General features: G+C 63.0%; 102 protein-coding genes, 1 tRNA gene and 3 pseudogenes. 48 read left to right on the top strand and 58 right to left on the bottom strand.

Translation table 11 applies throughout. The annotated features are described in order from the left end of the window. Positions 1-87 precede the first annotated feature (87 nt). The 11 genes from D7Y61_RS09825 to D7Y61_RS09775 all read right to left on the bottom strand — a co-directional run bounded on the left by D7Y61_RS09825 (position 88) and on the right by D7Y61_RS09775 (position 13,826). The gene (locus D7Y61_RS09825) at positions 88-927 is read right to left on the bottom strand and encodes a hypothetical protein (protein ID WP_180866073.1); all 840 of its coding nucleotides are present in this window, start codon (positions 925-927) and stop codon (positions 88-90) included. A gap of 50 nt (positions 928-977) precedes the next feature. Continuing rightward, positions 978-1,811, bottom strand: coding sequence for a hypothetical protein (locus D7Y61_RS09820; RefSeq protein ID WP_180866072.1), 834 nt, complete (start codon positions 1,809-1,811; stop codon positions 978-980). Beyond that, positions 1,808-3,151, bottom strand: a complete 1,344-nt coding sequence (locus D7Y61_RS09815) for a hypothetical protein (protein ID WP_180866071.1) — start codon at positions 3,149-3,151, stop codon at positions 1,808-1,810. The genes D7Y61_RS09820 and D7Y61_RS09815 overlap by 4 nt, the downstream gene beginning before the upstream one ends. Positions 3,152-3,176: 25 nt before the next feature. Further along, a complete protein-coding gene (locus tag D7Y61_RS09810) occupies positions 3,177-3,536 on the bottom strand; it encodes a hypothetical protein (RefSeq protein WP_180866070.1) in 360 nt (119 codons plus the stop codon). 36 nt (positions 3,537-3,572) lie between these two features. Further along, positions 3,573-6,314: a type VI secretion system Vgr family protein gene (locus D7Y61_RS09805; RefSeq protein ID WP_258010326.1), complete on the bottom strand. Its 2,742-nt coding sequence runs from the start codon at positions 6,312-6,314 to the stop codon at positions 3,573-3,575. 159 nt (positions 6,315-6,473) lie between these two features. Further along, entirely contained in the window at positions 6,474-8,285 is a 1,812-nt protein-coding gene (locus D7Y61_RS09800; protein ID WP_180866069.1) for an MFS transporter, read from the bottom strand. A gap of 169 nt (positions 8,286-8,454) precedes the next feature. Further along, a complete protein-coding gene (locus D7Y61_RS09795) occupies positions 8,455-9,582 on the bottom strand; it encodes an N-acetylglucosamine-6-phosphate deacetylase (RefSeq protein WP_180866068.1) in 1,128 nt (375 codons plus the stop codon). Continuing rightward, entirely contained in the window at positions 9,579-10,355 is a 777-nt protein-coding gene (locus tag D7Y61_RS09790) for a DeoR family transcriptional regulator (protein ID WP_180866067.1), read from the bottom strand. The genes D7Y61_RS09795 and D7Y61_RS09790 overlap by 4 nt, the downstream gene beginning before the upstream one ends. Positions 10,356-10,388: 33 nt before the next feature. Beyond that, a complete protein-coding gene (locus tag D7Y61_RS09785; protein ID WP_180866066.1) occupies positions 10,389-11,723 on the bottom strand; it encodes a D-tagatose-bisphosphate aldolase, class II, non-catalytic subunit in 1,335 nt (444 codons plus the stop codon). A 17-nt stretch (positions 11,724-11,740) separates the two neighbouring features. Further along, complete coding sequence (locus D7Y61_RS09780; RefSeq protein ID WP_180866065.1) at positions 11,741-12,679, bottom strand: ROK family protein; 939 nt, start codon at positions 12,677-12,679, stop codon at positions 11,741-11,743. Further along, positions 12,672-13,826: an SIS domain-containing protein gene (locus D7Y61_RS09775; RefSeq protein WP_180866064.1), complete on the bottom strand. Its 1,155-nt coding sequence runs from the start codon at positions 13,824-13,826 to the stop codon at positions 12,672-12,674. Before D7Y61_RS09775 ends, D7Y61_RS09780 begins: the two co-directional genes overlap by 8 nt. Before the next feature lie 322 nt (positions 13,827-14,148). Between D7Y61_RS09775 and D7Y61_RS09770 the strand changes: the two genes are divergently transcribed. The 3 genes from D7Y61_RS09770 to D7Y61_RS09760 all read left to right on the top strand — a co-directional run bounded on the left by D7Y61_RS09770 (position 14,149) and on the right by D7Y61_RS09760 (position 22,027). After that, on the top strand, positions 14,149-17,508 hold the full coding sequence (locus D7Y61_RS09770; RefSeq protein ID WP_180866063.1) for a TIM-barrel domain-containing protein: 3,360 nt from the start codon (positions 14,149-14,151) through the stop codon (positions 17,506-17,508). Between the two features lie 122 nt (positions 17,509-17,630). After that, positions 17,631-20,606, top strand: a complete 2,976-nt coding sequence (locus D7Y61_RS09765; RefSeq protein WP_180866062.1) for a TonB-dependent receptor — start codon at positions 17,631-17,633, stop codon at positions 20,604-20,606. A gap of 65 nt (positions 20,607-20,671) precedes the next feature. After that, complete coding sequence (locus D7Y61_RS09760) at positions 20,672-22,027, top strand: Gfo/Idh/MocA family protein (protein ID WP_180866061.1); 1,356 nt, start codon at positions 20,672-20,674, stop codon at positions 22,025-22,027. 80 nt (positions 22,028-22,107) lie between these two features. On the opposite strand, the gene D7Y61_RS09755 is transcribed toward D7Y61_RS09760, so the two are convergent. The 3 genes from D7Y61_RS09755 to D7Y61_RS09745 form a co-directional block, all read right to left on the bottom strand. Then, on the bottom strand, positions 22,108-23,985 hold the full coding sequence (locus D7Y61_RS09755) for an aspartyl protease family protein (RefSeq protein WP_180866060.1): 1,878 nt from the start codon (positions 23,983-23,985) through the stop codon (positions 22,108-22,110). An 82-nt stretch (positions 23,986-24,067) separates the two neighbouring features. Next, positions 24,068-25,195 (bottom strand): helix-turn-helix domain-containing protein, encoded by a 1,128-nt coding sequence (locus tag D7Y61_RS09750; RefSeq protein ID WP_180866059.1) that lies wholly within the window; start codon positions 25,193-25,195, stop codon positions 24,068-24,070. Between the two features lie 72 nt (positions 25,196-25,267). Then, positions 25,268-25,344 (bottom strand) — tRNA-Arg (locus D7Y61_RS09745). Between the two features lie 150 nt (positions 25,345-25,494). On the opposite strand from D7Y61_RS09745, the gene ubiA reads away from it, so the two are divergent. The 3 genes from ubiA to D7Y61_RS22625 all read left to right on the top strand — a co-directional run bounded on the left by ubiA (position 25,495) and on the right by D7Y61_RS22625 (position 28,417). Beyond that, positions 25,495-26,388: a 4-hydroxybenzoate octaprenyltransferase gene (ubiA, locus tag D7Y61_RS09740; protein ID WP_180866058.1), complete on the top strand. Its 894-nt coding sequence runs from the start codon at positions 25,495-25,497 to the stop codon at positions 26,386-26,388. Positions 26,389-26,564: 176 nt separating this feature from the next. Beyond that, entirely contained in the window at positions 26,565-27,989 is a 1,425-nt protein-coding gene (locus tag D7Y61_RS09735) for a short-chain fatty acid transporter (RefSeq protein WP_180866057.1), read from the top strand. A 272-nt stretch (positions 27,990-28,261) separates the two neighbouring features. Continuing rightward, a complete protein-coding gene (locus D7Y61_RS22625) occupies positions 28,262-28,417 on the top strand; it encodes a hypothetical protein (protein WP_258010325.1) in 156 nt (51 codons plus the stop codon). A 54-nt stretch (positions 28,418-28,471) separates the two neighbouring features. Here D7Y61_RS22625 and D7Y61_RS09725 read toward each other — a convergent pair whose 3' ends face one another. After that, entirely contained in the window at positions 28,472-29,098 is a 627-nt protein-coding gene (locus D7Y61_RS09725) for a YiiX/YebB-like N1pC/P60 family cysteine hydrolase (protein ID WP_180866055.1), read from the bottom strand. Between the two features lie 168 nt (positions 29,099-29,266). Here D7Y61_RS09725 and D7Y61_RS09720 point away from each other — a divergent pair, with 168 nt between their 5' ends. Both D7Y61_RS09720 and D7Y61_RS09715 read left to right on the top strand, forming a co-directional pair. Beyond that, complete coding sequence (locus tag D7Y61_RS09720; protein WP_180866054.1) at positions 29,267-31,108, top strand: M3 family metallopeptidase; 1,842 nt, start codon at positions 29,267-29,269, stop codon at positions 31,106-31,108. Positions 31,109-31,110: 2 nt separating this feature from the next. Then, positions 31,111-32,511 carry a TPM domain-containing protein gene (locus D7Y61_RS09715; RefSeq protein WP_180866092.1) on the top strand — a complete coding sequence of 467 codons (1,401 nt, stop codon included), beginning with the start codon at positions 31,111-31,113 and terminating at the stop codon, positions 32,509-32,511. A 1-nt stretch (position 32,512) separates the two neighbouring features. Here the strand turns inward: D7Y61_RS09715 and D7Y61_RS09710 are convergent, their stop codons facing one another. Next, positions 32,513-33,184 carry a VOC family protein gene (locus D7Y61_RS09710; protein WP_180866053.1) on the bottom strand — a complete coding sequence of 224 codons (672 nt, stop codon included), beginning with the start codon at positions 33,182-33,184 and terminating at the stop codon, positions 32,513-32,515. Positions 33,185-33,289: 105 nt separating this feature from the next. After that, positions 33,290-34,105 (bottom strand): AraC family transcriptional regulator, encoded by an 816-nt coding sequence (locus D7Y61_RS09705; RefSeq protein ID WP_180866052.1) that lies wholly within the window; start codon positions 34,103-34,105, stop codon positions 33,290-33,292. Positions 34,106-34,292: 187 nt separating this feature from the next. Here D7Y61_RS09705 and D7Y61_RS09700 point away from each other — a divergent pair, with 187 nt between their 5' ends. Continuing rightward, on the top strand, positions 34,293-34,676 hold the full coding sequence (locus D7Y61_RS09700) for a hypothetical protein (RefSeq protein ID WP_258010324.1): 384 nt from the start codon (positions 34,293-34,295) through the stop codon (positions 34,674-34,676). Positions 34,677-34,736: 60 nt separating this feature from the next. On the opposite strand, the gene D7Y61_RS09695 is transcribed toward D7Y61_RS09700, so the two are convergent. Genes D7Y61_RS09695 through D7Y61_RS09680 form a run of 4 tightly spaced genes read right to left on the bottom strand, consistent with a single transcriptional unit; the run spans position 34,737 to position 38,609 of the window. Continuing rightward, positions 34,737-36,251, bottom strand: coding sequence for a PLP-dependent aminotransferase family protein (locus tag D7Y61_RS09695; protein ID WP_180866050.1), 1,515 nt, complete (start codon positions 36,249-36,251; stop codon positions 34,737-34,739). Positions 36,252-36,260: 9 nt separating this feature from the next. Next, positions 36,261-36,860: a DUF6436 domain-containing protein gene (locus tag D7Y61_RS09690; RefSeq protein WP_180866049.1), complete on the bottom strand. Its 600-nt coding sequence runs from the start codon at positions 36,858-36,860 to the stop codon at positions 36,261-36,263. Continuing rightward, on the bottom strand, positions 36,860-37,138 hold the full coding sequence (locus tag D7Y61_RS09685; protein ID WP_005414763.1) for a hypothetical protein: 279 nt from the start codon (positions 37,136-37,138) through the stop codon (positions 36,860-36,862). The genes D7Y61_RS09690 and D7Y61_RS09685 overlap by 1 nt, the downstream gene beginning before the upstream one ends. Before the next feature lie 55 nt (positions 37,139-37,193). After that, positions 37,194-38,609 carry a PLP-dependent aminotransferase family protein gene (locus D7Y61_RS09680; protein WP_180866048.1) on the bottom strand — a complete coding sequence of 472 codons (1,416 nt, stop codon included), beginning with the start codon at positions 38,607-38,609 and terminating at the stop codon, positions 37,194-37,196. Positions 38,610-38,792: 183 nt separating this feature from the next. Between D7Y61_RS09680 and cyoA the strand changes: the two genes are divergently transcribed. The 5 genes from cyoA to D7Y61_RS09655 all read left to right on the top strand — a co-directional run bounded on the left by cyoA (position 38,793) and on the right by D7Y61_RS09655 (position 43,462). Further along, positions 38,793-39,698 (top strand): ubiquinol oxidase subunit II, encoded by a 906-nt coding sequence (cyoA, locus tag D7Y61_RS09675; protein WP_180866047.1) that lies wholly within the window; start codon positions 38,793-38,795, stop codon positions 39,696-39,698. 5 nt (positions 39,699-39,703) lie between these two features. Then, a complete protein-coding gene (gene cyoB / locus D7Y61_RS09670) occupies positions 39,704-41,680 on the top strand; it encodes a cytochrome o ubiquinol oxidase subunit I (RefSeq protein WP_180866046.1) in 1,977 nt (658 codons plus the stop codon). After that, positions 41,677-42,312 (top strand): cytochrome o ubiquinol oxidase subunit III, encoded by a 636-nt coding sequence (cyoC, locus tag D7Y61_RS09665; RefSeq protein WP_180866045.1) that lies wholly within the window; start codon positions 41,677-41,679, stop codon positions 42,310-42,312. Before cyoB ends, cyoC begins: the two co-directional genes overlap by 4 nt. 1 nt (position 42,313) lies before the next feature. Beyond that, a complete protein-coding gene (gene cyoD / locus D7Y61_RS09660; RefSeq protein ID WP_005411473.1) occupies positions 42,314-42,646 on the top strand; it encodes a cytochrome o ubiquinol oxidase subunit IV in 333 nt (110 codons plus the stop codon). A 144-nt stretch (positions 42,647-42,790) separates the two neighbouring features. After that, positions 42,791-43,462 (top strand): SCO family protein, encoded by a 672-nt coding sequence (locus tag D7Y61_RS09655; protein ID WP_180866091.1) that lies wholly within the window; start codon positions 42,791-42,793, stop codon positions 43,460-43,462. A gap of 253 nt (positions 43,463-43,715) precedes the next feature. Here the strand turns inward: D7Y61_RS09655 and D7Y61_RS09650 are convergent, their stop codons facing one another. Both D7Y61_RS09650 and D7Y61_RS09645 read right to left on the bottom strand, forming a co-directional pair. Continuing rightward, positions 43,716-44,309, bottom strand: coding sequence for a S8 family serine peptidase (locus D7Y61_RS09650; protein WP_180866044.1), 594 nt, complete (start codon positions 44,307-44,309; stop codon positions 43,716-43,718). Beyond that, complete coding sequence (locus tag D7Y61_RS09645; protein WP_180866043.1) at positions 44,309-46,075, bottom strand: S8 family serine peptidase; 1,767 nt, start codon at positions 46,073-46,075, stop codon at positions 44,309-44,311. The genes D7Y61_RS09650 and D7Y61_RS09645 overlap by 1 nt, the downstream gene beginning before the upstream one ends. A 241-nt stretch (positions 46,076-46,316) precedes the next feature. On the opposite strand from D7Y61_RS09645, the gene D7Y61_RS09640 reads away from it, so the two are divergent. The 4 genes from D7Y61_RS09640 (at position 46,317) to D7Y61_RS09625 (ending at position 48,918) form a co-directional block, all read left to right on the top strand. Beyond that, the gene (locus D7Y61_RS09640) at positions 46,317-46,676 is read left to right on the top strand and encodes a DUF7668 domain-containing protein (RefSeq protein ID WP_110714013.1); all 360 of its coding nucleotides are present in this window, start codon (positions 46,317-46,319) and stop codon (positions 46,674-46,676) included. Between the two features lie 9 nt (positions 46,677-46,685). After that, positions 46,686-47,012, top strand: a complete 327-nt coding sequence (locus D7Y61_RS09635) for a DUF2185 domain-containing protein (protein WP_180866042.1) — start codon at positions 46,686-46,688, stop codon at positions 47,010-47,012. 162 nt (positions 47,013-47,174) lie between these two features. Beyond that, positions 47,175-47,615 (top strand): DUF2231 domain-containing protein, encoded by a 441-nt coding sequence (locus D7Y61_RS09630; RefSeq protein WP_180866041.1) that lies wholly within the window; start codon positions 47,175-47,177, stop codon positions 47,613-47,615. Continuing rightward, positions 47,608-48,918 carry a PQQ-dependent sugar dehydrogenase gene (locus tag D7Y61_RS09625; RefSeq protein ID WP_180866040.1) on the top strand — a complete coding sequence of 437 codons (1,311 nt, stop codon included), beginning with the start codon at positions 47,608-47,610 and terminating at the stop codon, positions 48,916-48,918. Before D7Y61_RS09630 ends, D7Y61_RS09625 begins: the two co-directional genes overlap by 8 nt. A 129-nt stretch (positions 48,919-49,047) precedes the next feature. Here D7Y61_RS09625 and D7Y61_RS09620 read toward each other — a convergent pair whose 3' ends face one another. Continuing rightward, the gene (locus D7Y61_RS09620) at positions 49,048-49,710 is read right to left on the bottom strand and encodes an exopolysaccharide biosynthesis protein (RefSeq protein ID WP_180866039.1); all 663 of its coding nucleotides are present in this window, start codon (positions 49,708-49,710) and stop codon (positions 49,048-49,050) included. Between the two features lie 151 nt (positions 49,711-49,861). Between D7Y61_RS09620 and yidA the strand changes: the two genes are divergently transcribed. From yidA to D7Y61_RS09605, 3 genes are all read left to right on the top strand, one after another. Continuing rightward, on the top strand, positions 49,862-50,695 hold the full coding sequence (gene yidA / locus D7Y61_RS09615) for a sugar-phosphatase (RefSeq protein ID WP_180866090.1): 834 nt from the start codon (positions 49,862-49,864) through the stop codon (positions 50,693-50,695). A gap of 387 nt (positions 50,696-51,082) precedes the next feature. Then, positions 51,083-53,401 carry a TonB-dependent receptor gene (locus D7Y61_RS09610; RefSeq protein ID WP_180866038.1) on the top strand — a complete coding sequence of 773 codons (2,319 nt, stop codon included), beginning with the start codon at positions 51,083-51,085 and terminating at the stop codon, positions 53,399-53,401. Between the two features lie 108 nt (positions 53,402-53,509). Beyond that, positions 53,510-53,896 carry a hypothetical protein gene (locus tag D7Y61_RS09605; RefSeq protein WP_180866037.1) on the top strand — a complete coding sequence of 129 codons (387 nt, stop codon included), beginning with the start codon at positions 53,510-53,512 and terminating at the stop codon, positions 53,894-53,896. Positions 53,897-54,323: 427 nt separating this feature from the next. On the opposite strand, the pseudogene D7Y61_RS09600 reads toward D7Y61_RS09605, so the two are convergent. Next, positions 54,324-54,983, bottom strand: a pseudogene (locus tag D7Y61_RS09600) (ATP-binding protein); the annotation flags it as partial. 235 nt (positions 54,984-55,218) lie between these two features. On the opposite strand from D7Y61_RS09600, the gene D7Y61_RS09595 reads away from it, so the two are divergent. The 5 genes from D7Y61_RS09595 (at position 55,219) to D7Y61_RS09575 (ending at position 61,079) form a co-directional block, all read left to right on the top strand. Beyond that, positions 55,219-55,788: a heteromeric transposase endonuclease subunit TnsA gene (locus D7Y61_RS09595; RefSeq protein ID WP_049460498.1), complete on the top strand. Its 570-nt coding sequence runs from the start codon at positions 55,219-55,221 to the stop codon at positions 55,786-55,788. Positions 55,789-55,791: 3 nt separating this feature from the next. Beyond that, positions 55,792-57,690: a Mu transposase C-terminal domain-containing protein gene (locus tag D7Y61_RS09590; RefSeq protein ID WP_088611095.1), complete on the top strand. Its 1,899-nt coding sequence runs from the start codon at positions 55,792-55,794 to the stop codon at positions 57,688-57,690. Then, complete coding sequence (locus D7Y61_RS09585) at positions 57,690-58,571, top strand: TniB family NTP-binding protein (RefSeq protein WP_049459162.1); 882 nt, start codon at positions 57,690-57,692, stop codon at positions 58,569-58,571. The genes D7Y61_RS09590 and D7Y61_RS09585 overlap by 1 nt, the downstream gene beginning before the upstream one ends. Positions 58,572-58,573: 2 nt before the next feature. Beyond that, the gene (locus D7Y61_RS22770) at positions 58,574-59,611 is read left to right on the top strand and encodes a TniQ family protein (RefSeq protein WP_088611096.1); all 1,038 of its coding nucleotides are present in this window, start codon (positions 58,574-58,576) and stop codon (positions 59,609-59,611) included. Positions 59,612-60,083: 472 nt separating this feature from the next. Continuing rightward, entirely contained in the window at positions 60,084-61,079 is a 996-nt protein-coding gene (locus tag D7Y61_RS09575) for a hypothetical protein (protein ID WP_151458217.1), read from the top strand. A gap of 45 nt (positions 61,080-61,124) precedes the next feature. On the opposite strand, the gene D7Y61_RS22620 is transcribed toward D7Y61_RS09575, so the two are convergent. Beyond that, positions 61,125-61,526, bottom strand: a complete 402-nt coding sequence (locus tag D7Y61_RS22620) for a hypothetical protein (protein ID WP_225792026.1) — start codon at positions 61,524-61,526, stop codon at positions 61,125-61,127. A 536-nt stretch (positions 61,527-62,062) separates the two neighbouring features. On the opposite strand from D7Y61_RS22620, the gene D7Y61_RS22765 reads away from it, so the two are divergent. The 3 genes from D7Y61_RS22765 (at position 62,063) to D7Y61_RS09555 (ending at position 63,069) form a co-directional block, all read left to right on the top strand. Beyond that, the gene (locus D7Y61_RS22765) at positions 62,063-62,308 is read left to right on the top strand and encodes a hypothetical protein (protein WP_414489734.1); all 246 of its coding nucleotides are present in this window, start codon (positions 62,063-62,065) and stop codon (positions 62,306-62,308) included. 296 nt (positions 62,309-62,604) lie between these two features. After that, entirely contained in the window at positions 62,605-62,874 is a 270-nt protein-coding gene (locus D7Y61_RS09560) for a DDE-type integrase/transposase/recombinase (RefSeq protein WP_105609275.1), read from the top strand. A gap of 9 nt (positions 62,875-62,883) precedes the next feature. Then, positions 62,884-63,069 carry an IS3 family transposase gene (locus tag D7Y61_RS09555; protein WP_180866036.1) on the top strand — a complete coding sequence of 62 codons (186 nt, stop codon included), beginning with the start codon at positions 62,884-62,886 and terminating at the stop codon, positions 63,067-63,069. A gap of 38 nt (positions 63,070-63,107) precedes the next feature. Here D7Y61_RS09555 and D7Y61_RS09550 read toward each other — a convergent pair. Further along, positions 63,108-63,266, bottom strand: a pseudogene (locus D7Y61_RS09550) (transposase); the annotation flags it as partial. A gap of 706 nt (positions 63,267-63,972) precedes the next feature. Beyond that, positions 63,973-65,931 (bottom strand): hypothetical protein, encoded by a 1,959-nt coding sequence (locus D7Y61_RS09545; protein ID WP_049459166.1) that lies wholly within the window; start codon positions 65,929-65,931, stop codon positions 63,973-63,975. Between the two features lie 192 nt (positions 65,932-66,123). Between D7Y61_RS09545 and D7Y61_RS09540 the strand changes: the two genes are divergently transcribed. Both D7Y61_RS09540 and D7Y61_RS09535 read left to right on the top strand, forming a co-directional pair. Further along, positions 66,124-66,516 (top strand): antitoxin Xre/MbcA/ParS toxin-binding domain-containing protein, encoded by a 393-nt coding sequence (locus D7Y61_RS09540; RefSeq protein ID WP_080356724.1) that lies wholly within the window; start codon positions 66,124-66,126, stop codon positions 66,514-66,516. Between the two features lie 284 nt (positions 66,517-66,800). Continuing rightward, positions 66,801-67,277 (top strand): NIF family HAD-type phosphatase, encoded by a 477-nt coding sequence (locus D7Y61_RS09535; protein ID WP_049459167.1) that lies wholly within the window; start codon positions 66,801-66,803, stop codon positions 67,275-67,277. 281 nt (positions 67,278-67,558) lie between these two features. On the opposite strand, the gene D7Y61_RS09530 is transcribed toward D7Y61_RS09535, so the two are convergent. Then, the gene (locus D7Y61_RS09530; protein ID WP_049459168.1) at positions 67,559-67,966 is read right to left on the bottom strand and encodes a hypothetical protein; all 408 of its coding nucleotides are present in this window, start codon (positions 67,964-67,966) and stop codon (positions 67,559-67,561) included. A 265-nt stretch (positions 67,967-68,231) separates the two neighbouring features. Between D7Y61_RS09530 and D7Y61_RS09525 the strand changes: the two genes are divergently transcribed. Together D7Y61_RS09525 and D7Y61_RS09520 are read left to right on the top strand one after the other, a co-directional pair. Next, complete coding sequence (locus D7Y61_RS09525) at positions 68,232-68,411, top strand: hypothetical protein (RefSeq protein WP_049459169.1); 180 nt, start codon at positions 68,232-68,234, stop codon at positions 68,409-68,411. 274 nt (positions 68,412-68,685) lie between these two features. Continuing rightward, entirely contained in the window at positions 68,686-69,897 is a 1,212-nt protein-coding gene (locus D7Y61_RS09520; RefSeq protein WP_180866035.1) for a hypothetical protein, read from the top strand. A gap of 23 nt (positions 69,898-69,920) precedes the next feature. Here D7Y61_RS09520 and D7Y61_RS22470 read toward each other — a convergent pair whose 3' ends face one another. From D7Y61_RS22470 to D7Y61_RS09495, 5 genes are all read right to left on the bottom strand, one after another. After that, entirely contained in the window at positions 69,921-71,183 is a 1,263-nt protein-coding gene (locus tag D7Y61_RS22470) for a hypothetical protein (protein ID WP_219627862.1), read from the bottom strand. Positions 71,184-71,248: 65 nt separating this feature from the next. Next, positions 71,249-71,785, bottom strand: a complete 537-nt coding sequence (locus D7Y61_RS09510) for an ImmA/IrrE family metallo-endopeptidase (RefSeq protein ID WP_049459172.1) — start codon at positions 71,783-71,785, stop codon at positions 71,249-71,251. A 758-nt stretch (positions 71,786-72,543) separates the two neighbouring features. Continuing rightward, positions 72,544-73,302, bottom strand: coding sequence for a DUF3944 domain-containing protein (locus tag D7Y61_RS09505; protein WP_049460427.1), 759 nt, complete (start codon positions 73,300-73,302; stop codon positions 72,544-72,546). Positions 73,303-73,536: 234 nt separating this feature from the next. After that, on the bottom strand, positions 73,537-73,719 hold the full coding sequence (locus D7Y61_RS09500) for a hypothetical protein (protein ID WP_049460428.1): 183 nt from the start codon (positions 73,717-73,719) through the stop codon (positions 73,537-73,539). A 719-nt stretch (positions 73,720-74,438) separates the two neighbouring features. Next, the gene (locus D7Y61_RS09495; protein ID WP_204314546.1) at positions 74,439-74,744 is read right to left on the bottom strand and encodes a hypothetical protein; all 306 of its coding nucleotides are present in this window, start codon (positions 74,742-74,744) and stop codon (positions 74,439-74,441) included. A gap of 118 nt (positions 74,745-74,862) precedes the next feature. Here D7Y61_RS09495 and D7Y61_RS09490 point away from each other — a divergent pair, with 118 nt between their 5' ends. From D7Y61_RS09490 to D7Y61_RS09480, 3 genes are all read left to right on the top strand, one after another. Next, positions 74,863-75,477: a hypothetical protein gene (locus tag D7Y61_RS09490; RefSeq protein ID WP_049460429.1), complete on the top strand. Its 615-nt coding sequence runs from the start codon at positions 74,863-74,865 to the stop codon at positions 75,475-75,477. Between the two features lie 509 nt (positions 75,478-75,986). Then, the gene (locus D7Y61_RS09485) at positions 75,987-76,763 is read left to right on the top strand and encodes an HNH endonuclease (protein WP_164208703.1); all 777 of its coding nucleotides are present in this window, start codon (positions 75,987-75,989) and stop codon (positions 76,761-76,763) included. After that, entirely contained in the window at positions 76,760-78,103 is a 1,344-nt protein-coding gene (locus D7Y61_RS09480; RefSeq protein ID WP_164208700.1) for a DGQHR domain-containing protein, read from the top strand. Before D7Y61_RS09485 ends, D7Y61_RS09480 begins: the two co-directional genes overlap by 4 nt. Before the next feature lie 460 nt (positions 78,104-78,563). Here D7Y61_RS09480 and queC read toward each other — a convergent pair whose 3' ends face one another. The 11 genes and pseudogenes from queC to D7Y61_RS09425 all read right to left on the bottom strand — a co-directional run. Beyond that, on the bottom strand, positions 78,564-79,301 hold the full coding sequence (queC, locus tag D7Y61_RS09475) for a 7-cyano-7-deazaguanine synthase QueC (RefSeq protein ID WP_049460432.1): 738 nt from the start codon (positions 79,299-79,301) through the stop codon (positions 78,564-78,566). Then, complete coding sequence (locus D7Y61_RS09470; RefSeq protein ID WP_080356716.1) at positions 79,291-79,674, bottom strand: 6-pyruvoyl trahydropterin synthase family protein; 384 nt, start codon at positions 79,672-79,674, stop codon at positions 79,291-79,293. Before D7Y61_RS09470 ends, queC begins: the two co-directional genes overlap by 11 nt. Next, positions 79,671-80,303, bottom strand: coding sequence for a 7-carboxy-7-deazaguanine synthase (gene queE, locus D7Y61_RS09465; protein WP_080356717.1), 633 nt, complete (start codon positions 80,301-80,303; stop codon positions 79,671-79,673). The genes D7Y61_RS09470 and queE overlap by 4 nt, the downstream gene beginning before the upstream one ends. After that, entirely contained in the window at positions 80,290-81,390 is a 1,101-nt protein-coding gene (dbpB, locus tag D7Y61_RS09460) for a DGQHR domain-containing protein DpdB (RefSeq protein WP_088611101.1), read from the bottom strand. The genes queE and dbpB (D7Y61_RS09460) overlap by 14 nt, the downstream gene beginning before the upstream one ends. Further along, complete coding sequence (gene dpdA, locus D7Y61_RS09455; RefSeq protein WP_049460436.1) at positions 81,387-82,667, bottom strand: tRNA-guanine transglycosylase DpdA; 1,281 nt, start codon at positions 82,665-82,667, stop codon at positions 81,387-81,389. Before dpdA ends, dbpB (D7Y61_RS09460) begins: the two co-directional genes overlap by 4 nt. Then, a complete protein-coding gene (dbpB, locus tag D7Y61_RS09450) occupies positions 82,664-83,791 on the bottom strand; it encodes a DGQHR domain-containing protein DpdB (RefSeq protein WP_049460437.1) in 1,128 nt (375 codons plus the stop codon). Before dbpB (D7Y61_RS09450) ends, dpdA begins: the two co-directional genes overlap by 4 nt. Further along, positions 83,788-84,816 (bottom strand): hypothetical protein, encoded by a 1,029-nt coding sequence (locus D7Y61_RS09445; RefSeq protein ID WP_180866034.1) that lies wholly within the window; start codon positions 84,814-84,816, stop codon positions 83,788-83,790. The genes dbpB (D7Y61_RS09450) and D7Y61_RS09445 overlap by 4 nt, the downstream gene beginning before the upstream one ends. A gap of 655 nt (positions 84,817-85,471) precedes the next feature. Then, positions 85,472-86,377, bottom strand: a complete 906-nt coding sequence (locus tag D7Y61_RS09440) for a PD-(D/E)XK nuclease family protein (protein ID WP_049460439.1) — start codon at positions 86,375-86,377, stop codon at positions 85,472-85,474. 10 nt (positions 86,378-86,387) lie between these two features. Further along, a complete protein-coding gene (locus D7Y61_RS09435; RefSeq protein WP_164208693.1) occupies positions 86,388-88,634 on the bottom strand; it encodes a UvrD-helicase domain-containing protein in 2,247 nt (748 codons plus the stop codon). 766 nt (positions 88,635-89,400) lie between these two features. Further along, positions 89,401-89,694: a helix-turn-helix domain-containing protein gene (locus D7Y61_RS09430; protein ID WP_049460441.1), complete on the bottom strand. Its 294-nt coding sequence runs from the start codon at positions 89,692-89,694 to the stop codon at positions 89,401-89,403. 429 nt (positions 89,695-90,123) lie between these two features. Beyond that, positions 90,124-90,966, bottom strand: a pseudogene (locus tag D7Y61_RS09425) (magnesium chelatase domain-containing protein); the annotation flags it as partial. Positions 90,967-91,342: 376 nt separating this feature from the next. Here D7Y61_RS09425 and D7Y61_RS09420 point away from each other — a divergent pair. After that, complete coding sequence (locus tag D7Y61_RS09420) at positions 91,343-91,972, top strand: hypothetical protein (RefSeq protein ID WP_180866033.1); 630 nt, start codon at positions 91,343-91,345, stop codon at positions 91,970-91,972. 199 nt (positions 91,973-92,171) lie between these two features. Here the strand turns inward: D7Y61_RS09420 and D7Y61_RS09415 are convergent, their stop codons facing one another. Beyond that, entirely contained in the window at positions 92,172-92,675 is a 504-nt protein-coding gene (locus tag D7Y61_RS09415; protein ID WP_180866032.1) for a cold-shock protein, read from the bottom strand. Positions 92,676-92,722: 47 nt separating this feature from the next. Continuing rightward, a complete protein-coding gene (locus D7Y61_RS09410; protein WP_180866031.1) occupies positions 92,723-93,079 on the bottom strand; it encodes a hypothetical protein in 357 nt (118 codons plus the stop codon). A gap of 662 nt (positions 93,080-93,741) precedes the next feature. Between D7Y61_RS09410 and D7Y61_RS09405 the strand changes: the two genes are divergently transcribed. From D7Y61_RS09405 to D7Y61_RS09390, 4 genes are all read left to right on the top strand, one after another. After that, positions 93,742-94,344, top strand: a complete 603-nt coding sequence (locus D7Y61_RS09405) for a DUF998 domain-containing protein (protein WP_180866030.1) — start codon at positions 93,742-93,744, stop codon at positions 94,342-94,344. A gap of 61 nt (positions 94,345-94,405) precedes the next feature. After that, entirely contained in the window at positions 94,406-94,765 is a 360-nt protein-coding gene (locus D7Y61_RS09400) for a hypothetical protein (protein WP_180866029.1), read from the top strand. A 450-nt stretch (positions 94,766-95,215) separates the two neighbouring features. Beyond that, positions 95,216-95,551, top strand: coding sequence for a hypothetical protein (locus D7Y61_RS09395; RefSeq protein WP_180866028.1), 336 nt, complete (start codon positions 95,216-95,218; stop codon positions 95,549-95,551). 233 nt (positions 95,552-95,784) lie between these two features. After that, a complete protein-coding gene (locus D7Y61_RS09390) occupies positions 95,785-96,219 on the top strand; it encodes a hypothetical protein (protein WP_180866027.1) in 435 nt (144 codons plus the stop codon). Positions 96,220-96,586: 367 nt separating this feature from the next. Here the strand turns inward: D7Y61_RS09390 and D7Y61_RS09385 are convergent, their stop codons facing one another. The 3 genes from D7Y61_RS09385 to ubiK form a co-directional block, all read right to left on the bottom strand. Next, on the bottom strand, positions 96,587-97,030 hold the full coding sequence (locus D7Y61_RS09385; protein WP_180866026.1) for a RidA family protein: 444 nt from the start codon (positions 97,028-97,030) through the stop codon (positions 96,587-96,589). Between the two features lie 185 nt (positions 97,031-97,215). Then, positions 97,216-97,650, bottom strand: coding sequence for an NAD(+)--rifampin ADP-ribosyltransferase (gene arr / locus D7Y61_RS09380; RefSeq protein ID WP_180866025.1), 435 nt, complete (start codon positions 97,648-97,650; stop codon positions 97,216-97,218). Positions 97,651-97,774: 124 nt separating this feature from the next. Next, complete coding sequence (ubiK, locus tag D7Y61_RS09375) at positions 97,775-98,026, bottom strand: ubiquinone biosynthesis accessory factor UbiK (RefSeq protein ID WP_019661550.1); 252 nt, start codon at positions 98,024-98,026, stop codon at positions 97,775-97,777. A 136-nt stretch (positions 98,027-98,162) separates the two neighbouring features. Between ubiK and D7Y61_RS09370 the strand changes: the two genes are divergently transcribed. Then, positions 98,163-98,501, top strand: coding sequence for a P-II family nitrogen regulator (locus tag D7Y61_RS09370; RefSeq protein WP_005411374.1), 339 nt, complete (start codon positions 98,163-98,165; stop codon positions 98,499-98,501). A gap of 142 nt (positions 98,502-98,643) precedes the next feature. Here the strand turns inward: D7Y61_RS09370 and D7Y61_RS09365 are convergent, their stop codons facing one another. Next, positions 98,644-99,303, bottom strand: coding sequence for an RIO1 family regulatory kinase/ATPase (locus D7Y61_RS09365; RefSeq protein WP_180866024.1), 660 nt, complete (start codon positions 99,301-99,303; stop codon positions 98,644-98,646). Positions 99,304-99,738: 435 nt separating this feature from the next. On the opposite strand from D7Y61_RS09365, the gene D7Y61_RS09360 reads away from it, so the two are divergent. Beyond that, on the top strand, positions 99,739-100,644 hold the full coding sequence (locus tag D7Y61_RS09360) for an aspartyl/asparaginyl beta-hydroxylase domain-containing protein (protein WP_180866089.1): 906 nt from the start codon (positions 99,739-99,741) through the stop codon (positions 100,642-100,644). Between the two features lie 173 nt (positions 100,645-100,817). Here D7Y61_RS09360 and speE read toward each other — a convergent pair whose 3' ends face one another. Beyond that, the gene (gene speE / locus D7Y61_RS09355; protein WP_180866023.1) at positions 100,818-101,669 is read right to left on the bottom strand and encodes a polyamine aminopropyltransferase; all 852 of its coding nucleotides are present in this window, start codon (positions 101,667-101,669) and stop codon (positions 100,818-100,820) included. A 199-nt stretch (positions 101,670-101,868) separates the two neighbouring features. Between speE and speA the strand changes: the two genes are divergently transcribed. After that, the gene (gene speA / locus D7Y61_RS09350) at positions 101,869-103,758 is read left to right on the top strand and encodes an arginine decarboxylase (protein WP_180866022.1); all 1,890 of its coding nucleotides are present in this window, start codon (positions 101,869-101,871) and stop codon (positions 103,756-103,758) included. Between the two features lie 37 nt (positions 103,759-103,795). Beyond that, positions 103,796-104,113: a DUF6122 family protein gene (locus tag D7Y61_RS09345; protein WP_180866021.1), complete on the top strand. Its 318-nt coding sequence runs from the start codon at positions 103,796-103,798 to the stop codon at positions 104,111-104,113. A gap of 246 nt (positions 104,114-104,359) precedes the next feature. Here the strand turns inward: D7Y61_RS09345 and D7Y61_RS09340 are convergent, their stop codons facing one another. From D7Y61_RS09340 to D7Y61_RS09330, 3 genes are read right to left on the bottom strand one after another with little or no spacing between them, the layout of a single operon-like run. Next, the gene (locus D7Y61_RS09340; protein ID WP_180866020.1) at positions 104,360-105,679 is read right to left on the bottom strand and encodes an ATP-binding protein; all 1,320 of its coding nucleotides are present in this window, start codon (positions 105,677-105,679) and stop codon (positions 104,360-104,362) included. Next, complete coding sequence (locus D7Y61_RS09335) at positions 105,676-106,335, bottom strand: response regulator transcription factor (protein ID WP_180866019.1); 660 nt, start codon at positions 106,333-106,335, stop codon at positions 105,676-105,678. Before D7Y61_RS09335 ends, D7Y61_RS09340 begins: the two co-directional genes overlap by 4 nt. A 1-nt stretch (position 106,336) precedes the next feature. Continuing rightward, positions 106,337-106,627 (bottom strand): PepSY domain-containing protein, encoded by a 291-nt coding sequence (locus D7Y61_RS09330; RefSeq protein ID WP_180866018.1) that lies wholly within the window; start codon positions 106,625-106,627, stop codon positions 106,337-106,339. 143 nt (positions 106,628-106,770) lie between these two features. Here D7Y61_RS09330 and D7Y61_RS09325 point away from each other — a divergent pair, with 143 nt between their 5' ends. Further along, positions 106,771-107,205 (top strand): PepSY domain-containing protein, encoded by a 435-nt coding sequence (locus D7Y61_RS09325; protein ID WP_180866017.1) that lies wholly within the window; start codon positions 106,771-106,773, stop codon positions 107,203-107,205. Positions 107,206-107,288: 83 nt separating this feature from the next. Here the strand turns inward: D7Y61_RS09325 and D7Y61_RS09320 are convergent, their stop codons facing one another. From D7Y61_RS09320 to D7Y61_RS09310, 3 genes are all read right to left on the bottom strand, one after another. Then, entirely contained in the window at positions 107,289-107,771 is a 483-nt protein-coding gene (locus tag D7Y61_RS09320) for a hypothetical protein (protein WP_180866016.1), read from the bottom strand. Positions 107,772-107,935: 164 nt separating this feature from the next. Continuing rightward, positions 107,936-109,147 (bottom strand): NAD(P)/FAD-dependent oxidoreductase, encoded by a 1,212-nt coding sequence (locus D7Y61_RS09315; RefSeq protein ID WP_180866015.1) that lies wholly within the window; start codon positions 109,145-109,147, stop codon positions 107,936-107,938. 13 nt (positions 109,148-109,160) lie between these two features. Then, positions 109,161-109,655 carry a lipocalin family protein gene (locus D7Y61_RS09310; RefSeq protein WP_180866014.1) on the bottom strand — a complete coding sequence of 165 codons (495 nt, stop codon included), beginning with the start codon at positions 109,653-109,655 and terminating at the stop codon, positions 109,161-109,163. A 182-nt stretch (positions 109,656-109,837) separates the two neighbouring features. Here D7Y61_RS09310 and D7Y61_RS09305 point away from each other — a divergent pair, with 182 nt between their 5' ends. Beyond that, complete coding sequence (locus D7Y61_RS09305; protein ID WP_006399378.1) at positions 109,838-110,086, top strand: hypothetical protein; 249 nt, start codon at positions 109,838-109,840, stop codon at positions 110,084-110,086. 360 nt (positions 110,087-110,446) lie between these two features. Then, on the top strand, positions 110,447-112,876 hold the full coding sequence (locus tag D7Y61_RS09300; protein ID WP_180866013.1) for a DUF3772 domain-containing protein: 2,430 nt from the start codon (positions 110,447-110,449) through the stop codon (positions 112,874-112,876). The last annotated feature ends 130 nt before the right edge of the window (positions 112,877-113,006 follow it).

Genomic DNA, 113,006 nt, shown 5'->3' with positions numbered 1-113,006 from the left:
CGGGAAGTCGATCAAAGTCCATCTGGAGGCCTGCAAGTGCTGCAACTAGAGGGATCACGATCATGTTCATGGACGGTCAGTCGGTGGCTATTCGCCCTTTTCGGTATCGCACTGCGCCAGACAGTTTCCACTGCGGCCCAATATCGGTCGCACGGGAGAGTCATGGCGCTGAACGCTCCAGATCATGTCCAGCCGATCGGCGGACGAGCCAGGGTAGGCGAGCCACTTTCCCTGGGGGTCTGGAATCAGTGCACGATTTGTAAAGAACGCCTGCGCGCAGTGTCCGTGGATATAGGCGGCTGAAACATCCTGCGGAGCACTGGGATGTTGCCAGTCGTCGTATAGGCGGCTGTAGAGCACCGGGCAAAGGGTGTCTCCCTCAATGACCATTGCGTACTGCGATGTAGCAGCAACACGCACGTCGACGTTGAAGTCCTTCTCCGCGCGCAACGCAGAAGTCGCTGGAACGCGATAGTAGACGCGCGATCGGGGCCACAGAAGTACGCCTGACAATCGAATCTCCATCATCTGTTCGCCGATGGCGCTGACATCATCGGAATCAATCACAGTGCCATGTTGGTCAAACACGAAATAGCGATCCTCATCCCGCGCGCCAGGTTGCTTGGAAACAACGATAGCCCTGAACGGCCAAGCTTGGAGGGAGGCGTAGCTGAGCAGGTCCGGCTCAGAAAAGCCGTTCAAGCCGAGCAGATGTTGCCAATGTGACGCGTCATCAGGGAAAGGAAGGTGGCGGTATGCGTCGTGACCAGGTCCCGCGCAGCGCAGCATCCTGCCGTCGGCGACGACGTGGATCGTCGCCGGAGCTGGCGGGCACTCGAACGAGGGTGCCGCCATCTTCTCGGAAACTGCCGTGGCGTGAATGGATGAGGCGAACAGCAACAGGGGGAGCGGTGAAAGACGCTTCATTGTCTGGACCAGAGTGGGATGATCTGCATCGTGCGTTCATGGACATCTGCCTAAAGCACCTTGCCTGCCGGCATGCAGAGCGCGATGCATTCGCCCTGCTTGTTGCGAACAGGGCGTTCTGGCTCATCGTGGCGCTGGAAGTTCCACTCAAACGGCTGTCGGTCGGCAGGAAGCCCCGGATAGGTGTACAGGACCTGGGTTTCCTGATCAGGCTCAAGTGGGGAGGTTTGGTGTTTTATCGCATCTTTGCAATGGCCATTGATGTGGAACCCGCCGGTCGAGCGATGGCGATCATCATTCTTCCACTCGGAATATCCAATGTCATCCAGCGCAGGGCACAGCATCCTGCCATCGACCACTACGGCATACTTCATCGTGCCGATTGATGTGTCTCCAGTCTCCATGATCAGGTGGTCGCCTCTCTCATCTGAATCCGGAAGGCGGTAGTACACATTCGCAGTTGGCCAGATTCGAAGGCCGGAAATCCGGATCTCCATCATGCGCTGACCAACGGCGTCGGCTTCGCTGGATTCAATGATTCGCCCATTGCGATCGAAGATGTAGAAGTACTCATTGCTGTTCAGAAGAAGCGTCTGCGTTGCATATAGCGAGCGGAATGGCCAATCCTGTACGGGATGGTAGGACCCGGAGCCGTTGGGACGTTTGGCTGAAAGTCCGAAGCCGAGTCGCCAGTGTGCTTCATCATCGGGCGGCGTGACGTCGACCGGAACAATCGTTCCATCGCGCGGTTGACAGATGTAGACGCGTCCCTCTGTGGACTTCAAGGTGACTGTCGGGACGGGACAGGTCGCGCCGTCAATGGGTACTGATATCGCAGCAATTACCTGCGATATCACCAGTAGGGGTACGAGGATTTCCGTCATGGCCGTGTGTCGCCCAGACTGATGTGTATGTGATGAATATGGGTAGTGTCCGTTCTTATCGAAACTTTGTTTGGGTTCTCAGCGTCTTGGATCCCCAGCTGCGCGTAGCTCAGTTCCCATGGACCTCCCAGCCAGCCCAGCTCTCCATTTGCTTGACCTTGCGCCAGGTAGGAATGCAGGCTGCATGAGAGCTCTCGCATGCGTACCCGAGCTGGCGTTTCCCTCGTCGCTATCTGCAATGGATGCGAGTTGGGCGAGTTGGTTCGATGAAACTGGATCGTAACCTCATGCCGTTGCTCGTCGTTCGAGACAATTGTGGCCGTTGCTTCGGTAATGTCCAGCGCAGAGGCATAGCGATGCAGAACGGAGCCGAAGTGCGGGCGCCACGCACCGGTAGATCGAATGTGCGAGATGTCCAGGTCATGCATCATCCTCAAGAGGAACTCCATGGCTGCTGGATGTGTCCTGCGCAGGCTCTCATCTGCAGTCATGCGGTTTCCGGCATGGCCGTTGTCTTCGCGGAAGGAGAGCCGCCCGCGTCCGCCAGTAGTTGACTGGTGATTGAACTCAATCCGTTTGTCGCCATGCTCAAGCACCCGGTCGAGCAAGTGAGCGTCGCGTGCGCTGTTCATCATCAATCGCTCGCCGTAGATGATGCGTAGTTGTTCGCGATAGTCGCTGGCTTCGATGAGAGGGTGCTCACTACCATAGGTGCGTGATGCATCAGCCCAGGCCTGGAAGGAGATAAGGTGGCGCCCAAGATCCAAGGGTTTGACCTCCTTACCATTGGCCTCTTGATGGTTCGTCAACTGTAGGACAGCCCCATCCGCTGCGATGGAGTCAGCTGCCACGCCACGAGTGCGCAGCAGGCCATTGGGGTGGGTAGTGCGGACAGACAGGCTCAGGTCGGCTGCTTCGACGACATCCAGCTCGACCAGTGGTTGCACGTCACGACCGCTGCTTCGACCGTCGGCAAGTGCATGCTGCTGTATCAAAAAGGTGGTGCGCGGAAGAAATTGTTCTGTGGGCTCATTGATGTAGATCCTGTACTTCCCCGCACCCTGGAGAAGCACATGTGCTTTTCCCTGCGAGGACGTCTTCCCGGAAGTGTTCCTTGGGCGCTCCAGCACACGCCAGTGGCTCGGATCATCCGGGCGCGCATGTACTACGACGTAGGGCAGTCCCTTGGTCAGCTGAGTAGTCTTCCCGTCATTCCCGCCTCTCATCGTGAAGGTGATCACGACATGGTGCGTGACTGGAACGTGGTAGACGTTCATGGCCACGTTGTCGCGATCACGGATCACGATGGCCGCGGCGGGTGGCTGGTTCCGATGCCGCATCAGTTCTTCTTCCGCTCGGCTGAGGTCATGCGATTTCCACCTCGAAGGGGAACGCGGTTGCGTTGGCCGTGATCACTATGTTGCTGTGCTGGTGAGCGTGATGGCAGAAGCTTCCAATGTGTTTCCAAGAGCCATCGTCGCGGCGTATATCGATCTGCACATGGCCCGGGGCGGGCAGTCGCCATGTTCTTTCCTGCTTAGCCGAGCCGATTTCGAGGTTGGAAGACAGCATCACTCCCCGGCCATCTGTTGTGGTGCTGCCAACGTAGGTATCCCCTCTTCCGTCTCTCAGTCGATACGTCACTCCCTCCAGCGGTTCGCCGAAACTGGTCGAGAAGTGAAGCTGTGTCGATCCTGCTGAGCAGGCATTAGAAAGTGCGCGCACAGGTGGCTTCTCCTTGACCTTCGCCTATGTCGAGACTCAGCAGTCGCATGCGTCATCCTGTCCATCGATCAATGTCTCGATGGTCCAGCCTCCATTGCCGATGTAGGCCGTAAGTGCGTCGCCGGATTCAGTTCCCACCGTAATGCTGCGCCCACTGTCATCGGTAACGCCCTGAGCCAATACTTCACCTTCAGCGGTGACAATCTTGTAGTACGTACTGGGGCGCGGCCGCTGCTGTGCATCCACCACACGGAGCTTCCCGCGATACTTCAACCGTGGCGCCAGTTGCTTCGGCAAAGGGACGATGCCAGCTGGCTTGAATTCCCCAGCCATGAACGGATGCTCGCCCGCCTTGACCTTGAACTCGCCCGGGCAGCTGAAGGTGATGTTGCCGCCCTCCAGCGTGATCGCGCTGTTGCCGGCCTGCAGCACCACCTTGCTCTGCGCCAGCACGTCGATGCGATCGTCGGTGGCGGTGATGGTCAGCGCCTGCTCGCTCAGCAGTTCCAGTTCGCCGTCGTGGGCCTGCAGGCTGACCGGCCCCTGCGCGGCGATCACCCGCAGCGGGCCGCTCTGCGCGAATAGAGACACATGCTCGCCCGATACCGTGGCGATGGTCTCGCCGGCGCTGACGTGCAGGTCCTGCTGCACGGTCATCTGCAGGTTCTGCCCGGCATAGGCCACCGCACTGGCCGGGGTGGTCCAGGCGATGTGGTGCGGCGCTTCGGCCAGCAGCAGCGGCGTGCCCAGCCGTTCCACCGGCTGCTCGCCGGGGCTGCGGCCATCACTGCCGGGCTTCATCGCACTCTGCCCGTTTACCTCACCCTGGAAGCGCCCCTGCGCCTTCGGGTCGATCTGCTCGCGCAGCTGCTTGGTGCGCTCGAACTCGGCCAGCCCCGGCACCTGCTGCTGGGCCAGGGTCTGCTGCATCTGTTCCAGGCTGCGCTCGGCCCCCTTCAGCTGGGCCACCACGCTGGCGTTGTCCATCACCGTGGAGGCTGCGCGTTCCTGCAGGCTGGCCGACAGCAGCAGGCCTTCGCCGGCATGCACGTTGCCCCAGCCCTGGGTGGCCAGTTCGAAGCCCTCGCCACGCAGTGCGCCGCGGGCGGTGTCCTGGTGGGCAATCAGGTAGCCCAGCTCCAGCCGGCTGTCGGCCAGCGAGCTGTGCAGGCGGGTACGCAGCTGGCCCGGCGTATCGTCCATCACCCATTGCTGGGTGCCGCTGCCGTCATGGGCCTGGGTGTGCAGGCCACTGAGCACGCCGGGGTGGCGCGCGTTCTCGTCGATGCCGCCACCGAAGGGCGGGGCCACCTCGCCGTTGTACAGCTGGCCGGTGATGCGCGGCTGGTCGATGTCGCCGTGCAGGAACTCCACCAGCACCTCGCTGCCCACGCGCGGCAGGAACGCGGTGCCCCAGTTCGGGCCGGCCACCCATTCGGCCACCGCCACCCAGCTGCCACTGGTGTGGTCGCCGGGCGCATGGCCGGGCTGGGCGCTGCCGGTGTCGCTCAGGCCGCCCGGGTTGGGTTGGCTGCCGCGCTGCCAGCCGAACTGGATGCGCACCTGATGCTCGCGGTTGGGCGTGACTGCGGTGTTGGCGATGCCGACCACGCGCGCGGTCTGCGGGCCATGCAGGGTCGGCCGGTCCTGCGGCAGGGCGCGCAACGGCACCCCGGCGCCGGTGGCCAGGAAACTGTTGCGGTAGGCGCCGCGCTCCAGTGCGGGGCTGCCCAGCAGTTCGGCGATGCCCTGGTCCAGGTTGTTCAGCGCCACGTGCTGCACCGCCAGCAGCTGGAAGGCCTGGCCTTCGTGCTGCGGGTGCTGGGCCAGGGTGAAGGTGCTGCCGGTGGCCAGCTGGCGCTCGCTGCCGTTGCCGCTGTACAGCACCTGGCCAACGCGCAGTGCGTCCAGCCGCGCCTGCGCTTCGGCGTCGGCCCAGCCGGTCTGGGCGAAGCGCCCGGCGCGCGGCTGCACATAGACTTCCAGCGCCGGCAGGCTGCCGGCGTCGGCGCTGGACTGCGCGGCCACCGCCGTGACCTGCTCGCTGTGCCAGCTGGCCACGGTGCTGGCGTTGGGCACCAGCTGCTGGCGTTCGGCAAAAGCGGTGATGCCGTCATTGGCCTCGGCCATGTCGGCGCGATGGAAGCGCACGCGGCCGGCGTCGGGCAGCTCGGCGCCCGGCTCGAACACCACCAGCGTGTGCGCGGCCTCATCGCCCTGCGCCTGCTCGATGCGCCAGGCCAGGCCAGCCTCGGCCAGCAGGCGGGTGATGAAGGCCCAGTCGGTCTCGCGGTACTGGGTGGTGATCGCACGCGCCGGCAGTGCGGCCTGCACGTCGAAGCGGAACAGCGCCTGCGGGTAGTCGGCGAAGATCTGCTCGCAGATCGCGCGGGGGTCCAGGTCCTGGAAGATCACCGCGTTGCGGCGCAGGCGCAGCAGCGCGGTCCACGGCTCCAGGATCAGCCGGTAGCGGGCCAGGCCGCCATCGCTGCCCAGCTGCGCCGCTTCGGTGCACAGCCCATGCCACTGCCGCAGCGCGCCATCGGCCTGGCGCAGCTGCAGGGTCAACGGCTGTTCCAGCCACGGCTCCAGGTCCAGGAACGCATCGGTGGCCAGGCAGTCGATCTGCAGCCGGTTGTCGCCGCAGACTGATTCAATGCCTTCGAAGCGCTCGACCACCCACGCCTCGTGCAATCCCTGCAGACGCAGCAGGCGTGGCTGTAGGGCGTCGAGCGTGATCACGCGCAACAGTGCGGCAACAGCGGCATCCGTGCCCATGCAGAATCTCCCTCGGGTAATGGGAGCACTGTTGGGCAGGAATCTGCCGGTCGCGGCGAGCTAAGTAGATCCTGTGGAGCGCATCACGTTCCGCTAAGCGAAATCAGGCCGTTCGTGACATGGTTCCGATAAACGGGTTGTGCAATCACGACGTCACGATCAATTCCGCTTCCCTGCAAACCTTGCTTCGATCTCCTCCAGCGACCTGCCCTTGGTCTCCGGCAGCCAGAACGCGGCCACCAGGAAGAACACGAACGTACATGCTGCCCAGAACACGAACATGCTGGCGTAGCCGTAATGGCCGACCGTGGGCAGGAAGATCGCGGCGATGGTGGTGGACACGAACTGGTTGATCAGCAGCGCGATGCTCATGCCGTTGGAACGGATGCGGTTGGGCATCAGTTCCGACAGTGCCAGCCACACGCACACGCCGGGGCCGACCGCGAAGAACGCGACGAACACCAGGATGCAGGCGGCCACCGCCCAGCCGTGCGCCGGCGGAGGCACCGGGCCGATGCGGGCCTGCTCGATGCGCAGCGGTGCTCGTGCGGCACTGGCCGGGTCGGCGAACGGATTCAGATGGAGTTTGCGAAAGAACGCACCAATCACGCTGTCGGGCTGCACGGTGCCGGCGCGCTCGATGCGCAGCTCGCGATCAATCAGGTTGTCGCTGCGCAGGGCGCGCACATTGGTGAAGTCACCATAGGCATACGACACGGTCAGCTGCATCGGCCGGCCTTGGCTGTCGACGCCGCCACCCAGGCGTTGCCACTGGGCGTTGTCCAGTATCAGTTGCAGGCCATCGCCGCTGACCGCCGCCTGCATTTGTGGCCGTACATCGGCGCGGCCACGCTCGGCCTGGAAGAACAGCGTGGCCGCAGCCAGCAGGGCCACGCAGATGCCGCCGCTGCCGAGCATCAGCAGGAACTTGCGGCCCTTGCGGTCGACCAGCAGCAGCGCGACCACGGTCATCACCGCGTTGAGCAGCTTGATCGCCACGTCGGCGCCGTTGGCCACTGAACCTGACAGGCCGGCCTGATTGAGGATGTTGACCGCGTAGGCCAGCACCGAGTTGATGCCGGTGGCCTGGGTACAGGCCAGCACCACGCAGGCCAGCACGAACGGCACTACATAACGGCGGCTGAGCAGCGGATCGCGCTTGCCATCGCTGCTGCTCGATTCCGGCGCCTGGATCTGCGCCAGCGTCGGCTCCACCTGCGCCGCCGGCAACACACGCTGCAGGCTGCGGCGGGCTTCATCGATGCGACCGCGGCGCACCAGCCAGCGCGGCGATTCGGACAGCCAGAAGATGCCAGCGCAGAACAGCAGGCCCGGCGCCAGACAGGTCCAGAAGATGGTGCGCCAGGCGTGGTCCTTTACCGTGAACAGTTCCTGCGCCTGCTGGTCTACCGGCAGCGATCGCACCGCTTCGGCGGCGGCATCCACCGCATGTGCGTGGTACAGGCCGATCAGTGCGGCCAGCACCAGCCCAACGGTCAGCAGCAGCTGGAACATGGCCGCGCCACGCCCGCGCCGCTCGGGGCTGAGTACTTCGGCCAGGTACAGCGGGATCACCACGCCGATCAGGCCGCCGCTGACGCCCTGCAGCAGGCGGCCCAGCAGCAGAGGCGTGTAGCCGGAGGCCAGTGCCATGATCGGAATCGAGGCGGTGAACAACAGGCCGGCCAGCAGCATCGCACCGCGGCGGCCGATCAGGTCGGCAACCATGCCGGCGAACAGCGAGGACAGCACACTGCCCAGCAGCACCGCTGCCACCACGAAGCCGAGCTGCTGGCTGCTGAGCTGCCAGGCGTGGCTGGCGGTAGCCTCCAGGTAGGGCAGGGCACCGGCGATGATGCCGATGTCGATGCCGTACAACAGGCCACCGAGGCCGCCGATGAAGAGCAGGTAGCGTACGGGCCAGCGCGGGGCGGTGGAAGCGGGTACGGCAGGTGCGGCGGCTGCGGTCATCGGCGTATTCCTGGAATAACGGGGATGGTGCGTGGCTGAGGCATTGCGCTTGCGCGCTTCATGTAGAGCCGAGCCATGCTCGGCTTGCCGCGCGAAGCGCGGCACGGACGTCAGCGATGTCGGTACGAAAAGCAGCCGAGCATGGCTCGGCTCTACAAAAACGCAGATATCAAGCGTTTGCAGCGTTCAAATCGACTACGCGCCCGCCGATCACCACCCGCTGCAGGCGCAATCCGGCATCCAGCACCACCAGGTCGGCGCGGGCGTCGGGCGCGATGCGGCCGCGATCGCCCAGGCCCAGGTAATCGGCCGGGAAGGTGGAAACACGCTGCGAGGCATCGGCCAGCTCCAGGCCCACCTGCACAAGGTTGCGCAGCGCCTGGTCCATGGTCAGCGCACTTCCTGCCAGTGAACCCGTCGCCAGGCGCACGCAGCCGCCGCACTTGTGCACGCGCTGTTCGCCCAGCGCGTACTCGCCATCGGGCATGCCGGTGGCGGCGGTGGCGTCGGTCACCGCGTACAGGCGCGGAATCGCACGTGCGGCCAGGCGGATCACGCCGGGATGGATGTGCTGCAAGTCGGGAATGATCTCGGCGTACTGTGCGTGCGCCAGTGCCGCCGCGGCGATGCCCGGTCGGTAATGGTCGACACCGGTCATGCCGTTGAACAGGTGGGTGAAACCGGAAGCGCCGGCCTGCAGTGCGGCCACGCCTTCTTCGTAAGTGCCAGCGCTGTGGCCTAGCTGCACGCGGATACCCATCGCGGAAAGCGCGGGGATCAGCGCGGTGTGCTCGCCGATCTCCGGCGCCAGCGTCATCACCCGGATCGGCGCCAGCGCATGCAGCTGCTGCACCAGCGCCAGCGTCGCCTCGATGGTGCGGTTGGGCTGTGCGCCCAGGCGCTGGGGGCTGATGAACGGCCCTTCCAGATGCACGCCGGCAATGCAGGCGGCCTCGGCGTCGGGCGCCGCCATGGTCGCGGCTACGCCCTGCAGCGCATGCTCGATTTCGTCCAGGCCGGCGGTCATGGTGGTCGCCAGCAGCGTGGTGGTGCCGAAGCGTAGATGGGTACGGGCGATGGTGCGTGCCACGTCGCCGCCCTGCATCAGGTCCACGCCGGCGGCGCCATGCACATGCAGGTCGATGAAGCCGGGCAGGATCACCGGCAGCTGCAGGTCGTCGGCACCACTGTGGTCATCCACCTGCAGCTGGCGCACGTGCGAATCGAAGTGGACGTGGCCACGCCGCCAACCCAGCGGGGTGAGGATGCGGCCATGCAGGGAACGGGTGTCGCTCATGCGGTGGACTCGGCGATGATCACCTCGATGCCCAACCGCTGCAGTCCCTCGCGGGTTGCGTCGTCGATGCCGGCATCGGTGATGATGGTGTGGATCTGGTCCAGCAGGGCGATGCGGTGCAGGCTGACGCGGCCGAACTTGGAGGCATCGGTCAGCACCACGATGCGGCGCGCACGCTCGACCATGCGGTGGTTGAGGCGGGCTTCGGCTTCGTCATGGGTGGTCAGGCCGAACTGCAGGTCCAGGCCATCCACGCCCAGGAACAGGGTGTCGAAGCTGTACGAATTGAGGCTGGCTTCGGCCTGGCTGCCCTGCAGCGACAGCGACTGCTGGCGCAGCAGGCCACCGGTCAGCAGTACGTTGATGCCCGGTGCATTGGCCAGTTCCCAGGCGATGTTCAGGCCGTTGGTCATCACCGTGACGTCGCGATGCGCGCGAAGGTGGCGGGCCAGGGTCATCGTGGTCGAGCCGGAGTCGATGATGATGTTGTCGCCGGGCCGCACCAGGCGCGAGGCACAGGCGCCGATCGATTCCTTCAGCGGCAGGTTCAGGGCGTCCTTCTCGTGAATGTCCTGTTCCTGCGGCGGCGTGCGCACCAGCGTGGCGCCGCCGTGGGTACGGGTGGCCAGGCCCTGCGACTCGAAGTGAGTCAGGTCGGCGCGGATGGTCACCGCCGACACGCCGAAGCGCTCGACCAGATCGGCCACCTGCACCGAGCCGTGCTCGATCAGCAGCTGCAGGATCTGTTGCCGGCGGGAGCGGGTGTTGCGCATGGCCATTCTCGGTTTCGCGGGAAAAGGTAGAGATTAGCCGTTCGCAGGAACGCCGGCAGCCGAACCTGCGTTCTGCTTGCGGGTTCCAGCCCGGTTGGCGCTGCAGGCGCGGGCGTACTCGCCCAGGCACAGGCCGATACGGTGCTGCACCAGTGCGGTGGGGGTGTTGGCCAAGGTGCCTTCGCGCACGGCGCGGTACTGCTCCGGCAGGTACTGGCTGAGCAGTACCAGCGGCGGCGCGTGCTGTTCCAGGTTGGCGAACAGGGTCTGCACCGCCTCTACCAGCGCCGGCTCGCCCCAGTAGTAGCGGCAGCGGTCGCTGAAGGAGTAACTGCGCAGCAGGCGCAGCGCGGCGTCATCGCCCTGGTAATAGGACTGCCAGTACTTCGGCTGCGCCACCATCACCTCGTCCAGCACCTGCGGCAGTCGCGAGCACTGTCCAGCCGGCAGCAGTTCGGCTTCGATCGCAGCCAGCGCGAACAGCGCCTCGCGGTAGGCGAAGGTGGCCGCCGGGCCGACCTTGAGGATCGCGAAGTGGTCGCGCACCAGCGCGTGCAGGCCGCTTTCGCGCTGGTAGTCGGTGGAGTGCGCTTCGAACACGATGCGCGGCTGCTGTTCGAGGAAACCGGCCAGCGTGCTGGCGGCGGCTGCGTCGTATTCGTGCACGCTGCTGTGGTCGAAGTCCACGCCCGGCTGCACCACCATCGCGATCACGCGCTGCCACGCATCGCGCAGCTGCGGCGTGTCGAACGCCTGCTGGTGGATGGCCAGGGTCTGCGCGGCGGCGGCCGGCGTGGTCACCTGCAGGCCCTCGGCCAGCGAGGCTTCGCCACCGGGAATCGGCACTTCGGTACCGATCACGTAGACCGGCGGTGGCAAGCCATGTTCGCCGGCAGTGCGCTCGGCGATTTCAGCCAGCTCGGCCGAACGCGCGGCGACGATGGCATCGGGCAGCGGCACCGGGTCATCGGCGCAGGACATGCTGCAGTCCAGATGGATCTTGTGGAAACCGGCGGCGACGTAGGCTTCGATCAGCACGCGCGCGTGGGTCGTCGCTTCGGCGGCCGGGCGCTTCTGCCAGGCATTCGGGCCGAGGTGGTCACCGCCCAGGATCAGCCGCTCGCGCGGGAAGCCTTCCTCATCGGCCAGCGTGCCGACGTAATCGCGGTACTGCGGCGGGGTCATGCCAGTGTAGCCGCCGAACTGGTCGACCTGGTTGGAGGTCGCCTCGATCAGCAGCACGGTGCCATGCGCCAGCGCCACGTGCATGGCCGCGCGCAGCACCTGCTCGTTGCTGCAGCAGACGCTGTACAGGCCGACGTTGGCACCGGCGCGGTGGGAGGCAAGCAGGGTCTGCAACGGGGACATGGTCAGGCTCCGGTCAATCAGGAAAACGAGGGTTGGCAGGCGAGCAGGGCGGCACCACGTGCGCCGCCGGCATCGCCGAAACGCGGAGGCACGATCGGCGGTACCTGTACGCCGTTGAACAGATGAGCGGCGATGGCCGCCGGCAGCTGCTGGTACAGCGGCGCGTACTGCGAGAGGCCGCCGCCGAGCACGATCACGTGCGGGTCCAGCGCCAGCACCAGCGCGGCCAGGCTGTGGCCAAGCAGATCGCGGTGGATGTCCAGCGCCTTGCGCGCACGCGCATCGCCGGCCTCGGCCAGTGCGATCACCGCGCTGGCGTCGGTGGCGCTGCCACCGAGGTGGCGTTCGATCATGGCTACGCCACTGCCGGACACATAGCGCTCCACGCAGCCCTGCAGGCCACAGGCGCAGTCGATCAGCGGCAGGCCGTGGCGCTGCAGCAGATGACCGGGCACGCTCCAGTGGCCCCATTCGCCGGCCAGCCCGTTGAAACCGGACAGCAGGCGGCCGTGCAGGCAGAAGCCGCCGCCGGCGCCGGTGCCGAGGATGGCGCCGAACATGCTGGGATAGCCGTCAGCCGCGCCGCCGTGCGCTTCCGACAGAGCAAAGCACTGCAGATCGTTGCCGAAGTGCAGCGGGCGCTGCAGGCGTGCCTGCAGATCCTGCGCCACGCATTGGCCGGTCAGTGCAGGCACGTTCGCGCTGAGCTGGCGGCCGCTGCGGCGGTCACGCACGCCGGGCAGGGCGATGCCGATGGCCGCATCGCTGCGGCCGAGGGCAGCGTCCGCCTCGGCCACCAGCGTCACCACCGCCTGCAGGAAGCCGTCGTAGTCACCCTGTGGGGTGGCCACGCGGCGGCGCCAGGTGACCTGCATCGCCGCATCGCACGCCACCAGCTCGATCTTGGTGCCGCCGATGTCGATGCCGTAGCAGGCGTGGGCGATCAGCTCAGCCATGGTGGATGGTGACGCCCTTGACCACGCGGTTGACGGTGCCATCCGGGAACGGATTGTCCGGGGTCAGGCCGAGTGCGGCCGAGCGCTGCAGCGCGAACAGCTGCGAAAAGCCCAGCCACACCGGCGCCAGCCACGGATCATCCAGTGCCGGTACGGTGAGGGTGTAGTCGTCGTCCGCGCCGATGTCCGAATGCGGGCCGATCGCCAGCACCTGGCCGGCCACGCCGTCGCGGCGCAGTTCTTCCAGCAGGTCCTGTTCGTAGCGGCGCGCCAGCGGCTGCACGCTGCGCAGCACCACCACCAGGGTGTTGCCATCCAGCGTCGACTTCGGCCCATGACGGAAGCCCAGCGGTGTGTTGGCCAGCGCCAGCACGCGGCCGGCGGTCAGTTCCAGCACCTTCAGCGCGCACTCGCGTGCCAGCGCTTCCAGCGGGCCGCTGCCGAGGTAGATGATGCGGTTGAACGGGCGCTGCGCCAGCGCCGCCACCGGTGCGTCCCACTGCGCCTGGCCTTCGCGGGCCAGCGCGGCGATCTGCTTCAGGCGCGCCACGCGCGCATCCCACGGCGAACGATCGAACACGGTCAGCGCGGCCAGCAGCATGCAGGTCAGGCTGCTGGTCATGGCGAAGGCGCGGTCGCAGCTGGCCGACGGCATCAGCAGGGTGCAGGTATCGGCACGGCCGGCCCCACGGCGGGCCAGTTCGCCATCGGCGTTGCAGGTGATGTCGAGGAAGCGCGCGTCATTCACGTCGCTGCGCACGCGGTCAACCGCCGCCACGCTTTCCGGGCTGGAACCGCTGCGGCCGAACGAGACCAGCAGGGTCGGGCGGTCGCGCTGCAGGTACAGCGCCGGGTGGGTCAGCAGGCTGGTGGTGTGCACCACGCGCACATCGGCTGGCCACTGCGCGTTGATCGCGTCGGCCACCATTTCGGCGATGAAGCCGGAGCTGCCGGCGCCGGTGAACAGCACGCGCTGGCTGGGATCGTTGAGGCTGTCGCCGAGGAAGGCCTGCAGGCGGTCGCGGGCACGCGACAGGTCCTGTGCAAGGGCTTCCCACAGCGCAGGCTGCTGGGCGATTTCGGTAGCGGTATCGGCTCCGCCAAGGCGCTGCCAGGCGGACACATCGGAAAGCAGGGTGACGTCCATTCGGAGGTTCCAGTTGGGCCAGCGCACCATCTGTGTTTTCTTTCGAAATGTCAAATAGCGAAAGTAAAAGGAAAGAAAATGGCGTGGTGACTTTTCCCGCCCGGGAATGCGTGGGAAAACGAAAGAACCGGCCGAATGCCGTATCGCACAATGCTTAACAGGCGCCTGCAAGCGCTTACACAAAGTATTGCGGCGCAACAACTTTCGCTTCAATGGAATATATCTTCCTTTTTCCTTTCAATTTGTTGACATCTTTCGAATCGCTGCCCTAGAGTCGGCCCAATCGCTTTCGAAACGCCCGGTGAACGGGTTGGGAGTCCGCGTGGAAATCTGCGTTCGTCGCTCGCCGCTGATGCTGGGCCTGTTGCCGGCATTGATGCTGGCGTCCATGCCGGCCCGGGCCGAGCCGGTCGGCAACCTGCGTTCGGTCAGCGCCAGCGCCAGCCGCGACGGCGTGCAGGGCTGGGATCTGCAGACCGACAAGGGCGCGCGCATCCGCATCGAACTGCCGGCCACCGACATCATCCGCGTGCAGGCCGGCCGCAACGGCACGCTGACCGGCGCCGGCGACAAGGCCGCGCCGATCGTGCTGCCGCAGCCCAAGGCGAACGTGCAGGCGCAGCTTGAAGAAGACGCGCAGGAAATCCGCGTGCGCACCGAGTCACTGGTGCTGCATGTACAGCGGCAGCCGCTGCGCATGCGCCTGGAACGGCTGGACAACGGCCAGCCCACCGCGCTGTGGCAGGAACTGCAACCGCTGGACCTGGATGCCACACAGAGCGTGCAGGTGCTGTCCTCGCAGGCCGATGAGGGCTACTTCGGTGGCGGCCAGCAGAACGGCCGTTACCAGTTCAAGGGCCGCGAGCTGGAAGTGTCCTACTCCGGCGGCTGGGAAGAGGGCGACCGCCCCAGCCCTGCACCGATGCTGCTGAGCAGTCGCGGCTGGGGCATGCTGCGCAATACGTGGAGCGATGGCAGCTACGATCTGCGCGAGGCCGACCAGGCCACGCTGCTGCACCGCGAAGACCGCTTCGATGCGTACTACTTCGTCGGCGCCGACCTGCCGAAACTGATCGAGCGCTACACCCAGCTGACCGGCCGCCCGAACATGGTCGCGCGCTGGGCGCTGTCTTACGGCGATGCTGATTGCTACAACGATGGCGACAACAGCAAGAAGCCCGGCACCGTGCCCGAAGGTTGGAGTGACGGCCCGACCGGCACCACGCCGGATGTGATCGACTCGGTGGCCAAGCAGTACCGCGCCAACGACATGCCCGGTGGCTGGATCCTGCCCAACGATGGCTACGGCTGCGGTTACAAGAAGCTGCCGGAAACCGTGCAGGGCCTGGCCAAGTATGGTTTCCGCACCGGCCTGTGGACCGAGAACGGCGTCGACAAGATCGCCTGGGAAGTCGGCAAGGCCGGCAGCCGCGTGCAGAAGCTGGACGTGGCCTGGACCGGCAAGGGCTACCAGTTCGCGATGGACGCCAACCGCCAGGCGTTCAACGGCATCCTCGACAATTCCGACTCGCGCCCGTTCCTGTGGACGGTGATGGGCTGGGCCGGCATCCAGCGCTATGCGGTGGCCTGGACCGGCGACCAGAGCAGCAGCTGGGATTACATCCGCTGGCACGTGCCGACCCTGGTCGGTTCGGGCCTGTCCGGCATGGCCTACGCCAGTGGCGATGTGGATGCGATCTTTGGCGGCAGCGCCGAAACCTTCACCCGCGACCTGCAGTGGAAAGCCTTCACCCCGGTGCTGATGGGCATGAGCGGCTGGTCGTCGAACGCGCGCAAGCACCCGTGGTGGTACGACGAGCCCTATCGCAGCATCAACCGCGATTACCTGAAACTGAAGATGCGCCTGACCCCGTACATGTACGGGCTGGTGCACGAGGCCGCGCAGACCGGCGCGCCGCCGGTGCGTGGCCTGATGTGGGACAACCCGCGCGATCCGCATGCGCAGGATGAAACCTACAAGTACCAGTTCCTGCTCGGCCGCGACCTGCTGGTGGCGCCGGTGTACCGCAGCCAGGCGGCCAGCCGTGGCTGGCGCCGCGACATCCACCTGCCGGCCGGCGGCTGGATCGACTACTGGGATGGCCGCCGTGTGCAGGCCGCTGCCGATGGCCGCCAGCTCGACCGCCAGGTGGACCTGGCCACGCTGCCGCTGTTCGTGCGCGCCGGTGCGATCCTGCCGATGTACCCGTCGATGCTGTTCGACGGCGAGAAGCCGCTGGATGAAGTGACGTTCGACCTGTATCCGCAGGGCGAGTCGCAGTACACGCTGTACGAAGACGATGGCAACACGCGTCGCTACCAGCGGGGCGAGTCGAGCACGCAGGTAATCCGCGTGCAGGCGCCGACGCAGGGCAGTGGCCCGGTGCAGGTGCAGATCGACCCCGTGCAGGGACAGTACAACGGCCAGCTGGCGCAGCGTCGTTATGGCCTGCGCGTGCTCAGTCGCCAGGCACCGCGTGCGGTGCAGGCCGGTGGCCGCGCGTTGCCGGCGCTGGCCGATGCGGCGGCGTTCAACAACGCCAGCGAAGGCTGGTACTTCGATGCCAAGGAGCGCCGTGGCACGCTGCACGTGCGTACCGCCACCCAGGACATCCGCCAGCCGCTGCAGCTGCAGCTGGACTTCGCGGTGGCCGCCGCCGCTGCCGGCGATGCCTATCCGGCGGCACCGGTGCTCGGCCGCGAACTGCCCGCCGACAGCCTGCTGGTGGTCAACCGCCCGGCCGAAGAGCCCGGCCACGCGCTGGAAAACGCCTTCGATGATGACCCGGGTACCTGGTTCCGCAGCGTGCGCAACCAGGCGGTGCGCACCGGTGCGCATGAGTGGGTGATCGGGTTCGGTGAGCGGAAGATGATCGATGGCATCGACATCGCGCCGCGCAACGACAAGAACTGGAAGCACGGCCAGGTACGCGACTACGAGGTCTACCTGGGCGACAGCAACGGCGAGTGGGGCGAGCCGATCGCCCGCGGCCACCTGCAGCTGAAGGAAGGCGTGCAGCGCATCGAGTTCCCGGCCCACGCCGGCCGCCTGCTGCGCTTCCGCGTGCTGAGCGTGCAGAACCCCGAAGGCGACGGCGCCAGCAGCACCGACCCGATGGTTACCGCCGCACAGGGCAGCGCGCGTGCCTTCGATGCGCTGCAGCCGCGCGACGTCGGCCCGATCGCGCTGTCCACCTTCCACATCCTCGAACACCAGGAACCGGAGCGACCGGCCCGGCAGCGCTATCTCTCCGAGCTGCCGGTGCCGGCCGCGCTGGCCAGCCAGGTGCGCGCCGACCAGTCGTTCCGTGGCGATACCGGCATGCGCATGAACGGCCTGCAGTTCCGCCGTGGCCTGGGCGTGGGTGCCAACAGCCGCATCGACCTGCGCCTGCAGGGGGGCTGGCACCTGCTGCGTGCCGACCTGGGCATCGACGACGCCTGCCGCAGCGCCGGTGGCCTGCAGTTTCAGGTCTGGGGTGACAACCGCCTGCTGTACGACAGCGGCCTGGTGAAGGCACCCGGCGTGGTCAAGCCGGAGCTGGACATCCGTGGCCTTTCCACCCTGAGCCTGCGCACGCTGGGTGCGCAGGGCAGCCAACCCACCCAGGTCTGTGCCAACTGGGCCAACGCCGTACTGATCGGCCAGGAGGGCGACTCCGCCAGCATCGTCGCCCCATGACCCCCTCGTAACACCGCTCCTCCCCCCGCCCATTCCGACTGCGGCCCTCATGGCCGTGGCCCGGGAGCGTTTTGCCCGCCGATTCACCATTCGCGCCGCACCCCTGCCAGGAGAGAACCCCGATGTTGCCCGCACGCCACCACCGCCCCCCCTGTCGTTCGATCGCTCCGCTGTCGCTGGCCATCGCCGGCGTGCTGCTGTCGGTCGCCCTTCCTGCCTTCGCCCAGGAGAGCAAGGACAAGGCCACCGACCTGGCCCGCATCGAGGTCACCGGCTCCAACATCCGCCGCACCGACGTAGAAACCGCTTCGCCGGTGCAGGTGATCAGCAAGCAGGACATCCAGAACATGGGCGCCCGCACGCTGCTGCAGGTGCTCGACAACCTGCCGGCCGCACGCCCGGCGCAGCAGGATGCGCGCTCGCTGTTCACCGGCTCCGACGGTGCCTCGCAGGCCAACCTGCGTGGCCTCGGCGCGCAGGGCACGCTGGTGCTGCTGAACGGCCGTCGCCTGTCGTACTACGGTGCACCGGCAGGCTTCCAGACCCAGTTCGTCAACATCGATGCGATCCCGGCCGCAGCCATCGAACGCATGGAAGTGCTGACCGACGGCGCCTCGGCGGTGTACGGCACCGACGCGGTGGCCGGCGTGATCAACGTGATCACCAAGCGCAACTTCCAGGGTGCCGAGGTCAGCTTCACCAACGACACCTCCTCGCGCATCGACTCCTACGGCGAGCGCCAGGCCAGCATCACCGCCGGCTTCGGTGACCTGGCCGAGAACCGCTTCAACATCTACGGCGCGGTGAACATGTACCGCCGCGACGCGATTCCGCTGAGCGACTTCTACGACAAGCGGCCCGACCAGTACTACGTCAACAACCCGAACTACCTCAACAACCTGCGCCTGGGCGTGGGCAGCAAGCCGGGCGAGTTCAACCCGGGCAGCTACTTCGCCTTCGATCCGGTCACTGGCCGCCGCGTGCAGGAAGCCGCACCGGGCTGCAGGAACGTGCTGACCAGTGAAGCGGCCGGTCCGCGTTGCGTCTGGGAAACCTGGATGAACAACGAGATCGACGCTGGCGCCAAGTCAGAGCGCAACACCGCCTACCTCAACGGCACCTTCCTGGTGGGCGACAGCACCGAGATCTTCGCCGAGGCGACCTACACCGACATCGACCTGCGCGCCAACGGCGGTACGCCGCGCACCTACGGCACCACCACCGGCAACCCGACCAGCTGGTTCTCGCGCAACACCGGCAACAACGTCAACCAGTTCCTGTATCCGTTCCTGGGCCCGAACAACGAGTACAACCACGCCAGCCCGCAGATGAAGGCGATGATGGGCGGCGTGGTCGGCCTGAACTACCTGCTGCAGGACGCCGGCCCGAGCTACTTCGGCCAGCGCAACACCGACAAGAGCTACCGCGTGCTGGCTGGCGCGCGTGGCAACCGCGGTGACTGGAACTGGGAAACCGCGTTCGCCAGCGCCGGTACCCACTCCACCACCTACCAGACGATCAACGTCAATACCAAGGGCTTCGAGAAGGCCTTCGGCCCGTACACGATCGACCCGGGCACCGGCCGCGTGATCATCTCCGACCACCCAGCCTACAAGTTCGGCGAGATCAGCGAAGCCAACGCCGCCCTGATCCGTGAAGCATTCCCGACCTTCGACATCCAGTCGTGGACCCGCCTGCACACCCTGGACGGCAAGATCGAAGGTCCGCTGTTCCAGCTGCCGGCTGGCGAGATGCGTGCGGCGTTCGGTTTCAACGCCAGCCGCGAAACCTTCTACACCCCGGGCAACGCCGATGCCGCCAACGGCCTGATCACCCAGCAGGGTGGGTCCTGGTTCGACGGCAAGCGCAACACCTACGCGCTGTTTGCCGAGACCGTGGCGCCAATCACCGACAAGCTGGAACTGGATGCGGCGGTGCGCGTGGACAAGTACCCGAACTTCAGCGCCAACGTGGCACCGAAGATCGGCTTCAAGTACCAGGCCTTCGACCAGCTGATGCTGCGCGGTACCTACTCCACCGGCTTCCGTGCGCCCAGCCTGGCCGAGTCCGGTAATGGTGGCGTGTTCGCGCAGCTGGGCGGCTTCCGCGATGAGCTGCGCTGCAACGAGACCAACGCCATCGCCAACCTGCTGCTGCGCTCGCAGCGCCCGGGTGACGTCGACCTGGGCAAGAACCTGCTGAACGTGGATTGCAGCCGCACCGTGGCCCGCATGACCCAGCCGAACAAGGACCTGAAGCCGGAGAAGGCAAAGATCGCCACCCTCGGCTTCGTCTACGAGCCGGCGACCTGGCTGTCGGTGTCGGCCGACTATTGGTTCATCTACCGCGACAATGAAATCGTCGCGCCGGACTACCGCCGCATGGAAGACATCATCTCGATGTCGCGCTCGCCGATCACCGACAGCGACCGCGCCAACCTGGCGCAACTGGCCTCGATGTGTTCGGACCCGGCCAGCGGCGTGAGCTGCCCGGCGAACCTGCCGGGCTACTCGGCAGGCAACGTCGCCAGTGTGGTGGGCCAGTACAAGAACCGTGGCAAGACCCTGATCGACGGCTTCGACATCGACGCGCGCAGCCGCTTCTCACTGGGTGACTGGGGCAACCTGAACATCGGTCTGGCCGCCACCATCGCCAACCGCAACCGCTTCTACATGGACGCGGAGAACGGCTGGTACTACGGCGACGTGGTGGGCTACTACAACAACCCGCGCCTGCGTGCCACGCTCAATGCCGACTGGACCTACAAGCAGGTGACCACCAGCATGTTCGTCAACTACGTGGGCGGCACCAAGTGGGCCACCGACCAGGTCGATGAGGTGAGCAACAACAAGGAAACCTGCACCGGCGGCTACCTGGCCCTGCAGAAGAGCAAGTGTGATGGTGCACCGTCGTGGTGGACCGCCAACATGAGCGTCACCTGGCGCCCGGATGATGCGTGGAACCTGAGCTTCACGGTCAAGAACCTGTTCAATCGCCTGCCGTTCTACGACCCGAACAGCTTCCTGGGTGACTCCAGTGACTACGCGACCATCTTCGGTCGTGGTTACAGTGTGACTGTCGGTTACCGGTTCAAGTAATTCCGTTTGCGTGACCTGGCGGGCCGGCTACGGCCGGCTCGCTGCCAAGAGGAGAGATGTTTGCCATGAAGCGTAGGGAATTCATCGCGGCCAGTGCCGCTGTCGCCGCCAGCAGCCTGCTGCCGCAGACCCCGGCATGGGCACGCGGGCGCAAGGTGCGCCTGGCCATGATCGGTACCGGCATGCGCGGCCTGGTGCTGCTGAAGGAGCTGGTGCGCCGCGACGACGTCGAGGTGGTCGCGCTGTGCGACATCGAACCGATCATGCTCGGCCGTGCCATGGACATGGTGGCCAAGGCCGGCAAGCCGGCGCCGAAGACCTACGGCCAGGACCGCGATACCAACGCCTGGAAGCGCCTGCTGGAACAGAAGGGCATCGATGGCGTGATCATCGCCACGCCGTGGGAGTACCACGCGCCGATGGCGATTGCCGCAATGCAGGCTGGCGTGGCCGTGGGCTGCGAAGTGGTGGCCGGCATCACCCTGCAGGACCACTGGGACGTGTTGAAGACCCAGCTGAGCACGGGCACCCCGTACATGCTGCTGGAGAACGTCTGTTACCGCCGCGACGTGATGGCCGCGCTGCAGATGGTGCGCCAGGGCCTGTTCGGCGAACTGGTGCACCTGCAGGCCGGCTACCAGCACGACCTGCGTGGGGTGAAGTTCAATTCCGGCGACCCGAACCAGCCCTATGACAGTGGCGTGGAATTCGGCCCCAAGGGCTGGAGCGAAGCCCGCTGGCGCACCGAGCATTCGGTGGAGCGCAATGGCGAGCTGTACCCCAGCCACGGCATCGGCCCGTGCGCGATGTATACCGGCATCAACCGTGGCAATCGCTTCACCCACATCAACGCCTTCGCGACCAAGGCGCGTGGCCTGCACGAATACACCGTGGCCAAGAGTGGCGGCACCACCCACCCCAGCACCAAGGTGAAGTTCAAGCTGGGTGACATCGTGACCACCACGCTGGCCTGCGAGAACGGCGAGACCATCCTGCTGCAGCATGACACCTCGCTGCCGCGTCCGTATTCGATGGGTTTCCGCGTGCAGGGCACCAAGGGCCTGTGGATGGATGTGAACCATTCGATCCACATCGAAGGCCGCAGCCCGCCGCACCAGTGGGAAGAGTTCAAGAAGTACCAGGACGCGTACGAGCATCCGCTGTGGAAGCAGAACGCCGACACCGCCGCCAGTGCCGGCCACGGTGGCATGGACTGGTTCGTCATCCACGCGTTTGTGGAAGCGCTGAAGGCCAAGGCGCCGATGCCGATCGACATCTACGATGCGGTGACCTGGAGCGCGATCACCCCATTGAGCGAGCAGTCGATCGCCAACAGCTTCCAGACGCTGGAGTTCCCGGACTTCACCGCCGGCACGTGGAAGCAGCGCAAGCCGATCTTCGCGTTCGACGGCAAGTATTGATCTGCTTTTTGTAGAGTCGAGCCATGCTCGACTGGTTTGAACACAACGCCGGGCACTGCCCGGCGTTGCTGTTTCCCCGCTCAATCGGCAGGCCAACGCTCCTTAACGCGATCTGCCAGCACCAGCTCGGTATCCATCTGCCGGTCATCGCGCAGATAGCGGATGCCCACGCGCGTTCGCACCGGGCGCTCACGCAGCAGCGCACGCCAGTCCGCCAGTGTTCGCATGGCAATCGGCTCGCCTGAAATCATGACGATGCGATCATCCCTGCGCAGGCCGGCGCGTGCACCAGCACTGGACGGCGCCACATCGGCCACACGCAGTGCGCCGTCCTCGGCCTGCAGCCACAACCCGCTGCGGTCGAAGGCATCGGCCTCCGTGCTTTCAGCGTTGGGCACCAGATAAAGGCGCTTGGCGTCGTAGTCGATGCCCATGGAGAAGCGCCGCAGCACGCCGCCACCGAGAATCGCGCCATAGTCGGCCAGGGCCAGCGCACCCTTGTCGGTGCTGGACAGGTCACCGACCAGCCCGGTGACCTTGATGTCGCCCATGCGCAGCACGCCAAGCCGGGCCGGTCGCGCGCGGCCTGGGCCACCGAGGCCCCATCCAAGTACGGCCTCCTCGCTGGCGTGGTACTTCTCCAACAAACGATGGGTGCGCACGAACGGGCTGCTCAGGCTCAGCGAGTTGCGTGAGCCGGTGTCCAGCCACAACCGCAGCGGGATGCCGTCCAGTTCGCCATTCAGCACCGGGGCGCGGTCGTCCTGTTCGAACGGCAGCACCACAGCGTTGGAGGGCGGTTGGTAGTTGCCGGGTCGGGTGAAACTGAGCACGCGTGCGCCGTAGTCGAAGGTGGTGACAAAGCGCAGGAAGGTCTCGTAGCCGATGAAGCCATCGTGTGGCACGCCCATCGAGTTGATCTGCTGGCCGAGGTCGATGATGTGGAATACCGGGCGGGTCAGGTGTGCGCCGCCGATGCGGAGGTGGCGGGCCTGCGCCAGGCCCAGGTCGCTGGCATTGTCGCCGGCACCATGCACGCTCAGGCGGCCCGTGGCGGTCAGCCCCAGGCGCTTGGCTGCGGCAGGTGTCAGCAGGTTGATGGCGCCGGTGTCCACCAGAAACCGTGCCGGCTGGCCGTCCACCTCGGCCTCGACGTAGACATGGTTGTTGATCAGATCGAATGGAACCCGCGTGGTGCCGCTGGCATCATCGATGTAATTGTCATCGGCCATCGCCGGTGGTGCATACAGCGTGTCCGGCACCGGGCCATCCACCTGGTAGCGCTGCACGTGCACGTCACTGCGCAGTCGCGAGTCGGCACGGCCCTGGGAATCGAGCGTGTCGGTGATGATGCGGTGGGGCAGCAGCAGGCCATCGACCGCCCTATAGTCCTCCAGTGCGATGGCGGTGGGTGTGCGAGCGGATGCAATGACCACGCGGCCGAGCAGGCCGCTGCCTGTATCAAACCAGAGCTCGATCGGGTCGGCACCCTCCGGCTTCGTGGCAAGGACGGTGTAGCGCTGGCCATCCAGAGCCTCGGTGCGGGGTGCGGCAAAGTGCGTGGCCGGATAGGCGTTGGACCAATAGGCACGGGTCGCCAGCCACGACTGCGTGCGCGCGGTCCGGCGCGGCACTGTGCCGTCCAGCAGGCCGACCTCGCCGCCGTAGTCGCGCCGCCAGGACAGATGCCCGTCAAAACCCTGCGCGACAATGAAGTCTCCCAGCTGCGCCTGTTCAACATAGTGCCCGGCGCGCAGGTCCTGATTGAGCTGCCAGCGCCCGTGCAGACCGCCCACCGACTGCTCGCCCTCGGCCTGCAGGCGCTGTATCGCCTGCCAACGGTCGCCACCGCTGGCTGCACGGGCCCTTGCAAGCACATCGGCAGCATCCATCGCGTCGGCGTGTGCCGGAACCACCAGCATCCACAGCAGGCCGTGCAGCATCCATCGAAAACGCATCGCCTCACCTCCTTCGTTGGGTATGAGGGCAATGGCAACGCAGCGACGGCGAGTATTCGACCGGGCGTGAAGGATTGGACGTTCAGTCGGACGCGGTGGAGCGGCGTCGATACTCGCTGGGTGTCTGCCCAGTCGCGCGCTTGAATGCACTGTTGAAGGTGGACTTGCTGCCGAAGCCGGCCGCAAGGCCAATGTCCAGCACGCTTCGTGGGTCGGAGGGATCGGACAGGCACGCCATCGCAGCGGCGACGCGGAAGCCGTTCACGAACTCGGAGAAGCTCTGGCCCAGACCCTGGTTGAGTGCCTGCGACACCTGGTTCGGGGACCAGCCGCTGCGCTGGCTAAGGTGTTGAAGATCCAGTCTGGAGGCTTCGTGCAGGCGCTCGCCCTGCATCAACGCGGTCAGCGCGCTGGCGATGGCCGCGCACTGCGCAGCATCGATGCCCGAGCGCTCGTAGCGTGCGTCGGCGGTGCTCTCGGCAGACGCAGGCATGTTCACCATGCCACCTTCGGCAGCGCTCACGGGTGTGCGCAGTTGCCGGCGTAGGACCCGGCACGCAAGCAGGTACATACCTGCCGTGGTCAGCAGACTGAGCCCGATGCTGGCCAGTAGCGGGGCGGCGCCTGGCGGCCACCGGTTCACCGTACTGGCAAGCCAGCACCCCGCCATCACGATCGCCAGCCCGCGTAGTCCACTGCGCTGGATGGCGGTTCCGCGCGGGGCCGAAGGTGTGCGCAGCGACAGCCACAGCGTGGCCAGCAGGTAGGGCGCACCCTGCAGCAACCAGCCATGGAAACTGAGCTGGAACACCACATTGCCCTGCGGCGAGGCCTCGAAAGGCGCAAGCGCATTCAATAGAGAGATGGCGAGCGCGAAAAAGGCAGGCAGCAGATGCTTGACCGGCAAAGACGACGCATGTTCCGGTCCGGGCGCCAGCAACGCACGCGCATGGCCGTACAGCAATGGGCCCAGCAGATAGACCAGTGGCACTTCGATGACCCGCAGCCAGCGCACAGCGTCGGTCGACAACCAGGCTTGACCACCTAGCAGTACCAGCCCGAACAGGTTGGCCGCGGCGAAACAGGCGAAGAATGCGGTGAGCAGGTGACTGCCACGCCGAGCACGGCCGAAGCTCACTCCGGTGGACAAGGCGGCCAGGCCCAGAATCGCAGCGCCCGCCGCCAACTTCAGCAGATCTGGTGGCATCATGCGCGCAGTGTTGATGAAGCGCGCAACATCGTCCAGCGCGGGTCGCGACGAGGAAGGCAACGAGGGGAAAGATGGCGCGCCCGGAGGGATTCGAACCCCCGACCAATGGCTTCGGAAGCCACTACTCTATCCGGCTGAGCTACGGGCGCGTTGTAGAACCGCCGCACCACCGACCAGTGCCGGGGCGGGCATCGCAGCGCCATGAGGCGGTGCGGGACGGGCATTCTATCCAAGTTCGCCGAACAAATCTCCCCCCGCCGGGCAAAGCCCGGCCGGAAGGGCAGGAGTATCCTATCGCCATGGCTGATACCCCCCTCTCTTCGCCGCAATCGCCGGCGACGCCGCGTTGGCGGCATTTCTGGAGTCTGATGCGCGCTGATCGCCCGATCGGCACGTTGCTGCTGCTGTGGCCCACGTGGTGGGCGTTGTGGCTGGCCGCGGGCGGCATGCCGCCGCTATGGACGCTGTTCGTGTTCACCGCCGGCGTGTGGCTGACCCGCTCGGCCGGTTGCGTCATCAACGACTACGCCGACCGCTGGCTCGACCCGCACGTGGAGCGCACCAAGGCGCGCCCGTTGGCCACCGGTGCGATCAGCGGCCGCGCAGCACTCGCCCTGTTCGCCGTCCTGATGCTGGTGGCGTTCGGCCTGGTGCTTACGATGAACGGCCTGACTATCGGCCTGAGCTTCATCGGTGTGTTCCTGGCCGCCAGCTACCCGTACCTGAAGCGTTACACCCATCTGCCGCAGGTGTACCTGGGCATGTCGTTCGGCTGGGGCATCCCGATGGCCTTCGCCGCCGTGCAGGGCGAGGTGCCGATGCTGGGCTGGCTGCTGTATGCCGGCAACATTCTGTGGTCCACCGCCTACGACACCTGGTATGCCATGGTCGATCGCGAGGACGACCTGAAGATGGGCTCGCACTCCACCGCGATCCTGTTCGGTGATCTCGATCTGGTCATCCAGGGCGTGCTGTACGCGCTGTTCCTGGCCACCATGGCGCTGGTGGGCGTGCGCGGCGGTCTGGGCGGGTACTACCTGGCCGGTGTGACCGTGGCCACGGTGCTGGTGGTGTACGAGTTCTGGATCTGCCGCAACCGCGAGCGCGGTCCATGCTTCAAGGCGTTCCTGCACAACAACTGGGTGGGTGCCGCGCTGTTTGCCGGCATCGCCGTGGACCTGGCGTTGCGTTGAGACACGCAGCCGAGCGTGGGCTCGGCTCTACAGCTGACAGCGCTTCTGTAGCGCCCGAGCCTATGCTCGGGCGGCGGCGCATAGCGCCGGGCCTTCCGCCACCTACGACCAATAGGTGGCAGACAGCCCGCGCACCACCGCCCAGAATCGGGCCATCGAACCTGGGAGGGTAGGCGATGGCCTCGACGGCAGCAGTACAGGATGGCTGGATGGCGCGCGCAGCGCTGCGCTCGGCTGCCTGGGCGGAAAAGTGGTTCCCCGACGCGTATGTGTTCGCGGTGCTGGGCGTGGTCATCGTCGCGCTGGCCGCGATGGGCTTCGGCTCAACCCCGCAGGCCACCGCCAGCGCCTTCGGTGACGGCTTCTGGAGCCTGATTCCCTTCACCATGCAGATGGCCTTCGTGGTCATCGGCGGCTACGCGGTGGCGACCGCGCCGGTGGTTGCCCGCTTCATCGACTTCCTGGCCCGTGTGCCGCGCACCGGCCGTGGTGCGGTGGTGTACGTGGGCCTGGTCAGCATGCTCGCCTCGCTGCTCAGCTGGGGCTTCTCGCTGGTATTCGGCGGCCTGCTGGTGCGCGCGCTGGCGCGCCGCACCGAACTGCGCATGGACTACCGCGCGGCTGGTGCCTCGGCGTATCTCGGTCTGGGTGCGGTGTGGGCGATGGGCCTGAGCTCGTCGGCCGCACAGCTGCAGGCCAACCCGGCCAGCATGCCACCAGGGCTGGTTGAAATCACTGGCGTGCTGCCGTTCACCGAAACCATCTTCCTGTGGCAGTCGATCGCACTGACCGCGGTGCTGATCCTGGTCTCGCTGCTGATCGCCTGGCTGACCGCACCGGCCGCCGGCAGTGCGCGTACCGCCGAGGAGTTCCCGGGCGCCGCGCAGGCCGAGCCGGAACCGTTGCAGCGTCGCACGCGCCCGGGCGAGTGGCTGGAATACAGCCCGCTGCTGACCGTGCTGCTCTCGCTGCTGGCGTTCGGTTGGCTGTTCAACGAGTTCGCCAACAAGCCGGTGGTCACCGCCATCGCCAACCTCAATACCTACAACTTCATGTTCATTTCGCTGGGCCTGCTGCTGCACTGGCGCCCACGCAGCTTCCTCAACGCGGTCGCCAAGGCGGTGCCCAGCACCACCGGCGTGCTGATCCAGTTCCCGCTGTACGGCGGTATCGCCATGATCCTCACCCACGCTGCCGGCGGCGATGGGCAGACGCTGGCGCACCGCCTGTCGAGCCTGTTCGTGCACGTGGCCAGCACCGATAGCTTCGCGCTGGTGATGGGCGTCTACTCGGCTGTGCTGGGCTTCTTCGTGCCCTCCGGTGGTGGCAAGTGGATCATCGAGGCACCGTACGTGATGCAGGCCGCCAACGAACTGAAGGCACACCTGGGCTGGGCGGTGCAGGTCTACAACGCGGCCGAAGCGCTGCCGAACCTGATCAACCCGTTCTGGATGCTGCCGCTGTTGGGCGTGCTGGGCCTGAAGGCTCGTGACATCGTCGGCTTCACCTTCATCCAGCTGCTGGTGCATATCCCGCTGGTCCTGGGCCTGCTGTGGCTGCTGGGCATGACGCTGGCCTATGTGCCGCCGGTGATGCCCTGAGTGCTGGGCTCGCGCCCGCGCAGGATCAGGGCGCCAGCCACGTTCAGCGCATGTTTCCAGCAGCGAACGCCATGAATGCGCGTCACGCTGACCATGGCATGAGCACATGCCGAACCCGCATGAATCCTTCAGCCGCTTGTGCCACAAGGGCTTCTGCGCGTTCATCCACAGGCGTACACACAGATGTAGCCGCCCACCCACGCGTGATTAACCAATGGCTGCAGACGATGGCCCCGTCCACCGCATTCCGCGAGTGGCTTTGGAGATCGGACATGGCACAGCAGAACCAGAACCCGAACCAGAAGCAGCAGGGCCAGCAGAACCAGCAGGATCAGCAGCAGGGCCGCGACCAGCAGCAGCAACAGCAGCAGGAACAGCAGAAGCGCAACCAGAACCAGCAGCAGGGCGGCCACGACGAAGAAGAATGACCGCGTTGCGCGTGCAACGTGACCGGCGAAGCCCCGCCCCGTGCGGGGCTTTGCTTATTCCAGCACGCCGATACGCTGCAGCACCGGCGCCGCCGACATGTCGTTCGGATTGGTGCCGGGCTGATCCTGCGGCACGTCCATGCCCATGCCGCGGTAGAGATCGACCCAGTGCTGGGCGATCTGCCCGGTCTGCGGGTTGCGGAAGTTCATCGGCTGCAACGCGAACACGTGGTGCGCACGGAACGCACGCTCGATGAAGTCCGAGCAGTAGTAGCTGTCCTCGCTCAACACATACGACGTGTTGTAAGGCTTGCCCAGCATCGTGCGCGCGGTCGCGACAGCGTCCTTGATGGCCGTCTGCTGCGGCGCGCGCAGGCGATAGACCACGATCTGCCGCTGCTTGGCACGCGCGTCCTGGCGGAACTCGACCAGCGATTGCCGGCGCGATCCCTTCTCGTCCGCGTGCAGGACCTCCCAGCCCTTCGGCGCGACGGCGACCAACGCCACGTGATCGAAGCTGGGCGCGTCCTGCGTGCCGGTGGCATCGTCGATGGCCGCACTGAGGCCGCTGTGGCCGGCGGTGACGAACAGCAGGTCGCCCTCGTGGACATCGATGGCCAACGCCACGGTCGGCCACAGGGTGGGCAGCAGCAGGCCGATCAGGAGCAGGAGGCGACGCATGGCATTCCCGGACAGGCAGAGTGCGGGAATTGTAGGGTGCGCGGTGGCATGGGGCGACTGGATTGGATTCAGGATGAGCCCCTGCGTCGATCCGATACCCGATCCGGCACAGGCACGGCGGAGCGGTGCCTGCTAGGCTCGGGGCCTGGTACAGGCAGGGAGACGCCGATGCAGGCTCGCAGGATGCATACCATCACCAACGCCGCCATTGCCGCAATGCTGGCGATGTCACCTTTCAGCGGTGCCCGGGCCGAGTCGGCACATGCCGATGACCGCGCCTACTTCGCCGATGCGGCAGCCGAACAGGCCGCGCGGGACGTGCTGGCCAAGCACGCGGACGCCCTGCAGCGTGCGGCAGGTATCACGCCGGAGGAACGCTTTCAGCAGGCCGAGGCACTGGAGGCGCAGTGCCTGCGCCATCACAGCTACCTGCACCTGCAGGCTGCCCGCAACGCGCGTGATCACCGCCCGGCGCAGGCGCTGGATCAGGTGATGGGGCTGTGCGGCCGCATTGCCCTCAGCGGCCGCGCTGCGCTGCGTGAGGCGCCGGCGGACGCGGCGTGGACCGCGCCGTATGCATTCCTGCGTGCGCGTGCGCTGAAGGACGTCGCCACCCCGGCCAACGATGCGCTGGATGAGGCCGTGGAAGCGCTGGCCGATCCGGCACTGGACAGCTTTGCGCGCCTGCGCGGGCAGATCCTGCGCAGTGCAGAGTACCCGCAGATCGAACGCGAAGGACGACGCTGGGACACAGGAGGCGACAAGCAGGCACTGGCCCAGCATCCCGACCGAGCGCTGCGTGAAGCTGGTTGGAAGGGCTATTGGCAGGGCCTGCAGTCGCGCCGGGAGCCGATGGCCTCGGTCCTGCTCGGCCTGGTGCAGGTGAACGATGCTGCCGCGCGTCTGCAGGGCGACGGCTCCGCACCGGCACGGGGCTATCAGCGCATGGGCCTGGATGCATCGGCCGTGGACGCGACGCTGGTGGCGATCGAACGTCACGCAGACGATCGCCGCGCCTACCAGGACATGCTGCTGCGCCACGCCGTGCGTTCCGGTATCGATGCGCCGCAGCTCTGGGACACCACGGTGCCCGATGCCGGTTACACGCCGCCGGTGCTGTCGCTGGCGCAGCTGCGCGACACCGCCGCCGACGCAATGCAGCATCTGGGGCCGGCCTACGTCGCCGAACTGCGCGCGCTGCTTGATCCGGCCAACCACCGGATGGACCTGGCCACCGAACGCGGCAATCGCAGCCAGGATGCGTTTCCGATGAACGCGCCGGACAGGCCGGCGATGCTGTTCGTCGGTGTACGCAGCGGGGATCTGGAAAGCGACGTCGAGATCGCGCACGAAGCGGGCCACGCGATGCATGGTGAGTGGATGCAGCGTGGCCATGCGTCACCGCTGCAGCGCAACGGCAGCCAATGGCTGACCGAGGCGTTCGCCATCTACAACGAACTGCGCTTCCGCGACCAGCTGTACCAGCAGGCAGAGGATCCCCGAGCAAAGGCCTACTACCTGAAGTCGCTGCTGGACGACATGGTGATGCAGCTGTTCACCTCGTCAGAGGAAGCGCAGCTAGAGCAATCCATCTACCAGGGCGTGGCTGCTGGCACGCTGGGCACCGCCGACGACCTGGACGCGCTGACCGGCCGGGTGCTGGCGCGTTTCGGCCAGCAACCGGACCGCTATCCGCAGCTGCGTAGCGGCTGGATCGTCAAGCGCCTGATGTATGACGACCCGAACTACCTGGTGAATTACCTGTACGCAGGGCTGCTGGCAGTGCAGCTCTATGTGCAGGACCAGCGTGACCCGCAAGGGTTCCGGGAGCGCTATCTCGCTGTGCTGGGTGAAGGCTTCGATCGCGCGCCGAGCGAGCAGGTGGCGCAGCTGCTGGGGCATGCGCCGGACTGGCCGGCACTGGTGGATGCCGATATGCAGGTATTCAACCAGTTGGCCGCGCGGCTGCAGGCCCTGCACGCACGGATCGAGCGAGGGCAGGGCGCATGAGCATGTCGCGCAGGGCGAGGTGCACATGGAGCATGGCATGGCGGCTGATACTGCTGTGCCTGTTGCCGATGATGGTGATGGCTGCAGCCGCAGTACCTGCGCTGGATGATCCGGTGGTGGACACCGTCAATGCACTGTCGGCGGATACCCGCGACGCCCTGCGTACGCAGGCATTGCAGCTGCAGGCACGCACTGGTGCGCAACTGCAGGTGCTGGTGGTCGATCGTGTTGGCGACGAGGGTATCGAGGCCTATGCGCAGCGGGTGTTCGAGCAGTGGCAGCTGGGCCGCGAAGGCGTCGATGATGGCGTGCTGCTGCTTGTGGCCGTGCAGGACCGCCGTGTCCGCATCCAGACCGGCTACGGCCTGGAGGGCGCGATTCCCGATGCCTATGCTGCCCGCATCATCGACAATGCGATCGTGCCGCGTTTCCGCCAGGGCGACCTTGACCAGGGCCTGCTGGATGGAACCAAGGTCGTGATCGCGCTGATCGACGGCGAGGAACTGCCGGCGTGGGAAGAGCCGTCGATGCGCAACGTGCTGCCGGCCGATTGGCGCAGCGCGGACTCGGTGGTTGCGCTGACGCTGCTGGCCGGCTTCCTTGCGGGCCTGTGGCGTTCACCGCGTTCGCGGCCGACGGCCAGGACGCCGGACGACTTCGCGCGCAGGCACCGCGAGCGCCGGCAGGGAGCACCGCGCGCGGTGGCGGCGCAGCAGGGGCGCCCGAAACGGCTTCCGGCCTGGGCGCGCCCCGTGCTGGTGACGGCAGTCGTGGCCGCGGGCGTGCTGGCGGCGGCTTCATGGGCGCCACGCCAGGCGCTGGCAGCGCTCTGCATCGTGCTGGCGTTGTGCGTACCGGTGGCGAGCCTGCTCGGCTGGTGCTGGCGCCGCAGCCGGGGTGTGCGCGTAGTGCTGCTCGGCCTGCTCGGGGTCAGTTCGGGGTTCTTCGTGGTGATGCTGCTGCGTGGCCAGTTGCCGCCCAGTCTGGCCCTGCACACGTTGCTGGACCTGGCGGTGGGAATCGTGGCCATGCTGGTGTTCTTCCTCGTACAGGCCTGCCGTGCACGCTGGCACAAGGACCGCAGCAGCTTCGGGGTGAGGTTCGCAGTACTGTTGCTGCTGACCGCCGGCTACGCGCTCTTCGCACTGCTGGCCATTGATCGGGCCGCCCCGGAAGCGCACCTTGCAGCAATGATCGGGTGGAGCGCCGGCACGCTCGTGCTGTACTTCGCCTGGATCTTCACCATGCTGCCTGGTGAGAAGGTACGCAGCGGCCGAAGTTCATCCGGTGGCAGCCGCAGCGCGTCCAGCAGCTCGTCGTCAAGTTCATCTTCGAGCAGTTCCAGCAGCTGGTCCGGGGGCGGTGGCCGCAGCGGCGGCGGTGGTGCGTCGGGAAGCTGGTAGGTCAGGCTGCCTGTACCCGCCATCCCAGCGCAACGTCTTCCACAACACCCGGGCCGGCCACATCGCTGACGTGAAGCTGCAGCCCCTGTGCACGCGGCAGGTCCTTCTGTTCCGGGAACCAGCGGCGGTCGGCAGCAACCACGATCAGCAGGCCTTCGTCATCGCCCATCGGTGCGAACTGGGCCGAAGGCGGGCTGATCGGCTGCAGGCCGAAGCGCTGGCTGGCCAGCTCACGCACGGCATCGACATCGCGGCTTGGCAGGCCGACTTCGCTCAGGCAGGCCAGCTCGCTGCCATGGAATGGACCCGTGCGCGTACCGGCAGGCAAGCGGCGGCGGCCGATCAGTTCCAGGATCAGGCCGTCAGGGCCGGTGAAGTACACCGACTGCGACTGCCAGCTGCTTTCCAGTGCGAAGTAGTCCAGTCCGGCAGGATTGCGCTGCAACGGCGTGCGTTCGCGCAACCAGGCCATCGCTTCGCCGAAGCGGTTGTCCGGTACGTTGAAGGCCAGGTGTACGCCGCCGACCGGACGATCTTCCGCGGGTTGCAGTTCGATCGTGCTCCAGCCGATGTGCACATGGTTGCCGACCACGCGCTGCTGCAGCACATCGTGGAAGTAGCTGGCCACGGTACCGACATCGGATACCGGCAGCGTGAGGTGCAACAGGCGCATGATCGATCCTCCATGGAACGCACGCACCGAGTGTAGACCTGGCGGGATTGCGTGGGTGTCACCGCAGGCGCAACGATTCGTTACGGTGGGTGCCGCGGTCGAAGATCATTCGACCGGCAGCCAGAGTTCCACGCCGCCGTTGCCGCTGTGCTCATCGAAACGCATGTCGTAGCGTTCCAGATCGGGCGCATCGGCCAGGCTGAGGCCGGAGCCGGGCAGGTAGTGATCCAGCAACCAGAACCAGGTCGAGCGGATGGTCGAGATGTGCCCGCCGTGCCAGGCCACCAGGTAGCGACGCGGCGGAATGTCCACGCGTTGCCAGTGCGCAGGTACGCTCGGCACCGCGCTGGCCGGCAGTGCGGCGATGTAGTCGAAGCCGCCATCGTCATCACTGTTGCAGCACACGCCAAAGCTGATCGGTGCTGGCGTCGGCCATTCGCGGTTGAGCTGCGCCCACTGTCCGGGTATCGCACCGCCGCTGTCGCGGGTATGCCGCATGCCGATACCCACCAGCTGGAAAGCGGGCGTGTCGAGCAGGCGCGGTGCCTCATCGCAGGCAACGGGCGCCTCGTCCACGCGGATCGCCTGCACCAGCGCCAGGCCGTCGGTGCCCTGTTCGCGTACCCGTTCCGGTGTCTGCCCGAACTGGTCGCTGAAGGCACGGGTGAACGCCGCGTGCGTGGTGTAACCGGCGCCCAGCGCGACCTGCAGGATGTCGCCGGCGCCGTTGGCCAGCCGCTGCGCGGCCGCGGTCAGTCGCCGCCCGCGCAGGTAGCGCACCACCGAGGTACCGGTGCGGGCCTGGAACAGGCGCGACAGGTGGAACGGCGACAGCCCCGCCGCAGCGGCGATATCGGCCAGTGCCAGTGGTCGATCCGCATGGGTTTCGATGTACCACACCGCCTTGCCTGCCGCGCTCATCCTGCCGTTCCCCGAATCCAGTGCCGGGCACAGTAGCGGATCGGCAGGCACGGCGTTTAGCAGTTCTTGCGCTGGCGAGGCTTTGCGTGCGCCTGCATACCGGCAACAATGCCCGGATCATGGATGAAGGGGTAAGGGGCGTGCGATCGACGACGTGGGATGCCTGGCCAGTGGAGCCGATCCGATGATGGAAATGGTGGTTACCCAGTGGCTGTTGCCCTGGTTGTTGACCCTGGCATTGGCGTTACTGATGTGGCGCTGCGCGCCGTACTGGAAGGGCAATGCCTGGGTGTACCGCGCCGGCTTCGCGCTCCTGGCCGGGCTGCTGACACCGACATTGCTGCTGGCCGGTCACGGCGTTCTACCGGTGCCGACCATCGGAGGGCTGGTGACGGTGCTGGACCGGTTGGAGTGGATCGGCAATCTGGACTTCAACATCCTGGCGGTCGGCACCGACAACATCTGGTTCCTGTTCACGCCGTTCCAGATGGTGTCCATTGGCATGCTGTTCTTTCCACTGCGGACGGCCCGGCCGGCCCGTCTTGGCTTCGGCGGCAAGACCAAGGACTAGCCCCGGCACACGGTTGGTGGACTCTGGTAGGTGCCAACCTTGGTTGGCACTTCCTTGCACCTACCGTTCGATCGCCGGCAACGCATCCGACAACAACAGCCGGTCAATCCGCCGCAACGCGCTTTCCAACTGCCTGCGGTCCGCCGCCAGCCCCAGCGACAGTCGCACGCCGTTCTGGTGCGACACGCCGGGCGGGCAGAACGCCGACGACGGTGCAATCGCCAGCCCCTGCAGCTGCGCGGTGCGCACCAGGGTGGCATCGGTCCACGGCGCCGGTATCAGGCACCAGGCATGCAGGCCCTCGGCACGCTGCAGCAGCGACGGTGCCAGCAGGTACCGCGCCATGCGCGTGCGCTCACGTGCCTCGCCGCGTACCTGCGCCAGCAGCGACTGTGCCGAGCCATCCAGCAACAACTGGCTGGCCAGCGCCGACACCAGCGGATGGCCCATCAACCGGGTCGCCCGCAACGCAGCCGTCATCGCCCCGGCATGCGCAGCGCTCGGGCACTGCACGAACGCGGTGCGCAGGCCGGGGCTGATCACCTTCGACAGCGTAGCCACGTAGAACACATGGCGCGGTGCCAGCGTTGCCAACGGTATTGGTGCCTCTTCGGCAAGCTGCCAGTACGGATCGTCTTCGATCGCCAACAGGCCTTCACTTTCCAGCACGCGCGCCAGCGCTTCGCGCCGCTGCAACGGCAACGTCTGCGCGGTCGGGTTCTGGCAGGTGGGGTTGAGATAGACCAGCCGTGCGCCGCTGTCGCGTGCCTGTCGTGCCAGCGCCTCGGGGCACATGCCGTGTTCGTCTCCGTCCACCGGCAGCAGCCGACGTCCCAGCGCCGCTGCAGCCTGCAGCAGGCCCGGATAGACCAGCGCATCGCACAGGATCGCATCATCATCGCGGCCCTGGCTGACCAGGATCGCGGCCAACGCCACCTGCGCGCCTTCGGTCAGCAGCAGGCAGTTGTCGTCCACCGCGCCGAGCATCGGTTGCAGCCAGCGCGCCGCCGCATGGCGATCAGTGGGGTTGCCGCCGCCCAGGTGATAGGTCATCAGGTTCGGCGCATTGCTGCGCGCAAGCACGGCGGCGGCACCGCGGCGCAGTGTCTCCGCCAGCGCGTCGGCATCGGGCACCGGCGGCACGTTCATGCTCAGGTCCACCACCTGGTCGAAGCCGGCCTTGGGCGGTGCAATGAAACTGCCCTGCGGCCCACGCGCCTCGATCAGGCCGCGCTTGCGGGCTTCATCGAAGGCGCGGGTGACCGTGGTCAGGTCGATGCCGAGCTGTTGCGCCAGGGCACGCTGCGAGGGCAGGCGCTGGCCGGGCGCAAGACCGCCACGGCGCACCGTACGTTCCAGCGAATTGACGATGCGCAGGTAGATCGGCCCGCTGTGTGCGAGCACGTCCTGCACCCACTCGCGCGCTGCGACATCCGGTCGCGGCATGTACGGAGCATGTCGGGGCGTATCGTTGCTTCCAACGGCGGGAGCCTGTCCATAACCATCGGTCGGTTCGGACAGGTGACCGCCGTTGTTGTTTGCGGCGGTCGTGCCCCCCAGAGCCAGTGAAGTCATTGCGCGTCCTCAGCGCTTGGCCTGCCACGGGCAGTAGCAGCCCACGGCAAGCAGTCCTTTCGGGCGCACGGTTTCACCGCGCACCAGTCTGTCCAGCAGCGGTTCGACGAAACTGTTGGCCGAGTTGCAGACCATGCCGATGCTGTACGGCCCGGCGTAGGCCAGATGGCCCTGCCGGTCCCAGATGGCTACGGCGGGGCTGGCCGGGATGTTCTCGATGCCGTCGATGGTTGGCAGGTTGATCACCTTGTTGCGCAGCGGCTCGGGAAGCTCGCCCTGCGTATCCGGGCGGCGGATCGCATAGAAGTCGATGCCGGTGCGGCGATACATGCTGATCAGGTAGCTCAGGTGCGCACCGGTCTCGCGGTTGCACACGCCGCAGGCCGGGTCCCAGAAATGCACCACGCGGATGCGGCCGGTATCACCGGCAAGATCGGCCGGCAGGCGCAGTTGTGAGTCGTCGAAGACGACGGCCTGTTCGGTGAAGGTGGACTGCGCGCTGTAGCCGAAGTACTGCCACAGCGCAGCCGCCACGCCGGCCATGAACAGGCAGGCGAGGGCGATCATCGTCGGCAGCAACCAGCGGCGGCGTGGCGCGGCTGCACCCATCAGGAATCTTCCCGGCCGAACTTGTGCACGTACTGCTTGCGCATCTCGCGGCAGGAATCGGCCTGCGCGCGGCGCTGGATCTCGCTACGCGACGGATCCTCGCTGCGCTGTACGCATTGCTCGATGGCATGGCGTTCGGCCGCCTGCACATCCACGGTCTGCGGCTGCAGGCAGACCCAGGCCAGCGCGGCCAGCATCAACACCACAAAGCCGCCGCAGCCGGCCATCACCAGGTGGAACTTCAGTTTCTCGGCGCGCATCGATGCACGTCCCTTCATCCATACATTGCATACAAAATACCATCTTGTATGGATGTCGTGCCACGCAGATGGCTCAGACGATGGCGCTGTGCCGAGCCTCAGGCGCTTCAGACAGGATCTCGTTCAGCTTCGCCAGCGCCCCCGCCAGTGCACCCTGGTCAACCGCGCCACCCAGCGACAGGCGGATCGCATTGCCCGGTGGCGGCTCCTCCACGCTGAAGGCGTCGGAGCTGGCGATGCCCAGGCCCTGCTCCTGTGCGGCCTGGATCAACCGGTACTGGTCGAGCCGCGGTGGCAGCGGCAGCCACACATGCAGGCCGGCCGGATGCGCCTGGGCGCGGGACGGCAGGTACTGCGCGGCAATCGCCTGGCGCTCGCGCAGTTCCTGCTGGAAGCGCTGCACCATGTCCTGGGCCTGGCCGCTGCGGATCCACTGCGACGCCACCGCCACCATCGACTGGGTCGGCATCAGCGCGATTGCGCGTAGCGCATCCAGCACCGGTTCCATCGGCTCGCCGGCCGGCACCACCAGGTAGGCGGTGCGCAGGCCCGGCGCCAGGCACTTGGACAGGGTGGAGATGTAGTAGACCGGGCAGCCGGCGTCGCGGTGGGCGGCCAGCGGTGGCGCGGCGTCACCGGCCAGCAACCAGTAGGGATCGTCTTCGATCACGGTCATATCGTGGCGCTTTGCCACCACCAGCAGGGCCTGCCGGCGCTGTGCCGACATCGTCGCCGTGGTCGGGTTCTGGATGGTCGGCACCAGGTACAGCAGGCGCGGGCGGCGTAGCTGGCAGGCCTCCTCCAGCGCTTCCGGCAGCATGCCCTCGGCGTCCATCGCCACCGGCACCACGCCCCGCTGCAGCACGCGCGCGGCCGCCAGCAGTCCCGGGTAGGTCAGTTGTTCGGCGGCGATCAGCTCGCCCGGCTGGGTGCGGGCCAGGATCAGCGCACACAGCGCGGTCTGCGCGCCAGGGCAGATCACTACCTGGTCGGTGCCGACCGTACCCAGCATCGGTGCCAGCCACTGCACGGCGGCGGCGCGGTCCTCGCGGGTGCCGGCGCCGACGTGGTAGCTCATCAGCTCGCCCTGGCCCAGCTGCTGCCCTACGTGCTGGAAGCCGGCCTCCATGCCCTGCGCGAACGGCGCGCTGCCCAGCAGCGGCGGGATGTTCATGCTCAGGTCCACCGAGGTGCTGCGGTTGCCGGCCGACAGCGCGATGAACGTGCCACCGGCGCCCTGAGCATCCAGCAGGCCGGCCTGGCGAAGTTCGGCAAAGGCGCGGGTGACCGTGGTCAGGTCCACGCCCACCTGCTGGGCCAGGTCGCGCTGCGGTGGCAGGCGGTCGCCCGGGCGCAGCACGCCGTCATCCACCGCTTCGCGCACCTGCTGGGCGATCTGCAGGTACAGCGGGCCGGCACCCTCGCGGAAGGGGCGGACCCAGGTGCGATTGGGACGTTTCAGGCGGCGGCCGGCGGCAGGGGGCGTCATCGGTCAGATTTTTCCATACGTGCAGATGCACAAGTCCATACAATGCTGTATCTTGTATGGGCTTGATTGGAGTGGTTCGCCTGCTTGTAGGCGACCTCGTACCCACAGTGTAGCCGCTCCACGCCCGGGCGCTGCGCGCAGGCGAGCCGGTCAAGCGCGCTTCTTCAACAGGGTTGACCTCCAATGAATATCTGCTGGAACCGCATCCGCCTGGCGCTGGTCGCCCTGGCCTGCGTCGGCCTGTCGGGCTGTGACTGGGTGCTGCTGGATTCGAAGGGCATGGTCGGGCTCGCACAGCGCGACCTGATCCTGATCTGCATCGGCTTGATGCTGATCGTGGTGATACCGGCCATCGTGCTGACCTTCGTGTTCGCATGGCGCTACCGCGCCGGCAACACCAAAGCGAAATACATGCCCGACTGGTCGCACTCCACCAAGGTGGAGATCGTGGTCTGGGGCGTGCCGCTGATCATCATCGCGGTGCTGGCGGTGATCGTGTGGAAGTCCACCCACGAACTGGACCCGTACAAGCCGCTGGACGTGGCTGGCGAACCGCTGCACGTGGACGTGATCGCCACCGACTGGAAGTGGGTGTTCGTCTATCCGGATCTTGGCATCGCCACGGTCAACCAGCTCAACTTCCCGGCCAACCGCCCGCTGGCGTTCAACATCACCTCCAACTCGACGATGAATACCTTCTTCATCCCGCAGCTGGGTGGGCAGATCTACGCGATGGCCGGCATGCGCACGCAGCTGCACCTGATCGCCAACGAGCCCGGCCAGTTCCGTGGCATGTCCGGCAACTACAGCGGGCATGGCTTCTCGAACATGAAGTTCATCGCCACTGCCAGCAGCAACGAAGAGTTCGAGCGCTGGGTGGCCGAGGTGCGCAGCGCGCCGGACGCGCTCAGCTTCACGCAGTTCAAGGCGCTGGCCGCGCCGTCGAAGAACGCACCGGTGCAGCACTTCTCCAGTGTTGAACCGCTGCTGTTCAAGAAGGTCATCGACCAGTTCATCGGTGTCGGTGAGAACACCACTGCCGCGGCCCCGGCTGGCGCTGCCGCTGGCGTCCAGGTTTCCCAGGAGTAACGAACATGTTGGGCAAATTGACGTGGGAGGCCGTGCCGCTGCACGAGCCGATCGTCGTGGTCACCTTGGCGGCCATGGTGCTGGGCGGCCTCGCGCTGCTTGGCGCGGTGACGTACTTCAAGCTGTGGGGCCCGCTGTGGCGCGACTGGTTCACCACCGTGGACCACAAGAAGATCGGCATCATGTACGTGGTGGTGGCGCTGGTCATGCTGGTGCGCGGCTTCGCCGATGCGCTGATGATGCGCGCGCAGCTGGCCGCAGCCGGGCCAGGCAGTGACGGCTTCCTGCCGCCCGAGCACTACGACCAGATCTTCACCGCGCACGGCGTGATCATGATCTTCTTCGTGGCCACCCCGTTCGTGGTCGGCCTGATGAACATCATCGTGCCGCTGCAGATTGGTGCGCGCGACATGGCGTTCCCGTTCCTCAACGCCTTCAGCTTCTGGATCTTCGTGGTCGGCGCAGCGCTGATGATGATCTCGCTGGGCGTTGGCGAATTCGCCATGACCGGCTGGGTCGCGTATCCGCCGCTGTCGGGCATCGAGTTCAGCCCAGGCGTAGGTGTGGACTACTACATCTGGGCCTTGCAGGCCTCCGGTATCGGTACGTTGCTGACCGGCGTCAACCTGTTCATCACCATCCTGCGCATGCGTGCGCCGGGCATGACCCTGATGAAGATGCCGGTGTTCACCTGGACCGTGCTGGTCACCAGCGTGATCATCATCGCTGCCTTCCCGATCCTGACCGTGGCGCTGGGTGCGCTCACTCTGGACCGCTACCTGGACTTCAACTTCTACACCAACACATTGGGTGGCAACCCGATGATGTACGTGAACCTGGTGTGGGCCTGGGGCCATCCGGAGGTGTACATTCTGGTGCTGCCGGCGTTCGGCATCTTCTCCGAAGTGACCGCCACGTTCGCGCGCAAGAAGCTGTTCGGCTACAAGTCGATGGTGGGCGCCACGCTGGCGATCGGCATCCTGTCGTTCATCGTCTGGCTGCACCACTTCTTCACCATGGGCTCTGGTGCCAGCGTCAATGCCTTCTTCGGCATCATGACGATGATCATCGCCATTCCCACCGGCGTGAAGATCTTCACCTGGCTGTTCACCATGTATGGCGGCCGCGTGGAGTTCAGCGTGCCGATGCTGTGGACCATCGCCTTCCTGGTCACCTTCACCATCGGTGGCATGACCGGCGTGCTGCTGGCCATCCCGGGCGCGGACTTCCTGCTGCACAACAGCCTGTTCCTGGTCGCGCACTTCCACAACACCATCATCGGCGGCGCGCTGTTCGGCTACCTGGCCGGCTTTGCCTACTGGTTCCCGAAGGTGTTCGGCTTCACCCTCAACGAGCGCCTGGGCAAGTGGTCCTTCGCCTGCTGGGTGATCGGCTTCTACCTGGCCTTCATGCCGCTGTACATGCTCGGCTTCATGGGCATGACCCGCCGCATGAACCAGTACGACAACCCGGCGTGGACGCCGTACCTGATCGCCGCCTTCATCGGTGCGCTGTTCGTGTTCGCGGGCATCATCCTGATGCTGGTGCAGATCTACGTGAGCGTACGCGACCGCAAGCGCAACCTGGACCTGACCGGCGACCCCTGGAACGCGCGCACGCTGGAATGGGCCACGCCGTCGCCGCCGCCGTTCTACAACTTCGCCGTGGTGCCCAGGGCCGATGAGCTGGACGCCTTCCACGAAGCGAAGAAGCGTGGCCTGCCGCCGCCGCCGAAGAAGTACGCACCGATCCACATGCCGAAGAACACCGGCGTGCCGCTGATCCTCAACATCTGGATCCTGGTGCTGTGCTTCGCCCTGGTCTGGCACATCTGGTGGATGGCCGCGGCCAGCTTCATCGCGATGATCGTGACCCTGATCGTGCGGTCCTACGACGAGGACGTGGACTACTACGTCAGTTCCGAAGAGGTGGCGCGCACCGAAGCGGCCAACCTTGCCAAGCTGAAGGAGGTACGCGCATGAACCTGTTGACCCGCCCGGAGCTGGCCACCGATACACAGGCGCACGAGGACCACCACGAACACGACCACAGCCACGAGCAGGGCGGCATGAAGGTGTTCGGCATGTGGGTCTACCTCATGTCCGACCTGGTGCTGTTCGGTTCGCTGTTCGCCTCGTATGCGGTGCTCAGCACCGCATACGCTGGCGGCCCCACCGGCAAGGATCTGTTCTCGCTGCCGTTCGTGATGGCCGAGACCTTCCTGCTGCTTGTGTCCAGCATCACCTACGGCCAGGCCGTGCTGGCGATGCATCGTCACGATGCCTCGGCGGTGCTGCGCTGGCTGGGCGTGACCTTCGTGCTCGGTGCCTCGTTCATCGGCATGGAGATCTACGAGTTCTCGCACCTGATCCACGAAGGTGCGGGCCCCAGCACCAGTGCCTACCTGTCGGCGTTCTTCGCGCTGGTCGCCACCCACGGCCTGCACGTCGCCAGTGGCCTGATCTGGATGGCCGTGGTGATGCACCAGGTCTACCGCCGTGGCCTGACACCGACCAACATCACCCGCGTGTCGTGCCTGAGCCTGTTCTGGCACTTCCTGGACCTGGTGTGGATCTGCGTCTTCACCTTTGTCTACCTGATCGGAGCCTTCTGACATGGCCCACGTCGAAACCTCGCGCGCCGGCAATGCGCACGGCTCCACCAAGTCCTACCTGATCGGCTTCGTGCTGTGCGCGCTGCTGACCGTGGTGCCGTTCGCGCTGGTGATGAACCCGGTGCTGTCGCGGCCGCTCACGCTGTTCCTGCTGGTCGGCTTCGCGGTGGCGCAGATCCTGGTGCAGCTGGTCTATTTCCTGCACATGGACCGCAAGTCCGAAGGTGGCTGGAACCTGGCCAGCTTCGTGTTCACCCTGGTGATCCTGTTCATCATCGTCGCGCTGTCGGTGTGGATCATCTGGAGCATGCACTACCACATGATGATCAACTGACCGTGGCCGGGGTGATCGGCATGGACCGCACGATCACCCCGGCACCGCGGCCCTCTTTTCCCCACAAGGGCAGGCCTGACCGAGACCCCGCCCGCATCTGCGTTGGTGGTACCCGTGAAGCGTCCTGCTGCTGTTGTCCGTTCGTTGTTCTCTCCCCGATTCCGCCTGCCGCTGCTGGCCGGCCTGGCTGTCGGCCTGCTGGCCGGCTGCAGCGCGCAGTCGCGCATGGACTTCTATTCCAAGGACATCGCCTGCGAAGCGCTTGGCCAGCAGTGGTCGATGCCCGACAGCCACGGCACCGTGCGTGGCCCGAAGGACCTGCAGGGCCAGGTGACCTATCTGTTCTTCGGCTTCACCAGCTGCCCGGACGTGTGCCCGACCACCATGGTCGAGCTGAGCCAGGTGAAGCACCTGATGGGCAAGGATGCCGACCAGCTGCAGGTGGTGTTCGTCAGCGTAGACCCGGCGCGTGATACGCCGGAGGTGGCGCGCACCTATGTGGAAGCCTTCGACCCCAAGGCGATTGCTCTGGTCGGCAACGAAGCACAGCTGGCCACGATGGCCAGTGACTTCAAGGCGTTCTACGAGAAAGAGCCCGGCCAGGTACCGGATACGTACACGATGAGCCACATTGCCGGTGGCTATGTGTTCGACCGCCAGGGCCGCCTGCGCCTGTTCGCGCCCTATGGCATGCCGGTGGACAAGCTGTTCTCCGACGTGCAGCGCCTGCTGCTGGAGCCGGCCCATCCGGCTGCGGGCAACGACGCACTGGCCAGCTGCCACCTCAAGCACAGCGACACGCTCGCCGCCCGCTGACGCCACCTCTACCGCGGTGGGTGCCGACCGTTGGTCGGCACACCTGGATCCGCTCTTGGTAGGTGCCAACCTTGGTTGGCACAGCTGTAGAGCCGAGCCCATGCCCGGCTCTATATGCTCGCCGCCCCGGTAGGTGTCGACCTTGGTCGACACACGATGCGTGGATCCGGTGGGTGCCGACCGTTGGTCGGCATATCCCTCAATCCCCCGGCCGGCCAGGAGAGCCAACCGGCCGGGGGCACCACTCAACGCCTTACTTGGCTTCTTCCCACTGCACCACGTCCGGCTCAGCCGCCCTGATACCGGCGGTCGACAGCAGCTTGGTGGTGGCATCCAGCGCCGCGTTCACCGAGGGGTACTCGACGATCGCGCGGCCGGAGGCTTTGGACACCTTCACCACGGTGCCGCCGGTGGCGGAGGCTGCACGCTGGGCCGAGGCCGCATCGGTGAAGAACACCTTGACCCGCGAGGTCGCCACTACCGGTGCGCCATCGTTGGAGACAGCGGCCGCAAACTTGCTGGCACCGGCATCCGCGTGTGCCGCCACACCAGTAGATGCATCCGTGGACCGCTTGCTGCGGGTGCCCGCTGCGGGTGCGCCGGCTTCGGTGCCCTGGGTGATCTTGAATTGACCACCGCTGGCCTGTTGTACGGTTGCCGACGGCGCCAGCTGGAAGCGGGATCCGCCCACATCGAATGAACGACCCGTGGCCGCGGCCTTCAACGCCTGGGCATCCACGGTCGACAGTGTCTTGTCAGGCGGCGTCTGGCCTGAACTCTGGGCCCAGGTGGGCGTAGTCATCGCTGCGAGGGCGAGGGTGCTCAACAGAATGGTCGTCTTCATCATCAGTGCCCCAGAACGCGGATCTTGAAGAATTCGAGGTTGCCACGCGATGCAGCGTTCGCGGCCTGCCCCAGGTCGGTGACTTCCAGCGTCCAGGTGCCCGTGGCGTTCTCATCCAGGAAGGCATTGCTGGACAGCAGGTCCCAGTTGGTGAAATTGCGCTGCACGCCACCGGTACCCGAACCGATTGCGGTGAATGCCGGCTGCACCACGCTGCGCGTGCCGCTGGGCGAGACCAGCACGAACTGCAGCTGGCGGGTGTTGCTGTGGTTGACGCGGAAGCCCAGCTGCACGCTCTCGATGTTGCGAGCACCATTGGCGACCTGGAAGGTCAGGCGCGCCGCAGCCGCCGAGGTATTGCCGATGGCCACGGTGCGCGTGGTGGTACGCCAGCCGCTGTCGACCAGCGCACCCAGCGACTGGAAGTTCTCCGCCACCTGCACTGCGCGTGCGGCATTGACCACGCCGAAGCCGTACCAGTTGCTGTAGGCACGGCCGGCAGCGTTCACCGTCCAGCCCGGCACCAGTACGCGGCCGTCGGAATGAGTCACCGCTGCCTGGTTCGGGTCGTTGCGGGTGGCAGTGGTGGCCAGGATGTACTTTACGTCGCGGTAGGACAGGTTCGGGTTTGCTTCCAGCACCAGTGCTGCAACACCCGACACCATCGGCGTAGCCGCCGAGGTACCGTTCATCTTGCCGGTGTAGTTGCAGGTGCGGTCGATGGCGGACTGGTCGCCATCCAACGTGTTGCGCAGGCTGGCGTTCTTGTTGCTGCCCTGCGCGCAGCCGGTGACGTCGGTGGTGAGAATGGCGGGATCGTAGCGGATCGCCAGCTGCCCCGGCACGACCTGCCGCTGCCAGCCGTTCTCGCCGCCGAAGCCGGACACCCACAGCGCCGAGCCGGTAGACGAGTAGGACGAGCGCACGCCATCGGCGCGCACGGCAGCAACGGTGATCACGTTGAACAGGTTGTTGCGCGGGTCGCGGCCGGCCGGAATGCAACCCGTGTTGCGGTTCTTGGTGTCTGCCGAGCAGATGTCGGTGCCATCCGAGCGTGCACCGTTGTTGTGATTGTTGCCGGCGGCCTTCACGTAGATGCCACCGCGCCCGCCACGGGTGCCGGACATGGCCTGCTCATAGGCGGCGATGTCGTTCTGGCTGTAGGCCAGCGGCAGGTTGGGGTTGCCCGGGCTGGAGCCCCAGCTGTTGTTGAAGACCCCCACGTCGGCCACTTCGGCGCCATCCCACCACGAGTACTCGATGTTGGAATTCGAATTGCCCTGGGCATTGGACGCCAGGAAATTGAAGCCCTTGAGTGTGGCGGCCGAAGCGACGCCGCGCACGCCCAGGTTGTTGGCGCCCACCGCACCGGCGATGCCGCCGACCATGGTGCCGTGGTTGTCGCGGTCGGGATTGGACGGTGAGGGGTTGTTGCTCTGGTTGGCGAAGTTCTTTCCCGCGACCGCCGCAACGTTGGCAGCCAGGTCCGGGTGGGCGATCTGCAGGCCGTCATCGACGATGGCGATGGTGACGCCCTGGCCGCGGATGCCGTTGCGGTACAGGCCATCCACGTTCAGATCGTTGCCGGCCACCGGCAGGGTATCGCCCAGTACGGCCTGCCCGGTGTTGAGCAGATGCCACTGACGCCCGGCCAGCGGATCGGCCTGCTGGGCCTGGGCGGTGACGGCCAGGCTGCCCAGCACCAGGGCAGTGGCAAGGGCCAGGCGCGCGGAGCGCGGTGGCGCGGAGCGTTGCGTGTGTCGCTTCATACACGAATCCTTCTGTTGTGAATCGGCATGGCAGGACGGCGGGGCGGAACTGCCCCATCGCAACGAGCCAAACGCGACACAACGAAGAACCCCCTACCTCTTCACGGAACCAATCTGCAGATGTGCCGATTGCGTCACAAACGCTTATGCCGCCGAGGAATAAAAGCCGGCGGTCGCGGCCCTCCTGCCCGTGCCATCATCGTTGGGCCGTCTCTCGCGGCCCATTGCACAAGGAAGACCGATGGTCAGGAAAGGCCCGGACACCGAAACCCCCGTGGACGAGGCCTTCCGTCCCACCCTGGCCTGGATGGCAAACGAGATCGCGGCCGGCCGTGCGCCCCACGCAGTGAACGTGCCCGCGTGCAGCGCCGACACCTGGGATGTCATCACTGGCATCATCGCGGACTATGGGGAAACCCTGGTGCAGCTCCCCGAGGCCAGCTGGGAAACTTCGGTCAGCCAGTGGCATGGCGAGCGCTGGAAGGTCCTGGTCGACCTGTACACGGCTGTGGAAGGGCGAAGTGATCTGGTAATGGATGTGGATATCGCCGAAACCGAAACCGGCTTCGAATACAGTCTGCACTTGGTCTACGTTCCCTGAGGAGGCACGATGAAGCCGAAGCAATTCCGTCTCTCCGCCGAGCAGATCAAGCCTCTGCTGGAGGGCTATGGCGGATGCATCGCCACCGATCGCATCACCGTTGATGGCCAGCCCGTGGGCTACTGCTACCGCGAGGCGCCCGACAACGAGTTGGACAGTGGCTGGCGATTTCTTGCCGGTGACGAAACCGAAGATTACCTGGACGAGCCGGGAAACTCCGGCGTGTACGACGTGAACACCATCGCCAACTGCGATCATGCCGTCCTGGCAGTGGTGGACGCGCCGGCGGGTACCGAGTTCGAACGCACTGAAGACGGCAGGTTGCTGCCCGTCTGATCGGTGATGCCACGTGTTCGGCGGCATCCATCCTGGTGGGTGCCGACCGTTGGTCGGCACATCCATCCAAGCTTGCCGTCACTCCCACCGGTCATCATCGCGCCCCCTCACATCCGGCTGTGCTACTACAGCCCGTGCACCCTTCCGCATCGGAGCACGATGATGGTCAACCCTCTGGCCCAGGCCCATCGCGGCCTCGGCACCACGCTGTTCAGCCTGTTGAACCCGATACCCTTCGGCTTCTTCGTCGGCGCGCTGATCTTCGACGCGATCTATCTCAACAGCGCCGAGGTGATGTGGGGCAAGGCCGCCGCCTGGTTGATCACCTTCGGCCTGCTGATCGCCATCATTCCGCGCCTGATCAACCTGTTCACGGTCTGGCGCCGAAACGGTACCGCCACCCGCATCGACCGTATCGACTTCTTCCTCAACCTGGTCGCGGTGCTGCTGGCGATCTGGAATGCCTTCGTGCACAGCCGCGATGCCTATGCCGTCGCGGTGCCGGGCACGATCCTGTCGGCGCTGACCGTGGCCCTGATCGCGCTGGGCCTGATCCTGCTGTCTCTGCAGCCGCCGGTGCTGCAGGGAGGTCGTCATGGCTAAGCACATCCTGCCTACCGTGGGCGCCCTGGCGCTGGCCGTGATGCTGTCGGCCTGTGCCGGCAAGGCCGAATACCACCCCACCGACCAGTCGGGTGCAAAGCCGCCTCTGCCGGCACCGAAGAACTTCCTGATGCCGCCGATGCAGGTGCCCAAAGGCGTGGGTTGGGCCGACGGCCAGTCACCCACGGTGGCCGAAGGCCTGAAGATCGAACGCATCGCCGCCAACCTGCAGCATCCGCGGCGATTGTTGACCCTGCCCAACGGCGATGTGCTGGTGGTGGAAGGCAATGGCCCCGGCGAAGAACCGGTCACCACGCCCAAGCAGTGGATCGCCGGCAAGGTGAAGGCGCGCTCGGGCAAGGCCGGCAAGGGCGGCAACCGGGTCACCCTGCTGCGCCGCGCGCCCGGCACTGCCACGTGGACCCAGCATGTCTACATCGAAGGCCTGCATTCGCCGTTCGGCATCCAACTGATCGGTGACACGCTGTACGTGGCCAACACCGGCAACATCATGCAGTACCACTATGTACCGGGCGAAACCCGCATGTCCGACAAGGGCCGCGAGTTCACCGACCTGCCCAGCACCATCAACCATCACTGGACCAAGGAACTGCTGGCCAGCCGCGATGGCAGCAAGCTGTATGTGGGCGTGGGCTCCAACAGCAACATCACCGAAAATGGTCTTGCCGTGGAATACCGTCGCGCGGTGGTGCTGGAAGTGGACGTGGCCACGCGTGGCAGCCGCATCTTCGCCTCGGGCATCCGCAACCCGACCGGGCTGGACTGGGAGCCGAGCACCGGCAAACTGTGGGCGGTAGCGAACGAGCGCGACGAGATCGGTGCCGACCTGGTGCCGGACTATCTCACTTCGGTGAAGGAAGATGGCTTCTACGGCTGGCCCTACAGCTACTACGGCCAGCACGTGGACGAGCGCGTGCAGCCGCAGCGGCCCGATCTGGTGGCCAAAGCGATCGTGCCCGACTACGCCATCGGCTCGCACGTGGCACCGCTGGGCCTGCTGTTCTACACCGGCCAGGCGCTGCCGGCGCAGTACCACGGCGGTGCCTTCATCGGCGAGCACGGCAGCTGGGATCGTTCGCCGCTGAGCGGCTATGAAGTGGTGTACGTACCGTTCAAGGACGGCAAGCCGACCGGGCGGCCGCAGACCGTGGTCAGCGGCTTTGCCTCGAAGGATGAAAAGACCCTGATGGGCGCACCGGTGGGCATGGCGATGGACGCCGAAGGTGCGCTGCTGGTGGCCGACGACGTGGGCGACGTGGTGTGGCGGGTGTCAGCCAAGTAGCTCTGTAGCGTCGAGCCATGCTCGACTGCTTTGGATGTGGCTTTTGTAGAGCCGAGCCATGCTCGGCTTACGCGCGCAGCGCGGGGTTTCCGCGTACAGGTCGAGGAGCAGCCGAGCGTGGGCTCGGCTCTACAGTTCCGCGGTACCGCTGCGGAACCCGCTGAACACCGACTCCGCAGCAAACCCGACGCCACCCAGCAGCACGCCGAAGTACACCATCGTGGCCACCACGAACGCGTAACCGGCGGCCACCGCCGCACCATCGCGCTGGATGAAGCCAATGGCGAAGGACATCAGTGCCAGCGCCGGCAACGTGTTGCTGAAGGGAATCGGCCCGGCCGGCGCCATCAGCAGCAGCGTGGCCACGACCAGCGCCAGGTTGTTCAGGCGCATCATCTTCCTCGAGCGCACCATCACCGCCAGCCGCATCGGCCGCGACAGACGCTCCATGCGGTGCACCCACTTCAGTGCACGGCCCAGGTTGGCCTTCAGCTTGTCGGTGGCGATCTGGCGGCGCGCCAGCTTCCGCGGCACCCACAGCGGGCGGTTGCGCACCCGGCTCAGGCCGATCAGCAGGATCGAGGCGCCGAACACGGTGCTCAGCCCGGGAATCGACACCGGAATGATGAAGATGGCCGAGAGCAGGATCACGATCAGCAGCAGGCCTTCATCGCCCAGCGCGCTGAGCAGGGTGCCGACGCTGACCTGCTCGCCGGGCAGCTCGTCGATCATCTGCTCGATCTGCTGGGCCAGGGGCGCGCTGTCGTTGGTTTCGGGGGCACGGTAGGTCATGCGTCGCAAGGTTCTCCAGGGAAGGGCGGTCAATGGGCCGTCCTGCGGTGGGGGACGCACAGGCTCCCGCAGTATCCCGGCCAACGTGGGCAAAGAGGTGAACCGGGCATGAGGGGGTAAAATGGACGGCCCGCATGAAGGTAAGACGCTGATGGACATGGGCCGCAGGCAATCGACCATCGAACTGGTCGCCATCGACATGGATGGCACCCTGCTGGACCCCGCCCACCGGCTCACCGCACGGGTCAGGCAGGCCATTGCACAGGCGCGCGCGCTGGGCGTGCACATCGTGCTGACCAGCGGCCGCCCGGTGCCGGGCCTGGCACCGTTCCTGCAGGAGCTGGGCATCAACGGCAACGACGACTACTGCATCGCCTGCAATGGTGGCCTGGTGCAGCGCATCGGCACGCGCGAAACGGTAGTCGCGTATCCGCTCAGCTTCGCCGACTTCCTGTTCTGCGAGCAGGTGGCGCGCGAACTGGGTATCCATTTCCAGGCGTTGGACAGCCAGCGCATCTACACGCCCAACCAGGACATCAGCTACTACACCGTGGCCGATTCGCACCTTTCGCACATGCCGCTGTCGTACCGCCGGGTGGCCGACATGGACCCATCCATGTCCTTCATCAAGTTGATGATGATCGACACGCCCGAGGTGCTGGATGCTGCCATCGCGCGCTTGCCCAGCGCGCTGACCGAGCGCTTCGCGGTGCTGAAGAGCGCACCGTTCTTCCTGGAAGTGTTCGACCACCGCGCTGGCAAGGGCCCGAGCCTGCAGAAGCTGGCCGAGCACCTGGGCATCGACCGCGCCAACGTGATGGCCATCGGTGACCAGGAGAACGACCTGACCATGCTGCAGTACGCCGGTACCAGCGTGGCGATGGGCAATGCCATCGACGCGGTGAAGGCGGTGGCGCGGTTTGAAACCACCAGCAATGCAGACGAAGGCGTGGCGCGGGCAATCGAGCGCTTCGTGCTGCAGTAACCGCGCGACCGTCCCCCGGTAGGTGCCAACCCCATCCGCCCCGGTAGGTGCCAATCTTGGTTGGCACACGCAGACGGAAAGCGCCGACCAAAGTCGACCTCCACCACGCCGGGGCTATACCCACGTATAACCCGCCCATCCCCATCGCCATCGGCGCTGTACCACGGCGCGATGGCGAATGCGGCAAACCGATGCAAGACTTTCGTACGTCGAAATCACGCCATCGAATTATGAGGCGGAGGATCGTCTTCCTCTGCCACTGACCGGCGCGCACTGCGCCGTCACACCCCCAACGCAATCGCATCGCCAGCCAGAGCGCCCACACCGGTGCTGCAACGCGCTGGGCGTGCGCCTGCGCCGCTCTCTCCCTGCACCCTGGATCTGCCCATGAACACCCCACCCACGACGCGCCTCGCCCTGGCCATCATCACGGCCATCGCCGCACCTGCGTATGCCGCCGAATCGGCTGACACCGCGCGCGACACACCCACTACGCTCAACGCCCTGCAGGTGATCGCCACACCCCGCGGCGCGGCCGTGGCACCAACCCAGGTGGTCGGTCCGAACCGCTACATCATCAAGGCCGAAGACCTCGACGCGATGGTCACCGGCAACAACGGACTGGCCATGCTGAAGCAGGTGCCCGGTGCCAGCTACACCGCCACTGACGGCCTGGGCCTGGATATCTCGGCCACCAGCCTGTTCGTGCGTGGCTTCCGCATGAATGAAATGGGCATCACCTTCGAAGGCGTGCCGCTGAACGACAACGGCTTCCTCTCGCTTACCGGCACCAGCGTGGTGAACGTGGGCGTGCCCGACGGCATCGGCGCGATCACGGTCAGCCCCGGCGGCGCACCGGTCAGCGTGTTCTCCAGCAGCGTCAACGGCGGCAGCCTCGAATACCGCCTGCGCGAGCTGCAGGACACGCCCAGCCTGCGCGTGAAACAGGGCGTGGGCAGCAACAACACGTTGGTCACCACCGTGTCCGGGCAGAGCGGCCAACTCGGTGAGCACGGCCCGAAGTTGCTGGTCGACCTGCAGCGCGTGTCCGCCGACAAGTACCAGGGCGAGGGCACCCAGAACTTCCTGCGCGGCGACCTGAAGCTGCAGCAGGACGTTGCCTGGGGCGACTTCACCGTGTTCCTGTCCGACAGCAAGGCCAAGGTCTGGGGTTACAACAACATTTCGTTCGACATGATCCGCAAGCTGGGCTGGAAGGCCGACATCTTCTATCCCGATTATGCCTGGGCGTGGTACGTGGCCTCGCCGGAGAATGCGGACAAGTCCTGCGGCGTCTATACCTGCGGTGAGCTGTCCGAACTGATCCCGTACGACACCGGCCAGATCACCCGCGACCGCGTGTCCTCGATCAACCATCGCTTCCAGATCACCCCGTCGCTGCGCGGCAACGTGCAGGTGTACAACGCCAACAGCCACACCCAGGCCACGCTGACCGACCCGACCGTGCCGTCGCCCAACGGTGCGCCGTTCTCCGAACAGGTGCAGACGCCACGTGTGAATCGCCTGGGTGGCATGGTCAACCTGCAGTTCGAGACCGGCGCGCACACCTTCACTGCCGGTTTCTGGCAGGAGAAGAGCAAGGCTGCGGCCAAGACCGAGTGGTACCAGCAGCCGCTGCTGGGTGAGGGCCCGCCGCTGAAGGCCACCGGCCCGTTCGATGTGTACGGCCCCGCGTTCAAGACCGACAACGCATCGAGCTGGGTGACCCGCTCGCGCCAGTTCTACCTGCAGGACGACATCGTGTTGAACGACACGCTGAAGCTGGGTGTCGGCTTCAAGGCCGTGGACTTCCGCACCAGCGGCGGTGGTCTCGGTGATGCCGAGGACCGGCCGGTGAACGGTACCCTGCGCGCGAAGAGCAACTTCCTGCCGCACGTCTCGCTGTTCTGGAGCCCGACCGAATCCACCGACGCCTTCATCGACCTGGCCAACACCATGAACGGCTACCGCGTGGCCCAGCGCGGCAACATCGGCTACACCGCCTCGGCGTGGACCATCACCGACCAGGAAGAATTCGATCGCGTAGCGGGCACGCTGCGCCCGGAGAAGAACTGGAACCTCACCGTGGGGGCGTCGCATCGCTTCGACCGGCTGACGATCACCGGCGACGTGTTCTACAACGACATCCGCAACCGCCTGCTGTCGGCCGCCATCGGCACCCAGTTCGCGCAGATCAACACCGTGCGGCTGATGCCGAAGATGCACGTGATCGGCGCTGACCTCGGCATCACCGCCGACCTGACCGACCACCTGCAGTTCTACCAGGGCGTAGCCGTGGCCCGTTCGTACTACGACAGCGATTTCGTGGTGGGCGACACGGTGTACCCGATCAAGGGCAATGCCCAGCCGGGCTACCCGCAGATCTCGCTGGTCAGCGACCTGTCGGCCCATTTTGGTGACTGGCGTTTGGGTGCCACCAGCACCTCGTACCTGCGCCAGCCCTTCACCTACGAGAACGACATCCGCGTGCCGGCCTTCTGGCAGGTCAACACCTATGCCGCGTACCGGTTCGGTGCGGACAGTGCAGTGCCCGGGCTGGAGCTGCGGCTGGACGTGAGCAACCTGTTCAACCGCCACAACATCGGCACCGCCACCATCGCCGGCTCGTCGTTCTCGGGGGATTACCAGACCCTGCAGCGCAGCGCGCCCCGGCAGCTGATGTTCAGCACCTCGCTAACCTTCTGAGGCAACGAGGGCGGGGTCAGATCCCTTTGCACGGCAAAGGGCTCTGACTCCCAAACCCGCCTTGCGCAATCAACAGGGATTTTCAGGCGGCGACGCAAGGTTCCCACAATGTTGCTGGGTCATGCTGTTGGCATGGCACAGCACAACCCGCTACCCCCGCTGTTCGGCATACGGAGTCATGGACGGCCCCGGCAGGCGCTGTCCGTGGCGCCTGTGATCGACCTGCAGGCCGAGTACCAGTTCTGGCACGTGTACGAGCGCGTGGTCCGTCCGTTGCCCGGTGGGGGGCTGCGGCTGGCCTGGCTGGTGTGCCAGAAGGTGTACCGGGACCGGTGGCAGCACCCGGACGACAGCGACGAGGCGGCGTTGTCGCGGGTGTTGTTTGGCGGGAACATGACGGCTGACCGCGCGTCGGAGCTGGCGGAGCTCCACGCGCTGGTCAGCCGTCGGGTGGCGTTGCTCGCCAAGCGTGGGCGAATGGGTACAACGGCGTGATGCGAGGGGATGACCCCGGCGTTGCCGGATTGCCATGAACCGCCCTGGCACCCTCGCACCATCCGCTGCCATGACCTGCTCTGGCATTGACCCATCCGCTGCCATGACCTGCTCTGGCATTGACCCATCCGCTGCCATGACCTGCTCTGGCATTGACCCATCCGCTGCCATGACCTGCTCTGGCATTGACCCATCCGCTGCCATGACCTGCTCTGGCATTGACCCATCCGCTGCCATGACCTGCTCTGGCATTGACCCATCCGCTGCCATGACCTGCTTTGGCATTGACCTATCCGATGCCATGACCTGCTCTTGGTAGAGTCGACTGTTAGTCGACTGCTCTACTCATCTGCTCCGCAGAAATCCGCGCTTCGCGCGCGAGTCGACTAACAGTCGACTCTACCAACGCCCTCTCCAACCGGTGCTTCTAAGGCTTTCCCCGGTCCAGCTGCCGGTACCCGATCGCTTCAGCCAGATGCGCCGTCTGGATCACTTCGCAGCCGGCCAGATCCGCAATCGTGCGTGCCACCCGCAGAATGCGGTGCATGGCCCGTGCAGACAGTTGCAGGCGCTCGATGGCCTGCTCCAACATGTCCTGATCGCCCTCGCTCAGTTTCGTGCAGGCCCGCAACGCCGCCGGCGGAAGATGGGCATTCAACCCACCACGTGCCTGCTGCCGGGCGTGCGCGGCTTCCACCCGCTCACGCACCGATGCACTGGGTTCACCCAGCGGTGTGCTCTCGCGCAGCTCCACCGCATCCATGCGCGTCACGCCGATATGCAGGTCGATGCGGTCCAGCAACGGACCGGACACCCGCGCGCGGTAGCGGTTGATCCGTTCATCGCTGCACAGGCAACGGTTGCTGCGGTCTCCGGCCCAGCCACAGGGGCACGGATTCATCGCCGCCACCAGTTGGAAGCGCGCGGGATACTGCACACTGCGTGCTGCGCGGGAGATACGGATGTGGCCGGATTCCAGGGGCTCGCGCAGGGTCTCCAAGGCGCTGCGGTTCCACTCTGGAAGCTCATCGAGGAAGAGGACGCCATGATGGGCCAGTGATATTTCACCGGGGCAGGGCGGGTTGCCTTGTCACTTCTAGCTAAATCATAGACACGTCTCGCGAAAAAGGGCCGGTTAGCGCCCTAGAATCAGGCGTTCCTCGTCTATGCTCAACACCAGAGAGCGCGACTACACACATTAAATAACGAGACTGCATTGCAGGGCACATCAAATGAGCAGACTGCGTACCCATTCCCCCGTTCGAAAATTGAAAAATAGCCACCGGGCCCTCACCGGGAAGGTCAATTTGGAAGGTGGCGGGATGGCAGGCTTCGAGTCCTCACTGGAGCGGGACCTGCTTCTCATCCTGGACTTTGATCGGACAGTGATGTCCGTAAAGGAGCAGCCTTTCTCCCTTACGTTCATTCATGAGGCTTCAGTGCGTCGCTACACCCCCGACGTGATGGCCGAGTACGATCGAGATGTCCTGCCAACGGTCGTATTTGAGGTCAAACCGATCGAGAAGCTGCGGGCTGATTGGGTGTCTCTGCGCCCCGGCTTCAAGGCGGCGGTGGCCCACTGTCGCCTGCGGGACTGGCAGTTCAAGATCGTCACTGAGCGGCATATCCGCACGCCCTACCTGGCAAACGTGAAGTTCCTGAGGCGCTATCGGGATCTGGCACCCCTTCTACTTCGGCAAGCGCAGTTGAGGTACACCGCCACCGCAGTGGGGCCCACAACACCCCAAGGCCTGCTCGCAGCCGCCTATTGGCCGAAGGAAGAACAAGCGCAAGCGATTCCCGCGCTTTGGCAGATGGTAGCCGCGGGCGAGTTCGATATCGATTTGACCAAACCGCTCAGCATGCGGATGCCGATTCGGTTGGTGGAGTAAGACATGGTCTCCTCAAACTTCATCAATATCTCACCTGGCGTAGAGGTCATGGTTGGCCAGCGCCGGTACCGGATCACCCGGTCCCTGGACATCAACAGTGTCTTGGCCGAAGACGTCGAGACCGACAAGGTTGCCAGGCTTCGAATCGAGACTATGTCCCGAGTTCTGGAAGTGGAAGACGGGGATGAGACACCTAACTTCTCCGTTCACCACTTCTCGGATGATCTATGGGCAGTGGCACAACGGCGCTTTGAAGCTATCAAGCCCTTGCTGGACAATCCTCGCCGCAGCAGGTCATCAGTTGCCGCAGCGGCGTTGAGTGCCGGCGTCAACACGTCCACGCTTTACAAGTGGCTGGCGCTCTATCACGACCATCAGCACGTAGCGGCCTTGGTCCCAACTCGACGCGGACGGAATAGGGGTACACGCTTTCTGCAGGCGGACCAGGAGTTAGTGATCGCCTCGGTTATCGAGGACTTCTACCTCCAGAAGCAGAAGCCGAGCCCGAAGTCGGTCGTGGATGAGGTGATGCGCCGCTGCCGCGTGGCCAAGATTGATCCGCCGCATCCCAACACTGTTCGGAATCGCATTGCCGATATCCGGCCAGCTACAGCACTCCGTCGCCGTGGCCAGAAGGACAAGGCGCGTGACAAGTACGAGCCCATCCGAGGTTCCTTCCCTGGTGCTGACTTTCCTCTGGCAGTGGTCCAGATCGACCACACGCCGTTGGACGTGATGGTCGTCGACGAGGAGCACCGCAAACCCATCGGCCGTCCATACCTCACTTTGGCCATTGACGTATTCAGTCGAGCCGTTGTTGGTCTGTACGTCACCCTGGACGCACCCTCTGCAACGTCAGTCGCGATGTGTATATCGCATGCGATGAACACGAAGAACGAGTATCTACGCGAACTAGGTGTAGAGGGAGACTGGCCCGTGTGGGGTCAGATCGGAACCCTGCATGCTGACAACGCTAGGGAGTTCAAGTGTAAGGCGGTGAACAGGGGCTGCGAGGCCAACGAGATCATCATGCAGTGGCGGCCGGTCAAGAAGCCAAACTATGGCGGTCACATTGAGCGCTATATGGGGGTAGTTGCCACTGAAATGAAGAAAGTGCCGGGTGCAACATTCTCCAACATCCAGGAGAAGGGCAACTATGACTCTGAGAAGGAGGCGAGCTTGACCCTGAGGGAAGTGGAGCACTACTTGGTGAACTTTATCGTCAACAACTATCACCAATGCGTGCACAGTCAGCTCGACGCAGCCCCCATCAAGGTTTGGGAGGACGCGATCCTGGGCGATGAGAAGCCTGGTGTGGGTCGAATGCTGCCGGCGGATCCAGACCGGGTTCGTATGGATTTCCTTCCCTACTTCCAAGTCACGGTGCAGCGGTACGGCGTGCGGATTGAGAATGTCTTCTACTATGACCCGATTCTTGATCGCCACATTGGGGCGACGGATGAGGACAACCCGAAGCTGAAACGCAAGTTCATCTTCGCAAGAGATCCTCGAAACATCAGCGAGATCTATTTCTTGGATCCAAATTCCGAAAGATACATTGCTGTTCCCTATCGAAACATGGCTCACCCGGCGATCTCTGCCGGCGAACTACGTGAAGCAAAGAAGCGAATCAAGGCTGAAGGTAAGGATGCTGTAGACGAGGAACGCATCTTCCAGAGCATTGAGAGCAATCGAAAGTTGGTCGAAGAGTCCAAAGCCAAATCCAAGGCTGCTCGCCGCCAAGCGGCGAAAGCTCCCAAGGCAAAGCCCAGTTCGATTGCATCCCAGTCCGCGCAAAGCTCGCAAGCCACGCCGCCGCCGCACCAGTCAGCAGCGAAGGCCCCTGACCGCAACATCTTCTCGCAGCCGCTCGAAGTCCTTGAAATTGGAGAGATCAACTGATGAGTAGCTATCCCCATCTGCATGATCAGGTCGCTGCTTACATGGGCGCATCCAACGAGGAACGCATCGCAGTTGCACGTAAAGATCGTTGGATTGGTTACCCGAAGGCAATGGCTGTGCTGGATGAGTTGGACCAACTCATCGTGTACCCCTCCACACAGCGGCCACCGTGCAGGCTGATTGTGGCTCGAGGCGACAACGGCAAGACGGCACTGCTCCGGCAGTTCCAGTTGCGCCATCCAGCCGTACAGTTGGGCGACGGGGGCACTAGCCTCCCGGTGCTCCGGATCAACATGCCCGCTCAGCCGGACCTGTCCCAACTCTGGTCAGAAGTGCTCACTCGCTGCGCGACTACTCACCGCAGAGGTGACCCGGCCAGCGCCAAGTACACCATGGTGGTATCTGTCCTTCGCGTACTGAAGGTTCGCGTGCTCGCAATCGACGAGTTCAATGACGTTGCTCTTGCCAGGAAGGGGACGTCGGATGTTCTGGCTGGCATCCGTAAGCTCAGCAATGAGCTGAATCTAAGTATCGTTGCTGCCGGCACCGAGGCGGCAGTTCATGCTTTGGCCTTCGATCCCCAAATGCGATCGCGATTCAGTGCCTTGTCCATGCCCAAGTGGACCATGGATTTGCCGTATCTGAACTTCCTCAACACCTATGAGCGCCTGCTCCCCTTGGCCAAGCCCTCTGGGTTGGCGGGAGAGGCGCTGGCGCCGGTTTTACATTCGGCAGGCGGGGAGGCCATTGGTGGGACCGTGACCCTGCTTCGTAGCGCAGCAGCCATGGCGATCAGGTCCGGCGAAGAGAGGATCACCATCGAGATTATCAGGGCCGCCCAAGAGAGCGCTTCTCACGCTAGCGCACTAGCCGAGATCTGATCATGCGCATCGTCTGGCCGCCCCACGTGCCCGACGAACTGCTTTCCAGTTACTTGGCTCGAATCGCAATCGCCTACGGAATTTCGTCTCACAAGCTCATGGCGCTCCATGCGCCTGGCTTTCAGGTCTGGACCAGGGATGTTGATGTCTGCGCCTCCGATGCACTTTTAGAACGCCTGACGTATCCGTCAGGAAGATCTCTACAGATGCTTTATGGACTCACCCTTGGCGAATGGAATGCAGTGACAAGGCGCACTTGCGATCCGCCACAAGGGGTCTACCACTGGATCAACAGCATGGGCGTGTATCACCGGACTCGCCTTAGACACGGTCTAGCTTTCTGCCCGGAGTGCTTGGAGGAAAATGGAGCGTATCTACGCCAGTGGCGACTGTCATTCTGGACGGTTTGCCCGTTGCACCAAAGGGTTCTGCAGGATGCATGCCCCTATTGCGGGGCGGTGGTTCAACCCCATCGACATGGATTTGATCTTCGTAGATGTTGGCACTGCAATCGATTCCTAACCACTTGCGTCACGGCAGCAATGCGCGCTTTGCCGCTCCAGTCATTCCTCTTCAGATGCTTGATGTATCCCAGCAGCGAAATTGAGTTCAACGGTCATTGCTGTTCCGGGGCTGAGGTGCTTTGGGGGAGCGATGTACTTCTCCAAGCACTCAAGCCGGTCTGCAGGACATTGGGGATGGGGCCAGAGCGGGGGCTGAGGATCGAACTGCGCAGGGTACCGGATCGCCACGCGGACATGGAATTGCTCTCGCACCTGCTGGGTCTTGGACCCGCTGGCTTGGTAGCGATGGGTGAGTCCATGGAGGTGACCCAGAGGTGCTTTCGCCAACAGATGCCCCCCTGGATAAAGCTGTTAGCGGAGCAGCTTTCCGCGGGTCGCGTCAATCGCGGGCCGAAATCAAATCGAGCCGAGTTGAGGTCCGCAGGTGAGGCTCAGCGAAAGCGCGTCAGTGGATGGCGCGAGATGAGAGCAGATGTGTTGTTCAAAATGATTGGAAGAAGCAATGAGTACAGATAAACAGGGGCGTCGAACCTGCGACGGCTGTTACGCGCCGATGATATATGCCCATAAGCTGTACAAGGGTAGCGAGTACTGCGGGACATGCTATAGCAGTCATTTCGTGAGTTGCAGTTGCCCAACATGCAGCGGGACAGTGGTGCATCACGCGTCGGAGCCACATGCTCCATCCTGTGATTCTTGTCTTCGTAACCAGAGACGCTGTATCAGGTGTGACAGGCCCGCGCGCGAAGCACGCATCATCCGGGATACCACACCTGGCCCCGACGGTGGATCACCCATCACCTATGAGCATTTCGTGTGCCCATCGTGCTTCCCGTACACCACTCCCGAGATTGAATGCCCCATCTGCAAGCGGCCAAGTCAGCGTCTGGCAGGTGCTGCACACCTGCCGGACAACCTAAAGGCTTGCCCATCATGTTTGAACAAGCACACGCATGCCACCTGCGGTCGATGCCGGAGGTACAGGAAGGTGGTCTCGGTCACTGAAGAGGGGAGGCCACTGTGTATCGGATGTGGCGGCGACCAGCCAGCCGAGCACATGTGTCCAGACTGTGGTTCAACGGTTAAGGGCACCGGAGCGGCCCGCTGTGATTCATGCTCGATCGCCGCACGCCTCAGGCGAGAGGTTGCGCTGAGCGCGGCAACCATTGAGCGCGAGTGGGTCGCTTCCCTGTACACCGCATTTGGCGAATGGCTGCTCGCGAGGAACGTTGCTACTGGCGGACTTCCCAGGAAAGCTGTCCAAGCTGCACCGTTCTTTCGTGCCATCGACTTGGATGCCGGCACCCATCAGCCGATAGTGGCGGCTGATCTGCTCCGTCTATTCGATTCCAAGCAACTGAGGGCCAACCTGAACGTCACCCGCTTCATCTGTGAGCGCTACGGGTTCCAGATTGACGAGAATGCTCGTGCCCGAACTCGTGACATCGCGCTGATCGAACGTGGTCTGGAGGAGAGTGCATCCAAACCGTGGGCCAGGTATCTGACTGACTACAGGACATGGCTGGCGGGTAAGCCGACTAGGACCCAAGCCCAGTACCTGAGGACGGCACAGGCGTTCTGTGAGGCGGCCGATCTTGGCGGCCCCTTTGCGCAGGAGCATCTAGTGAGGTACTTGGATTCGGCACCTGGTTCACGCGCCAACCTGAGCGTCTGGGTCGGATTCGTTCGGGCGCGGTATGGATGGTCTGTGACAATGCCCCCAAAGGTCGCCAAGAAGGCAAACCTCAGGCGGGATGCGCAGACACTGATGGACCTACTGCCGCGGGTACGCGTTCCAGACACTGCCTCGGATGAGGACCTGGCTGCGACCATCGCCCTCGCTTACGGGTTTGAGTTAAGCACCCTACGCCGCCAAGTGACTGGGGTGACGGATGTAGGAGACTTGATCACCAGGGACGGAATCGTCGAGGTGAAAATGGAGCTGAGGGCTGTTGTTGCCGAGTGGTCGAGGCGAGCGTTCTAGAGTTGCTTTCTGGAAGGATACGAGAGCCAGCCTGGATAGGCCGGCTCATGCTTCTGGAGGCAGGTCGTCCGGATGGGGAGGTAGGCCGAGCAACTGCCGGGCATCTGAACTCAATGGATTGGCGATGAGGTCAGCGATCTTGCGGGTGCACCAGTCATAGAACTCCGGATGATCATGCATGAGGTTCGCCTGACCTTGTTCGCTGTAGCTGACGCGGAAGCAGTACCGTACCGGCCCAACCGTAAGCGTCGAATAGAATGACGTAGGGGCTGGGGTATCCTTGTCTCCAGTGACAATCAGGCCGCCATGTGCAGCATAAGGTATCGCTGAAAGCTCGTTCTGCAGGCGTTTGTATGCCTTATCCAGGTCAATTCTCAGTTCCACGATGTTGCGATCATTAAGACCGATTGTGAAGTCCCCAAGTTCATCCTGGAACGGCGCGCCCATCTCGCGAGATGGCAGCACATCAACTTGGCGAAGTATCTGAATACGTCTAAGTAGAGTTACCCAGAGGCGTCCCTGAATCGAGGGTCATGCGTGAAGTCTGCTGGGTCATGACTACGACTGGCGAGGCGGGATGCCACGGCATGGAACTCGTCGAAGGCAAGGTCTGCCGGCCGCGTTCGAGCGCTGTTACATTGCTCACGGACTCGTGCTTGAAAGTGATAGGCCTCTGATCTCGAACCATGAGCGTGCCGGAACCCTCCTCCGTCGCGAACGATCACCGCCTGCTGGTCGCCAAACACCGATCACAATGCCGATGCCTTGATTTCATGCTCTCCTGAGAGTGAACTGGCCCCTAGGGACGTACGCCAACAAGCGATACTTGATCGCACCTGGAGGTTCATATGTCCCCTATTAGTCGCCGTAGCTATACGGATGAGTTCAAGCATCAGGCCGTGAGCCTGGCCGAGTAGCTGGGGCCGGCAGCGGCCGCCCGGCAACTTGAGATTTCGTGCAAAACGTTGACCAACTGGATCGAGGTGGTTCGCGAGGGTCGCTCGTTGAGTTCGCAGACCCGTCGTCAGGCCACCGATCTGGAGAGCGAGCTCAGTCGTCTGCGGGCGGAAAATGCCACCTTGCGGATGGAGCGGGAAATCCTAAAAAAAGGGCGACGTTCTTTGCCAGAGAGTTCAAGTGAGATACGCCTTTGCCGCCTGCCACAGGACTCGCTACCCACTTGGCCTGCTGTGCCGGGTGCTGGGGGTGTTGGTTTCCGGCTTCCATGATTACCTGCGGCGCAGGGATCCACGGGGCGGCCTGCATGCCGAGGCACCCCTGCGCAGCATTCACGCAGCCAGCCGCTGTACGTACGGACGGCGGCTGGCTGGTGCGGGAGCTGCGGGCCCGCAAACACCGCATCGGCCCCAAGCGGGTGAGCCGGCTAATGGCCGAGGAACGGATTCGTGGCAAGGTCAAAGGCGGTTTCAAGCTGCGACCAGCCCCCGTGCCGAGCTTGTTGCCGGGCAATTTGCTGGATCGCCGCTTCACCGTCGGATCATGACTTGCCGCATGGGCCGGTGGCATCACATATGTCCCAACGCGGCAGGGCTGGCTCTACCCGGCCGTGGTCATCAGCATGCAGACCCGCAAGGTGCTCGGTTACAGCGTTTCGTCCCGGGTGACGGAAGAGCTGGTCGTAAAGGCGTTCAACAATGCCTGGGCTGCACACCCGCAAAAGCTTGGCCTGATCTTCCACTCTGACCGCGGTGGGCAATACATCGGCGCGCAGTACCAACTGCTGCTGCAGCGGTTGGACGTTGTGCAAAGCCTGAGCAGGCCGTGCAACTGCTAGGACAACGGGGTGGTCGAGAGCTTCTTCGCCACGCTCAAAACCGAGGAAGCCAGCCACACCTACACCACGCGGGAAGACGCCAGCTCGGCAATCAACGCCTACATTCTCGGATTCTACAATTCAGCCAGACTACACTCAGCCTTGGGCTACCTATCCCCCAACGACTACGCCCGGCAGTTCGAGGCTGCCGCCTGAAACGGCTTTATGGCGTACGTTTTCAGGGGGCCAGTTCACTTGGCCTCCGGCACGCTCATGCCGCTGAACTTGCTGCGCCACAGGTAGTAGGAGGCCTCGCTGAAACCGTGCCGCCGGCACAGGTCCTTCACCGCCACGCCGGCTTCGGCCTCAAGCAGAAAGCTGATGATCTGCTCTTCGGAAAAGCGCTTCTTCACGTCCAATCTCCGTCTCGTTGGTGATTGAACTCCAAATCGCCGCGCTACTCAAAACTGGGGGGACGTCGGCGAGAGGGCATCGCCTCTCTTGAGTTCCAGATACAACGATTCCTGCACTTGATTGGCGACCAATGACCGTACCCAGCTCAGTGCCATTCTCTCTTCCAATCAGCATTTGCAATTATCGCCATGCTCGTCCGTAGGCGCGCTAGGCCGATCTGGCCCAATCCAAGAGTTGCTTGGCCAGATGAACGTGCGTCAAGCTAACGCGATACAAGGGGCGGGTGGATGCAAGCTGGATGGAGACTCGACGCAGAGCCGTGGATGGCTCATCGTCGTCTTCATAGATCACAAGGTCGTCGGGGTGATAGAGTCCAGCCGGCGGCATCTTCGCCAAGAAGACAGAGCACTTTTTGACTGTCCGTGGATCGAAGGCGACTTCATTTCCAGTATCAAAGCGATAGCTGACCAGGTAGTCATTTGCGTCACTTAGGTGGTGCTTGGCATTCGGATGTGCGTCAAGCAGATCTCTCAAGTCCCTCCCTTGCAAGTGCCTTCTCCTGGATGTCGGACGGTCGGTCGTTGGTGGCTGACCTGGTTGCTCAGACTAGCCATACTCCCATTGGAAGCATTCGGTGGCAATGGTCGTGAACGATGGTGAGGCGCCGTGGCGGAAAGGGTGACTTTGGTGCATGGTGCGACCAGGCTATGGTTGGGGCTGACCGTTGCCTATCGATTTCAGGAACGCCTCCAATGGCGCCAAGCTCCACTTTTCGCTACCTGGCTTCTCCATGTAGTGAGGGTGGGTGTAGCAGACGCGTCCTTTCCTCTCAAATGCCTTGCCTAGCGAGACACCCTGAACCGATCGGATGATGCTGAGTGCAGCCTGCGTCTCTGCTCGGATAGCGAGATCGTCTGAAACGACAAACGCCGACGCAATGGACTCATTACTCTTGTCTCTCTTGCTTCTTCTCTCGACCTCAATCCATAGGCCCGCAAGGCCATTGGGCAGCAACAGTCTGATTACAAATGCTGTGCGAGCGAGGGCTCTGTAGTGTGAATCTGCCTTCTGAAGGTACATCCAAGATCGCGTCCCCCAATCAGCTTTTCCAATGCGGACTGCCTTGCGTTCGTCCTCGCCCAGAAAGTTCCAACAAGGGTAGGCGCCAACTTGGACGCGTTGCTCGGAGTCAACGGGGACGACGACCCGGTACTCTGCAATGGTCCCCTTCATCTTGAGTACCTTCAGAATCGCCATCAGTTCAGTCAGCAATTCAGATGCCTCGCGTTTCTCATGGGCGCTGTGGGCGTGGCTGAGATCCTCTTGCTTGCCGGCTTTTCGGCCGCCAGAAATCTCTGTGGTGGGCTCCTGACGGTCCTTCTTTCGCTTGGAACTGTACTTGAAGCTCTGATCCTTTTTGAGCCGGATGATCTTTGGCTTCGGATAGAAAGCGAAGGAGATGGAGGGCATATCAAACCCTGGCTTCCGCTCGGTTGCCTCATGCGTGTCTACCGTCGGCTTGCCATTAGGACGAGGCGATCGAGGTCTACTGCCATTGTTGTGTGGCCTAGGTCCTCCCGTATGAATCACCTTTTCACCCTCGGTGGCATCATTGACCAGGATCGTAGCGATTGGCGGTAGTCGCTTCGAGAAGGACATCTGGTGAATCGCTGTCACCAGGAAAGTCCTGCCGGCGAATCCGCCGTCCTTGCGACGGTTCAAGAAGTAGCCAGATACGGTGCCTTGGTATGGTCCCAAGAGTGGGTTCAACGGGATCTCGGCATTGGAGTACCAATGCGAATCCTCGGCGCCCCAAAGGGCAGCGTCCAACTGGGCTCTCAGAATGGGCTCGTGAATGCGCTTGGCCCGGGCCTCGGCATAGTGATCAAACCGGAAGAGGGCCATCATTGGGCCATCATCCAACGTCATACCCAACGCAAGCACGATCTTCCAGCAGCCGCTCTGCTCATCGATGCCGGTAACGTGTCCGGCGAACTCCTGCTCGGAAATGGCCTTGGACCTGACGGTACTCCACGGCCCCGCGGTGAAGATGTCTGCAATGGTGGAATTGAACGCGTAGAACGCCCGGAAGATCACGGTCCTGGGGATGATGTACTCAACCTGATTTCGCTCGTCACGGCTCCTCGTGTCCCTAGCCACCAGGATTCTGGAGCAGTAACTCAGTGCTTCCTGAAGGTGCAACTGGGACTGGGGAAGTGCGACAACGGTCTCGCCCGTGGAGCGCTCTCCAACTTTGGTGGACGGGAGTAGCCCGCTCTCCTGGTCTTCCTCGTACTCCTTGTACAGCCTGGACTCCTCGCCGAAGGCCAAGGCATTGCCCAGCTTTCGCTGCTTCGGAATCAGCATTCCGGTATAGACGCCCCTGCCATCCTCTCCGCGGATGAAGCATTGCCCTGCAACGTAGGTTGCTAGTGACCCCGCGAAGATGGTGCTGATGAAACCCTCAGAATTCTTGTCGGAGAACAGACGCGCGATCTGACGATCATCAAGTTTGGACGGATCTGACCCCCACCCACGTGGAATGGGCGCCAAATAGCACCTGACAGACGTGGACTCCGTTCCCTTGTGTGGCTGGGTGTAACCGTCGATGTAACGGATGAAGTACACGCGGGTGTCATCGGGGAAGTCGGTTAGATCAGTCATGCGGCCAGTGCACGGGGTGCCTCTCCATCATTAGCGGCACGCAGTCTCGTTAATTGAGTTTTCATTCTTCACGGCCAGGACGGCCGCTCGTTCATGAGAGCCAGCGATCGGGGCCCGTCGTCCTTTCAATGTGGACAAATGATGGAACCAATTGGCGGTAGCATGTGCGCAGTGACTTGACAGGCTGAGCGAATGAGCATGCGTCTTGTAGGCATCGATCCTGCCCTTGCTGGGCCGGCCCTGCGATCATTCAGCCAGATCGCCAACGCCTGGTCCCTGAGCATAGTTGAGCAGTGTGAAGTTCTTGGCCAGCCCGAAGATGTTGTTCTTGCATTGGCACAGACAGGGGTTGTCGAGGGACTCCAGCAGGAGACTCTCGAAAGGATTAGCTACGTTCTGGGCATCTATCGAGCGCTACACACAATCTTTCCAAACCGGACACAGGCTGATGGCTGGATCCGTCGACCCAATAAGGCAAGTTTGTTCAACGGTGCCCCAGCTCTGACACTCATGTGCAGTGGAAGTGTCGAGGACCTGGCCGCGGTCCGTGGGTATCTGGAAGCTGGAGCACCGCTAGACGCCTAGCTCCTGCAGGGCCGGATCAGATTGAAATGCTCTGAGAGCAGACGGGTAAGACGCTTGCGATAGAAGCCGCTGACATCGAAGTCACCTCTTCACGCGGAGCCGCTGAGTCGGCAATGCACTCACTGAGTGTATCTGGACGCTTTGGGAGGGGCGTACCAGTAGGCTCACGACGTGGACAGAGGTTGGCGGGTGGAACATCATTCGGAAGACCGACCAGACAATTAGTCTCAGTCTGGGCGACTGGCCACGGGTAGGGTGGATACGCCCAAATCGAGGAATACCACATGCGCCCAACTATTCTGGCTCTCGACCTAGAGGGCACCCTGATCTCCAATGCTGTCAGTCAGATCCCGCGGTCGGGACTGTACGAGTTCCTCGAGTACGCGCAGGGACAGTTCGATGAGCTTGTCATGTTTACGACAGTGGACGAAGTGCGTTTCCGTCGGATTGCCGCGTTACTGGTCTCGGAAGGCAAAGTGCCGGATTGGTTCGCCCAAGTTGCTTACACGACCTGGAGCGGTCGAACTAAGGATCTGACCTACGTGTCGCCAACTCTGGGAGAGGCCCTGCTGTTTGATGACCACGCGGCCTATGTTCATCCAGGCCAGGAGCCACTGTGGGTCGAAGTGCCATTGTTTGACTCTCCCTATCTGGCTGAGGACGAAGGTCTTCTGGTTGCGAAGCGACGCCTAGAGGAGAGAATGGTGAGCCTGGCTTTAGAGTCTTTTCCGACCGGCCGGCATGAGGATGCGCAGTCGTGAGGCTGCTGGTCATCTCCGATCTGCATCGCGAGTGTAGTCGGACGCGGCTGCGGTTGCTCGCAATCCGTTAGGCGTGGTTCTTCCCAACCTTAAGCGTAGTCGACCAGGCGTTGTCGTCGCTGGGAGAATCCGAGCCTCTATCCCAGCTTCGTTGTTGAGGTCTGAGATCGCATCAGCCGCAATCGTCTTGGCAGCTTGGTCGGGCCGCGCAATTCATTAGTTCACCAGAAGGTACCAGTACCCATCTGAAGCATTGATCCCCAGCGCGTCGCGCCTGAGCATCAGGTCAGGTCCCGCTCCACACTAGCCAAGTAGTCTCGAGCAATCCGAGACATGGACGATCTCTCGACGAGACCGATCCTTGGTGCCATGGAGTCGAACAGATCAATGCACTTCCTGAAATCCGACGAGCTCTTTCGCAGGAGAGCGAGGCTGAAGATCGCCTGTGTAGCATCGCAATGCCCTCTGAGGACCAGGTTCTCAAGGTGACGACACACTGAGAAGAACGCAGCAAGCCTCTTTGAGTTCGACATGAAGCCGATACTGGGCATAGAGCGCAAGGCGGTCTGGGCAACGGGAAGGCTCTGGTCATACATGATCGCGACCTGTACAAGGTCCTGAGCCGACGCGCCTGTCAGCATGGAGTACTCAATCAGAAATTCCCTCTTCCCAACCATCGTTTCGGTCACGACCCACTTCCTTTGTGTGAAGCTCTATAGCGTTGCATACATACAGTGTGACCGCAAAACATGTGCCACTTGGGCTCAGGACTTCCTTCGATCCCGTCGACAGGGGCGATTGGCTGCGGTAGCTAGCGCTCTTTAGCCATCGGAAGAGGGTCTCATGACGGCGGCTGATGCCCCTTCTATGTGAATTCTGGACCGCTTGGCCCCGATCGGCTCACCAGTTTTTCTCTTGAATAAATAGACATGACAATCAAATAAGGAAACTGTCATGTCAAACAAAAAATCAAGTCGATTCCAGCCTATCTTCAAGAATTGCTTCAACGGCAACAACTTCATCCTCAGCAAGCAGCTGTCAGTCACCATTGTGCTCGGTGTCACTATCGTGGTCTCCATCGCCCTGGCGTTGACGCTTGGTGCCGGCGCGTTGGTCATCTGCGCGCTGATGTAGGGGCAGCAAAGTTCCTGCCCGGCATTGTGCAACACGGGCAACTGAGACTTTGTGGATACCAACCAAGCTGAAGCCTAGAAGAGCCAATCAAGGCGGACTGGATCCGCCTCAGGTGGCTTGCCACCCAAAGCCAGCGTTGCGGTATGCCGAAGGCAAACAGTCGGAAGTTGATGAATGATTTAAGGCGACGTTGTAAAGTTCGCCCGCTGCCCGGCCGATATCGTCAGCTTACCCCCCTGTGCCTGGCCAGGCCGACGACCTCTGAGGAAGATCCATGGAAGGACGTGAAATCGTGGCTTTTGCAGCCGCGCTCATTGCAGCTGTGCTCGCCTATACCAAGCTGATCGCCGACAAAGAGTCCAAGATCTCTGACTTTCGGAAGGACTGGATCAATAGCCTTCGCGAGGCGCTCTCGGAAATGCTGGGGGAGGCCTACACGATCTCTGGGCGTATCAGGATTCGGGTCAAGCATGCCGAAACCGTGAGGGCGGCGGCGGTGGCGGCGGCGGCCGAAGCAGCTAAAGCAGCTAAAGCAGCTAAAGCAGCTTCTGCCGCGGCGACTACGGACGAGGGCGCCAATACTGCAGCCGAGCCTGGTGGCTCACACATTGCCGCTGTAGAAGATGCAGCCGCACAGCGGGCTGTGGGTGCGACCTCGGATGCGGCCGCGAGCATTCAGAGTTCTGACTCTGTCGACGCTGCTCCTGCGCAGGATGAGAAGGGTGCTGGAACTGATGCTGCTGGAGGCTCAGAGGCACCCACTGCAGGTGCCACCAAGGACTCATCCAAGCCAAAGCAACCGCTGCTAACGGAGGAGCAGGTCGTTGAGCTCGAGAAGGACCTGACAGATCACTGGCACAGCCTTCGGAAGGCACATCGCGCCATTCTCCTTCACCTGAACTTCGGCGAGACGGCCTCAGGCTTGCGTGAGTTCAAGGAGGTGGAGCTGGAGGGCAGTAGGCCCGCTGGCGTCTGGAAACATTTGGTCGATCAGACGCGCATTGGCGGCGCAGGTAGGAGCTTCGATAGCTACAAGCCGAGTCAGAACCGCGGCATGTCTGATGCCGCTGTGCTTCTCGTCGACCAGTTGGAATTGCTGGTGGAAAAGCTTCTCGGTGAGTACGACGAAGTTGGTGAAGAGAAGAGATACGATGAAATCAAGAAGGCCATCTCCGATGCGACTTTGCTTGGCAACTTGGTTCTCAAGCCAGAGTGGAATCGGATCAAGGATGGAGAGCCAAAGTTCAACAACGTGCTCAAGCAACTGAAGCGGCTGGCGTTGGGTGGCTTGGCGTTCCTGCTTTTGTTCGTGTTCATCCCAAAGAAGCAAGGAGATAGCGCGACAGCGCAGAGGCTTATCATCGATGTCAGTCAGCGCCAGGAATCTCCGATGACCTGTCCAGAGATGTTGGACTTGCGCGACAAATGGAGGGGAGTTGCTCCCGTCTCTTCCAGCCTGCCGTGGTGCCCCCCCAGGGGCTTGTGAGCGAAAGCCTACTGGCCCTCCCACTACACTGGGGTACTGGGAGGCGCTGGCGGCAGTGGCGGTGGCGGTGGCGGTGGCGGTGGCGGGGAGCCAGCAAGCGTCTCGTCGAGCAGCAGGTCCACGTTAGTGTTCTTGGTCCGTGTGCCTGAATCCATCGTATCGTTGGACTCTGCAAGCGCTGCCATGAACTTATCCCGTTCCCGGAACTCGCTCTCCATCCGTTTGATCGTCTGATGGATCGTGAGTTCGAATTGGTCGTACTTTGCAGGTTTGTTCCCTGAGAACTCCAGCATCGTGCAGAAGCGCGTCGGAAATTCCCGGATCAGCGCCGTGGTAAAACCATGTACAAGCACCGGCTCGGCCTTCGGCCGACACATCAGTGCGTCTTCAGCACGATAGATGGCTCGGCGTGGTTCCGTGTCGAGCCAGATCACAGGGTACGGAATGCCGCCCAACACTCCCTTGAAAGGCTGTCTTCCATCAAAGTAGAAGTTGAAGTTCCTGTAGTCGAGAGTCGGGATATGACTGGGTTCGGCGATCAAGTCGACACATACCTTGCTAAGCATGTGCGCAAGTTCGACTGAGAGGGTCAACTTGCGAGAAGTTGCCTCCGCGCTTACGCGAAACCCGGTGTCAATTGACTGGCCAATGAAGTCACGACTGACCGTGGAATGACCTTCTCGGAAAAGTTTGAACAGTTCTGCGTTCTCCCAATCCGAGTCCGTCTCGGCCGGATCGGGAGTACGATCATCTGCTGAGGTCAACTGTGGATGTGCATCATCTGGCTGTGGTTCCGGGTCGAACGGAGCGACAGCTTGGGCCCCTTGCTTGGCCAGTTCAGCTTTTCTGGCTTCTGCCAGTTGGCCGGGGGCGCCTGTAACAACGCGGTGCCCGTGGGCGAGCAGGAAGATCTCCCTATTGCGAATGGGAAAATCCGCAAGCCACGCAGACGCCTTCAAGTCGAGTGACTTCGACTTGGTGAGCATGCTACGAAGTTCAGTGAGAACGCCCATCCAGGCGCTCATGCAAATCAGTGCCTCATGGGGATGCTCGATCTCCTTAGTAAAGAGGACCTCGTCGCCAATGGTCTTCCAGAGCTCTGGCGGATCAGCGCTCAGTGGCAACATGCTGGGTGAGGCCTGGTGGGCCTTGTACGCCTCGTCCCACTTCTTCTCGAAGAACCCTTGAGACTTGCTGTAGAACGACCGGACAACGCCAAACCAGGAGTCCGAATCACGGCTGGATCGCTGCTTGAAAGCAGTTGACCCAACAATGTCTGCACTCATGAAAAGTCGCAGGCGCGGCCTAAGTGACTCGCGGACAGAGTCAGGAGCCAGTCGTTCGGTTGCCATCAGGGGATCAGATTAAGCGATCGCGCTCTGACGCCAGCTGCGCTCTCGGACACACCGAAGCGCTCGGCCACCTTCGCGATGTCCTGATCCAGTTCTTTGTAGATATCTATGAATGCTTGGCTAGGCATCAGGAAGGACGCAGCAAACCAATTGGCTTCGTGCTCAGTTCTGTCACTGCCGAAGCGCCTCGCACGCATGTGCGTGATCTTGTTGTCCGCTTCGCGCTTGTTGTTCTGCAGCAGGTAGTGCAGGACAAAGTGACCAAGCTCGTGGGCAATGGTGAACCTGTCGCGCTGAGGACTGGTGTTCAACGGGATGTTGATGGTGAACTTGCCAGGCTCGATGGAGATCGAACCCGACTCCAAATCGCCTTCGGCCAATTCGCCGTACACGATCTGGCCACCCATCCTCTCGACGATCGGCTCAATGGGGCCGCCCAGGACGAAGCCAAGCTTCGTAGCAACATCCGCAGCTAGGGCTGAAACGTCGACACGTGCCCATCCCAGTTCTTTCGGCTTGTCCCAAGTGACCGTCATGATCGTCCCCCGTCTGTAAAGAAAATTGTAGCACCACGTATTGCCTTACAAGTACAACACCCCTGCGTCGCAACGCCTGCGATTGGCCAGAGTTGCTGGGCAGGGGGGGCGGGAAGGGGCAGTTGGGGTGGGCTTGGCATGGCAACGCCTTGGGGGTGCTTTCCCAAGAACCAATTTGCTAGCAGTGCTAAAAACGCTGTGTGAAGGGCATTTGGTGTCCCTAGCGGAGGGGGGGGCGGAATGGAGCCGTACTCTTGTCAGGGCTGATCCCTATCTGGGACGGGGGCGCCTTGAGTTGCTCCGTTCAGCAAGTTCCCTCCCCCCACCGTCTGGGTAGCCAAAGTGTGAAAAAGGGGTCAAGTGCGCAAATTGGCCCATCCCCTGGCCGGCAAGTTGGGCTAAGGAGCGAGTTAGGTTGCCCTCAATCGTACCTGCCCAACTCATCTTCACGAATGATCCTGGGCCGGCCTAATTGGGCTAGGTGAGGCGGCATCATTCCACGGCACCAGAATGCAATGGATGGCGGTTCAGGTTGACCATCGAAACAGCCGGATTCGTCTCAAATGATCCATGACTGCAGCAATCGACAAGCTGGCGCGATTGATACCCATTCCCGTTGGTGCTTCAACTTGCTACATGCAAGCCTACAGTGGATCACGCAGTTCATTGGCGGTGAGGGGGGGGCGAATCCTGCGGACATCTCGCCACACTTGCGACCAAATGGGGAGGCCAGTGACTAAGCCTCCCCAAGTTCGAGATCAATTGCTGAAGCTAACTTCTTCTGCGAGGTGTTCGTACAGATGCTTCTGGCGAAGTGCGGCAACTTGAATGACCGAAGGGATAGTGACTCGGTACGCAGCGCCTGCAACATCGACTGCAGTCCAGATCCCAGTGATCACCCAGCCAATCGGTCCAGTCAGCAATGCCATCGTTCTGGTGAGGGCGATGTTGCCAGCGAAGGAAAGCCCGCGGCCAATGAGCGCTTTCAGGATGGCGTTCACTATGATCGCGGTCAGTTGGTATGACCTGAAGCCACCCAGCCGGAACACCGCCTGGAACACGCCGACCATGGTTTCAGCCGTGACACCATTGGTGTTCTTGACGCCGGTGGACTCTGCCAGTTCTCTCAGTTCTTCGGGGCTCATCTTCTCCAGAGCGTCAGTAAGGATCTTCATCAAAAGATTGCTCTCGATCTTCTCTACGCTGGAGTTTTTCGTGTAGTTCACCTTCATCTTATCGCATACATCCATCAGCACTTCCTTGTACTGAACGCCCTTGCCACCCCGGAACATCGTAGCGAAGGTGTTTGCCCCGAAGCACTGAATTTCGGCTGCAATCTGCTCCCAGTACTGATGATGATCTGGGTTGTACGTCTTGTATCGCGCATGCATGGTCAGCTCCTCCGTGAATCGGGGGGATCCATCCTTGTCATGCGTGAGGCAATAGACGAGATCATTCAGATCTGCGGACTCCAACTGACCCAGGAATTCCAGGTCAGGATCACTGCGGTAAGCCATGTAAATCCCTTTCTTTGCTATGAAATCTGACTGCCGATGTCTGCTGGACGTACCTGGGCTTGCTTCTCTCTCGATCGCGAATTCAAACGGATGAGCGAACTCATCCGATAGTTCCGTAGCGGATGCATGCGACAGTTATCTGCTCTAGCCATGCAAGCGGTGGTGCATGGTCAGAAGAGAGATGTGCGGTGCAATTGATCTGCGAAGTGGACAGGTAGTGCCGCAGTGAGCCGGCTACTGAATACTGAGAATAACGATGCTCTCGACCTGCTTGGTCGCGGCGTACTCTCGCTTCCGGATGGCCTCCATGACGGCGCTTTCCGTTTTTGCCTGTGCAAAGATGCCAGTTGGCCCCACGTTGCGAACCGATTGGCCCTTGATCTTGATCTGGTACCTGACCTTGACGTTGACTGCCATAGACCTGCTCCAATGTCTCATCCTTGATGGAAGCATTGCGGGCACAAGTCACCCGCACGCATGTCACCTATCGGCCGCTGCGTGCGCTTCTTTAGGGGGCGCTTCGCAGTCTTTCAGGGGCACCTACGTTTGATGGTTCTAGCCGTCCCGCCGACCTCGGGGGTGTCTGTTTCGCCCACACACTGCTTGCAGTCCAGTGGCTGAGTGGTGGAAGCCCTCACCGGACAGGGGGGGGCTGCGTCGACGGGCACGAAGGCCCCTTGAGTTCGACCGGGTTTCCATCCGGATCGAAGAAGCACAAGAATTTGCCCGTACCCTCCGCGCCGTAGCGAAGCTGGGCAGGCTCGGCCGAGAGGCCAAACGAACGCGCATGGGACTGAATGACCAGTTCTTCAAACTGGTCGATCCGCAGACAGAGGTGATCCACGTTGCGGCCCCCAATCCCTGGCGCCTCACCGCCCCTTGCTCCCAGCGGGCCGTTGACATCCAGTAGGTCAATCGTGGATGCGCCTACCCGCAGATGGACCATGCCAAATTCAGGACGGCGACGGTCAAGGGTGCCCCCAAACGCCCTCATAGAACGCAATGCATGCCTCCAGATCAGAAACCCTGAGGATTACGTGATCGATACGTTGGACAGTGAACGCTTTCATGAACACTCCTAAGCTCGGGGAGTGGGCGCGCTGAGATCGGCGCGCCCTCCGTAGACTTCGATGAACTCAGTCGACCTTTGCGTGCACCTTCGGCATGTCGCCGCTGAAGTCGACCCAGGCGTTGGTATTGAGGAGTTCCGAATGCGGCACGGCCGACTCCTCAAAGCGAATGGTGAAGCTTTCCGGGCCGTGCGCGAAGGCCACGATCAGGCCGCGCTTGGGGGCCATGTAGCCGGCGTGCAGGGCCAAGCCAGGGTAGCTAAGTCGGACCGCCGGACCCTCCGGATCGATCTCCAGCACGGTAAGAAGGGTCAGCACGCCGTCGGGAAGCACATACATCCAAGTGAACGGACCGCCCGATACCACGGTCATCACTTCATCAATGCCCCCGCCATCGTCAGAAGTGTTGACGTGCAGACGACCGTAACCGAACCCCTAGACATCAGTTCCCATCGGCGCGATATTCGCGCAAGCCGAAGGAGCATATGCCTTGAGCATTCTCAACGTTCTTCTGCGTCCAGATCAGCTCCTGGTGGCCGTCGACACCCTGGCCGAAGATGCCCACACTGGCAGGAAGTCGTGTGGTGCGAAGCTGTTGCTTATTCCCCAGCATAACTTGGTTCTCGCCGCCCGCGGCAGTTCCCAGTTCTTCCTGAGGATCTACGAGCTTTCCCTGCAAGCCAGCTTCAGGGCGGACTTCACAATGGAGCAGTTAAGTAGAGAACTTGGCCTAGTCATTGACCAACTATGGCCAGGGTACGAACGCGCGGCGCTGGAGGCGGGAATTCAGCCGAATGCTTTGGGGTCAGAGATGGTTCTGGGCGGCTGGTCCCCTAGAGCTGGCCGGATTGTCGCAACTGCTTATGCCAAACAAAGCAGTGCGACACCCGCAGTCGTTCTGCAACTCAAGGGCGGCCTGGCCTCTCCGGGGGAACCGCTGCAGGGGAGAGAAGACAGCTTCTCCCCCGATGCAGTTCTCCAATCCAGTCGCATCCAGGCTGCATGGCTGAACAAGACAACAGGCCGCCAAGTTGCAGGTGGGCACGTGTTGGCAGCCGTTCTACGTGAGGGACAGACGGTCATACACGATCTTGGCTCGATCTGACCCACTAGAGAGCTTTACGCGCTATTGAAGAGGCTGCCTCCTACACCAATCAGCTTAGTGAGGACAGGGTAGTAAATTTGGCGGGCTGCGTTGATCTGATCCAACGCTAGCTGCCCACTCTCTGGTGTCGCTCTGGCTTGCCCTGATTGGGTTCGGCGATAGCCAGGGAGTGAACACCCTCGAACTACCGAAGAGACGGCGGCCAGGTTCGGCGAGGTCGTTGGCGGGCAATGCTTCCCCACGATAAGCGACTTCCAGCTTGCTATCGACTGGATGCGGGCACAGTTGCCCCCATGAGCTTTTGGGCCAAATGGGGGCTGTTAGTTCCCTCATCATTCCACGGGTTGGAATGCCCCGGAGATTGGGCTAGATTTGTGCGAACGACCAAGACTGAAACAAGGATGTGTCAGATGTGGGCTGTCATGGCTCTGCCGGGGTCCGTACGATCAAGCTGACAGGCGTCTGCTGGCCTAGCTCCATCACATCTGCTCTGAAGGGCGCAACTGCATATGCTCTGGAAGCCAATGACACATGGGGAAGACCTGTTCCTTCTCTTACATGAGCGAGTTCATCATGCGTTCGCTGGGCGGGAATTGGCATCTGAACTCGGCTTCTTGATCTCCTCCGATGACTTCATGGACTACATGAAGATGTCAGCCAGCATCGAGTTTTTCATGCGATGCGTTAGAGATGCCCGGCTGGTGCTAAGTCGAACCCAGGGATCCACACCCGTCAGTCTTGCTGAAAGTGTTGGGATGCTGATCGATCTGCCGCCAGGGCTCAGTAGAGAACGAAGGTTCCAAGAACTGCTCTGGCACGTCGCAGAGAACAACGGGCGACGCAATGCCAGTGAAGAGTTGCAAAGAGAGGTCATGCTCAAGTTGCGGAGCATTTGCTACATGTGCGGTCGCCAGGTGTCGAAGGGGGGGAGGAACGGGCATCCAGTCCGAACAATTGAGCACATCTGGCCGCACACGTTCGGCGGACAAACTATCCCGGAGAACCTCCTGCCTGCATGCGACTCATGCAATCGCAGAAAGGGGCACGCTTTCTCCTGGACCACAGGACCCGTGCTCTCAACGCTGGTACACGCTAATGAGAAGATCAACAATGAGTTGCGTATGTCACTTGGATTGGCAAAGGTTGCGCATCAGGCTTCCAAGGGCAACAAACTGCGAACGCTGAAAGAGGCGATACTTCTATGTCAGCCTGTTAGCTACCAGCCGGAACTGGCGGTAGATGAACATCATTTCTACTTCGAACTTCTACCGCAGGTCCGGGCATGAAAACCAAAGCGAAGAGCACCAATAAGTTCACCTACAGCGCGTTGAAGTACTCTCAGCGTGGCGGTACATCCGGCGCCCCTCCATTCGTAATCTTCCATGCGCCCGCGGGCGAGATCCTCAAGTGGGCTGATGTTGAGAGGCTGACGCCGAAGACACCCACCGGTGCCCAGCGCCCCCTAAAGGACCTCAAAGTCCGAAAGGTATCCAAATTTGTTCGGGCAGACGATCTCAACACCATTCCCACGTCGATTATCGTCGCCCTTGATCCGAGCTCGGTCTCCTTCAAAAGCCTCGGTGACGATAAGTTGGGGCAGCTAGGCACAGTGACCATCAATGTGCGATCCAAGCACCCGGGCCTAATCATTGACGGCCAGCATCGAGTGCACGGTGTGGCCGAGGTGTCGCCCAGTATGCACCTGAACATCGTTGCCTTCTTGGAAGATGATGACTCTGAGCGGGCATTTCAGTTCGTAGTCATCAACAATACGGCTTCCCGAATCAGTCGCGACCACATCCAGGCACTGAATCTGCATTTCGATAAGGAGCAACTCAATGGGCGCTTGATCACGAGCTCTGGAGTGGGACTTGGGATCTCGGATCGCAAATACGACGACCTTCAGGTGATTGATCGTAGCGAGCCCTTCTCCCGCATGCTCAACTACCCGACCAATGGTAGTGGGTTCATTCCACCCAGCGCGATTGAGTCTGCGCTTCAGGAGACCTATAACCGTGGGGCGTTGCTCGGTATCGAAGGCGATGAACTGGAGATGTTTCTGTCCATCTGGACCGCCATTCGCGACCTCCGTCCGAATGCTTGGCGGCCGGACAGCAAGCTTCTTCACAAGGTCAGCATCCATGTCATCACTGTCTACTTGCTAGAAAGCATGATCTCCAGGCAGCGCAACACTGACGATTTGGTCGATTTCACCAGCGTTGCCGTTCTGGAGGACCAAGTGCGGCGGGTGATTGGACGTATTCCTGAGCAGTTCTGGACGATGGAGTGGAAAGCGAAGGAGCTCGATACAAGCTTGGGAAGAAAGGTTCTCATGGAAGCACTGGGGGTCATTGACTCCAATGCACGGTTCAACCGCATCTGGTACGAGAACGTGGCCTTCATTGACGCAAACTTGGTCGTAAAAGAGGCGGCATCTTCAAAGTCGACGGGCGGCAGGAAGAAGGCTGCAAAGGCGGCCAAGAAGGGCGCCGGCTCTGCAGTGAAGTCGACAAAGGCGAAGAAGGCTGTCAAGTCCAGGGGCGGCAAGGCTGCCAGCAAATCTACTGGATCGGCATCGGGCGTAAAGGCCAGAGTAGCAAAGCGTGGGGCGGGTGCTAGATCATAGTGACGAACTGGCGCTCTCAGGACCTAGCTCAGAAGGAGGGGGGGAATCCGTCGGTCGCGTGAATCAAGTGCTCCAGAGGAGTACCTCGTACATCCACCAGTCGCACCCTGGGTTCCTGTGCATATCGCTTTGGCATGACCCCAAAAGGTCCGATGTTCGTTTCGGAACATCGGAACCTTCAGCCAGTCGATGATAAAGAATGGCTGGCTCCTAAGTGGACCTCGCTCCTGTCAGGTTATCCAGCCGCTGGTTCACCGACCTTAGTGAGGATAGTCAGGAGAAAGGGTGGGGTAGTTTTGAGCGATCCAGTTGATCACGTTGCTTCGGCCCTGAAGGTCCGCCCGGCCAGGCGACTTGCCTGCCGCGTGCTGCGACTGTTCCGGAGGGGAAGTCGAAGGACGACGATCAGCATGTGGCTCGCCGTGACCTTCCGGACGGAAAGAGGGCACCTCAGCCCGGGTTAGCCCTGAATGCTCTTGTACGAATCCCATCCTGCAGCCCGGAGCTTGCAAGCGTCGCACTTGCCGCAGCCATAGCCCCAGGGGTGCAGGATGGACCGATCACCCACGTAGCACGTGTGCGTCCTTTCGTTGATGACCCGAACTAATGAGGGCCCCCCGAGCCTCTCGGCCATGAGCCAGGATTCCGCCTTGTTGATCCACATCAAGGGCGTATGAACCACAAATCGGGAGTCCATACCCAAGTTCACGGCTAACTGGACCGCCTTGATGGTGTCATCCCGACAGTCCGGATAGCCAGAAAAATCGGTCTCACAAACACCGGTGATGATGTGCTTGGCGCCGCGGCGGTAGGCTAGGGCTGCCGCCAAGGTGAGGAATACCAAGTTGCGGCCCGGGACGAACGTGGCAGGCAATCCTGCAGTTCGCAGCTTTGTCTCGCTCGCGCCCGTCAGCTCCGACTGGCTGATCTGTCCGATGATCCCCGCATCATGAACGTGGTCCGGCCCCAGGCGCGCCTGCCACTCGGGCCTGATGGCACTAATGGCCGTTCGAACATCTTGTCGAACGGTCATCTCAATATCGTGTACTTGGCCGTACTTGAAGCCCAGCGTCTCAACGTGGTCAAACCGATCCAGCGCCCAAGCCAGACAGGTTGCCGAATCCTGGCCGCCGGAGAACACGACCAGTGCAGAGCGCTCATCAATGCCGTTGCCGACGGGGGTGCCTTCATTCGCCATCATGTTCTCCAATGTATTCGCAGGACTCGCCGTTCTGGCCTCGCTTGACGACGACCCTGTGCAGGCCTGAAAGGTCAGAGAGGTCGCGCCAGACAAAGTAGGCAATGTTCTCCATCGTGGGGGCACCCATGCCCTCAATCTCATTCAGAAAGACGTGATCAATCTTGGATTTGGTCCGTTCGATCCGGCGCTCGAAGTCGCCCATATCGATCACCCAGCCTCGATCATTCCGGGGGCCGCGGGCCCACACTTCAACCTGGTAGGAGTGGCCGTGGACTTGGCGATAGCGCGGATCGCCATCAGGCCCTGCATCGAGTTGGTGGGCTGCATCGAAGCGGAATTCTTTGCAGATGTTGAAGATCGGCTCACTCATGGTATGCCCAGATATTTGTGTGTCTGCATGCTTAGCCTCCACTTAGGGTGAGCCTTGCAGTACTCAATGGCAGCCTGTGTATTTGCCGCTTGATCAGGCCCATCCATGGGCTGGAGGAAGTACTGGTCGGCTACGAAGTCCGAGAATGCCTCTGGAGGGGCATCCGGTTGAGGGAAGACAAGCTTGAGTTCGTTGGCCCTCTTGATCTTTAGGGGAGCTGTCCCTTTGGGGCTAACAGTCAGCCAATCGATGCCCGCAGGCGGCTGGATCGTACCGTTAGACTCAACTGCGCATCTGAAGCCGAGAGCATGTAGAGCACGTAGTAGCGGCTCGTCCAACTGTAGAAGAGGCTCGCCGCCTGTGAAAACAACAAGGCGGTTGTCGGTCTCCTGATGAGGCCAAAGATCAGCAATGACGTAAGGGAGGCTTCCATCGTCTGGGTACTTCCCGCCATTGAGGCCATTGACACCGACAAAGTCGGTGTCGCAGAAAGTGCAAGCAGACGTTGCGCGATCCTTCTCTCGGCCGGACCAAAGGTTGCATCCAGAGAACCGACAGAACACCGCAGGACGACCTGCTTGGAATCCTTCGCCCTGGAGGGTGTAGAAGATCTCTTTAACCGCGTACATGTGCAGGAACTCCGTTCGGAGCTTCCAACGACTCCCGAACCTTCTGTACCAAGTAGAACGAGAGTAGCTTCCAGTCGGCCGAAACCTTCTGAAGTCCGTTCCAGCGACGTGTCTCAGGACCAAAAACCCACTCACCTTCGGTCCACGCAGTGACCGAGCGAAGTGCCGTGAGTGGCTGGATGAAGTCTTCGCGCTTGGTCGCTCCAATCGCAGAGTGCAGGTACTCCATCACAAAGCCCATTGCAGTGATGCCGACACTGTGGATGAGGCGGGAAGTTGTAGGAGTGTGGTCCTTCCAGGCATCGTGGAAGACATGGCTGACTGCGTGGAAGTACTCGCTGATGAGATCTGCGCCCTTGGTCTGCATGAGCTTCTGGTCATTTCGGTACATGCGCAGCGCACCGTCGGACATCGAGTTCATGATCAGTTTCTGCATCACGGTGTCCTGGATCACACCGTGAGGTGTGGTCTGTCCACGGATCATTCCCTTCAAAGACGAACTTCTGCCGAAGTTGAGCGTCGCGACAAGGCTCGATGCGTCTCGGCGGGAGTCCAGGCGGAAGGGCATGCCAGACCGGTTGGCGATGGGCAGAAGTTCATAGATCATTCCCTTGTTCAAGGGCTTGGTGTTGTTGATCAGAATGAACTGCTGGGTGAGCTCTTCGTGACTGCTGCAGATGAAGGCCGAGACCGGGACCTGAAAGTCTGCGCGACCGATCTCCCGAAGCGCGCTAAACCGCTGCTGGCCGTCGACAATCTGTCCCGGAACACCCTTGCTGATGTCCACAATCAGTTGCTTGCTACCGTCTTTGGCCGTCTTGATGGTCGCACCAGTGCCAGCAACAAACCCGAGCACGATCGGATTGGCCAGGATGGCATCCGGTCGTGCCAAATAGTCGCCGATCTCGCGAATGTGCTTTGCAATCTGCGGCCGCTGGAAGCCGGTCGGCAAACCATTTTCGTCACGAGCAAGTCGATTGATGCTTGCGATCTGGTCGATCTGCTGTGCGGTTGCGACGAAGAAGGCGACCTGAGAATCCGGAGACTGCTGTGGTGCGATTGCGTTGAAGGTCAGTTTCTTGGTCATACTGCGAGCCTGTGAGCGAGAAGGTGTTCGTAGAACACATGAAGGTTGTGGAAGCCGCGGCGCTTGTTGCGGTTACTGCTCCTGAACAGAAGGGTCTCAACGCCCCCTTCAGAACAGACGCGGCACTGGCATCTAGTCCAGGGCTGTTCGGTCAGCGTGCGGTGGTAGATCGCTCGCTGCTTGACCAGGGCGCGCATCTGACTCGCCTCGTCATGGTCCTCGCGCCAGTTGAGTGCCTTCCAGTAGGCCAGGATGTTATCCAGTGCGGGCTCAATGGGCATCTTGCCACTAGAGAACGTGCGAACTGAGTCGAGGGCGGCAGCCTCCAAGCGCATCGCAACTTCCTGGTTGAGTACGCCTCGGCGTGCCTTTGTTTTGAGCTTGTTGTTCTCGCGGGCTTGGGGAACCCGAATGGCGGTGTAGTAGCTGAGTTGACCTTGCGAGTCACGAGAGAAGTAGTTCTTGACTGCGTCCTTGAACGCTCGCACAAGAGGCGAGGTCGTATCGAAGCTGGCTATTCCGTACTGCTCAAACTCTGAAAGATTCTCGATCTTTCCGAATCCTAGAAGATGCAGTTTGACGTGGCTCGGGATTGCGCTGCGGATAGCAGCCAAGGCAGCATGGATCTGAGGTACCTTAAGAGGGACCAGGCCTCCTACTGCCAAGTAGCTGTAGCCCATCTTGACCAACTCAGCAGCTGCGCGCCCCATGCTTGGACCTGACCAGCCCTGGATCACCCCCATCGGCACGAAGCCCTTCACGCGCTTACTCTCCGCATAGAACTCAGAAGCAAGTTGCAGCGTCAGTTCGTAGCGATCAAGCGTCTCTTGAGGCATCTCCTGCCGCGAGCGACCAGAGCCCTCATCGAAATCAAAGATGATGTGGTCAACGGAACAACCATGGGTAAAGCCACCGTCGGCGTAGAAATCCATCGTATCGGCAGGTGTGTAGGGTGGTACGGCCTGATCTCGATACGTGAACGCGCCACAATCGCCGAACAGGAGGCTGTCCGGATACTTGTCCAACGTGTATCGAAGGAACTTTCGGGCACCCTCGCGCCTGAAGCGCATGATCTGAGGCAGGGTGTACTTGCCCTGATGCTGGATGTCACCGACCACCCCTCGTGAGACCAGGATTCCGTCGTACGGGGAGCGTTCCAGGAACTCGTGCGGATACTCGTCGTCCCACTGGACGACGCGTCCCGCCGAGGTGCGATCGTTGGCAAAGTCATAGTCTGGATCAACAAAGTCCAGTGCGTCGGCATAGATGAACTTCATTGACCCATGTGCCTCAGGTTGTGGAGTTGGGAGAGTCGGATCAACTGGTCACTCAGCAACCTGATGTCCTTGGCAGTGCTTTCCACCTGATTCCAGGCACAGTCCATATCTGGCCACCGCCCAGCGGACCACGCGCAGTGGGGCGCAATGTCCTCAAGCACCTTCGAATAGAACCTGCCTTCATTGCTCCGGTTCAACAGGCGGGGGCTGAGGTAATCCATCAGTGCGCCTAGCGCAGTGATGCCGGCGCTGTGCAAGAGTCGGCTTTGCTCGGGCGGAAGACCCCAGTCATTGGGGAACGCGCGCTTGACCGCCTTCCAGAAGCTCAGGATCTGCGAGTACATCGCCGTAGGATCCGTATTCCCTCCATCCAGCGACCGGAAAGAGGCCAGAGCCCCCAGCGGATTGTTGATCTGCTTTTGAAGCATGCTTACCAGTGCCGAATCAGTGACGATTCGGCCTGGGCCTTTGCTGGAAGTCCTTCGAATCAAACCGTGGAAAGGCGACTCCGGGTCTGTATCCAATCGCTCCACCAGTGCGCTTGGGATCTGGCGCATGGCCATATCTGCAGGCAGTCGGCGCGCGTCAACTTCTGGAAGCAACTCGTCAACCATCCTCTTGGGCAGCGGACGTGCCTTGTTGACGAGGATGAACTGCTCCCGCTGGGTCTGCAGATCGTCCGAAACGAAGGCAATCACTGGTACGGGTAGAGTGCTGTCCGCAGCCCTTGCTAGGGCAGTGGAACGCTGCTGTCCGTCAACGATCCACGCGCATTTGCTGCCATCCCGAGGCATGGGAATGCGCAGTACGCCTGCATCACCCGAGGGAATCAACTCTTTGGGAGTTGGGCCGCGAGATCGGCTGAAGGAGGCCTGGGGCGAAAGGGCGAGGAGGATCGCATTCGGAAACAGTACCGGACCGCTGTTGAGGTAGTCCACCATGCCGGAGATATGCTTCTGAATGGCATCGCGCTGGAAGCCCTCCAGCCCCTCGTTCGTTCGCTCCAGACGTGAGACGTCAGCGATCTCCAGTACTTTGGAGCCGGGCAGGAAGAAAGCGTAGACGGCAATGCCCGCCTGTTCGGTGCGTACGGCTCGAATAGCGACAGGGTTTGGCTTGCTCATCCTCGGACCTCGTCATATAGACGCTGAAAGCGTCGCTGTTCACAGGAGATGTGGCTGTTGTCTCTTAGGCGCCTAAGCGCCCCCTGGACCGACAGCCCATCTGCCGCCCACGGTGCAATGTGGGCGCGTAGCTCCATGTCATCCATGCGAACCCTCGCAATGGGCTTCGGTCTGCTCAGAGGTGCCAGAGCTTGGTCAATCAGGCGCTGATCATCACTTGGATCCGTAGGCAAGACGTCCCGGATGAGCGAGGCGAAGTGCTCCAAGGCCCTTGCGCCTGCATCAAGTTGAATGCCAGGAGAGATCAAATCGAGCCTTTGGTCATACCGCATCACGCGGCTGCGAACTATGGTTGGTAGGTGCGCAGCAATGCCCGGGCCGAAGATTCGCAGGCGCTCAAGCAGGGCCGCCGGCAACTGCGCGAGCGCGGGGCCAATCATTTGGGCATACGGTCTGGTCAGGCAGATGAGCACCCGGCCACGCGAGTCGTCCCCAGAGATGTCAGTTAGATCGCAGGCGTAGGGGCCATTCTGAAGCTCGGTCCACCACTCAGAAGGGGCGAACACGTCATTGACGCGATCGCTGATGGATGCCTTTGCTCCCGGCGCTAAGGTCAGGTCGTAGGACGGTACCGCCTTGGCAGACCCCACCAGCCCTAGCCCTGCAGAGATGATCCAAGTGGGAACCTCCAGATCCTGGCTCACGCGCAACGCACGCTTGAGTGAGGTGCCCAGGTAGAGATCTCTCGCGGGGCTGGTCGGCGTCGCTGCATGCAGTTTTTCCCGCCATCGACGTGCCACGGTGGCCTGCCTACCGGCAGTTACAGACCCAGCCTTCAGCCCAGGAGCCGACAGTTTCGACTTCCTGGAACTGCATGGGACAACCACTGAGCTCACGCAGGTTTTCACAGCATTTCTTTTTGATTCAGTGACTTGCATAGGTTCATCGCGCGATTGCTCGGGCGCGCGATCCATTAGCTCATGGCGGTGAAAAGCAGTCAAGCAGGTGATGGTATTTTTGCTCATTCCGGCCTCTTTGAAAACTGCATGGGGTCAGAACTTTGGCGCGATGCAGTTATTTCAAACCTTGAGCATACGCTTCGGTCTTCTTGATGAAAGTTAGCTGCCATGAAGGACGATCCAGTCGGGGGCCGGGAAGCCCTTCAACGACGGACTGGAGTGAGAGTGAGGAGCTTCCCGTTGCGATAGGTTGGGTGTATCGCGGGTGAGGCGTCGTCGTGCCTAGCTTGTTAAGTGGCAGCCATTGCGCTGGAATTTCTCAAGCACCACTGCGAGTGCGGGGCGAACTGGATCCGCTCGCCGCTAGCTTCCCCTATAGGGAAGTGGCAACCTGAATCTGCCAGGGCTGGGGCAGTGGCTGAGTTGCCGAAGCGCTGGCTTGGGGCACTCAGTAGGGGCGGCGATCTGGCTTTCCAACGACCAGCGCTGGTCTCGCTATAGACAGTTGGCCAGCGGACCTTTACGTGGCCCGAGGCCCGCGGCCCCCTTTTGCTAAAGGATGCCGGCGGGCTTGAGTGTTGCTCTACGGGCCTAGTTGCTACATGGGAATGAAGCTCGCCCTCTCTTCCTTGCAGCCATCACACAGAACGCGCATGTCCTCATCCTGATTGCTTGCATGCGCACTACTGGATGCTGCGGTTTCGCAAGTAGACTCGCCCCGTTAGGTGACAATAGGCAGGCGGCGCTTGTAAGGTGTGGGTGGCGACTTGCAGTTCCATCTTAGATCGCAGATGTCGCAAGTCTCTTCACCGGGCGGGATGGCTGGATCTGGCCATTGCCGTTTTTCCTGACAATCAATGATCTCATCAGCAGTCGTGTCGAACTCTTTCAGAGCCTGTTGAACGTCTTGAGGCAAGAATGTCAGTGTGTGCGTCGCTCGCAGAGGTCTCTTAGTTGGCTGTGCACCAGGCGCGAGTTCATTGAGGAAGTACAGAACCGCTTGCTTCGGGTAGACGCCATGCTTCTTCCTGAAGAGCTCAGCGTAGACCGTCATCTGCCACTTGTACTCCTTCAGCCTGGGATCTGAAAGCTTGGGCGCTCTTGAGCCCTTGTAGTCCCAGATCTCCATCTTCGCGGGATTCTGCGAGTCGTTTGGATCGGTGGCCAGGACGTCAACCACGCCTCTCAGAAGGTAGTTGGGACGCTCAGTCTCAATGCGGAACTCAGTATCCTTTACCCTTGGGTACAGATCTGGCCCCTCCAGTTTGTTGAAGCGCTTCAGGACTTCGCAGGCCAGTGCGGCAACAGAATGCGAGGCGGCTCGGACGCCATGCGAGCGGAGGGCATTCTGAACTTCAGTGAAGTAGCCTTGAATATCGCTGTCGGTAGGCAAGTTGCCTCCGGACTCGGCGTAATGTTTGTGGCACAGGTCCAGCACTTGGTGGACCGCGCTCCCGAAGAATGCCTGGGTTGCTCGAGCGGCTACAAAGCCGTCATTGCCGAAGGCTCCGTACTGCTTGCTGCAGCGCCTGAAGGAAAGGATGTCCGAGGTAAGGCTGAAACGCGGCCGAGCTTCAGTGTGAGGCTGTAGTGCGACCTTGAAGGGATAGAGGCTGGCAATGCTCATGGTCTGGTTCCTAAATTTCGTGCGCGCGATTGAGCAGCCAGGTTTTATCTGGTCCACATGGCGTCGTACCTTTGGAGACATGGGCCTTGGTTCCTACGAGAACCAAGGCGTACTCAGCGCGTGAGTACGCCACGTAGTACTTCCGTATCAAGTCGAGTTCAGCTCGAACCAATGCAGGCAACGCGTTGAACTGTCGCCCTGAGAGGTTGGGGAAGGCTGAGAACATGTTCTCGAGCGTGTGGGTGTCCTCGACTGTTGCGCTGTCCCCAAGGTGACCAACAAACACCACAGGGAACTCGAGGCCCTTGGCTTGGTGCATCGTCATCACAGAGAGCATCCCAGGTGGTGAGATGACGGTCCCATCCTCCACGTCATTCACCCCGCCGCGCGACAAATAGCCGAAGAAGCGAACATAGAAGGTTTTCAGCCAGTACGGATTCACCGATCCACTGCCATCGGCATTGGACTTGAGTGTTCCGCGGAAGACGTGAGGCTCGTTCTGCACTGGGATCGAAGCGTAGGACTCAATAAGCGAAGTCAACTTAGCCAGTCGAACCCGAGCCTCGGCGTCCACCATCGCTTGATCGAAGGGCGGCAAAGCCAAGAGATAGAAGGTCAGTTCCTGCAACTTGGCATCCAGATACACGTCTGGATTGGTGGCCAAGTTATTGTTCACCTCATCGATGTACTTGCTTAGCTGCGGATGGCTGCTCTTTAGTGAGAGTGCGGCGCTACGGAACCCTGCCAAGACATCGGGAAGCTCAAATGGCGCCCAGTTAGGAATATGTGCTGAGTGCGGATCGAGCAGAAGGAGAAGGCAACCCAGAAGCCCAGCGATTTCAGGCTGCTCAAGGAACTTCCTGTTGCGAGGGTTGTATACAGGCACATTGCGACTTCTAAGCGCCTCAACATACGGTCCTGCGTTGTGGGCGCTTTCCTTAGTGCTGCCGAGCAAAAGCACGGCCTGGCTGTAGTCAGCCAGCGTGCCGCAGGCCTTGAGGTCTACGACAGCGTCAGCGAACGACGAGGCGATGTCGGTCAACTTCTTTCCAGTCATTACCCCGACCGCCGGGTACGACCCTGCAATTTTTCCTTGAGCGGTCATCAATGGCTTGCCCGCTACGCGGGCGCCCGGGATGGCCATCGACGGGAATGCCGTTAAGTAGTCGTTGCAGAAGGAGACGATATCGGGATGGGATCGGAAGTTGCCCACCAGCGGATACTTGGCGACAGATGTTGGGGGAATTCCCCAGAAGGTCTGACACGCAGCATCAAACGTGACCATGCATTCCACGCTTGCACCGCGGAAGCGGTACATGGATTGATCGTCGTCGCCGACGACAATCAGGTTGTGTGGAGCACGGCGGCCAAGCTCGAGGTAGATCGATTCCAAGATCAGATTTGTATCTTGGTACTCGTCAACCAATACGTGGGTGATGCCTTTGTTCTCTGGATCGCCGGGGATGCCTTCGCGTAGCCGTTGCCCCTCCGCTGATTGCAGGAACTGCTGGAATCGGTACTGCAACTGCGAGAAGTCGCATCGATGATTGTCAATCAGGTGCTGCTGGAATTCTTCATAGAGTTCGGCAAGGCGCGCCATTGGACCGCCTGCCGCCTTCATGGATGCAAGATTCTTGCGTTCATCGCAAACGCGATTGAACAGTGTGATCAAAGTGCGGGTTTGAACCCATTCCGTCGGCAAGCGCTTGAACGTTGATTTCCAGTCGCGTGGACTCATCATGAACTCGAAATGAGACCAGAAGGGGCGGTCGCGCGCGTCATCCCCCTTCCTTATGAGACTCATGTTCTCGTGTACGAACATGCTGGTCTCAAGCTCGTCCATCAAGCGCACATTTCGATAAGATGCTGCGCGATGCTCCTGAAGGATGTCGTTCGCAAGCGAGTGCAGCGTCCCAATCCGTAGCTTGGACAGGTCAACTTCTGGGGCATTGGAGACGGATGCCAGGATCTTCTCGCGATGCCGCCCAATGCGATCAAGCAGATTCTTTGCAGCCTTCTCCGTGAACGTCGTTACGAAGATACATTCAGGCGGCACACGCTCGGCCTGAATCGGATCGTTCTCCACGAACAAGAGTCGCATCACATAGAGGGAAAGTACCTCAGTCTTGCCAGACCCAGGCCCTGCTAGGACCCAAGCTGGGCCCGACTTGTGACGAAGGATATCTTGCTGTTGTTGAGTCGGCTGGATTGCCGAATCTGCAGGATACAGCGCCTGCAAAAGTGTCTGAAAGTCCATTTCGTGCCCCCTGTTGGCACCGCCTAACTTACACCGGCGCAGTGCAGGAAATCCACCTCGCTCGCAACGCGATGAAAAGTTGGTCAATCGCATTGATGCGAATGTGTTTCGTTCGCGCGGAATCGGCGGGGACCGATGGCAACTGCGCTATCTGCCCGTTGCAGAAAGCACAGTTCGATGTGCATCTAAGGTGGCCGAGCTTCCAACGGATCAGAAATGCTTGCCGTCGGCGATCTCAGGACAAGTAGCAACCCCAACAGGGTGATCTGCTCAACGAGCGGAGAGGCCATTGCGGTAACAGCGGGCCTGCGAAGGCTTCTTGGAACTGCTCACTCTTGAGCGGATCTATCGAACGAGCTACTCCACCTTGGATACGGCATGAGTGGGTGTTGGACCTTGGCGGGCGCCTCGACAGCATCAAGCATGTGGCAAAGGATGCTTGGCAGGATCAGAGGTTTGCAACTCCAGTTAGAGCCATCCGTGCTGTCGGGTGGAGCCTCGCCAGACCGCACTCTAGTCGACTTTGGATGAGGTGCCCGGGAGCGATTCGCCTGGCTCTTCAGTGGTTGAACTTCAGATGCAGGGCGCTGGCTGCTCTCTTGTAGAGATCCCGCTCTGCCAGGTGGCGAAACCATATTGGCGTCACGCGCTCCGCGCGGCCGTGAGCCGATCACGCCCTGACAGTACTGGTCTGAAAGGTTCCAACAGTCTTGATTGAGTGCAAGTTTCCGTTGACTCTGAGGCAGGGGAGCAGAAGTGACGCTAACTAGCTCGCCCGTCTTCGCAGGCGCTTGGTCTTGAGCAAAGCCATTGGGCTAACTGTTGGGCTCATAGCGATTGCGCTTAGTTGCTCTTCTAGGCCTAGCGCCTTGAGTACGCACACGAGCGTCCTCACCGTGGACCCTTCTCCAGCCTCAAGCTGCACCAGTGCCCTGCGCGAGATACCCGCCTTGTCAGCCAGAACTGTCTGAGAGATGTTCTTGATGAGCCTTTTCGTCCGCAGGCGCTGTCCTAATGCCTGGGCAATTTCCTCTGGCGACTGGGCTGGAGTGTCGTTCATATGCGCGCAATTCCGCTCATTAGGGCGATTCTGCCCCCATAATGCGCGCAAATCTGCGCAGTTGCGACAGACGAGGTGGAAAAAGCAGCCGGATCGGAGACCAGGACTTGGAGAGTTCACTGCTCTGCGCTGGCCTTCATCTGTCTAGCTGCCAAGCTTGCAGGCGGGGGAGTGGCTCCCAGGGCGCCCGTTGACGTCCTCGGTGAATGGCACGGGGCACGAGCTTTCCTGGCCGCGCGGCCGCAGCCGTTCCGTCACCATTTGCTCATGTCGTAGGGGCGTTGGGTAGATATCGCTTGCCTCCGTGCACGCGAACTTCAGGTTATTTACTATAGATATCAAACAGATGCCGATCGGCTGGTGCTAGAGCTTCGATCTCTTGTGTCTCGTTTTTAAATGTTGAGTCTCTCTTTTACGTGGAAATGACATGCCTCCACCCACCAGCGCCGCCGCACTGGCACTGTGGTGCGGTGCCCGGAATGGCCGCTGCCGCCATCGCCTTGGATCCAATCCTTCGCCACTCACCGAGGCAATCGCGGCCAACTGCAATGCCTCGGCCTCCTCGGTATCCGGCAACAGGCTGGGCAGACGGGAGGCCAGCAGCGTCTTGCCGCAGCCAGGGCTGCCGATCAACAGCAGATGGTGACCACCGGCAGCGGCAACCTCCAACGCCCGCCGTGCATGCGCCTGTCCACGCACGTCGGCCAGATCAGGCAATGGCAACGGTGTCGTGTCTACGCGCTCCACGGGCGGTAACAGGCGTGGATTGCCCAGCCCGGCGCAGCATTCCAGCAGCGTACGGGCCACACGCACATCCGCATGCTCGGCCAAAGCAGCCTCTGCAGCATTCCCCGGTGGCACCACCAGAATGCGCCCGGCTTCGGCCGCCGCAATCGCAGCCGGCAGCGCACCAGCCACTGGCCGCAGTTCACCGGTCAGGCCAAGCTCGCCCAGGAACTCGTACTGCAGCAGCGACTGCGGATCGACCTGTCCGCTGGCCGCAAGAATTCCCAAGGCAATGGCCAGGTCGTAGCGCCCACCTTCCTTGGGCAGGTCGGCGGGCGCGAGGTTCAACGTAATGCGCCGCTGCGGGAAGTCGAAGCGCGCGCAGAGCAGGGCGGCACGCACGCGTTCACGGGACTCACGCACGCTGGTCTCGGCCAGGCCGACAATCTGGGTGGCGGGCAGGCCGCCAGAGAGATGCACTTCCACCCGCACCAACGGGGCATCGACGCCGGCGCGGGCACGGCTGTGGACCAGCGCCAGGCTCATGTGAGTTTTCCTGCGGAAGGGGGCTTGATGGTGCGGCAGGTGTTCCGCAGGGCGCTATCGGGAATTGCTGGTGGCGTGGCTAGGGGGATTCTGGAAAGGCGTGTTCAACAGCGAAGTTGGAGGGCGATATAGTGGCTCCATGCGCGCCAAGGTGGGGGCGCAGAAGGCTTGCTCAGCTCTGACGCAGAGAAGTGGGTATGCGAAAGTTGATTCCGCCATGGGCCGGTTTCCTCTCTTTCATTGGTTGCCCTTCGTCGCCCGGTCTGCGCGTGGGTGTGAGCAATGAATCCGGAGAGGCGATCTATCGGGTCAGATTGTGGGCACTGAGAGCCAGCTGCCGGAGGGTATGAAACCGTCTGGCAAGACCGAGTCTCGGATGAGGGGGATTTCCGTGAAAAGCGAGCGAATACTCCAACCTGATCATGGAGTACGCGTCGCGGAACATAGGGATAGGACCGAAGGGGCGATGATGAAGCTGAGACTACTGGCTACAGCAGTTGCGTTGGCCACCATGGTGGTGAGTATCCCTTCCAGGGCGGATGATGTCCTATACATAAACTACGCTCCAGATATGCGGTACTCAGCAAATGGTGTCGATTCCAGGTTGACCATACTTCGTGAGAAAGGTCTTTTTGGGTACGGCAACGAGTTCGGCAATCTTGAGCCTTGTCAAACTGGCGGTTCCTCGGACTGCCTTAAGGTTGACTTCATGGCCCTCTACAAGCTGCCTGATGGAGGGAAGGTTGGTGACAGGTACAAGGAGGGCGAGTTTACCTTCGCCGTGGTAGAGACCCTCTCCATTCCCATGTTGGCCGATGATCGCGAAGTTCTGAAGGTGGATGTGGAAAGGATTGGCGTTCACGCCAACTCCTTCTATTTCGATAGGAGAAAGGGAGTGATCGGCGTTGGAGTCAGGAACATCGGCAATAGCGCTATTCCGGAGTCGGTGTTCTTTCTCGAGCGGGGCAATGGCGTTTTCTCAAGTGAAGAGCGCAAGCCGGACTAAGTTGAGGCGGCCGTGAATGTCGCTGGACTGGTACGGCGTAGTTGCCTGGATCCCACTGCCCAGTTGGAGGTGCTGATCGCCTTCAACCCTGACGTCGCCCCGGAGTTCCGAACCATCGATGAGATCAGCGTTTCATCGATCAGTACGGGGCAACTCAGGACGGGGAGACGTCGGGTGGTTTCGTGCTACGGATGGCCGGTCAGGGCGATTCTCGCCAATCGCTGTGCGACACCCCGGACAGACACCGCTGCTCATCAGGCACCAACCCATCGAAGCGCCCGAACCGCGCCTCAACCCACGAAGGCCCCGCACTTTCCACCAGCAGCCTTCCCTCGCTCTGGTGAAGATCCAACCAACGCTCGAAACTGACGCGCAGCAGCTCGATATCCGGCGCCCGCCACCGTGCATCGGGGGGCAACCGGATCAGCACACGCGAGGGCGCATTCTCCACGTCCATCACCACAACACCCTTGCACCGGATCTGGAAGGATGTGGCGCCGGAAAAGCGTGTGTACAGTTCAAACCCCTCATCCGCTTTCACGGTCAGGAAGCCGAGGGCATCGCTGTACAGCAGCCGGTAGTCGGCCGGCTGCAGCTTCTGGTAGGCCCAGACCTGATCGCCCGCGGGCTTGGGCCACGCCGCCCACACTGCGCCGATCACCGCGATGCACGCCGCCACCGCGGCAAGACCGTGCTTCTTCATTCGTCACTCCGCACCCAGGCAGAAGGGGATGCACCGCCTGCGGGCGCTCAGTCCCTTGGCCGCATCCGTTCGTGGATGAAGGCCGTGAGTGCCATATCGGCCATCACCAGCCCCTCCATCACCCGGTCGCCCACGTACTGCTCGGGCTCACCGTTCTGGCGCGTGCGCTCGGCCGCCAGCAGGATTTCCTGCACGATGCGCTGGCCGGTTGCCGCGCAGTCGGCGTCGGACAGTGCCATCTGCCGGCTGCGCAGGTGGTGGCGCTCGGGCCATGGCTGGCCGTCAGCCGCAGCGCCGGCACCGATGGTGTGCAGGACGGCGATGAGGCTGTTGGGGTCCAGCGCAGGCGTGGATGACGGCGCTTCCTGGATGGGGCGCGGGGGAGGGGAGTGTGGTGTGGTCATGGCGGGCTCCGTGCAAGCAGGCAGAAGCCGCCACCGATAAAGGTGGCGGGCAGGGCGTGGCTCGAAAACCGGATGTTGGGAACCGGCGGGTACAAGACCCCCACGCCCCGCCCGCCATAGCCGGCAGACGGATTGCCAGCCGGCACCACGCGCGGTGGTGCCGGCTGGCAAGCGCAAACTACTTCCCAACAAAACGGGCTTTCGAGTCCCGACCACCGATGCACGGTGGCGCAGTAACGATTACCTGCTGTTGTTCGGAATGCCAAGGTGTAGGGGCAATGCCGCCAATACCCGAGACGCTTTTGGCATTGTCGCACAGCCCGGAAAAGGTGCGAGAGCCTTGGGGTTGTAAGCGAAACGGCACTTCTGGGATGGAGTTGTCAGATCGTCCTGAAGGAGACGCAAAGCGCGGCAAATGCGACAGCATTGATTCGACGGCAATGTGTGATCACCGTTGCGATGGGGCTGGCGCGGCGTACGCGTGTGTGGCGCGCTTCGCCGCCAGGCGTGAGTGACTTTCTGCCTATTGACCCTATGGGGTGCCACGCAGAATCTGACTACTGTTGTAGTCACCCGAAACTGTCCTGCCCGCCGCAGGAAGGTTCTGCGGCTTTTGAACGGATTCCACCCACTGGCGCAGGCCAAAACAAGGATCACTGTACGTGTTACGCCGCAATCGACTTCTTCTGTCTGCGGGTCTGGTCCCGCTTCCGTGGTTCCTGTTCTGGACCAGCGTTGCCGCCCTGTTCGCGCCGGGCTACAACCCACTTGCGCAGCACGCCAGCGAGCTGCTGCAGGCGCCCACGCTCGCAAGCATCTGCGCCAGGATCGCCGCCATCGGCTCCGGCGTGGGCTTCGTGGCGTTTTCCGTTGGGGTATGGCGGGAATCCGGTCGCCGGATTGCCGTAGGTGCGATCTGCTGGATGATATTTGGCGTCTCGATGCTGACCAACGGGCTCTGGCCCATGGGCCATCCGATGCATGGCTTCTATACCATCGGTATCGCCAACATCATTGCACCGGCGATGTCGCACATCGAGTTGAGCGCGTGGTCTGCCAGCCGGAGGGCGTACGCCGTGACCGCTGTGGTGAGCATCGCTAGCATCGTCTACCTCTGGTTGAACCTGGTGGGCGCGGACCCGGAGGGCTTCAGAGGGCTGACCCAGCGCGTGTTCTCGTCCATCAACTCGCTGTGGCCGTTCCTGGTTACGCTGTATCTGCTGCGCAGGGGTTCAAGCGCGTTGAAGGCGCAGCCGGCGCTTTGATGGAAGGGCATGCAGGCACATGGACGGCTATTGAGCGTGTGGAGTTGAGAAGGGGACGAGGTTGTTTCGCCGTCAGCTGATCTACGTTCAAGTGCACCAGGACCATTTCATTGCGCGCCTGGTGGGCGGAGACAGGACCATCCGTCGCCAGTGTCACGCCCTTGGAAATCGCGCAGGGGCGATCAAGGACTTCTCCGTATTCCGGCCTCTACTGAAGGAACTCTTCTCGGAACTCAGGTCCGGGTTTTCACTTCAAAAGCCGTGGGCGCTTCTTCACTTTGATCCGGTTGAGTATCCGATCACGAAGGAGGAGCTGGCTGGGTTCCAGAAGGCTGCCATGCAGAGCGGTGTGAGCTTCTGCTTTCTCTCCACGTGGGAGGAGCGGCACGAAGACAAGGATCTGTTGGAGATGTTCAAGTAGGGTTCGACCGAATCCATTCTTCCGGGCCGAACCGACTCGGGGTTGGGCCTGGTCGAGGCACTGCGAGAGTCCGCTCTTGGCCGAAAGCGGACCCGCGGTCCAGGTGATTCCGATATGGGGGCAACCATCCGCCCGCGAGAGAGTACGGACACGATCAATCGGATAAATGACGTAAGCCAGTGTGACGCCAGAGTTCGACTCTACACACCTACGTGGAGCACGAAGAACCATTTCAGGTGATGACTTCGGCTCAGGTGGGGCTTGAGGATCTTACAGATGCATCCTGCACGCTCCATTGATTATGCTAGTTTGATTCGCTGAACAACACGATTGCTCTTCACGGGATGAGATGCCGGGTGGCGCTGATAGCACTTTTCGAACGCAGCAACAGGAATTTACGCTGGAACGAATCGCAGAAGTCCTACGCATCCCAATAGCTAGAGGCCAGTCATGAGTTCGACCCTCGAGTTCTTTGTTGAGACGATCGCCAAAGATCGCACTGGGCAGTCGGTGTACGTAGGTTTTGTTGTCACGGGCGGCCCGCTATGCGTCGGAGACAAGTTTGTCTCGATGTATGAAATTCCGAGGACACTGGAAGACATCCAACTGGGACGCCGGCGCACATCTCCAGAAACCCTCCGTGACATCTCTATTGGTGTGGATGCAATAGATGCAAACAGGCGGCGAGTGCAGGCGCTACCTGATGGCGTGACCGGTGCACTTTATCTAACGGGCGAAGACGTGGGGTTTATTGGAGCTCGAACATACTTGCTAGCGTCGGGTTGATCTAAGTGATCCTCAGTCATTGCCAGCGCAACGATGCTCGGTGGCGATTGCCCGATAGAGATCCGGCTCTCGCGCACCAATGATTTGCCAATCAAGGAAGGCGAGATAAATTTCATGCAAGGACAGGCTGTGAAAGCTGTGCTTGGAACGGGGACTACGCTCTATATTTTCAACGCAAGCGTCGTCAAGTACGATCTCCCGATACCACGGGCTCACACCGTCAGGAGCGATGGATGAAGGTCGTCTACAGCTTGCGCAATGATCTTGAGAAAGATCTGTCCAGGATTCGAGATGCACAATCCCTGACGTTGAACGACGCGAAGCCATTGCTTGGATTAAAGGGCAATAAGGGTCTATTTGGTAGCGAGGAGTGGTGGTCCAATATCGAGTCCGGAGTCATTGAGGGTGAGTGCGTCACGGGTGTAATCACGAGCCTGTACGTTGCGGGGCAGGAGCGCCTCGAGCACCCAAACGAATTCGAGTTCACCCTAAATGATGGGAGTTCAAGGTCGGAAGCAATCTTGACGGATGATCCAAATTCCATTTCTGCATACGCCATCGGACGGCAAGTTCAAATCCACTACGCGTACGATGAGCTTAAGTGTCCATTGAGAAATGGGCATCCTCAGTATCTAGACTTCGTTTTGAGGATAGAGATCGAAGAGTGATGGCGCTAGTTGGCTTCGGTGCGGCACGCGATGAAAGTGCGGTGCCACTCGATTTTCGTGCCTGGCTTCCGGCGCGAAGATTCGGCTTGTGAACTCGCGCCTGTGGTGAGCGTCCGCTTCTGGCCGGAAGCCGACGTCGCTCTCGAGCCGAGCAGCCCTGGTCTTTAGCGTGGCAGTCCTTGCGGGCTAGGAACCGAGGTATCGGTAGCTGCCAATGCATTAGGCTCATTGGCGCCTTTCTCTTCGCGCACGTGACCAGTCCAATTGGCTATGTGAACTGCCAAGCAGACATGGGAACGTAAGAAAAGCCCGCAGCTTGGCGCATACGGGCTTTCCATGACAGCGCCACTTCTCCTCTGGGGGAGTGTTACGAACTCACTTCAGCGCGGAAGGCAATCTCGATCAGCTGTTCAGGGAAGGCGAGCGCGGACACTCCGATGAGGTTGCTGGCCACCTGGGGGACAGCCTGACCGTAGACGGCTGGCCTGACCTTGCCGCTAGCGGCAAACGCGGCCGGTACATCGATTACGAAAAGGGTTTCTTCCACCACATCCGCCAGCGATGCACCCAGCTCGGCCAACAACACCTGGGCGTTCGCATAGGTGCGCTTCATCTGCGCCTCCATGGTGTCGAAGTTGGCAGGCTTCCCATCAGCCCCCAGAGCAGCCGGAGCTACCAGCTGACCCTCCGGCGTGTGCGAGAGCTGGCCCGAGACGAAGATCGAATTGTTCACGCGAACGGCCTGCACGTATCCATAAGCCGATTCCCACGGCACGCCAAAGCTGGCCGTCTTGCGGTTGGAGGCGCTCATTTCGTTGTCCTTCCTGTGTAGAAGGCACCAGTTTGCCGGTAGGCGAGGTTGCCTACCTGCCCCGAAAGGGTGATACGAGAGCGTCTGCTCAGGCGGAGGGTGTCCGCTTCTGGCCGGAAGCGGACATCGTTCGACGACCTGCTGCATTGATCTTCCGTCAGCCAAAACACGGGTCTCTCCTTCCCTCAATTGATGATCTCCCCACTGCCCGACGCGACAAACGCCCTCAACTGCCGAACGAACTCCGCGTCATACAGCTCCCACTCCACAATCTCCCCCACAATCCGCAACGGCTGCGCACTCCGATACGAGCGCGTCGGGTTCCCGGGAAACTTCTTGTTGGTCACGTTAGGATCGTCCTCGAACGGACCGGTCGGCGCCACTACATACACGCGCGGTCGCCCTTCACCCTTGGCCATCTCCGCAGCCAACCCGGCGCCCTTGGCAATCGTGGTGAAGTAGATGTGGTTCATCACCACACTGTCGCGATAGTTGGAGCGGAAGCCCGCACTCAGCAACTCGCCCGCCGCCAGATCAGCGCGGGTGCCGTGGTAGAACGGCCCGGCGACCTGGTCGCAGGTGTCATGCGAAACGGGTGTCCATTCGGTGTCCTGCGCCATCGGCACTGCCCCTGCGTGTCCTGCCGGATCGACAGGCCGGCGAGTCTAGGGCGCCCGGTGGGCCTTGCTGCAAGGTCCCATCCGGGAAATACTCTGTAGTGGGAGGCGCGGTGCGCCTCCTCTTTCATTCTGCGGCGCCGCGCCCTTCCAGTTCGCGCACGGCGGTTTCCAGCGCATCCAGCTTCTCGCGGGTCTTCAGCAGCACGGCGCGCTGCACTTCGAACTCCTCGCGGGTGACCAGGTCGAGCTTGGCCAGGCCGGCCTGCAGCGCGCTCTTGAAGGTGGCCTGCAGTTCCTCGCGCGATTCGCGCAGGCCCGGCGGCACCAGGTCGCTGAGGCGACGGGCGAGGTCATCCAGTTGGTTCAGGTCGATCATGGGGGTACTCCGTGGTGCGGGCGGGCCGTGCAGGCCACAAGGATACTGCTGGGCCGGTCGCCCGCACAGGCGTGGGCTGTTTCGCACCGGGTGCGTTCAGGCGCTATCCTCCACGCCGGAAGACAGGAGATAGACGATGAAGATGGTCATGGCGGTGATCAAGCCGTTCAAGCTCGACGACGTGCGCGAAGCGCTGGCCGAGCGTGGGGTTACCGGCATCACGGTGACGGAAGTTAAAGGCTTTGGTCGCCAGAAGGGCCATACCGAGTTGTACCGTGGCGCGGAGTATGTGGTCGATTTCCTACCGAAGGTGAAGCTGGAAGTGGCGGTGACCGATGACCAGGTCGAGGCCGTGGTCGAGGCGATCGTGAAGGCCGCTGGCACCGGCAAGATTGGTGACGGCAAGGTGTTCGTGTACGACCTGGGCAGTGTGGTGCGTATTCGTACCGGTGAGTTGGACGCGGACGCGTTGTAAGCCGTTCGGCGGGATGTTGTAGAGCCGAGCCTATGCTCGGCTGCATTTCGCGCGATGCAGGAACAGCAGCCGAGCGTGGGCTCGGCTCTACAAAGAGCGGTAAAGCGGTCGAGCAAGCTCGACCCCTACCAAAGCAAGGCGGCTACCGGCGCTTCGCCCACTTGTAGAACCGCTTCCAGCCCTGCCGCACGGCCGCCACCCAACCCGGGTCGGCCACCAGTGCGGCCTGTGCGGCGCTCGGGGCCTGGCCGGTCATGCGCTGGCGGATCTTCAGCAGGTTCTTCATGTCGCTGCGGCGCATCTGCCGGCTGAGCGGGTTGCGGCGCAGCCAGCGCGGGGCGCGCCAGGCGGAGGTGAAGTCCAGCAGTACCGGTACACCGCCGCTGACCACTACGTTGGTGCCGTGCAGGTCGTTGTGGGTGATGCCGGCGGCGTGCAGGCGGCTGAGCGCGTGCTGCAGCTGCTCGAATACTTCATTGCCCACAACCTGGGCCGTGCTGAGGGTCTGGCCGGGAATGAATTCCATGCCCAGCGCCAGGCCACCGAGGGTGCCGAGCAGGGCCGGGGCGTGCCTCCAGCCGCCCAGGCGCTGCAGCATGCGCGCTTCGCGACGCACCATCAGCCGGGCGATCAGCGAAACCGGGGTGCCGCGGTAGCGGGAGTAGTCCTTGACGACCGCTTCGCGTCCATCCAGGCAGGTGCGGTAGACGTCGGGGGCCAGGAAGCGTTCGCCGCGCTTGAGCAGCAGCGGGGTGGCGGCGTCTTCACCGCAGGAGGAGGGGGGCAGGGCAGGGAGATGCATGTCGGGGTCTCGGTCGACCCGGTGGGTGGCGCAAAGCGTCAAGCGAACCGGTGTTACAGGGAGTTACTAAGTTTTCGTTAATTTTAGTACTCGCCAGTTCGCTATTCCACGATTTGTCGGAGAAATGTCGGGGTCGTGGCTGGAACAGTTCGTCACGCCCGATCGGACAATTCTGTCTCACTTGCTCCGGTTGGCCTTTAGCATCAACAGGTTGCGCGCTCAGCCCTGCGCCTCGTTCACAACCGGCTGAACGCGGCGCACGGGCAACTTGACCCCGGCGCACGGCCTGCCGACCATAAGCTGTTAATCCGCGACATCGGCGGCCGCTCCCATCGGCACGTCCCCGTCCTCTGCCGCGTTCCCCATTGGTGCTGGCCGTCAGGCCGTGCATCGCCCTGTTTCCCGTTCCGGCCACGGCTGGAGGAAAGTGTTTTGATCATCAAAATCGTACTTGCAGCGCTGTTCGTGGCCTGCGTGCTGTACATCCACTTCCGTGGCAAGGTGCGCGCGCGCTGGTCGCGCCAGCTGCTGGACCATTCCAGTTTCATGGCCCCGATCAACGTGGTCATGTACATGTTCTCGAAGGTGCCGACCACGCCCTTCCTGGACCCGGCCAAGGAGTTCCCGCAGCTGGAGCCGCTGCGCCAGAACTGGCAGATGATCCGCGACGAGGCGCTGGCGCTGCGCGATGCACAGAAGATCGCCGCCTCCAGCACGTTCAACGATGCCGGCTTCAATTCGTTCTTCCGCCGTGGCTGGAAGCGCTTCTACCTGAAGTGGTACGGCCCGTCGCACCCGTCGGCGAAGGCGATGTGCCCGAAGACCACGGCGTTGCTGGAGTCGCTGCCGGACGTGCGTGCGGCGATGTTCGCGCAGCTGCCCTCGGGCAGTGAACTGCGCCCGCACCGCGACCCGTTCGCCGGTTCGCTGCGCCTGCACCTGGGCCTGGCCACGCCGAACAACGACGGCTGCTACATCGAAGTGGACGGCATCAAGAAGAGCTGGCGCGATGGTGAGTGGATGATGTTCGATGAGACCTACATCCACCACGCGCACAACGAGACGCCGGATGACCGCGTGATCCTGTTCTGCGATATCGCGCGCCCGCTGCGCTTCGGCCTGCCGGGCCTGTTCAATCGTGCGGTGGCAGCCACGCTGCTGGCCGGCGGTGCCTCGCCGAACCTGCCGGGTGACCCGACCGGTGGCGTCAACAAGGCGTTCGGCAGTGTCTACAAGGTGCGCCTGAAGGCCAAGGCACTGCGCGAGCGCAGCGTGGTGGCCTACCAGCTGATCAAGTGGGGCCTGGTGGTGGCGGTGATTGCCGGAATCTGGGCGCTTTGAGCGAACCACGGCCGGGTCGCGCGCGGGGGATGTTGTAGAGCCGAGCCCATGCTCGGCTGCTTCTGCGCGAAATGCAGCCGAGCATGGGCTCGGCTCTACAGAAAGCAAAAAACCCGCGCTGCTGCCAGCGCGGGTTTTTCATTGGGTGGGTGCCGACCGTTGGTCGGCACGCCTTACTTCAATGCCGCCTGCACGAAGGGCGGGGTCACCAGCACGCCGGTGTGCAGCGCGGCGGTGTAGTACAGGGTGTTGAAGGACTTGGCGGCCGAGTCGGCCTGGCGGAAGTCGAAGCTGCTGTCGCCCTTGCGCGCCATGGTCACGCTCCACCAGCCGGTGGGGTAGCACGGCTGCGGGAACGGCAGGGTCTTGAACGAGCCGAAGCCGGCCTTGCCCATCTCGGTGCGCATTTCGTTGATCAGCTCCAGCTGCATCAGCGGCGACTCGGACTGCTGCACCAGGATGCCGTCGTCCTTCAGGGCCTTGAAGCAGCTCTCGTAGAAGGCCTTGTTGAACAGGCCTTCACCCGGGCCGACCGGGTCGGTCGAGTCGACGATCACCACGTCCACGCTGCCGGCCGGGCAGTTGGCCATGTAGGCCACGCCGTCGTCGAACAGCAGCTCGGCGCGGGCGTCATCGTTGGAGTCGCACAGTTCCGGGAAGTGCTTGCGCGCCATCACGGTGACCTGCTCGTCGATGTCGCACTGGGTCACGCTCTCCACGCCGGTGTGCTTGAGCACTTCGCGCAGGGTGCCGCAGTCGCCGCCGCCGATGATCACTACGCGCTTGGGCGCGGCGTGGGTGAACAGCACCGGGTGGCTGATCATCTCGTGGTAGAAGAAGTTGTCCTTGCTGGTCAGCATGATGGCCCCGTCGATGGTCATCAGGTTGCCCCAGTCGGTGGTCTGGAAGATCTCGATCTTCTGGAACGGCGACTGCACCTCGTCCAGCTTGCCGGTGATGCGGTAGCCGATGGCCGAGCCGGTGCGCTCGAAATGCTCGATGTACCAGTTGCTGCTGTCAGTCATGGAATTACGGTCCTGTTCGGAGGGAAATGAAGCCGGGCTGGCGGCGCAGGGCCGCGTGGCGCAAGCCACATCCGGACGGATCGGCCTGTTCAGGTCCGGCAGGAGCCGGGGTCACGGGCGCGGGCGCGCATGATAACGAACCTGTGGGCATATAGGCGTTATCATGCCCCCCCTTTTATTGCCAACAAGGCCGACTGAAATGACCGATTGGTCCCTCGACCAAGCCCGCAAGACCTACTCGATCCCGCATTGGGCGGACAGTTACTTCGACGTGGATCAGGCCGGGCACATGGTGGTGAGACCGACCGGGGCGGACGGCCCGGTGGTGTCGCTGCCCAAGGTGGTGGACGCTGCGCGCGCGGCCGGTGCCAAGCTGCCGCTGCTGGTGCGCTTCCCGGACATCCTCGGCCAGCGCCTGGGCAAGCTGCAGGCGGCCTTCGCCCAGGCCCAGCAGGACTGGGAGTACAGCGGCGGCTACACCGCCGTGTACCCGATCAAGGTGAACCAGACCCGTGGCGTGGCCGGCACCCTGGCCAGCCACCACGGCGAGGGCTTCGGCCTGGAAGCGGGCAGCAAGCCCGAGCTGATGGCCGTGCTGGCGCTGTCGCGCCCGGGTGGCCTGATCGTCTGCAACGGCTACAAGGACCGCGAGTACATCCGCCTGGCCCTGATCGGCCGCAAGCTGGGCCTGCAGACCTTCATCGTCATCGAAAAGCCGTCCGAGCTGAAGCTGGTGCTGGAAGAGTCCAAGGCGCTGGACGTGAAGCCGGGCCTGGGCGTGCGCATGCGCCTGGCCTCGCTGGGCGCCGGCAAGTGGCAGAACAGCGGTGGCGACAAGGCCAAGTTCGGCCTGTCGCCGCGCCAGCTGCTGGACCTGTGGAAGTCGCTGCGTGACACCGAGTACGCCGACTGCCTGAACCTGCTGCACTTCCACATGGGCTCGCAGATCTCCAACGTGCGCGACATCGCCAACGGCATGCGCGAAGCCACCCGCTACTTCGTGGAGCTGTCGCGCCTGGGCGCGAAGATCACCCACGTGGACGTGGGCGGTGGCTTGGGCGTGGATTACGAAGGCACCCGTTCGCGCAGCTTCTGCTCGATCAACTACGGCCTGCATTCCTACGCCAGCAACATCGTGCAGCCGCTGGCCAACGCCTGCGAAGAGTTCGGCCTGACCCCGCCGCGTATCGTGACCGAGTGCGGCCGCGCGATGACCGCGCACCACGCGGTGCTGATCGCCAACGTGTCGGAAGTGGAAGAGGCGCAGGAAGGCCGCGTGCCGGACCAGCACGACGACGAGCCGGCGGCGATCCGCCACCTGCGCGAGATCCACGACGAACTGGATGTGCGCCCGGCCGTGGAACTGTTCCAGGAAGCGCAGCATTTCCATGCCGAAGGCCTGGCCAGCTACGCGCTGGGCCAGATCGACCTGCCGCAGCGTGCGCGCATCGACGATCTGTTCTACGCCATCGCCCACGGCGTGCGTGCGCGCCTGAGCTACGACGAGAAGAGCCACCGCCCGGTGCTGGACGAACTGAACGAGCGTCTGGTCGACAAGTACTTCGTCAACTTCAGCGTGTTCGAATCGATCCCGGACGTGTGGGCGATCGACCAGGTGTTCCCGATCGTGCCGATCGAGCGCCTGGACGAAACCCCGGACCGTCGCGGCATCATCGCCGACATGACCTGCGACTCGGACGGCATGGTGGAAACCTATGTCGAGAACGAGAGCCTGGACAGCTCGCTGCCGCTGCACCAGATGAAGCCGGGCGAGAGCTACCGCATCGGGTTCTTCATGGTGGGCGCCTACCAGGAAATTCTGGGCGACATCCACAACCTGTTCGGCGATACCGATGCGGTGGAAGTGCTGGCGGACGCCGATGGCTACGCCATCACCCAGCAGCGCCGTGGCGACACCACCGACGTGATGCTGGACTACGTGGGCTACCGCCTGGATGAGCTGCGCGCGACCTACGCGCAGCGCGTGGCCGAGGCCCAGCTGTCGCCGGAGCGCGCGCAGGAACTGTCCGAAGCGCTGGAAGCCGGCCTGACCGGCTACACCTACCTGTCCGACGAACCGCTGGTCTGATGGACGGCGCCGGGCCWGCCCGGCGCCCCCGTTTCCGATGAGCGCACGCGCGATCTTCCACCTGTTCCTGCATGCCGCCGTGCCAGCCCTGCTGGCATGGCTGTTCTGGCGCAAGCGTTTCGCCTCGGCGTGGTTGCTGATGCTGCTGGGCTGGATCATCGACCTGGATCATCTGCTGGCCGACCCGATCTACGCGCCGAACCGCTGCAGCATCGGTTTCCACCCACTGCATACCGCACCGGCCATCGCGGTGTATGCCGGTCTGTGCGTGCCGAAGAAGACGCGGCTGGTGGGCATCGGGTTGATCATCCACATCGTGCTGGACGCGATTGATTGCTGGTGGATGCATCACTGATCGACGGGTAATGCCGGTCGAGGGTTAATGCCGGTCGAGGGGTAGAGTCGACTGTTAGTCGACTGCCTTTGCTCTCCGTTCCCCGCGCCTTGCGCGGGAGTCGACTAACAGTCGACTCTACCGTTCGCCGTTCGCCGTTCGCCGTTCGCCGTTCGCCGTTCGCCGTTCGCCGTTCGCCGTTCGCCGTTCGCCGTTCGCCGTTCGCCGTTCGCCGTTCGCCGTTCGCCGTTCCGCCTGCGTTCCGGCTCACGCCAGCGGCAGCTCCAGCCGCGCGCGCAATCCGGGGTTTTCGTTGGACAGGCGCAACGAGCCACCATGGCTGGCCGCGATATCCGCGGCGATCGCCAGTCCCAGTCCACTGCCTTCCACCCGTTCGTCCAGGCGCACGCCGCGCTGCAGGACGCTTTCCAGCTTGCCCTTGTCCAGCCCGGGGCCATCGTCGCGTACTTCGATGTGCAGCCGCTCGTTCTGGGCCAGGGCGCGCAGGCGTACTTCGCTGTGCGCCCACTTGCCGGCGTTGTCCAGCAGGTTGCCGAGCATTTCTTCCAGGTCGGTGCTGGCGCCGGCAAAGGCCAGACCGGGGGCAACGTCCATCTGGAAGCGGACGTTGCGGCGGGCGTGCACGCGGGTCATCAGCCGGCACAGTGCTTCGGCGGCAGGGGCTACTTCGCTGCGCTGGCGATGGTCCACGGCCAGCCCGGCGGCCAGGTAACGGTCGATGCTGGCGCGCATGCGTGCGCCCTGTTCGTGCAGGGTGCGCCGCCAGTCGCGGCCTTCCCCCTGTGCTTCGGCGGCCAGCACGCTCAGCGGCGTCTTCAGGGCATGGGCCAGGTCTTCGGCGCTGCTGCGTGCACGCGCCACCATGCGCTGGTGATGGTCGAGCAGGGCATCGAGCTCATCGGCCAGGGGGGCGATTTCCCGGTCCAGTCGTTGCCGGTCGATGCGCTCGGCTTCGCCACGGCGGATGCGTTCCAGCTGCTGCCCGAGCCCACGCAACGGGCGCAGGCCAAAGTGCACCTGGCTGGCCAGTACCGCCAGCCAGGCCGCGACCAGAATGCCCAGCGCCAGCGCACTGCGGCGACGGAACGCAGCGACATCGGCATCCAGTGCACTGCGGTCGTGGGCAACCACGGCAATGAATGGCTCGCTGGCCCGGGGCAGGCGCATCTGCTGCACGCGGGCGCGCAGCGACTGCTGCATCGGCCCGGGCAGGTTGCGTTCTGCCGCGCCATCCGGGCCGGTGGCCAGGGTCTGGTCCCACAGCGAGCGCGACTGCAGCAGCACCTTGCCGTGGCGGTCGGCGATCTGCCAGTACGCGCCGGAAAACACCCGCTGGAAGCGTGCATCGTTCGGCTCCTGGCGCAGGCGCAGCTGCCCGTCCGGATCGATCTCGGCCTGTGCCAGCAGGGTCAGCATGTCCTGCTGCAGCTCGCCATCCAGGCGGTCGCGCGCGCTGCGCTTGAACAGCTCGCCCAGCAGCACGCTGGCCAGAACCGACACCAGCACCAGGCCAATGCCGGCCACCAGCAGCAGCCGGCGGCGCAGTGAGGGCTGGCGCGCGCTCATGCCTCGGCCAGCCGCCAACCCTGGCCACGCACGGTGTGGATGAGGTCAACGCCCAGCTTGCGGCGCACCCGCCCGAGCAGCACGTCCAGCGCGTTTGAATCCGGATCGTAGCCGCTTTCAAAGATCTGCTCGCCAAGGCGGTCGCGGCTGATCACGCTGCCAGCGTGGTGGATGAAGTAGCTCAGCACACGGAACTCCTGCGGGCTCAACGGCAGCACCTGACCGTCCAGCTCGAAGCGGCCGGCGTTGACGTCCAGCTGCAGTGGACCGCAGTGCAGGCGCGGGCTGGCGTGGCCATGGCTGCGGCGGATCAGGGCGCGCAGGCGCAGCACCAGTTCGTCGGCCTGGAAGGGCTTGGTGAGGTAGTCGTCGGCGCCGGCATCGAATCCGGCCAGCTTGTCGTGCCAGCGCCCGCGTGCGGTCAGCACCAGCACCGGGAAGCTGCGACCGTTGCTGCGCCAGCGCTCGATCACGCTCAGCCCGTCCAGCCCGGGCAGGCCGAGGTCGACGATGGCCGCCTGCAGCTCTTCGATCTGGCCGATCTCCTCGGCCTGGCGCCCGTCGGCGACCACGTGCACCACATAGCCCGCCTGCTCCAGCAGCGGCACCAGGCGCTCCGCCAGCGCGGCGTCGTCTTCGGCCAACAGGATGCGCATATCAGTCGTCCAGCTCCGTCTTCAACAGCTTTCCGTTGCGCGCATCATAGTCCAGCTCGACCACCACGCCGTCGCCGCGCAGGATCTCCACTTCGTAGACGCCATCGTCCAGCTCTACTTCCAGCAGCTGGCCCGGGAAGCGCTTCAGCGCGTCGCGCACCACGCTTTCCAGCGGCACGTAGCGGCCCTGCTGCACGGCACGGCGTGCAACCTCCTGCGCCGGGTCCTGAACGGGCGTGGCGGTGGCCGGGGGGCTGGCCAGGGCAAGCAGCAGGGGCAGGGTGGAGAACATCGCGGGCGCGTAAAGGGAGGGGAACGGGCGGAGTGTGCCGGGAGCGACTAACAGCCGGCTAACAGCGGCGGCTAGGGCGCTGTTAACCACGACAGGCATCGTGGCGGTGCCGGGATGGTCCGGCCACGAACAGGAGAACCCCCATGCTGAAGTCGCTTACCCTCGCCACCGTTGCCGCGCTGGTGCTTGCCCCGGCCGCACAGGCTGCACCGCTGGGCATGGCCCAGGTTGAACAGGCCCTGCGCAAGGCCGGCTACACCCAGATCCACGAGATTGAACGTGATGACAGCCTGTGGGAAGCGGACGTGAGCCGCGCCGATGGCCGCTTCAGCGAGGTCTACGTGGACCCGAAGACCGGCGAGATCTTCGACGAGCACAACGGCCGCGCGCTGCTGAGCACGGAACAAGTGCTGGCACGGGCACAGGCGCATGGCCTGCGCGAGATCCACTCGCTGGAACGTGATGGTGCGACCTGGTCGCTGGAAGCGCGCAATGCCCGCAACCAGAAGGTGGAGGTGCGCCTGAGCGGTTACGACGGCCGCATCCTGCACAGCGAGCGCGATGGCTGGCTGGATTGACGTTGGCCCATGTAGAGCCGAGCCCATGCTCGGCTTTGCGGCCAACCGTAGCCGAGCATGGGCTCGGCTCTACAGGAGCTGGCTTACCAGCCGTACGGCGGCGGGTAATCCCAGTAGCCCGGGCCACGGCCGTAGTAGCCGCCGTACGGGCCGAAGAAGCCCGGGCCCTTGCCCTCGCTCACGTGGATGTTGACGTTGACCCCGTGGGTCTTGCCCTCATCGGTGGTGTAGTTCTTGCTGAGGTTCAGCGTGGCGGCGTTGTAGTGGCTGTTGCCGCCGTTCTTGGAATAACCGATGCCGGTGGTGAAGCTGCCGGACACCTTGACCTTGTCGTCGGTGACGTCGGCGATCCTGGCGTCGTCGTGCACGCGCGGGCCGCTCTTGTCGCCGTAATACGTACCCGGTGGGTCCTGCTGCAGGGCCGGGTCGTTGAGGTAGCGCATCGGCGCCTGCGGCAGCGTCAGGTCCAGGCCGGCTGCCTGCGGCGCGGTGGCGCCGGCGGCAGACTGGGCCAGCACGGTTCCCGGCAGGGCCAGGCACAGCAGCAGGGTCAGGGGGCGGATCATGACGGCGCTCCAGCGGACAGGTGGCCACGCAACACGCGGCGGTACAGGCCGACGCTAGCAGGGGTTGCTTGAATGATGCCTGTCGGCGCCCCGTGGAGTCGAGCCTGTTCGACTGCATCTGCCAACAGCAGTCGAGCATGGCTCGACTCTGCAAGAGCCGGGCCCTACGGCAACCGCCCGAACCCGAACAGCCCCGCCAGCGGATGCCTGCGTCGCTCGATCCGGGCCCGCAGCAGCTGTGCGCCGATCATCGAGTAGGTGATGCCGTTGCCGCCATAGGCCATGGCGAAGTGGACCCGTGGTCCCCACTGCGCATGCGGGCCGAAGAACGGCAGGCCATCGGCGGTTTCGGCGAAGGTGCCGCCCCAGGAGAACGCCGGCACCGGCTCCAGCCGTGGGAACCAATGCAGCAGCTGCTTCATCAGCTGGTCGGCCTTGCGCTGCACGCGCCGGTCGCGGCGGGCCGGGATGTCGATGGCGTCGTCCAGCCCACCCACCAGCAGCCGGTGGTCGCCGGTGGCGCGCAGGTACAGGTAGGGGCGGGCGCTTTCCCACACCATCGTGCGCTGCAGGCGGCCCAGTACCTCCGCGTCGATGGGGTCGGTGATGAGGGCGTAGCTGCTGCGGTTGCGGGCGACGCGCTGCTGCAGCCATGTCTGGTTGGCATAGCCCATTGCCAGCACGACATGCCGGGCGCGGATCGTGACACCGGCCTCGGTAACGGCGGCTACGCCACGTGCGCCGGGCGTGAGCGCATGCAGCACTGTGCGGTCATGCACATGGCCGCCGCGCCGGCGCACGCGCTGCAGCAGCGCATAGGTCAGCCGGTAGGGATCGACCCGCGCGGCCTGACGCGTCAGCAAGGCGCCACCGGCGTCCACATCGAAACGCTCCCGCAGCGCTTCCGGGCCCAGCCAGCGAGCGTCCAGGCCGATGCTGCGCCGCGCGTCCCCCTCGGCCATCAGGCGTGGCACGTCGCGATGGCGGCTGGCCAGGTACAGGCTGTCCATGCGCTGGAAGTCCACGTCCTTCAGGCCGCGGGCCACTTCACCCAACGCCGGTAGTGCTTCGGCGCAGGCGAGGTAGGCCTGTGCGGCGCGGTCATGGCCATAGCGCTGGGCCAGCTCCAGCAGATGGGTATCGATCTCGTACTGCAGCAGTGCGGTGCTGGCGGCGGTGCTGCCCCAGCCGATGTCGCGCTGCTCGATGACCGCCACCTCGTGGCCGTGGGCGGACAGTTCGTCGGCGATCAGTGCGCCGGTGATGCCACCGCCCACCACCAGCACATCGCAGCGGAGGTCCTGCTGCAGCGGGGGAAAGGCGCGCAGCAGACCGTTGCGTACCGCCCACCATGGGTAGCCACTCTTCAGGTCCATGGCTGTGCGCCGCTCAGGCGGTGGGGTGGCCGGTGTGCGGGGTGTGGATCAGTTCGGACAGATCGAAGCCCTGCAGGCGTGCGGCCGCCAGATAATGGTCCTGCACGGTGGCGTCCAGCTGCGGTTCGCGGGCCAGCAGCCACAGGTACCTGCGGTCCGGGCTGCCGACCAGCGACACGCTGTAGTCCGGGGCGATCTGGATCACCCAGTAGTCGCCCTTGGCGAACGGCAGCCAGCGCAGGCCCTTGGGCAGGAAACTGACCTCCAGGCGCGCGCTGTCGTTGTCGGCGGCGCAGGCCTCGCCGATGGCTTCCTCGACCTCGCCGTCCATACGGCAGCGATTGGTGACGCCGACGTTGCCGTTGTCGAGCAGGGTGTAGTGCGCCGACACATCGGTGCAGCCTTCCGGTTCATGGCGCATCGGCAGGCGTGCGATCTCGTACCAGGAGCCCAGATAGCGGGGCAGCTTGAGGTCGGTGACGGTCTTCAGCGGCGGGTGGTCGGTCATCGGCGGTCGTGGCAGGGGTGGGACTCCACGATGCCGATGGCCTTGCCATGGACGGGTGAAGCCGGGGCGATGGCCGTGTCCAGAACGTTCCGTCGCTGCTGCGATGTGCCTGTTGTCACCGGCGTGGCGGTATCCTGCTGCCAGCGCCGTGTTTTCCTGATCCAACCGAGGTGGAGGTGCCGATGTACCAGGTGATCCTGTTGAAGAGTGAATCCGCGTTCGCACGCGAACAGTGGCCGCAGGTCGATGACCTGGTCGACTACGAAGGCGTGGCCTACAGCCTGCGTGCCGGCCCGCGCCAGCCGCTGCCCACCGACCACGACTGGCACCCGGTGGCGGTATATGCGCCCGATGAGATTACCGAGGAAGAGTTCCAGGACTGGTACGCGCTGCAGCAGCCCACGGTGGAAGAGCTGCGGCTGAAGTACTGATTTCGCCGGTGTAGCGTGCGGGCGCGCGGAAACGTTGGTTGGGTAGATCGGCGGGGCGAATCGACGGGGTAAACCGACGGGGTAGAGTCGACTGTTGGTCGACTGCTCTTCGCTGGAAGCTGTGCAAAGCCCGCGCTGCGCGCGATAGTCGACTAACAGTCGACTCTACCGAGTCGATTCGCCCGGCCACGATCACCCCGCCGCAATCGCCAGGCCGTCATCGCCCAGTCGTGACCACCCCGCCGGCATCACCCCCTCGAAGCTCCCATCCACGCGGGTGTAGTCCTCCGCGCCACCATCCGGGCTTTACCGCCTGTGCCGTATAGTCGCGCGCAGGCGCGGTGGTCCGCGCGAAACGGTGTGTCTGGCGTGTCTTCTTTCCTGCGATCGATCCGTGCCCGGGGGCCTTGGCTGGCTCTGCTGCTGTGCACTGCCTTCCTGCTGTCCGCACCGGTGCTGGCACAGAATGGGGACCTCACGCCCAAGCAGCAGCTGGCGGATATCGATGCGAAGCTGAAGGAAATCGACCGCAAGCGCGGTGATGCTGCGGCCATCGAAACACTGCCCATGTTGTCCGAGAACGCCTCGCAGGCGCGACGTGACGCCGAAGCGCTGGAGAAGTCGCTGCAGCCGCAGCTGGAGCGCCTCGACGAACAGCTGGCGCAGCTGGGTACGCCTGCCGAGGGCGCCACCGAGCCGCCCGAACTGGCGGCGCAACGGCGCAGCCTCAACAAGCAGCGCGACGGACTGGCTGCTTCGGTGGCGCAGGCCAAGACCAGTGGCGTGCGTGCCCAGCAATTGGCAGCCGACATCGACCAGCAGCGCACTGCGCAGCGCGCCGAGGACATGGGCAAGAAGGTCGCCTCGCCGCTGTCACCGGCGCTGTGGAGCAAGGTGGCCGAGCGCCTGCCGATCGACATCGCACGCGTCGCGCCGTTGGCCGAGCAGGGGCGCGATACGTTCGTGGCTGGCATCCGGGCCAATGGCTGGGGCACGCCGCTGTTGGGCCTGATCGCCGCGCTGGTGATGATGTTCCCACTGCGGCTGTGGCTGCGCCGCCTGGGGCGGCAGTTCGCAGCCTCCGAGCGCGCGCCGGACGGTCGCCTGCGCCGTTCCGGGCTGGCCATGTGGCTGTTGCTGGTGGGCACGCTGCTGCCCGGCTATGCGGTGGTGGTGTTCATTGCCTCGCTCAACGCCATCGATGCGATCGCCCCGCGCCTGCAGAATGTGGCCGACGGCGTGGAGCAGGCGACCTTCGCCGCTGCGTTCATTGCCGCGCTCAGCGCCTGCCTGCTGGTGCCCAATCGCCCGTCGTGGCGGTTGCTGAATCTGGATGACACCGCCGCACTCAAGCTGCGCAAGTATGCGTGGGGCGCCGCGGCGCTGGCTTGGTTGAGTACGGTGCTGGTGGCCATCGATCAGGCCACGCGCACCAGCGATGTGACCACCGTGGCGCTGGACGGAGTGATCGCGCTGACCTACCTGGGTCTGATCATGGCGATGCTGGTGACCCTGGCACGCCTGCATCGCCGGCAGACCGCCGAGGCCGAAGCCAAGCTGGAGGCGCAGGCCGACGGCGTGGGCGCGGCAACGCCGGTGCGTCGCAGCAGCTGGCTGGTACTGGCTCGCGTGGCGGGCAACGTCGCGGTGGTGGCCGCGATCATCGGGACGCTGCTGGGCTACGTGAACTTCGCCAAGTTCGTGAACCAGCAGCTGATCGGCGGCAGTATCGTGGTGATGGCCGCGATGCTGCTGTTCAAGTTCGTCGATGACTTCAGCACCTGGCTGCTCAATGCTGACAGCAAGGTCGGCCAGACCATCCTGCTCAGCACCGGAATGAGCGTGTCCCGCCTGGAACAGGCAGGCGTGCTGCTGTCGGCGATGCTGCGAACTCTGGTGGTGCTGGTTGCCCTGCTGGCTCTCGCCGCGCCGTTCGGCAATGTGGGCACGATCGTTGAAAGTATTGCCTCGCTGTCCAACGGCATCGAGATCAACAAGGATCTGACGCTGCAGCCAGGCCGCATTGTCACTGGCGTGCTGGTGCTGTTGGTGGGCATGGGGCTGACCCAGCTGCTGCAACGCTGGTTGACCGACACTTATCTGCCCAAGACCGAGCTGGATCTGGGCGCGCGTAATTCGATCAGCACCATCGCTGGCTACGTCGGCATCATTCTGGTGGGCCTGTGGGCACTGACCGCGATGGGCCTGAACCTGAAGAACCTGGCGCTGCTGGTCAGCGCATTGTCGGTGGGTATTGGTTTCGGCCTGCAGGCGATCATCCAGAACTTCGTCTCCGGGCTGATCCTGCTGGCCGAGCGCCCGGTGAAGATCGGCGACTGGGTGAAGCTGGGCGACCAGGAAGGCGACATCCGCCGCATCAACGTGCGTTCGACCGAGATCCAGGTGGGTGACCGGTCGACGCTGATCGTCCCGAACTCGGAGCTGATCACCAAGACCATCCGCAACATGACGATGGGCAACAACCAGGGCCGCATCCAGATCCAGTTCGCAGTGCCGCCCAGCACCGACGTCGGCAACCTGCGGCAGGCATTGCTGGATGCGTACACCGCGCACACCAACGTGCTGAAGCAGCCGGAGCCGTCGGTCTACATCGACAGCATCGCCGGTGGGCAGATCACCATCAACAGCTTCGCGTACGTGGCCAGCCCGCGGCAGGTATACGCCACCCGCAGCGATCTCTACTTCAGCCTGCTGCAGATCCTGGCGGAGCGGAACATCCCGCTGTCGACCCCGACCGACATCCACATCACCCGCGATTCGCAGGAGTAGGGGTGTTCTGCAGGGCTGCGCCCTGCACCCGCTACGAGCCGGAGCAAAGGCAACAGCAACAGCGTGCATTCCGTGGTTTGGCGGGGTGGGTCCGGTTGCGGGGGACGCTGCAAGTACGTCCATGTAAGCT

The sequence above is a fragment of the Stenotrophomonas maltophilia genome (assembly GCF_013464485.1).
GTDB classification, from domain to species: domain Bacteria; phylum Pseudomonadota; class Gammaproteobacteria; order Xanthomonadales; family Xanthomonadaceae; genus Stenotrophomonas; species Stenotrophomonas maltophilia_AW.
This window is presented reverse-complemented; position numbering and strand designations above follow the sequence as displayed.

Bases quoted from the DNA above. Each gene is read 5' to 3' on its own strand.
- D7Y61_RS09825 (WP_180866073.1), bottom strand. From the start codon at position 927: ATGAAGCGTCTTTCACCGCTCCCCCTGTTGCTGTTCGCCTCATCCATT.
- D7Y61_RS09820 (WP_180866072.1), bottom strand. From the start codon at position 1,811: ATGACGGAAATCCTCGTACCCCTACTGGTGATATCGCAGGTAATTGCT.
- D7Y61_RS09815 (WP_180866071.1), bottom strand. From the start codon at position 3,151: ATGCGGCATCGGAACCAGCCACCCGCCGCGGCCATCGTGATCCGTGAT.
- D7Y61_RS09805 (WP_258010326.1), bottom strand. From the start codon at position 6,314: ATGGGCACGGATGCCGCTGTTGCCGCACTGTTGCGCGTGATCACGCTC.
- D7Y61_RS09800 (WP_180866069.1), bottom strand. From the start codon at position 8,285: ATGACCGCAGCCGCCGCACCTGCCGTACCCGCTTCCACCGCCCCGCGC.
- D7Y61_RS09795 (WP_180866068.1), bottom strand. From the start codon at position 9,582: ATGAGCGACACCCGTTCCCTGCATGGCCGCATCCTCACCCCGCTGGGT.
- D7Y61_RS09790 (WP_180866067.1), bottom strand. From the start codon at position 10,355: ATGCGCAACACCCGCTCCCGCCGGCAACAGATCCTGCAGCTGCTGATC.
- D7Y61_RS09785 (WP_180866066.1), bottom strand. From the start codon at position 11,723: ATGTCCCCGTTGCAGACCCTGCTTGCCTCCCACCGCGCCGGTGCCAAC.
- D7Y61_RS09780 (WP_180866065.1), bottom strand. From the start codon at position 12,679: ATGGCTGAGCTGATCGCCCACGCCTGCTACGGCATCGACATCGGCGGC.
- D7Y61_RS09775 (WP_180866064.1), bottom strand. From the start codon at position 13,826: ATGGACGTCACCCTGCTTTCCGATGTGTCCGCCTGGCAGCGCCTTGGC.
- D7Y61_RS09765 (WP_180866062.1), top strand. From the start codon at position 17,631: ATGTTGCCCGCACGCCACCACCGCCCCCCCTGTCGTTCGATCGCTCCG.
- D7Y61_RS09760 (WP_180866061.1), top strand. From the start codon at position 20,672: ATGAAGCGTAGGGAATTCATCGCGGCCAGTGCCGCTGTCGCCGCCAGC.
- D7Y61_RS09755 (WP_180866060.1), bottom strand. From the start codon at position 23,985: ATGCGTTTTCGATGGATGCTGCACGGCCTGCTGTGGATGCTGGTGGTT.
- D7Y61_RS09750 (WP_180866059.1), bottom strand. From the start codon at position 25,195: ATGATGCCACCAGATCTGCTGAAGTTGGCGGCGGGCGCTGCGATTCTG.
- ubiA (WP_180866058.1), top strand. From the start codon at position 25,495: ATGGCTGATACCCCCCTCTCTTCGCCGCAATCGCCGGCGACGCCGCGT.
- D7Y61_RS09735 (WP_180866057.1), top strand. From the start codon at position 26,565: ATGGCCTCGACGGCAGCAGTACAGGATGGCTGGATGGCGCGCGCAGCG.
- D7Y61_RS22625 (WP_258010325.1), top strand. From the start codon at position 28,262: ATGGCACAGCAGAACCAGAACCCGAACCAGAAGCAGCAGGGCCAGCAG.
- D7Y61_RS09725 (WP_180866055.1), bottom strand. From the start codon at position 29,098: ATGCGTCGCCTCCTGCTCCTGATCGGCCTGCTGCTGCCCACCCTGTGG.
- D7Y61_RS09720 (WP_180866054.1), top strand. From the start codon at position 29,267: ATGCAGGCTCGCAGGATGCATACCATCACCAACGCCGCCATTGCCGCA.
- D7Y61_RS09715 (WP_180866092.1), top strand. From the start codon at position 31,111: ATGTCGCGCAGGGCGAGGTGCACATGGAGCATGGCATGGCGGCTGATA.
- D7Y61_RS09710 (WP_180866053.1), bottom strand. From the start codon at position 33,184: ATGCGCCTGTTGCACCTCACGCTGCCGGTATCCGATGTCGGTACCGTG.
- D7Y61_RS09705 (WP_180866052.1), bottom strand. From the start codon at position 34,105: ATGAGCGCGGCAGGCAAGGCGGTGTGGTACATCGAAACCCATGCGGAT.
- D7Y61_RS09700 (WP_258010324.1), top strand. From the start codon at position 34,293: ATGGAAATGGTGGTTACCCAGTGGCTGTTGCCCTGGTTGTTGACCCTG.
- D7Y61_RS09695 (WP_180866050.1), bottom strand. From the start codon at position 36,251: ATGACTTCACTGGCTCTGGGGGGCACGACCGCCGCAAACAACAACGGC.
- D7Y61_RS09690 (WP_180866049.1), bottom strand. From the start codon at position 36,860: ATGGGTGCAGCCGCGCCACGCCGCCGCTGGTTGCTGCCGACGATGATC.
- D7Y61_RS09685 (WP_005414763.1), bottom strand. From the start codon at position 37,138: ATGAAGGGACGTGCATCGATGCGCGCCGAGAAACTGAAGTTCCACCTG.
- D7Y61_RS09680 (WP_180866048.1), bottom strand. From the start codon at position 38,609: ATGACGCCCCCTGCCGCCGGCCGCCGCCTGAAACGTCCCAATCGCACC.
- cyoA (WP_180866047.1), top strand. From the start codon at position 38,793: ATGAATATCTGCTGGAACCGCATCCGCCTGGCGCTGGTCGCCCTGGCC.
- cyoB (WP_180866046.1), top strand. From the start codon at position 39,704: ATGTTGGGCAAATTGACGTGGGAGGCCGTGCCGCTGCACGAGCCGATC.
- cyoC (WP_180866045.1), top strand. From the start codon at position 41,677: ATGAACCTGTTGACCCGCCCGGAGCTGGCCACCGATACACAGGCGCAC.
- cyoD (WP_005411473.1), top strand. From the start codon at position 42,314: ATGGCCCACGTCGAAACCTCGCGCGCCGGCAATGCGCACGGCTCCACC.
- D7Y61_RS09650 (WP_180866044.1), bottom strand. From the start codon at position 44,309: ATGATGAAGACGACCATTCTGTTGAGCACCCTCGCCCTCGCAGCGATG.
- D7Y61_RS09645 (WP_180866043.1), bottom strand. From the start codon at position 46,075: ATGAAGCGACACACGCAACGCTCCGCGCCACCGCGCTCCGCGCGCCTG.
- D7Y61_RS09640 (WP_110714013.1), top strand. From the start codon at position 46,317: ATGGTCAGGAAAGGCCCGGACACCGAAACCCCCGTGGACGAGGCCTTC.
- D7Y61_RS09635 (WP_180866042.1), top strand. From the start codon at position 46,686: ATGAAGCCGAAGCAATTCCGTCTCTCCGCCGAGCAGATCAAGCCTCTG.
- D7Y61_RS09630 (WP_180866041.1), top strand. From the start codon at position 47,175: ATGGTCAACCCTCTGGCCCAGGCCCATCGCGGCCTCGGCACCACGCTG.
- D7Y61_RS09625 (WP_180866040.1), top strand. From the start codon at position 47,608: ATGGCTAAGCACATCCTGCCTACCGTGGGCGCCCTGGCGCTGGCCGTG.
- D7Y61_RS09620 (WP_180866039.1), bottom strand. From the start codon at position 49,710: ATGACCTACCGTGCCCCCGAAACCAACGACAGCGCGCCCCTGGCCCAG.
- yidA (WP_180866090.1), top strand. From the start codon at position 49,862: ATGGACATGGGCCGCAGGCAATCGACCATCGAACTGGTCGCCATCGAC.
- D7Y61_RS09610 (WP_180866038.1), top strand. From the start codon at position 51,083: ATGAACACCCCACCCACGACGCGCCTCGCCCTGGCCATCATCACGGCC.
- D7Y61_RS09605 (WP_180866037.1), top strand. From the start codon at position 53,510: ATGTTGCTGGGTCATGCTGTTGGCATGGCACAGCACAACCCGCTACCC.
- D7Y61_RS09595 (WP_049460498.1), top strand. From the start codon at position 55,219: ATGGCAGGCTTCGAGTCCTCACTGGAGCGGGACCTGCTTCTCATCCTG.
- D7Y61_RS09590 (WP_088611095.1), top strand. From the start codon at position 55,792: ATGGTCTCCTCAAACTTCATCAATATCTCACCTGGCGTAGAGGTCATG.
- D7Y61_RS09585 (WP_049459162.1), top strand. From the start codon at position 57,690: ATGAGTAGCTATCCCCATCTGCATGATCAGGTCGCTGCTTACATGGGC.
- D7Y61_RS22770 (WP_088611096.1), top strand. From the start codon at position 58,574: ATGCGCATCGTCTGGCCGCCCCACGTGCCCGACGAACTGCTTTCCAGT.
- D7Y61_RS22620 (WP_225792026.1), bottom strand. From the start codon at position 61,526: ATGGGCGCGCCGTTCCAGGATGAACTTGGGGACTTCACAATCGGTCTT.
- D7Y61_RS09545 (WP_049459166.1), bottom strand. From the start codon at position 65,931: ATGACTGATCTAACCGACTTCCCCGATGACACCCGCGTGTACTTCATC.
- D7Y61_RS09540 (WP_080356724.1), top strand. From the start codon at position 66,124: ATGAGCATGCGTCTTGTAGGCATCGATCCTGCCCTTGCTGGGCCGGCC.
- D7Y61_RS09535 (WP_049459167.1), top strand. From the start codon at position 66,801: ATGCGCCCAACTATTCTGGCTCTCGACCTAGAGGGCACCCTGATCTCC.
- D7Y61_RS09525 (WP_049459169.1), top strand. From the start codon at position 68,232: ATGTCAAACAAAAAATCAAGTCGATTCCAGCCTATCTTCAAGAATTGC.
- D7Y61_RS09520 (WP_180866035.1), top strand. From the start codon at position 68,686: ATGGAAGGACGTGAAATCGTGGCTTTTGCAGCCGCGCTCATTGCAGCT.
- D7Y61_RS22470 (WP_219627862.1), bottom strand. From the start codon at position 71,183: ATGAGTGCAGACATTGTTGGGTCAACTGCTTTCAAGCAGCGATCCAGC.
- D7Y61_RS09510 (WP_049459172.1), bottom strand. From the start codon at position 71,785: ATGACGGTCACTTGGGACAAGCCGAAAGAACTGGGATGGGCACGTGTC.
- D7Y61_RS09505 (WP_049460427.1), bottom strand. From the start codon at position 73,302: ATGGCTTACCGCAGTGATCCTGACCTGGAATTCCTGGGTCAGTTGGAG.
- D7Y61_RS09500 (WP_049460428.1), bottom strand. From the start codon at position 73,719: ATGGCAGTCAACGTCAAGGTCAGGTACCAGATCAAGATCAAGGGCCAA.
- D7Y61_RS09495 (WP_204314546.1), bottom strand. From the start codon at position 74,744: ATGACCGTGGTATCGGGCGGTCCGTTCACTTGGATGTATGTGCTTCCC.
- D7Y61_RS09485 (WP_164208703.1), top strand. From the start codon at position 75,987: ATGCTCTGGAAGCCAATGACACATGGGGAAGACCTGTTCCTTCTCTTA.
- D7Y61_RS09480 (WP_164208700.1), top strand. From the start codon at position 76,760: ATGAAAACCAAAGCGAAGAGCACCAATAAGTTCACCTACAGCGCGTTG.
- queC (WP_049460432.1), bottom strand. From the start codon at position 79,301: ATGGCGAATGAAGGCACCCCCGTCGGCAACGGCATTGATGAGCGCTCT.
- D7Y61_RS09470 (WP_080356716.1), bottom strand. From the start codon at position 79,674: ATGAGTGAGCCGATCTTCAACATCTGCAAAGAATTCCGCTTCGATGCA.
- queE (WP_080356717.1), bottom strand. From the start codon at position 80,303: ATGTACGCGGTTAAAGAGATCTTCTACACCCTCCAGGGCGAAGGATTC.
- dbpB (WP_088611101.1), bottom strand. From the start codon at position 81,390: ATGACCAAGAAACTGACCTTCAACGCAATCGCACCACAGCAGTCTCCG.
- dpdA (WP_049460436.1), bottom strand. From the start codon at position 82,667: ATGAAGTTCATCTATGCCGACGCACTGGACTTTGTTGATCCAGACTAT.
- dbpB (WP_049460437.1), bottom strand. From the start codon at position 83,791: ATGAGCAAGCCAAACCCTGTCGCTATTCGAGCCGTACGCACCGAACAG.
- D7Y61_RS09445 (WP_180866034.1), bottom strand. From the start codon at position 84,816: ATGAGCAAAAATACCATCACCTGCTTGACTGCTTTTCACCGCCATGAG.
- D7Y61_RS09440 (WP_049460439.1), bottom strand. From the start codon at position 86,377: ATGAGCATTGCCAGCCTCTATCCCTTCAAGGTCGCACTACAGCCTCAC.
- D7Y61_RS09435 (WP_164208693.1), bottom strand. From the start codon at position 88,634: ATGGACTTTCAGACACTTTTGCAGGCGCTGTATCCTGCAGATTCGGCA.
- D7Y61_RS09430 (WP_049460441.1), bottom strand. From the start codon at position 89,694: ATGAACGACACTCCAGCCCAGTCGCCAGAGGAAATTGCCCAGGCATTA.
- D7Y61_RS09420 (WP_180866033.1), top strand. From the start codon at position 91,343: ATGAGGGGGATTTCCGTGAAAAGCGAGCGAATACTCCAACCTGATCAT.
- D7Y61_RS09415 (WP_180866032.1), bottom strand. From the start codon at position 92,675: ATGAAGAAGCACGGTCTTGCCGCGGTGGCGGCGTGCATCGCGGTGATC.
- D7Y61_RS09410 (WP_180866031.1), bottom strand. From the start codon at position 93,079: ATGACCACACCACACTCCCCTCCCCCGCGCCCCATCCAGGAAGCGCCG.
- D7Y61_RS09395 (WP_180866028.1), top strand. From the start codon at position 95,216: ATGAGTTCGACCCTCGAGTTCTTTGTTGAGACGATCGCCAAAGATCGC.
- D7Y61_RS09390 (WP_180866027.1), top strand. From the start codon at position 95,785: ATGAAGGTCGTCTACAGCTTGCGCAATGATCTTGAGAAAGATCTGTCC.
- D7Y61_RS09385 (WP_180866026.1), bottom strand. From the start codon at position 97,030: ATGAGCGCCTCCAACCGCAAGACGGCCAGCTTTGGCGTGCCGTGGGAA.
- arr (WP_180866025.1), bottom strand. From the start codon at position 97,650: ATGGCGCAGGACACCGAATGGACACCCGTTTCGCATGACACCTGCGAC.
- ubiK (WP_019661550.1), bottom strand. From the start codon at position 98,026: ATGATCGACCTGAACCAACTGGATGACCTCGCCCGTCGCCTCAGCGAC.
- D7Y61_RS09370 (WP_005411374.1), top strand. From the start codon at position 98,163: ATGAAGATGGTCATGGCGGTGATCAAGCCGTTCAAGCTCGACGACGTG.
- D7Y61_RS09365 (WP_180866024.1), bottom strand. From the start codon at position 99,303: ATGCATCTCCCTGCCCTGCCCCCCTCCTCCTGCGGTGAAGACGCCGCC.
- speE (WP_180866023.1), bottom strand. From the start codon at position 101,669: ATGACTGACAGCAGCAACTGGTACATCGAGCATTTCGAGCGCACCGGC.
- speA (WP_180866022.1), top strand. From the start codon at position 101,869: ATGACCGATTGGTCCCTCGACCAAGCCCGCAAGACCTACTCGATCCCG.
- D7Y61_RS09345 (WP_180866021.1), top strand. From the start codon at position 103,796: ATGAGCGCACGCGCGATCTTCCACCTGTTCCTGCATGCCGCCGTGCCA.
- D7Y61_RS09340 (WP_180866020.1), bottom strand. From the start codon at position 105,679: ATGAGCGCGCGCCAGCCCTCACTGCGCCGCCGGCTGCTGCTGGTGGCC.
- D7Y61_RS09335 (WP_180866019.1), bottom strand. From the start codon at position 106,335: ATGCGCATCCTGTTGGCCGAAGACGACGCCGCGCTGGCGGAGCGCCTG.
- D7Y61_RS09330 (WP_180866018.1), bottom strand. From the start codon at position 106,627: ATGTTCTCCACCCTGCCCCTGCTGCTTGCCCTGGCCAGCCCCCCGGCC.
- D7Y61_RS09325 (WP_180866017.1), top strand. From the start codon at position 106,771: ATGCTGAAGTCGCTTACCCTCGCCACCGTTGCCGCGCTGGTGCTTGCC.
- D7Y61_RS09320 (WP_180866016.1), bottom strand. From the start codon at position 107,771: ATGATCCGCCCCCTGACCCTGCTGCTGTGCCTGGCCCTGCCGGGAACC.
- D7Y61_RS09315 (WP_180866015.1), bottom strand. From the start codon at position 109,147: ATGGACCTGAAGAGTGGCTACCCATGGTGGGCGGTACGCAACGGTCTG.
- D7Y61_RS09310 (WP_180866014.1), bottom strand. From the start codon at position 109,655: ATGACCGACCACCCGCCGCTGAAGACCGTCACCGACCTCAAGCTGCCC.
- D7Y61_RS09305 (WP_006399378.1), top strand. From the start codon at position 109,838: ATGTACCAGGTGATCCTGTTGAAGAGTGAATCCGCGTTCGCACGCGAA.